This window comes from Williamsia sp. Y844 (assembly GCF_056786475.1).
Genome location: NZ_JBXCJB010000001.1, coordinates 1955018 through 2068493 on the forward strand (window position 1 = coordinate 1955018; position 113476 = coordinate 2068493).

Below are 113476 nucleotides of genomic sequence, written 5' to 3' on the forward strand. Positions count from 1 at the left end.
CCGAAGATCGGTGAGACCTTCGACCGTGACCACACAACCGTCATGTACGCCGACAAGAAGATCCGTAAGGAAATGGCCGAACGCAGACGCGTCTACGACCAGGTGCAGGAACTGACCGCACGGATCAAACAGCGCTCACGCCGTTAGACGACAGCACGACAGCACGACAGAGAAGACCCCACAGCGGGCGGCCATCAGGCCGCCCGCTGTTCTGTTTGTGCGCCGGAGAACCCGCTCTCCGGGGCACCGTGAACGCCCGCATCAAAGCGTCCGTGCGAGCGGTCGTCAACGGTCGCACGAACCCGTCCGAACGACCACACCCTCAACCTCTGGTCGAGACTTGTCATCCGTGGGATCTCACAAATCGGCGCTCTACTCGTTGTCGCCAGCCTGTGTACAACTCCGTGGATAACTCCGAATTTCTGTGGATAAGCGGTGCACGTTTCCCCAAACTCCAAGGTCTGTGCACATGCCGGTCATGTTGGTCCCCCAACCACCAAGAATTCGCTACCAACCCCTCAGCCGCCCTCACCTGGCAAATTTGGTACCTATCCACAAATTCACAGTGCCTACTATGAATACGAATTTATCCATCAACAAATCTCTTTAAAAGCAGTGCTGTGCACAAACTGCTCCACACCCGCTGCCGACAAACCATCCATCGATGTCCCTGAGCACCCCCATCGGCACCGAATACTTGGGATCCGCCTTAGAGTGGAGACCCTGACGCCTGCGCTCGTCGGATGTTCTGCGTCCGCAGGCAACCTGATGCGCATCGGAAAGTTCAATCAAGAAGGGCAAGCTGGAGACTATGAAGTTTCGGGTGACTCGTGACGAGTTTGCAGATTCGGTCGCGTGGGTTGCGCGCAGTCTGCCCAGCCGACCACCGGTACCGGTGCTCGGTGGAGTCCTGCTGACCGTGACCGATGCGGGTTTGTCCGTATCGGGATTTGATTTTGAGGTATCTGCGCAGGTCAACGTGTCCGCAGAAGTCGCTGATGAGGGCCAGGTCCTGGTCTCGGGCAAGTTGTTGGCCGACATCACCCGTGCCCTCCCGGCCAAGCCTGTCGATGTGCAGCTCGACGGGACCCGCGTTGCGATCGTCTGCGGTAGTGCCAAGTTCTCGCTGCCCACGATGCCTGTCGAGGACTACCCCCAGCTCCCGGACGTGCCCGACAAGACCGGATCGATCCCGGCGGATGTCTTTTCCGAGGCCATCACCCAGGTTGCCATCGCAGCCGGCCGCGACGACACGTTGCCGATGCTCACCGGAATCCGACTCGAGATCGACGGCACCAAGGTTGTCCTGGCGGCGACCGACCGGTTCCGGCTCGCTGTCCGTGAGCTCACCTGGACCCCTGAGGTCGCCGACACGACCTCCGCGGTCCTCGTCCCGGCCAAGACCTTGTCCGAAGCCGCAAAAACCGCAGGTGCCGACGGCAGCTCTGCTGTCGGGTTGGCCTTCGGTTCCGGTGGCAGCATCGGTGCCGACGGCCTTCTGGGCATCGTCGGTTCCGGACGACGGACCACAACTCGTCTCCTCGATGCCGAGTTCCCGAAGTTCCGTCAGCTACTGCCCGCGACCCACACCTCCGTCGCATCCATCGAGATCGCGCCGTTGACCGAGGCCATCAAGCGTGTGGCCCTTGTCGCCGAGCGTGGCGCCCAGGTGCGTTTGGAGTTCGGTGAGGATTCGGTGCTGCTCACCGCCGGTGGCGATGACGCCGGCCGCGCCGAGGAGCAGGTCGACGTGAAGTTTTACGGCGAGCCGCTCACCATCGCCTTCAATCCGGGATATCTGCTGGACGGACTGAGTTCGCTGCACTCGTCGACGGTCGACTTCGGGTTCACCACCCCGTCGCGGCCGGCCGTGCTGCGTCCGGGCTCCGACAGCGAGCCGTCCCCTGACGGCAACGGTGCCTACGCTGCACCGAGCAGCGAATACACCTACCTGTTGATGCCGGTTCGTCTGCCCGGTTGAGTCGCCCGCTGACACGGTGCTCGGGCGAAAAACCTGCGCAGCTGACCGGACCGGATCCTAAATGAGGGAGGCGCCGCCAGAGTCGAGTCAGACGATGAGCGTCGGCCCGACCGAGATTGTCCGCGAGCACCGTGATCGGTACGAAGATGGGGACGACCATGCAGATGGGTTTGGTGGGACTGGGAAAGATGGGTGGCTTCATGCGCACCCGGGTCCGGGACGCGGGCATCGAAGTGGTGGGTTACGACCCGAGACCTGAGGTCTCGGACGTTGCCTCGCTCACCGAACTCGCCGGTGCGCTCCCCGCTCCCCGGATCGTGTGGGTGATGGTGCCCGCGGGTGAAGCAACCCGCTCGACCGTGCGTGACCTCGCCGATGTCTTGTCTCCCGGAGATCTGGTCATCGACGGCGGAAACTCCAAATACACCGATGATGCAGTCAATGCAGAACTGTTGGCCGCGAACGGAATCAAGTACATCGACTGTGGTGTATCCGGTGGTGTCTGGGGTTTGGAGAACGGCTACGGATTGATGTGTGGTGGCGCGAACGAAGATGTGGAGCGGGCCATGCCCATCTTCGATGCGCTTCGCCCACCGGGAGAACGTGCCGATGGATTTGTCCACGCAGGCAAGGTCGGTGCCGGGCATTACGCCAAGATGGTGCACAACGGCATCGAATACGGACTGATGCACGCCTACGGCGAGGGCTACGAAATCCTCGAAGCCGAGCCACTCATCGAAGATGTCGCCGGAACCCTCCGTGCCTGGACCAACGGCACCGTTGTCCGCTCGTGGCTTCTCGAACTTCTGGTGAAGGCTCTCCAAGAAGATCCTGGACTGGCCGAAATACATGACTACACAACAGATTCCGGTGAAGGACGATGGACGGTCGAGGAAGCGATCAAGCATTCGGTCCCGGCCAACGTGATCTCTGCGGCCTTGTTCGCCCGCTTCGGCTCTCGTCAAGAAGGTGGTTCGCCTGCACTCAAGGCGGTGTCGGCGCTGCGTCAACAATTCGGTGGGCACTCGGTGGTCCAGAAGTCGACAACATGACCGGGAGTTGATGGGGCGAGGTGTATGTCCGTAATCTGACGCTGCATGATTTCCGTTCCTGGGAGCATGTGTCAGTCGAATTAACACCCGGCACAACGCTTTTCGTCGGAAGAAACGGCTTCGGCAAGACCAATCTACTCGAGGCCCTGTACTACTTGTCGGGCTTGCGCTCGCATCGCGTCAGCACCGATCAGCCGTTGATCAGGTCTGGTGCGGAGCAGGCCAGGTTGTCCGCGACCGTGGAAAACGACGGCCGGGAACTGACAGTCGATCTGCTGATCGTCGCGTCCAAGGCCAACAAGGCCGCGATCAACGGTGCACCGCGCCGCCGTCCGCGGGACATCCTGGGGATCCTGCGCACCGTGATGTTCGCTCCGGAAGACCTGTCGCTGGTGCGCGGCGACCCGGGGGAGCGTCGACGATTCGCCGACGAACTCACCGCTGCTCGTGGCCCACGATGGGCGGCGGCCAAAGCCGATTACGATCGGGTGCTGCGGCAACGGGCCGCCCTTCTCAAGACCGCTTCGGCGGCGCTGCGTCGGGGTGGCGGTGACGCCGACTCGGTGATCAGCACGCTCGATGTCTGGGATGCTCAGCTCGCCGAGTACGGGGCGCAAGTCACCGCGGCCAGAATCGATCTCGTTGCTGAACTGGGACCGCATGTGCGGCAGGCATATTCGACGATCGCGCCGCAGTCTCGGCCGGCATCGCTGCATTACCGTTCATCGGTGTCGGAGAATGTGATCCCGGCGGAGGGGGAGAAGGCCGACCTCGAGTACATCGAGGCTGTGATGCTGAGCGATCTGTCGATGCTGCGTAAAAAAGAGATCGAACGAGGTGTCTGTCTGGTCGGACCCCATCGGGACGACATCGATCTGATGTTGGGCAACGAACCGGCGAAGGGCTTCGCCAGCCATGGAGAATCGTGGTCGATGGCGTTGTCGCTGCGACTGGGTTCGGTGGAACTGGCCCGTGCCGACGGCGTCGAACCGGTCCTCATGCTCGACGATGTGTTCGCCGAACTCGATGCCAAACGCCGTGAGAAGCTGGTCGAGGTGGCCGAAGGTGCCGAGCAGGTGTTGGTCACCGCTGCGGTTGCCGACGACATCCCGGCGCAGATCGGTGGCCGCACCGTTGCGGTCAACATCGTCGAATCCGAAGGTGTCCGAACGTCAGAGTTGGTGGTACAGGGATGAGCGAGAGCGATTCGGATCGACCTTCCGGTGGTGCCGACACGCCGCAGGGCGGTGAATCCGGCAATAAAAACCCGGCGCCGACTGGCTACGACATGGCCCGTAAGGCGCTGGAGGACGCTCGCGCAGCAGCCAAGGCCGCCGGAAAATCGGTCGGACAGGGCCGGGCGTCACCGGCCGCACGCAAGCCCGGATCACGTCGACCCACCCGACGCGGCTGGACCGGTGCCGGTCCGGATCAGTACGACCCACAGCCGTTCGGCCGACTCGTGGGCGGTCTGGCCGGGCGTCGCGGCTGGAGCGACAAGATCAGCGAAGGTACCGTTTTCGGGTCCTGGGACCGCATCGTCGGCGAAGAGATCGCGTCGCATGCGCAGCCAAAAGCATTGCAGGAACGAGTTTTACACGTCACCGCTGAATCGACGGCCTGGGCCACCCAATTGCGGTTGGTCCAGTCACAGATCATCGCGAAGATCGCGGCGGTGGTGGGCGACAATGTGGTGACCAGTCTGCGGATCACCGGTCCACAGGCTCCGTCCTGGCGCAAAGGTGAGCGCCATGTTCGCGGCCGCGGACCGCGGGACACCTACGGATAGAACCATCACCGGGGTCGATGTCGGCAAATGGGCGAGAAAACCGTCGCAACGAACGTCGGACCCCAGAGTTGTCGGTCAGACTTGGACTCTGTCGAGAAAATCCGCCAGGAGAGACGTGAGGGGTGCGGCAGGGCTATCTCTTGTCGCCTCACCCAGTAGTATGTAGTGAGTTGCCCCGAACCGGGGCAGACCGCCGCGTGGAGAACCCCCGGAACAAGCAGAGATCTGTGACTGCCGGGTGCGTGCTGCGTGGTGAATCATTGGCGATGTAAGGAGCGGACGCACTCGTGGCCGACAGCACCGAACCCCAGCAACCGGCAGCCTCGGAACCGGCGAAGACCCCGGAACCGGCAAAGAAAGCCCCGGCAAAGAAGAAGGGGAACAGCGAATACGGTGCGGACTCGATCAGCATCCTCGAGGGTCTCGAGGCGGTCCGGAAACGGCCCGGTATGTATATCGGATCCACTGGAGAGCGCGGACTCCACCATCTGATCTGGGAAGTTGTCGACAACTCTGTCGATGAGGCGATGGCCGGATACGCCACGCGTGTCGATGTCACCCTGCGGGCCGATGGCGCCGTTCAGGTTGTTGACGACGGCCGTGGAATTCCGGTCGAGATGCACAAGACCGGCGTCCCGACCGTCGAGGTCGTCATGACCCAGCTCCATGCCGGTGGCAAGTTCGACTCCGACTCCTACGCTGTCTCCGGCGGTCTACACGGTGTCGGTATCTCGGTGGTCAACGCGCTGTCGACCAAGGTCGAACTCGAGATCGCGCGTGACGGCTTCAACTGGTCCCAGACCTACAAGAAGGCAGTTCCCGAGCCACTGGTCAAGGGTTCGCCGTCCAAGAAAACCGGAACCCTGGTGCGGTATTGGGCCGATGACTCGATTTTCGAGACCACCGACTACAACTTCGACACCATCGCACGGCGACTGCAGGAGATGGCCTTCCTCAACAAGGGCCTGACCATCACTCTGACAGATGAGCGTGCGGCCACGGTTGCGGTCGGTGATGCCGACGACGTCGAGATCGCCGAGGCACCCAAGTCCGAAGACGAACTCGCCGAAGAGGCGGAGAACACCGAGCTCGCCGAAGATGTTCCGGTCGATGCCGAGGGTAAGCCCGAAGTTCACAGCAAGAAGCGCCGCACTCGCACCTATCACTACCCGGGTGGCCTGGAAGATTTTGTGGCCCATCTGAACCGGACCAAGCAGGCGATCCACCAATCGATCGTCGGCTTCACCGCCAAGGGCACCGGCCATGAGCTCGAGGTGGCCATGCAGTGGAACAACGGTTACGCCGAATCGGTGCACACCTTCGCGAACACCATCAACACCCATGAGGGTGGTACGCACGAAGAGGGTTTCCGCGCGGCGCTGACCACCACCGTCAACCGCTACGCGCTCGACAAGAAGCTGGTGAAAGAGAAAGACGGCAAGCTCACCGGTGATGACATCCGTGAGGGTTTGGCTGCGGTCATCTCGGTGAAGGTCGCCGAACCCCAGTTCGAGGGTCAGACCAAGACCAAGCTCGGTAACACCGAGGTCAAGAGCTTTGTGCAGAAGGTGAGCAACGAACACCTCTCGCATTGGTTCGAGGCGAATCCCGCCGAGGCCAAGATCATCATCAAGAAGGCGCTCGATTCTGCGCAGGCCCGTTTGGCCGCCCGAAAAGCGCGAGAGTTGGTGCGCCGCAAGAGCGCCACCGATATCGGCGGTCTGCCGGGCAAGCTCGCCGATTGCCGCAGCAAGGATCCCAGCAAGTGTGAGGTCTACATCGTGGAGGGCGACTCGGCCGGTGGTAGCGCCAAATCCGGTCGCGACTCGATGTACCAGGCGATTCTGCCGCTGCGCGGAAAGATCATCAACGTCGAGAAGGCGCGGATCGACCGGGTTCTCAAGAACACCGAGGTCCAGTCGATCATCACCGCGTTCGGCACCGGTATCCACGACGAGTTCGACATTGCCAAACTGCGGTACCACAAAATCGTGCTGATGGCCGACGCCGACGTTGACGGACAACACATCTCGACGCTGCTGATGACCCTGCTGTTCCGTTTCATGCGCCCGCTGGTCGAGCACGGCCACGTCTATCTGGCCCAACCGCCGCTGTACAAGCTCAAGTGGCAGAAGGGCGCCGCACCGGAGTTCGCCTATTCCGACCGGGAACGTGACGGTCTGTTGAAGGCGGGCGCCGAGGCCGGCAAGAAGATCAACAAGGAAGACGGCATCCAGCGCTACAAAGGTCTGGGCGAGATGAATGCCAAGGAACTGTGGGAAACGACCATGGATCCCGCGGTCCGAGTTCTCCGTCAAGTGACGCTTGATGATGCCGCTGCCGCCGATGAGCTGTTCAGTGTGTTGATGGGTGAGGACGTGGTCGCGCGCCGCAGCTTCATCGCGCGCAACGCGAAAGACGTTCGCTTCCTGGACGTCTGACCGGCGTCGTCACTCACCCATCAGCCTGATACAACGAAAGCGAAACGATGACCGACACCACCTTGCCGCCCGACAGGGGCGAAGGCGACCGCATCGAACCGGTAGACATCCAGCAGGAGATGCAGCGCAGCTACATCGATTACGCGATGAGCGTGATCGTGGGCCGCGCCCTGCCCGAGGTCCGCGACGGTCTCAAGCCCGTGCATCGCCGGTTGCTCTACGCGATGAACGACGCCGGTTTCCGCCCGGACCGCAGCTACGTCAAGTCGGCCAAGCCGGTCGCCGAGACGATGGGTAACTACCACCCCCACGGTGATACCGCGATCTACGACGCCCTGGTCCGCCTGGCCCAGCCGTGGTCGATGCGGTACCCGCTGGTCGACGGCCAGGGCAACTTCGGTTCGCGTGGCAACGATGGCGCGGCCGCCATGCGTTACACCGAAGCCCGGCTGACCCCGCTTGCCATGGAGATGTTGCGTGACATCACCGAGGAGACAGTCGATTTCATCCCGAACTACGACGGCAAGACACAGGAACCGACGGTATTGCCGTCGCGTATCCCGAACCTGCTGATCAACGGCTCGAGTGGTATCGCGGTCGGTATGGCGACCAACATCCCGCCGCACAACCTCGGTGAAGTCGCCAATGCCATCTTCTGGGCCCTGGACAACTACGAAGCCGACGAGGAAACCACCCTCGCCGCGTGCATGGAAGCCATCAAGGGACCGGACTTTCCCACCTACGGACTCATCGTTGGTGGTCAGGGCATCCGGGATGCGTACACCACCGGTCGCGGCAGTGTGAAGATGCGCGGTGTCGTGGAGATCGAAGAGAACAAGGGCGCGACCACCCTTGTCATCACCGAGCTGCCGTACCAGGTCAACCCGGACAACATGATCCTGTCGATCGCCGAGCAGGTGAACGAAGGAAAACTCAAGGGCATCAGCAAGATTGATGACGAGTCTTCTGATCGTGTGGGTATGCGCATCGTGGTCACGCTGCGTCGCGACGCGGTGGCCAAGGTTGTTCTGAACAACCTCTACAAGCACAGTCAGCTGCAGACCAGCTTCGGCGTGAACATGCTGTCGATCGTCGACGGTGTACCGCGAACCCTGCGGTTGGACAGGATGATCCGGCTGTACGTGGCCCACCAGATCGAGGTCATCGTACGGCGGACCAGGTATCGGCTGCGCAAGGCCGAAGAGCGCGCCCATATCCTGCGTGGTCTGGTCAAAGCCCTTGACGCACTTGATGAAGTGATCGCACTCATCCGTCGTTCGCAGACGGTTGATCTGGCCCGTACCGGATTGATCGACCTGCTCGATGTCGACGAGATCCAGGCCGACGCGATCCTGGCGATGCAGTTGCGGCGCCTCGCCGCCCTGGAGCGACAGAAGATCGTCGATGAGTTGGCGGAGATCGAAGTCGAAATCGCCGACTACCAGGACATCCTGGCCAGGCCAGAGCGTCAGCGCGCCATCGTGCGTGACGAATTGGCCGAGATCGTCGAAAAGTTCGCCGACGAACGCCGGACGAAAATCATTGCCGCAGACGGTGATGTCTCGGACGAGGATCTGATCGCCCGTGAAGACGTCGTGGTCACGATCACCGAGACCGGCTACGCCAAGCGCACCAAAACCGACCTGTACCGCAGCCAGAAGCGCGGCGGCAAGGGCGTGCAGGGCGCAGGGCTGAAGCAGGACGACATCGTCCGGCACTTCTTCGTGTGCTCCACGCACGACTGGATCCTGTTCTTCACCACCAAGGGTCGGGTCTACCGCGCCAAGGCATACGAACTGCCCGAGGCCAACCGCACCGCCCGCGGACAGCATGTCGCCAACCTTCTGGCCTTCCAGCCCGAAGAGCGCATCGCCCAGGTCATCCAGATCAAGAGTTATGAGGATGCCCCGTACCTGGTACTGGCCACTCTCGGTGGACTGGTCAAGAAGTCACGTCTGGTCGATTTCGATTCGAACCGCTCCGGCGGCATCTTCGCGATCAACCTGCGTGGCGAAGACGAACTCGTCGGTGCGCAGTTGTGCAGTGCCGAGGACGACCTACTGCTGGTGTCGACCAAGGGCCAATCCATCCGGTTCTCCGCAACCGATGACGCGTTGCGGCCGATGGGCAGGCAGACCTCGGGTGTCCAGGGGATGCGTTTCAACGACGATGACCAGTTGTTGTCGTTGAACGTGGTCCGAGAGGGCACCTATCTGCTGGTGGCTACGTCCGGTGGCTACGCGAAGCGCACCGCGATGGACGACTATCCGGTGCAGGGTCGTGGCGGCAAGGGTGTGTTGACGATCCAGTACGACAAGCGGCGTGGTGCCTTGGTCGGCGCACTGATCGTCGATGACGACAGCGAGCTCTACGCCATCACGTCGGGTGGCGGTGTGATCCGCACCGCGGCCCGCCAGGTTCGCAAGGCGGGACGCCAAACCAAGGGCGTCCGCCTGATGAACCTCGACGAAGGAACTACGCTCTTGGCTATTGCCCGTAACGCTGACGAGCCGGATGAACTGGTGGAGGAGCAGAGCGGGCCTGCTGGCAAGAAGTAGCCAGGAGACCAGCAGCACTGAACGGTCGGAGCAGGCGAGGTGCTCCGCGAGACGACGCCGAAGGCAAAGGAACGCATGAGCACACCCAATGAGCCCACGGAACCCAACACCGAAGGCGACTCGGCCGGGACCCCTGGGCCAGTGCAAAAGCCGGCTTCGTCGAACGGAGCGAGCGCGCAAGCGCCTGTTCCCGGGACCAACGGGGTGAGGCCTGCCGTCTCGGTGCAGGATCAGCCGCCGCGGGACCCCGAGACGGGCCCTGCCAAGGCGCAGACCGGCGGCGATGAGACGAAGGCACATCCGGTGACACCGCCACCATCGGGACCGGTACAGGGTCGTCCGACAGCTACCGGTCCGGGTGGGGTTCCGCCGTGGCAGCGGGGCGGGGTCGGTGCTCCCGGTCCGGGTCAGCAACCTCCGCAGGGTCCGGCGGGTGGTCCCGGCAAGCCGCTGCCTCCGGCAGGCAACCAGCCGCCTCCGGGCGCTGCCGGGCAGCAGCCTCCCGGTGTCCCGACGCAGGGTCGGGGTCCGGCCGGACCGCCTCCGGGGCGTCCGTCCTCGGGTTCAGGCGCACCCGGGCAACCCGGTGGTCCGCAGACCGTCAAACGTCCGGTGATCACCGGTACCGCGGCGCCGAAACTGCTCGATGGCCCGACTCGGAACATCGATCGCCGGGATCTCGCTCAGGAGGATCTCCCGGACCTCGATGCCATTCACCATCCCGAGGCCGCTCCTGCGCCGATACAGCCGATCTCAGCGGTCCCGGCGCACAGTCCTGTGGGCGCTGCCCTGCGTGCGTCGGTACAGCTGCGTCGGATCGACCCGTGGTCTGCCTTCAAGGTGTCGGCAGTGCTGTCGGTGGCGTCGTTCTTCGTCTGGATGATCGCGATCGGTGTGTTGTATCTCATCCTCGACGGTATGGGCGTCTGGGATCAGATCAACAACTCCTTCGGAACCCTGGTGTCGAGCGACACCGAGACGGAGTCGTCGTTCGAGATCAGTGCCGGCGGTGTGTTCGGAATCGCAGCGTTGGTCGGAGCCGTGAACGTGGTGTTGTTCACAGCGTTGGCGACGGTTGGTTCGTTCATCTACAACCTGTCATCCGATCTTGTCGGCGGGCTTGAGGTCACTCTCGCGGATCGCGACTAAACAGGGTCTTTGACCAGCCGTTTTGTTGTGTGGGGCCGACGTCGGGTAATCTCTGATTTCGGTTCAAGGGCCTATAGCTCAGGCGGTTAGAGCGCTTCGCTGATAACGAAGAGGTCGGAGGTTCAAGTCCTCCTAGGCCCACTGTGACCATGAGTCCACACCGCGGACGAAAACCCGAAAGGGACGTGATGAAGTTCGTTTTGATCACCGCCGCGGCACTGGCACTCGTAGTCGCGAGCCTGCTCGCCGAGTCTCGTCGCAAGATGGAGATTTGGCACGGGTTGCCCGAAAGTCAGTGAGAACTGGCGCCGGGGCCTTAGCTCAGTTGGTAGAGCGCTGCCTTTGCAAGGCAGATGTCAGGAGTTCGAATCTCCTAGGCTCCACAGAAAAATGACCACCTTCCCGAATCCGGGGAGGTGGTCATTTTTGTGTCGGTAGGTATTTCGCAAATCCAACCGGAATGCGAATTACATAGATGCAATTGTTTCACGGGAAACATGACCGATTCGGTGCCGCACACGTCCTGAGCGCCGTTCTGAGGCCGCGAGAAGTCGCGCACGGCCTCAGGTCCGAGTTGGTGTCCGCGGGCCGCTCCGACAAGAGTGAGGGGCATGGAATTACGTGTCTTCGTCGAACCACAGCAGGGTGCCACCTACAGCGATCAACTGGCGGTGGCCCAGACCGCAGAGGCAGCGGGGTACGGGGCGTTCTTCCGCTCCGACCACTACCTCGCGATGAACGCCGAGGGGCTGCCCGGACCGACGGATGCCTGGACCACACTCGCCGGCATCGCGCGGGAGACCTCCACGATTCGCCTCGGCACGTTGGTCACCTCGGCGACCTTCCGGTATCCGGGCCCGCTGGCGATCACGGTCGCGCAGGTCGACGAGATGTCGGGTGGCCGTGTGGACTTCGGTTACGGCGCCGGCTGGTTCGAGGCCGAGCACAATGCGTACGCCATCCCTTTCCCGTCGCTCGGTAAGCGGTTCGACCGCCTGGAGGAGTCGCTGGCGATCATCACCGGCCTATGGACGACACCGGTGGGGCAGACGTTCTCGTATACCGGTGAGCAGTACTCAGTGACCGATTCACCGGGACTGCCGAAGCCCGTTCAGAGTCCGACACCGCCGATCCTGCTCGGTGGCCAGGGCAAGAAGCGGACGCCGGCGTTGGCCGCGCAGTACGCCAGTGAGTTCAACGTCCCGTTTGTCTCGGCGCAGACGGCACAGGAGACGTTCGGTCGCGTCCGGCAGGCCTGCACCGACCGGGGCCGCTCACCCGACGACCTGGTGTATTCCGCCGCACTGGTCGTGTGTGCGGGCGCCGACGACGCGGAGGTGACTCGACGGGCGGCAAAGATCGGCCGGGACGTCGACGAACTCAAGGCCAACGGCCTCGCCGGATCCCCGGCGGAGATCGTCGACAAGATCGGGACCTACGCGCAGGTCGGCGCATCGAGGATCTATCTGCAGGTGCTCGACATGGCAGATCTGGCTCACATCGACTACATCGCCGACAAGGTCATGCCTCAGCTCTGACCCGAAGATGCGCTCCACATACAACGATCCGCTCCACTTGCAGCGCACTGCAGGTGGAGCGGATCGCGGAAAGTGGAACCGATTGTGAAGAGGTGCGTCAGCTGCCGGTGCCGACGATGTAGAGGTAGCCGCCCAGCACCAGCACGGAGGCCGCCAGGTAGAGATAGCCGACCCAGAGCGCGGCGATGGCGAACGAGCTGCCCTGTTCTCCGCTGCGGCGGATCTGTGCACGCGCGATGTGGCCGCAGATGATCCCGGCGATGAACGTCACGCCGATCACCGACAAGACCAACGCCGCGATCGAGGTGCGGTTGGTCCTGTTTGCCCGCGATGTGGGTGCGGGTGTCATCTGTGCTCCGGTTTCGTGATCCTCGACGGGGTCGGCGAGATAGGCGGCGGAGTAGTCGTCGTAGTTCTCACTGCGACGATCCGCCGGGTCGTGGGTCTGTGAATATGCGTTGCCGGGCCCGGCCGCGGGCGAACCGATGCCTGCGGCGGGACCGCTCAGCGGGGCCGGGGATGACGTTGATTGCCACGGTGGGGGCTGCTGGGGGCCGGATTGCCCCGGTCCCGGCCTGCCGGGGGCCGGCCGGTAGGGCGCACCCGGTGGCGGGCCGGATCCCGGCATGGGCGGTGGGACGCGGTTCGGCGGCGGCTGATTGACCGGCGGCGGACCCGGGCGTCCACCCTGCGGGGCAGGACCCGCGCCTTGACGCGGGGGCTGCCGATAGCCGGGAGGTGGCGCACCCGTAGGTCCTCGCTGCTCCCATGCGGGCACCGGCGCATTGCGCCGCCGGGTTGGGTCCCCGTTCTCAACACTCACGAATCACACGGTACCCGTCTGCCCGGTGTCAGCTTTCCGTCTGGCCGTTCGATGACGGCGACGAAGATGACGGCGATGACGGTGCGGAGACCGGTTCGACGTCGTCGACCACCGGGACATCGGTCAGGCGCGGGGGAGCGGCGGCCACCGAGGGCGGTGCCGGACGGCGGCGACGGGAAATCGCGAACACGGCCGCACCCGCTGCCAGGGCACCGGCGGTGATGAGCGCAATCTTCAGCCGTCGTCGCGAAGGCTTGATCGTTGCCACCTGCTCCGGCAGTGCGTCGGCCAGGCCGGTGCGTTGCAGGCCGGACACCACGGTCGGATTGGTGATCTGCACGGGGAAGGTGTCAGCGGCGCGGTGACGGTATTCGTCGGTCAGTCGGCGGGCGTCCGCAGCGAGTTCGGCTTCCTTCGAATATGCCTGGGCTCCAAGTTTTTTGGCACCGGACCAGGCAGCTGCGCCGGTGGTGCGGGTGGCGAGGGCAGCAGAGTTGAACGTCTTGCGGATACCGATGCCACCCAATCCGAGCGATCCCCGGGTCACATTCGTCAGACCTGCCAGGCTCTGGTTGGTACCGAGACGCAGGCGCTGACTCGAGGACAACGCGACCGCCTTGTCTCGCACTGCTTTCAGATCAGATTCGAGTGTGCTCATGAAAAAACTCCTCGGGTAGAACCAGCTGGATCGACTCCACACTAGTGCCACCGGTGATGCGATCTGGGCGGTTGTGTCCGGGGCATCACAGCCGAAGTGGCACCATGGTGGGCGTGACCACAGCATTGAAAACCGCAACCGCGACCCTGCACACCAATAAAGGTGACATCAAGATCGCCCTGTTCGGTAACCACGCACCCAAGACCGTTGCGAACTTCACCGGCCTGGCAGACGGCTCCAAGGACTACTCGACGGCAAACGCCTCGGGTGGCGACAGTGGACCGTTCTACGACGGCGCCGTCTTCCATCGGATCATCTCCGGCTTCATGCTCCAGGGTGGTGACCCCACCGGAACCGGCACGGGTGGCCCCGGCTACCAGTTCGAAGACGAGTTCCACCCGGAGCTCACCTTCAGCCAGCCGTACCTGCTGGCGATGGCGAACGCCGGACCGGGCACGAACGGTTCGCAGTTCTTCATCACCCTCGGACCCACCCCGCACCTGAACCGCAAGCACACCATCTTCGGTGTCGTCGAGGACGACGAGTCGAAGAAGGTCGTCGACGCGATCGGCAGTGTCGCCACCGACCGTCGGGACCGTCCGCTTGAGGACGTTGTCATCGAGCGGGTCACGATTTCCTGACCTGTTGTGACATACCAGCCGCCGGCTTCTCAATCGCCGTCTCCACCTACCCAGGTGTGTGTTCGGCATCCCGATCGGCCGACGGGACTGGCGTGTAGCCGGTGCGGGCGTCCGGCCTGCTCCGATTGTCTGACCCCGGCCGCAGTCGGCCAACACTGTGTCGACTGCGTCCGGGCTTCCGGTCGTCAGGTTCCCCGGGCCCGCACCATCGGTGCCAAGGTCGCCTGGGCCACCTACACCTTGATGGCGATCAACATCGCCCTGTTCTTGATCGTCGCCGCCCAGGCGAAGAGCATCACCGACGTCGCGGCGTCGTCGCAGCTGTTCGCCGATGGCGCGCTCTGGGGGCCGTTCATGGCTTCGGGCGAATACTGGCGGTTGCTCACCGCCGGCTTCTTGCATTTCTCGCTGATCCACGTCGGGATCAACATGTTTTCTCTGTACATCCTGGGTCGCGACGTCGAGTTGACCCTTGGTACCGCACGTTTCGTCGGGATCTACCTGACCTCGTTGCTCGGTGGCAGCGCCGCGGTGATGCTGTTCGGTGACTCGCTGGCCATCAATGCCGGTGCCTCGGGAGCGATCTTCGGTTTGATGGGTGCCACGCTGGTCGTGGTGCTGAAGGCCAAGATCCCGGCCACCGGTCTGTTGGGCATCATCGCCCTGAACGTGGTGCTCTCGTTCACGATCCCGAACATCTCGATCTGGGCCCACTTCGGCGGCCTGGCATTCGGCGCCGCGGCGGCCGCAGGAATCGTCTACGGACCGGAGCTGCTGCCCACCCGATCACGCAATCCCCGCAATGCAACGGCGGTGGGATTCCTGGCGATGGGCCTACTGATCGTGGTGGCGCTGGTCGTCGGAATCGTGAAGGCCCAGACGCTGACGTTCTGACGGGTTCACCGAACCCGCTATTTGCGCTCTTCCACCGGTAGTCCGGCCGCGCGCAGCGCATCGGCCACATCGAGTGGGTTGGTGCCCAGATCCCAGCGCCCGTAGATGACCAGACGTTCCCCCTCGTGGGCCTGCTCATCGTCCAGATCAAGTTCCAGATGCGGTACCCGGCGGCCGAACCGCGGGTACGTGAGCACCTGTGCCCGGCGCACGTCGTCGAACGAATAACTACACGTCCCCCGGAAAAGCGTGCGGACGTGTAGTTCGCGGCCTTCTACGGCCAGCTTCGGACGGATCCACAAACTCTGCCCGCCGAGCAGCAGGAGCAGCAGCGCGGCGATGAGCATCAGTGCCATGCCCGCAGGGTCGGTGCCGGAGAAAAGTCCGGCGCCACCCAGGGCGAGCCCACCGACCACCATCAGTGCACCCATCGGTGCTGGTGTCGCCCATTCCAAACGTGCGTTTACAGAGTTATCCACAGGCCTTATCCACATTGAGGATGAATTACACACATGTTGTTCCACAGCTGTGGATGAATGAAAGTGCTGTTCACCGCCACTTCACTCCACAGGGGTTATCCACACTGGGGATGAATTACACACATGGTGTTCCACAGCCTGTGAATCATTGAAGGTGCAGTTCAACGCCACTTCATCGTCATCACGAGACCGGCAACCATGAACCCGAATCCGATGAGGAAGTTCCAGGAGCCGAGCTCGTACATCCAGTTGAGGATCTTGCCGGGAGCGCCGAGGGACTCGGGCGTGGCGACCAGGTAGAACACCATGAGCCAGGCCAGGCCCAGCAGCATCAGGCCGAGCATCACCGAAACGAAGACGGCGCCGGAGGGGCCGGCCTTCACTTTCACCGGTGTGCGGCTGGCAGGGTTGATCGTGTAATCGGTCTTCTTGCGGACCTTTGACTTGGGCATGACTTCCTCGGTTCGCGGGTACAAACGTTTCCCTATAACCTAACGCACCCGTCGCCGGGTGCCGGAGTTCTGCGGCTCCCCGGAAAGTGGGGTGAGCTCGCGGCATCGACCCAGGTAGCCTGTCGACGTGAACCCTGGTCCCCCTGTGCAGATCCTGGTCGTCGACAACTACGACAGCTTCGTCTACAACCTTGTCCAATATCTCGGACAACTCGGAGTCCATGCCCAGGTCTGGCGCAACGACGACGAGCGGCTGGCCGATCAGGCGGCCGCGGTGGCGCAATTCGATGGTGTGCTGCTCTCGCCTGGACCGGGAACACCGCAGCGAGCCGGAGCGACCATGTCACTGGTGGGTGCCGCCGCCGCTGCCGGTACCCCGTTGCTCGGGGTCTGTCTTGGCCACCAGGCCATCGGCGCCGCGTTCGGTGCAACCGTCGATCGGGCACCGGAGCTCCTGCACGGCAAGACCTCGTTGGTGACCCACAACAACGAGGGTGTCCTGGCCGGTCTGCCCAACCCGTTCACCGCCACCAGATATCACTCACTGACGGTGTTGCCGAAGACAATCCCCGACGAGTTGGTCGTCACCGCCCAGACCGATACCGGGATCGTGATGGCGATGCGCCACCGCGAACTACCGATCCATGGCGTGCAGTTCCACCCGGAGAGCGTGCTCACCGAAGGTGGCCATCGGATGCTTGCCAACTGGCTGACGGTCTGTGGCATGGCCGTGCCCGATGGTCAGGTCAACACCCTCGAGGCACAGGTCGCCGCAGCGCTGGGCTGAGGACCGCCCGCGTCAGTCGGTTGGCGTGACGTCACATCCGCGAGCGTCGGCTGGAGTGGATTGCCTGGCGCGACATCGCTGCCGACGCGTTGACGATCTGATCGCCGAAGCGTTCGAGTACAAATGCCTGGGTCGCTGCCAGGTGGGCTCGGGCCAGTCGTTCGGCCTCGTCGGCCCGTCCGGCCGCGATCTCCTCGACGAGGCGGCGGTGGGCGTGAACAGCGCCTTCCGCTGCGTGTTCAGAGGGGTACTCGCCGTGCCGGGTGCGGGCTTCTGCCCACGCTTCTCGAGATGGTAGGCGGCAGAAATATCGTCGGGGCGGTGGACCTCGGCTCCACCGATGCTGCCGCGCCGAACCGTCACCAGCACAGCGCAGCAAGCTGCAGATGATCTTTCAGGATCCGATCTCCTCGCTCAATCCGTTGCGACGTGTCGAGGACATCGTCGCCGAGGGTCTGCGCATCCAGGGCAATCTCGGTAAGTCGGAGATTCTCGCGCGGACCAGGGCGATGATCGAACGGGTCGGCCTGGATCCGGACACCGCTTCTGACCGTCGCCCGCATGAGTCTCCGGTGGTCAGTGCCAGCGCATCTCGATCGCACGTGCCATGGTCTTGGATCCTGAGATTGTCATCTGCGATGAACCGGTGTCGGCTCTCGATGTCCTGGTGCAGGCTCAGATCATCAATCTCTTGAAGGAGATGAGAGAGCGATACCAGCTCACGCTGGTGTTCATCGCGCACGATCTGGCGGTGATCAAGAATCTCAGCGACCGCGTGGTCGTGATGTACCTCGGGAAGGTGTGCGAGGTCGCGGCCACCGACGAGCTGTTCTCTGTTCCGGTACACCCGTACACCCGTGCGCTGATCGACTCGGTGCCCGAACCCGACCCGACCGTGCCGGTGTCCGCGGCGCAGCTGCAAGGTGACCTGCCCTCGCCGATGAACCCACCCAGCGGCTGTCGCTTCCGAACGCGGTGCCCGTCGGCGCAAGAGCGTTGTGCCGTCGAAGAACCGGAGATCCGGGAGATCCGCCCCGGGCACTTTGCTGCCTGTCATTACCCGCACTTCGACGGCCCCTCGGCCAAGGGGCTCGGTTAGAACAGGGCGCGTCACGCGCGGGACCGCGAGCCTTTACTGTCCTTGCCTCTGTCATCACCCACACCACGCGCCGAGCACCTTCGGTAGCGGGGAGCAGCTTTCAGCCGCGTACGTGCAACCCGAACCCGGTGCGTCCAGCCGGCTCGAGTCCCTCCTTCAGTTGCAATGAGGGGATCTCGTAGTCACCGAAGTTCTGCCGCCGGAACCCGATTGGCTCCGTCGAATGCAAGGTGAGCAAGCGCTGCTCGAATGCTTTCGCGACGTCCGGGTAGTCCTCGTCGCTCATCCTGTCCGTGCCGTACAGCACGAACGGTGGCAGCACCTCGATCCCCGGGTAATAGAGGATGCCGTGCTGGAACGGGAACAGCAGGTCCTCGATCGGACCGTTGATTCCGCGCGGGGTGTAATGCGACTCCGGTCCGCCGGTGGTCACCGACAGTAATGCTCTCTTGCCTGCGAGAGTGCCTTCACCGAATCGTTCGCCGTATTTGGTGTCACTGTGTTCGCCGACGCCGTATGCGAAGTGGAAGCTGAATACCCGATCTACCCAGCCTTTGAGAATCGCGGGCATCGTGTACCACCACAGCGGGAACTGGAAGATGATCGTATCGGCCCACAGCAACTTCTCTTGCTCCGCAAGAACATCCGGTGTGAGCGTCCCGGCGTCGAAAGCCCCACCCGAGTTCCGGGCGACCTGCAGCGGGCTCGAGGCGTGGGGGCCGAAGTCCTCGGCGTCGACGACAGCTTTCCAGTTCATCGCGTACAGGTCGCTGACCCGCACCTCGTGTCCAGCGCTCTCCAACGTCGAGACCGCAAGGTCCTTGAGTGAGCTGTTGAGCGACGTGGGCTCCGGGTGGGCGTAAATGATCAGTGTCTTCATGGAAACTCCTTCGTGTCGGGTGCTTTCGATTCTGGGTGCCGCGGCGCCGGACATTCAGGGGCGCTGTTACCAACGGATGGGACTTCCTGGTATCGGCAGGACCACCTTCACCCGCACTACCTCGGCCAAACCGAGTCCATACTGAGGGCATGGACGATCTTGCGGGCTTCCTGCGGACCCGGCGTTCCCGGGTCGACCCGGCTGCCGTCGGCATTCCCTCCGACAGTCGCCGTCGGGTCGAAGGTCTGCGCCGCGAAGAGGTCGCACACCTATCCGGAGTCAGCGTCGACTACTACGTACGCTTGGAGCAGGGTCGCGCGACCCAGCCCTCCGAGCAGGTCCTTGACGCACTCGCCCGCGTCCTCGAACTCGACGACACCGAACGTGGACACCTGCACCGCCTCGCCCGGCAACGTCGACGGCCCGCCAAGACACCGAACGGACAGCTCCGACCGGAACTGCTCAGCGTTCTCGATCTGGCCGCCAGTGCACCCGCGCTGATCATGAATCACCGCCTCGACGTGCTCGCCGCAAACAAGCTCGCCCGCCTCCTCTACGGGACACCGATACCGGGTCTGAACACCGCCCGCCACATCTTCCTCGCCGAAGCCGAACGTGGCCTCTATGCTGACTGGGACACGTGCACCCTCGACGTCGTCGGGCATCTGCGCCTGGCCGCCGGAACATACCCAGATGACCCACGATTGGCTTCGCTCATCGGTGAACTCGCGATCGGTAGTGAACGATTCCGCAGTCTCTGGTCCCGCGCAGACGTACGCGCCCGCACACACGGACGCAAGGCATACCAGCACCCGCTCGTGGGACTACTGGAACTTCATCAAGAGAACTTCGCGCTACCCGACCAGCCCGGTATGGAACTGATCGTGCTCACTGCCACCCCCGAGAGCCCCACCGCAGACGGACTGCGTCTACTCGAAAGCCTGGGAACATCCGCGACCGTGAGGGACCGCGGTGTCCAGTCATTGTGCGCGACAACACCCGCCGACGATTAGGAGTCTGGGGGCAGGGTTGCCCGCTCAAGGTCGAATAGCCACCAAACGTCTGCCGACGGTGCATGAATTTCCGGGCATCGCCCGCGTCCAATGCCACGATCCCACCATTGAGGGCCGTGGCACGCTCTTTGATCCGTTCGCGCGGCCCACACCTGTGGCCGTTCCCAGAACCTCGAGTACGTAGACCGCAAGCTCTCAGACCCACGCCCTGGCGGATGCTGATTCTGTGACCGGTCGACCGCAGGTTTCGTATACTGCGCACCTGCGCGAGACGTATAAGATTCATTGCAGTAGAACGATTCTGGCGAAGGAACCACGATATCTCAACCGAGACGGTGTAGCCGTTTGGGCATCGATAGGGGCGCGAAAAGGTACTCCTTTCGGTGACGCCGGTGTGAGACGGTGGTTCCATGACGGCATCTGATCGCGATTCGGCAAACGGCCGGCAAAGATCGAACGCGCCGCCAACGTCGCGCTGGCGAGATCGATGAAGAAAACCGATCCAGTCACGAGTGCCGCCGCGGTCTCTGTGGCTGCGCTATGCGCGGCAATCGCTCTATCTGGGTGCGGAGAAACAACCGTCAACGAGGGCATCGCAGCTACCGAGCCCGCGACAACAACCCTGACTTCACCCTTCGACGCCACTACAGATGTCAGCGACGTACGCAACCTCATGGCCGCCTCGACCCACGTCTTTAGCGGACAGGTCGCATCCATCGCAGGTTCTAAGACTCGGGACAGCTTCCCCGAAACCCAGTACACCGTCACCACCGGCATCCAACTGAAGGGCGACATACCTGCCACCGTGACCGTCAACCAACAAGGCGGAACGAGGGACGGCGTCTATATGTCTTTGGGCGGCGACCAACCGCTCAAAATAGGCCAGTGGTACCTATTTGCCACACGGACGTCGCAGTCTGAAGGCTGGTATACCGTCATCCCCGTCTACGGCGACGTCGCCATCACCGAACAACAAGCACTCGACCCCGCCTCACCGCCATTGGCAGCCGCGGTCACAGCCATCCAGGACAACCTCGATGGCACACCCCCACCATCACACCCGCAGCCGACTCGATAGCCACCGCCACATTCGATTTGAGGGCTACCGCAGCTTTCGGATACTGCACCTGCGCAAGACAAATGGGATCACCGCAGTCAATGCGCACCACTTGCTTGCCGCGCCCGTGTTCATTGATGGAACGATCTTTGCGGGATCCTCGATCCAGCTAGATCAGTACGTATTCGTGGCGGCCGTCTACAAGAGCAGTTGGGTAGGTGCCCTACATCCGAAAACGATGTACCCGACTCGACTGCGCAGCGATCTCTGCACGTGGGGATTCGAGGCCGGTTTCGAAACCTTGACCTTCCGCTGATGGTGAGCGGCTGACCAGGTCAAGGAATACCGCAAGGTTCGGATATTACGCGTGTTCCAGCGTGTGAGATCTGATGAACCCGCCCAGCGGCTGTCGCTTCCGAACGCGGTGCCCATCGGCGCAAGAGCGTTGTGCCGTCGAAGAACCGGAGATCCGGGAGATTCGGCCCGGGCACTTCGCGAGGGGAGTCCGGATGACCCAGCGACGGAAGCGGCCATCGGTATGGCCGGGTGGGAGCTCTCGCTACTGCGGTCAGTCGAGGACGACGACTGGCTTGCCTGGCATTCTTCCTGTCTCCAAGCCGGCCTGCGCTTCGCCGACCTGTTCGAGACCGTGGTAAACGTGCGCGATCGCGACCTTGATTCGGCCCTCGGTGATGGCCTCTAGTTGCTGGTGGAGTACGTCGGCGGGAAGGTCCGAGGCCTCGCCGGCATAGGCGGTGAGACGCACGCCGGTCGGGATCTGAGCGAGCGGGTTGAAGGCCTGGATCGTCCAGTGGTCCGACAGTGCTCCGGTGAAGCAGACAGTGCCTCGGTTGTGGACGGTGTGGAGGGGAGGAGCTTGTCGATGTTGCCGGGTTCTCTGAGCACAACTGCTCGCATGACTTCTTCCTTCAAATGCCGCATCCCGCGGCGTGGATTCCGATAGAGATCCAATGTGATTCGTTGAGGTAGCGACCGGGAACGATCGACTCGTACCCACGTTGCAGAGCTCGCACCTGCTCTGACTTGACGGCGACGATCCGTTCGTCCGGATCGTCGGTGACGATCAGGATGACCTGTCCCGCAACCTGGTAGACGTCCAGCTTGCCGACGAAGGGACGCCCGCAGTCAGTCACCGACCGTCTTCGGGTCGATGGGCCGGCGAGATTTGGGCAGCGTGTCAACCACGAGTCTGTAGGATTCGGTCACCAGTTCCTCGACCAGATTCGTGTCGATGGAGTCGCCGGGAGCCAGCGTGATCCAGTGCTGCTTGTTCATGTGGTAACCGGCAGTGATGTCCGCATATGCCCCACGAAGGGCTGCGGCGTCGCTCGGGTCGGACTTGACGATCACGACCGGCTGGCCGGCCAGGTCCCGCATGTGGGAATCCTGCGGAACCTCGGTCATCAGCATGAACCATTTTTCGTGAACCTTGGCGGCCTTCCAGCCGGGTTCGAAGGGGTCCAGCGTAGTTGCCGGGAGGCTCTCAGCACACCTTTGGGCTGTGTTCTGCAGGGTTTTCCCGTCCATGGTCGCAAACCCCCTCAGCAACACGGGCACAGCCGGAGCAATGACGGGGCCAGGCTCCCGCTCGCCGCTCTCTCGATGTACTCCCACGTTACGGCCCGTGCCCACGGTCCACGACGTATTGGGTGTATCGCGTGCCCGAGCGAGTTCGTTCGCATCATGTCCGAGGGGCCCGGGCGGGCGCAGCGCCGGCGGATGTTCGTTGCTGACAGGCTCACTGTTTCGGCAGCGGCCCCGGCAAGGGCTCAGAGCTTTCGGGCGGCCTGCTCGCCTTCCCAGATGGCGTTGAAGATTCGCCGCGGCGCCAGTGCATCTCCGACCACCTGGACATCGACACCACTGCCGTTGAGCTCACGGGCCAGTGCATCGTCGGCGGTGTTGCCGAGAACCAGCACGATGGCGTCGATCTCGGTGAGGACCGAAGTCTCGTGTGTGTACACATCTTTCAGCATGACAGTGTCACCGTCGATCGCGGTCACCTCGGTTCCGGAAGTGAATGTCATTCCCGCCCTGCGTAGTTGACCGAATGCGAACGGAAGGTCGTGAGCATCCGCGAAGGCGTGTCCGAGCTGGGGGTATTGCGAGACGATGTGTACCGGATGGCGTCGACTGAGAAGATACTCGGCGGTGACAAATGCCTGCCGGTCACCGGTGTCGTCGACGATCAGGACCCGGTGAGGTATTTCGGTGCGGCCGGTGAGGATCTCCGCAGGGGTATAGACGTTCCACTGGTCGGAGCCGGGTAGCGCCGAGGCGGTCACCCAGCGGTCGGGATGCCGCGATGTCCAGCCGTGCCGGATCGGTGTGGATCCGGTCGCGATCACCGCCGCGTCGTAGTGCCCGATGAGATCGTCTACGCTCGCCCGGTGTCCGAGCGCGATCTTGACGTTGCTGCCCGCGAGCTGTGTTGTCAGCCAGTCGGTAACGCCCGACCACTCGCCGTACGAGTCGGCCATTGCGATCAGTCCGACCTGCCCGCCGAGTGTGGATTCCTTCTCGAAGAGCGTCACCTCGTGGCCGAGTTCGGATGCCGTCAGAGCCGCACGCAGTCCCGCTGGTCCACCGCCGACGACCGCGACGGTGCGTGGCCGACGAGATCTGACGTCGTCGAGGGCGAATATGCGTTCGCGGCCGACCTTCGGATTGTGTATGCAGGCGAGTGGGCCTCGTGCGAACGAGGCGACGCACCAGTTCGATCCGATGCAGGGCCGAATGGTGTCGGATCGCCCCCGCTGGGCCTTCTCCGGCCAGCTCGGATCGGCGATGAGCTGACGCGCCATGCCGACGAATTGGGCTCTGCCCGTTACGAGTACGTCTTCGGCCATCTCCGGGGTGGTGATGCGGCCGACCGCGACCACGGGCACCGAGACCGCCCGGGTGATCGCGGCGGTGTCGGCGACCTCGTATCCGGCGGGCCGGGCAGCCGACGTTCCATAGATCTGCATCCGGTCCAGATAGGTGCCCTGACTGGTGGAGATGTAGTCGACGGCGCCCCAGCGTTCGATTTCGACGGCGATCTGGACCCAGTCGGCGTTGGTCAGAGCGGCGGCGGAATCTCCGTCACTACTGTTGAGCCGGATTCCCAGGATGCGGCCGGTGGGGACGGCCTGCCGGACCTCGTCGACGATCCGACGCACGATGCGCATCCGATTCTCGAACGAACCACCGTAGTCGTCGGTGCGATGATTGGTTGCCGGAGAGAGGAATTGACCGAGCAGGTAACCGTGGGCCAAACCGTGGACCTCGATACCGTCGACCCCGCCCTCGATCGCGTACTCGGCGGCCCGCACGTAGTGCGCCACCAGTTCGTCGATCTCGGGCAGCGTCATCTCGTGGGGGATCTCGCGGTAGATGGTGTCGGGCACAGCGCTCGGTGCCCAGGTCGGCAGACGGCTGATGATCCCGTCGGTCTGCCTTCCCCGATGCCACAGTTGTGCCAGCAGCAAAGTCCCGTGTGGATGGACGGCCTGCGCCACGGTGCGGTAACTGTCGACCACCGCCGCTTTGTACGCGAGTATTACACCGCGGCGCGGCTGGCTGGTCGGATGAACTGCCATGGCCTCCATGGTGATCACGGCGACGCCCCCGCGAGCACGTTCGGCGTAGTAGTCCGCGCTGGCGTCGGCGAACGTGCCGTCGGTGGAGAACTCCGTGGCATGTGCCGTCATCCAGACCCGGTTGCGGGCGGTGCGCGGCCCGAGGGCGATCGGTGAGAACAATGTGGGGTATTCGTGGGGCATGTGTGGCTCCAATACCTGGCCATCGGTGATGAACGTGCGGTCAGTGTTGCGCCAGCAGCTGTCCGAAGCCCTCGATCTGGTCGGGGATTCCGTTGGTGCGCAGGGCATGCCAGTAGGTGGCGGTATTGACCGCGATCACCGGGAGGCCGAGACGCTGTTCGGCGTCGGCCGCGATTGCTCCGGCACACATGTTGGCCCCGAACTGGACGATGGCACGAGGCCGGGTCTGCGCGAGGCGGTCGAATCCCTCCTGCACGGTTTCCCTTGTGGTGTGCGCGATCTGCACTGCGCTGGGGGCGCGCAGGTGGATGGCGTCGTGCAGCTGGTAGCCGCAGTTCTCGACGAAGGTCCGCAGATGTCCCTCGGAGACAGGTTGGTACGGGGTGAGCAGTGCGATCGGCCCTTCACTCACGCCGAGCGCACGCAGCGCGGCCGGTATCGCGTCGCCGGCATGGACGAGCCGCAGTTCTTCGCCGAACTTTGCTCGAAGTCGTTGCTGGATACCGTCGCCCGCTTTGGGGTCGCCGTACACCGCCTCGATCGAGACGCCGAGGACGATGCAGTCCGGCTCGCAGGTCAGGACCCGCTCGACGGCGTCGTCGAGACCGCGATCGATGTCGCGTACCAAGAGTTCGAAATCGTTGTCGTTGCTGGTGATCCGGTCAGGGATGTGAATGCGCCCGATGTGGTTGGTGACACCTGGAGGCCGCATGTCGTCGTATTCGGGCTGAACGACGGTATTCACCGAGGGCGTGACGACTCCCAATTTCAGTCGCCAACCCAACGCATCGGCCATGAGCGATCTCCCTCGAGTGGTAGGGCCCTGAGTTGCCGAAAGGCAATCGGTGCCCTTATTGCATACACGCTCAGTCGCAATCCTAGCAAGGATTGAAATAGTTAAGAGGAAGACCTACATTGCATACACATCCAATCATGACCGGCGGATTTGCTGCCGCAATGATGAAAAGGAGAGCGAGATGGCCACACTCACCACCCGCAAACTGACCGATGTCGTAGGGGCCGAGCTGGTCGACGTCGATGTCGACCGCTTGCGCAACGACGCCGAATTGCCCGCGGCGTGCATGTCCGCGCTGGAAGAACATGGCGTTCTGCTGCTACGAGGTCTGCCCATCGACGACGAGGTGCAGGTTGAGTTCTGCCGAAAACTCGGTGATGTGGTGCAATTTCCGGCTTATCCGAATCCGGACGTGATGGAGATCAGTTTCGAGCCGTCGAATCCGAATGTGCGTTACTTCTCGAGCAACGACCATTGGCATTTCGACGGTTCAATGGACGAGACGCCAGCGAAAGCTGTGGCCCTGACGGCGCACGTGCTCGCGAGCGACGGCGGCGAGACGGAGTTCAGCAGCACATATGCGGCCTACGACGTCCTGACCGAAGACGAGAAGGAACGATATGCGGGCCTGCGGGTATTGCATACGTTCGAGGCGATACAGCGGCGCAGCTACCCGGACCCGACACCGGAACAGCTCGAGGACTGGGCGACGTGGCCTGAACGTGAACATCCACTGGTGTGGGAACACCGGTCCGGGCGACGGTCTCTGGTCTTCGGGCACAGCGCCTCTCACGTCGTGGGGATGGATTTCGATGAGGGCCGCGCGCTGTTGGCCGATCTGGAGAAACGCGCCACCTCGCCGGATCGGGTGTTGCGGCACGAGTGGCAGGTGGGCGACATGGTCCTGTGGGACAACCTCGGTCTGCTGCACCGAGCCTGTCCCTTCGACCGGACGGAGGCGCGTCGGATGCATCGCACCACCCTCGCGGGAACCGAGCCGATCACCTGAGCAGCCACGGCATCCCCAGAGGTCACGACATACCAGAGGAACTGAACATGCAACTGAAAGACAAGGTCGCCGTCGTCACCGGGGCCGGCTCCGGTATCGGGAAGTCGATCGCGCACAGGTTCGCCGCAGAGGGGGCGAATGTGTTGTGCGCGAGCATAACCGGGCGCGCTCTGGACGTTGCCGAGGAGATCGGCGAGGATGCGGTAGGCGTCAAAGCGGATATCAGCAAGGAGGAGGATGTCCAGCGCATGATCGCGACCGCGGAAGAATCGTTCGGGCGGGTCGACATCCTGGTCAACAATGCCGGCTTCGGCGGCACCATGATGCCCCTGCATCTGCAGAGTACCGAGGATTGGGACCGCGTTCACGATGTGAATCTGCGCGGGGTCTTTCTGTGCATGAAATACGGGGTTCTGTCGATGCTCCAATCCGGCGGCGGATCCATTGTGAACATCTCCTCGATGACGGCCATGGTCGGCTTCAAACATCACGGTGTCTACGGTGCGGCCAAGGCCGGGGTCAATCAGCTGACCAAAACCGGGGCCCTCGACTACGTGGACAACAACATTCGGGTCAATGCGGTGTGCCCGGGGACGGTGTGGACGGGTTTGGTCGCCATGTCCAAGGAGTATCCGGAGCCGCCTCCGGGAGCGACCCGGGTGCCGGGCATCCCGATGGATCGTTGGGGTATGCCCGACGAAATAGCCTCGGCAGCATTATTTTTCGCCAGCGATGCATCCTCGTATATCACCGGTGTGCTGATGCCGGCCGACGGTGGCTACTCGGTGGGGTTCTCGGGGATGGGTGCCGAGAAATCGGGGCGGACTCCTGCCTGACGCCCAGGTCCTCGTTCGAAGGCCGAGCAGCCTTCAACGAGTCGAGGAGAGCGGTTCGCTGTTCTCGCCCGCCGTGTTCACCTCGAGCTGGGCAGCGGAAATGCTGAACTTGGGGATGAACCAGGCGATCCCGAAGGACAGCAGCGAGGCCACGGCGCCGCAGGCCATGACGATGCGGAACGCGCTTTCGGTGGGAACGGTCGTCGAGCCCACCGACATCGTCATCTGAGCCAGGATCACTCCGGCGATGGCACTGGCGAAAGATGTTCCGACAGAGCGCATCAATGTGTTGAAACTGTTCGCGGCACCGGTTTCGGTCTCCGGTACCGCACCCATGATCAGGGCGGGCATGGCGCCGTAGGCCAACCCGATGCCGAAGCCGATGATGATCGAGATGAGCACCATCTGCCAGATCGAGTGCATGAACATCACGCCGGTTCCGTATGCGATGGCCACGGCGATCGCGCCGAACATCAACGTGGTCTTGGGTCCTCGGGTTGTCGTGATGTGCGCGGACAGCGGCGAGACCAGCATCATCATCAGTCCGGAGGGCGCCATCACGAGTCCGGCGACCAGCATCGACTGCCCGAGGCCGTACCCGGTGGCGGTTGGCAACTGCAAGACCTGGGGGAACACCAGACTCATCGAGAACATGGCGAACCCGAGAACGATGGAGGCCATGTTGGTGAAGAGCACCTGGGGCCGGACACTGATCCGCAGGTCGATCAGCGGTTGCGGCACCCGTAGTTCCCACCAGCCCCAGATGACGAAGAATGCTGCGGCCAGGATCGCCAGACCGGTTGTCGTCGAAGAGGTCCAGCCCCAGTCGGCACCCTTGGAGATCGCGAGCAGCATCGAGACCAACGCGATCGACAGTGACAGTGCCCCACCGAAGTCGAAGCTACCTCCGCTCCGGATATTCGATTCGGGCACAACAACAATCACCAGCACGGTGGCGATGATGCCCATGGCGGCCGACGCCCAGAACAGAACGTGCCAGTTGGAGAACTCGGCGATCAGGGCGGAAACGGGTAGACCCAGCGCGCCGCCGACCCCGAGTGAGGAACTCATGGTCGCGACGGCGCCGGGCAGCTTCTTGGCAGGCAGCATGTCGCGCATGACGCTGATGCCCAGGGGGATGACACCGGCCGCCATGCCCTGCAGCGACCGGCCGACGATGAGGGTGACGATATCGGAGGCCAGTGCGCAGACCGCCGAACCGGCGATGAGTAGCGAGAAGCAGACCAGCAATATGCGGCGTTTGCCGAACATGTCGCCGAGGCGGCCCATCATCGGGACGGAGACACTGGCCGCGAGCAGGGTGGCGGTGATCGCCCAGGCGGTGTTGGACGCCGACGCGTCCAGTAGTCCGGGCAACTGAGGGATGATCGGAATGATCATGGTGTGGGTCAGGGCGGCGACCACACCGGAGAACGCCAGGACCGCGACGATGGCGGCCGGTTTGGCATCGATGGGCTGGTCAGGGCCTGAGTTTTCGGCGGTCGACATCGGCAGACTCCATCAGGCGCGCTTTCGAGAGCATCAATCAGTCAATTGACTTACCTAAAACTAGATCTCAGTTGTGGTTCAGTCAACTGGGCGGGGTCGGGGGTGATCCACGTCATCGATTCGAATCTCGGGAACCTGACGGCCCGCTGCTAAATCAACTGATTGACCAGGTGGGCGAATGAAGGTTGAATGGCGTCAGGAACGGGCCATATTCCTCTCGTGGCCCGGCCTGAAGTACAAGGTGGAAGTGGACCGATGACTGCGACGGCTGGATCAAAATCGACGCGTGCGGTGGCGACACGCGAGCTCATCCTCACCGCTGCCGAACGACTCTTTGCCGAAGAGGGCGTCTTCGCGATTTCGAATCGCCAGGTGAGCGAGGCCGCGGGACAAGGCAACAACGCGGCAGTCGGATACCACTTCGGCACCAAGACGGATCTGGTCCTGGCGATTGTCAACAAACACTCTTTGCAGATCGAGGAGTGCCGCGCGAAGCTGCTCGAGGAAACCGAGGGTTCCACTGACATCCGCGCGTGGATCTCGTGTCTCGTACGGCCGTCGACGCAGCATATGGCCGAACTCGGCACCCCGAGCTGGTATGCGCGTTTCAATGCGCAGGTGCAGACCGATCCGTCCCTGCGGCTGCTGGCTTATCAGCAGACCGAACGGGTGTCCCCGTCGTTGACCCCGATGGTGCAGGGCCTCGGGGCAACGCTTGCGCACCTGCCATCGGACGTCCGCGTCGCACGCGCCACGATGGGACGACTGCTGATGACGCACATGTGTGCCGAACGCGAACTCCAGCTGGCGACCGATGACACGGCTGACGCTGCGAGCTGGGACGACTTCGGAACCGATCTGATCGATGCCATGGCGGGTATGTGGACCGCGCCCGTGACCCGCTGAGCGCACCTCACACAACACAGGCCGACGACCCGATGAGGGGCGCCGGCCTGTATTTTTTGGTGCTTGGCTACTTGGAGACCGGCCGGTGGAAGGCAGCGAGCTGGACGCCGGCTGCCGCCAGTCCGACACCCGCTGCCAGGGCGGCACCCTGGTTGGTGCTGAGCTTGCTGTCAAGACCCAGGGCGCGGTCGACGCTGAAGCGGCCGGGTCCGATGGCGGCCAGGGCCACCGCGGCGGCTGCGAGGTTGGCGACGTACTCCCAGCCCTCCGAGGTGATGAAGAAGCCGTTGGGCTGATGCACCGAGCGGGCGGCGACTGCCATCGTGCCGACGACCGCGGCCGCGGCGAGGGGGGTCCCGGCTCCGGCGACGATCGCGGCCCCGGCCCCGACCTCCACCACGGCAGAGGCCTGCGCCTGCAGCTTCGGCTGACGGAAACCGATCGATCCGAACCATCCGGCGGTGCCTTCGAGGCTGCGGCCGTGCTTGATGCCGTGGGCGATCATGGTCCCGCCGATGGCGGCGCGAAGCAGCAACTGCACGGCGGTATGGTCGGATTTCGGTGCGCGGAACAGGCTAGTCATCGGTGCGGGGACCCTTCGTTCGGTACGTGTGCGTCAAATCTCACTCATGAAGGGTGTACCACCTCGTCACACCTTCCGGCGCGGCGAGGGGCCGAACTGCCAGGAACTACGGCAGCAGTGCAGCCCGGCCGACGGTGATCGTGATCGCTCCGTCCTTGCGTGCCAAGGTCCCCGGTGACGGTGTCTGATCGAGAATCTTGCCGTCGTCGGAACTACCGAGCGGGACGTTGCGCGGGACCGTCGTGATGGTGCCGCGTTCCCATCCGGCCGTCGTCAGTTGTGTTTCTGCCTGGGCGGCAGTGCGCCCACGCAGATCGGGCACCACGTACATGTTGCCGCGACTGACCGTCACCTGGATGACGCTGCCTTCGTCCACCTCTTCGCCTGCGTTCGGTGAGGTGCTGATGACCGTGCCCTGCGGCAGTTCGGAATCCGCCTCGATCGGTGAGATCTCCAGCTGTAGCTGCGTCAGATTGGTCCGTGCCTGTTGCAGTCGCTGGCCGGTCAGGTCGGGCACGGTGACCAGGCGGGGCCCGGTTCCGACCTGCATCGTGATCAGAGTCGTGACGGTCTCGGTGCTGCGTGCCGGCGGGTCGGTGCCAACCACCTTGCCCTTGAGCTCGGCGGTGGAACTGACCTCGACCGATCTGACGTTGCCGAATCCGAGATTGTTCAGTTCGGCGGTCGCCAGATCCAGCGTGCGTCCCCTCACGTCGGGCACCTGCTGGCGCTGCGGACCGGCCGAGACGTACAGCGTCACCGTCGAGCCCTTGTCGGCTGATACCCCCTCACCGGGTGTGGTGCGTGTCGGATTGCCCTCGGGGACGGTGGCGCTCGGTTCATCGCGCTGGTTGACGCGGAAACCCATCGTCTCCAGTTCGGCTCGCGCGTCGGCCGCGGACATGTCCGTGACTCGTGGGATGGAGATCTGTGGCGTCTCGTCCGAGGCCCACGGCCGGATCAACAGCAACGTGACGGCCACGACCGCCAGGACCGCAAGTGCGCTCAGGGCCGCATATTTCAAGGCCTTGCGACGCTTCGGCGGCGGATCGTCATCGCCGCGGCCAGGTGAGCCCGTGCCACCGACCCGGGCAACCCGGGCACGGGGCCCGGTGTCGATCAGGGCGGTACGGTCCTCGTCGCTCATCACCATCGGTGCACTCGGCTTGCCGCCGGCGAGCACCTTGATCAGATCCGAACGCATCTCGGCGGCCGACTGGTAGCGGTTCGCCGGGTTCTTGCTCATCGCCTTGAGCACGATCGAGTCGAGCTCGGGTGGGATACCCGGACGCACCGACGACGGGATGGGCGGATCCTCCCGGACGTGTTGATAGGCCACGGCCACGGGGGAGTCACCGGTGAACGGGGGCTCTCCGGTGAGCAGTTCGAAGAGCACACAACCCAGCGAGTACACGTCGCTGCGGGCGTCGACGCTCTCTCCACGGGCTTGTTCGGGCGACAGATACTGGGCGGTGCCGATGACCGCTGCAGTCTGGGTCATCGAGTTGCCGGTGTCCGCCATGGCACGGGCGATGCCGAAGTCCATCACCTTGACCGCACCGGACTTGTCGATCATGATGTTCGCCGGCTTCACGTCCCGATGGACGATGCCGTTCTGGTGCGAAAAGTGCAGGGCCGCAGCAACATCGGCGATCCAGGTCATCGCCTGACGGGGGCTGACATGACCTTCGGCCCGCAGCACGTCGCGCAGGGTTTCGCCGTCGACGAACTCCATCACGATGAAAGGCAATGGCCCCTCGGGTGTTTCGGCCTCGCCGGTGTCGAACACCGACACGATGGTCGGGTGATTCAGTGCCGCCGCATTCTGGGCCTCGCGCCGGAAGCGGAGGTAGAACGTGGGGTCGCGGGCGAGGTCGGCGCGCAGGACCTTGATCGCGACGTCGCGATGCAGCAGCAGGTCGCGGGCCAGATGGACCTCGGACATGCCACCGAAACCGAGCGTCTCACCCAGTTCGTAGCGTTCTGAAACCTGCCTGGGGACAGCCATCAACCACCATTCCCGGAATCAGGACCCGTGGTCGTGGTCGTGGCATCAGCTGCGTCGGAAGCGCTCTCCTCGCGGGCAGGCAACCCGGGGATCGAGATGCTCGGCAGCGTGAAGATCGGGCTGCGCTCCGTTGTGGTGGTCGTGGTGGTCGGCTCCGGCGTTGTGGTGGTCGTGGTGTCCTCGGTTGTGGTCGTCGTCGTGGTGGAGCGGGTGGTGGTTGTGGTTGTTTTCTCGGTGGTCGGCGGCACCGTCGTGGTGGTCGTCGTTGTCCGGGGCCTCGACGAACTCGGCGACGGGGTGTCGGGGTCGTTGTTGGAGGACATCAACAGGAAGCCGACGGCGATGAGCGCTCCGAGGAGCAGCAGCACCGCGACAGCGGCCAGCGCCTTTTGTCCGCCCGACCATCCGTCCTGCGACCCCGGCGGAGGCGTTGCCGGTCCATTCGGAGGTGGGGTGGCCCGAACGGCGCTGGTGCTGGCAGGCGGAACCATCGCCGCGGTGGCGGGACGGGACGCGGCCGCGGCCGAACCGGGTTGCGGCGGACGACGACCGGCGCGCACGGCTGCGACGGCGTTGGCGAACTCGCCACCGTCGGCGTAGCGCTGAAGGGGGTCCTTGGCCATCGTGATCTCGATGAGTTCACGAACATTGGTCGGCAGATCCGCAGGCAGCGGCGGCGCTTCTTCGCGGATGTGTTTCATCGCCACGGTGATGGCGCCGTCCCCGAGGAACGGGCGGCGACCGGAGATCGCCTCGTAGCCGACGACTCCGAGCGAGTACACGTCTGATGCCGCAGTCGCGTCTTCGCCCAGCGCCTGCTCGGGCGAGATGTACTGCGCGGTACCCATGACCATGCCGGTCTGGGTGACCGGGGCGGCGTCGACGGCCTTGGCGATGCCGAAGTCGGTGATCTTCACCTGACCGGTCGGGGTGATCAGGATGTTGCCGGGTTTGACGTCGCGGTGGACCAGACCGGCATCGTGCGCGGCCTTGAGAGCCCGGCCGGTCTGTTCGAGCATGTCCAACGCATTGTGCAACGACAGCCGTCCGACCCGGGACAACACCGCGTTGAGCGGCTCACCGTTGACGAGTTCCATCACCAGGTAGGCGACAGACCCGGCACCCGGGTCCTGCGCTTCGCCGTAGTCGAAGACGTTGGCGATGCCCGGATGATTCAGCTGGGCGGTGGTGCGGGCCTCCGTGCGGAAGCGTTCGAGGAACTCGGGATCGTCGGAGAACTCGGCCTTGAGCACCTTCACGGCGACACGTCGGCCCAGCCGGGTGTCCATGGTTTCCCACACCTGGCCCATGCCGCCGGTCGCGATCAACCGCATCAGCCGATAACGGCCGGCGATGGTCGTCCCACCTTGCAAACTCACGCGGTCACCTCTCACCTACGAGCGCGTTGATGACCGCGCGCCCGATTGGAGCGGCCGAGGAGCCGCCCGTTGCCTGTAGTCCTCCATCGCCGTTCTCGACGATCACCGCAACCGCGACCTGGGCATTGCTCGACGGCCCGAACGCGATGTACCAGGCGAACGGGGTCTCGTCGGCGCCCTGGGTATCGGAGTGTTCAGCTGTGCCGGTCTTCGATGCGATCGGCACCGGTCCGCCGGCACCCGTGGTGTTGCGCTCGGAATCGACCATCATCGCGGTCAGCGTGGCCGCTGTCTGCGCGGAGATCGGTTCGTTGAGTGCGTTCGGTCGGGTGGTGTGCAGTGTCTTGAGGTCGGGAGCCTGGAGTTTATCCACGAGATAGGGCTGCATGCGAACTCCACCGTTGGCGATCGTTGCCGCGATCATCGCGTTCTGGATCGGGGTGAAGCGGACGTCGCGCTGGCCGATGGAGCTCTGGCCGAGCGCGGCGAGGTCTGGGATCGGGCCGACGGTGGACTCGGCGACCGGGAGCGGCGTGTTGGGCAGCTTGGCGTCGACGCCGAAGGCATTGGCCTGATTCTTGATCGTCTCGATGGGGTTCTGCAGCTTCGAGGTGGACAGGTCGACGAATGCCGTGTTGCACGAATACTCGAGCGCCTGATGCATCGTGACGCTGCCTCCATTGGAGGCGGGGCAGGTCTGGTTGCCGTAGTTGGTGAGCGAGGTCTGCGTCTGCGGCAACACGATGCTGTTGTCGGCGGTCAGCCGGGTGTTCTCGTCGAGTCCCTCTTCCAGTGCCGCCGCGGCCGTGATCACCTTGAACGTCGAACCGGGTGGGTAGGTCTCGTTGAGCGCGCGGTTCAGCATCGGCTGATAGCCGGTGGCATCGGCCGGATTCCAAGCGGCCCATGCGTCTTCGCGAACGGTCGCGTCGTGGCTGGCCAGCAGGTTCGGGTTGTAGCTGGGGGTGGAGACCATCGCCAGGATCGCGCCGGTGCTGGGATCGAGCGCAACCACCGCCCCGCGGCAACCCCCGTTGCAGCCGGCTGTCATCTGTTCGTAGGCGACCTGTTGCGCCCGCGGGTTGATGGTGGTGATCACGTTGCCGCCGCGCGGGTCGCGGCCGGAGAACATGTCGGCAAACCGTTGCCCGAACAGGCGGTCGTCGTTGCCGTTGAGGAACGAGTCCTCGGCTTGTTCGAGGCCGGAACTCCCGTACTGGAACGAGTAGTAACCGGTGACGGGGGCGTACGCGTCTGCCCACGGGTTCGGGTAGGTGCGCAGGTACTGCAGTCGATCGTCGGTGGGGACGGACTGGGCGATGACGTCGTTGCCTGCGGTGATCTGGCCCCGCTGGCGTGAGTACTCGTCGAGCAGGACCCGCTGGTTGCGGGGGTCGGCCCGGAGGTCGTCGGCCTTGAAGACCTGGACATAGGTGGCGTTGATCAGCAGCGCGAGGATGATCACCATGACTGCCGTCACCACGCGACGGATGGGAATGTTCATGGGCGTTTCACCATTTGCGTGGGTGCATCTGCGATCGGAGTCGGTTTCTTCTTGGTCGGGTCGGGTTCACGCGCGGCATTGGACACGCGGAGCAGCAGCGCCACCAGGATGTAGTTGGCCAGCAGCGAGGAACCACCGTACGACATGAACGGCGTGGTCAGACCGGTCAGCGGGATGAGCTTGGTGACACCACCGACGACAACGAAGACCTGCATGACGATGGTGAACGACAATCCGGTGGCGAGCAGTTTGCCGAAGCTGTCGCGCACCATGATCCCGGTTCGCAGTCCGCGGGTGACCAGGACCAGATAGAGCATCAGGATCGCGGCCAGCCCGACCAGCCCGAGCTCTTCACCGATCGTCGCGATGATGAAGTCGGTGTTGGCGAACGGCACGATGTTCGGGCGGCCCGATCCCAGACCGGTCCCGAACACACCACCGGTTGCCAGTCCGAACAGCCCCTGCCCGACCTGATAGCCCTGCCCGTAGAAGTCGCTGAACGGGTCCTGCCAGATGCTGACCCGGACCTGGAGATGTGAGAACAGCTGGTAGGCGAGGATCGCCCCGAGTGCGAACAGACTGAGGCCGATGATGAGCCAGCTGACCCGTTCGGTCGCCACATAGAGCATCACCAGCATCGTGGAGAAGATCAGCAGCGACGTTCCCAGATCCGACTCGAACGCCAGGACGCCGATGGAGATGACCCAGGCTGCCAGCAGGGGACCGAGGTCGCGGGCCCGGGGCAGGTCCATGCCGAGGAAGTGTTTGCCCGCGGTGGTGAACAGGTCGCGTTTCGAGACCAGCAGGGACGCGGTGAAGATGATGATCAGGATCTTCGAGAACTCACCGGGCTGAATGTTGAACAGCGGCGTGCGGATCCAGATCTTCGAGCCGTTGATCTCCGACATCGACGACGGCAGGATCGCCGGGATGGCCAGGAAGATCAGGCCGCCGAGACCGAGGATGTAGCTGTACCGCGACAACGTGCGGTGGTCGCGGATCAGGATCAGGACCGCAACGAACGCGACGATGCCCAGGACCGCCCACAGCACCTGTTGATCGGCGTCATGGGTGCGGTCGATGGGGCTGGCGGTCTCGCCGTTCTGTCCGGTGCCGAGGTCGAGACGGTGGATGAGCACCAGGCCCAGTCCGTTCAGGGTCGCGACCAACGGCAGGATCACCGGATCGGCATAGGGCGCAAACCGGCGGACCACTAAGTGGGCAAACCCGAAGAGCAACATGTAGGCGCCGATGTACTTCGCGATATCCCAAGTGACGCTTTGGGATTGAGCGAACTGAACCAGGATCAACGCGGCGAAGACGATGACGGTGGACAGGCCGAGCAGGGCAAGCTCGAGGTTGCGTCCGGTGTATGGCCGGGCGGGGCCCGGTGCTGGGGTCTGGGTGACTGCGGCCTGTGACATCAGCGGCCCCGACAGTTCCCCGGCGGTGTGACCGGTGTCGTCGGCAGCGGCGGCATCGTGCTGGCCGTGCCGGATTGCGGAGCAACGGTTGACGTCGTCGTCGAATCACCAGGCGCCGGTGCCGGTGTCTGTGGTTGCGGCGTGACCGCTTCGGTTGGCGCCGACGTCTCTTCCGGGCACAGCGACAGCAGGTTGTCCATCAGGTCGCGGACCTGGGATTCGGCGTCTCCGAGCGATACCGGGTCGCGGCCGTCGAGGGAGGCAGGCGCGGTCCCGGTCAGGTCGGAGACCTCCAGCGGCACGCAGTCGGCAGGCCGGTTGCCGTAGTCGACCAGCGTGACGGTGGGGTTGTCGGTGTCCATGCCCTTGGTGCAGGTGATCTTGCTCAGCTCGTGCAGGCTCATCCCGAGGACCGAACCCGGTAGCCCGCGATAGACCACGACCTGGCCATCGGATTGGCCCACATAGTAGTTCGACCGGACGATCGCGCGTCCGACGAACAGTCCACCGATCAGCAGGGCGATGATCCCCACGGCAACGCCTGCGAGGATCCATTTGCGGCGCGGGTGTGCCTGCCGGGGTTCGGGTTCGGGTGTGCCGATCGTCGGGCGACGCGGGGTCTGCGCGGGCGGCCGCAGCGCCGCCGCCCGGCCGGCCGAGGTGCTCGGATCGGGGACGTACTCCTGGTCGTCGCCACCGGCAGCACCACCGACGATCGGCCGGCTCTCGCCGTAATCGACATCGACGACGTCGGCGATGACCACGGTGACGTTGTCCGGACCACCGCCACGCAATGCGAGTTCGATGAGCCGGTCGGCGCAGTCGCGGTGGTTCTCGACCGACAGCATGGTGTCGCGGATCGTCTCTTCACTGACCACGTCCGACAGGCCGTCGCTGCAGAGCAGATAGCGATCGCCTGCCCGTGCTTCACGCACGGTCAGCGTCGGTTCGACCTCGGTACCGGTGAGCGCCCGCATGATCAGTGAGCGCTGCGGATGCGTGTGGGCTTCCTCGGCCGTGATCCGGCCTTCTTCGACGAGGGTCTGCACGAACGTGTCGTCGCGAGTGATCTGGGTGAGTTGACCGTCGCGCAGCAGATATCCGCGGGAATCGCCGATATGGCAGAGCCCCAGCCTGGAACCGGCGAACAGGATCGCGGTCAGTGTGGTCCCCATGCCGTCGAGCTCGGGAGCCTCGGCGACCTGATCGGCGATCGCCTGATTGCCCCGCCGGGTGGCCGCGTCGAGTTTGGCGAGGAGGTCTCCACCGGGTTCGTCGTCATCGAGGGGCCGCAGCGCCTGGATGACCAGTTGGCTGGCGACTTCACCGGCCGCGTGGCCGCCCATGCCGTCCGCAAGGGCGAGTAGACGGGCACCGGCGTAGACCGAGTCTTCGTTGTTGGCGCGGACCAGGCCACGGTCGCTCCGCGCGATATAGCGCAACACCAGTGTCACGGGCGCAACTCAATCACGGTTTTGCCCACGCGTACCGGAGTTGCGATGGGCACCCGCACAGCGGTGGTGACTTTCGACCGATCGAGGTAGGTGCCGTTGGTGGATCCGAGGTCCTCGACGTACCAGTCGTCACCCCGGCGGATCAGGCGTGCGTGACGCTCGGAGGCGTATTCGTCGGTGAGGACGAGGGTGGAGTCGTCGGCCCGCCCGAGAAGGACGGGCTGGGTGCCAAGAGTGATGCGGGTATTGGCCAGCGCACCATGGGTGACCACGAGATATCGGGCAGCGCCTTTGACCCGGGCCGGTGAGCCCTGGGTCCGGCGTTCGAACCGGGTGGGCGGTCGTTGGCCCGTCGCGGCATAGACATCGCTGCGGATAACTCGGAGCACTGCCCAGATCATCAGCCACAAGAGCAGCAGGAAACCGACACGCGTCAACTGCAGCACTATGCCTTGCACGTTTTCTCACCTCCTGGGCCAGCCATCAAAGTCCAGTGCATCTTATGGCCCAGTGGCCTCTATGTAGCTACTCGGATGTGTCACCAGCTCGAAGAAAGTGAGTCGGGTCATGCCGGGGTCGGTGGCCGGAGCCCCCGCGCCCGTCGGGTGAGCGGTCTACTGGAAGCGAACGGTGATGTCCGAATGTCCCACGCGGATACGGTCGCCGTCAGCCAATTCCCAGCTGCTGACCTGGACATCGTTGACCGTGGTGCCGTTCGTGGAGTTCAGGTCGTTGAGCAATGCGCTCGATCCGTCCCAGCGAATTTCCACGTGGCGACGCGAGACTCCGGTGTCCGGTAGCCGGAACTGCGCATCCTGTCCGCGACCGATCACGTTGGAACCGTTACGCAATTGAAAGGTGCGGTTGCTGCCGTCTTCGAGAAGCAAAGTGATGGAGCTGGGCGCGTAGCCAGCCGGCGGCGCGTAGCCCTGCCCGGCATAGCCACCCTGCGGATCCGGGGCGGCGTAACCCTGCTGGTCGCCGGTGTAACCCTGCTGGTCGCCGTAACCCTGGTCGTATCCGCCCTGCTGGTAGCCCTGGTCGTATCCGGGCTGTGCGTAGCCGCCCTGCTGGCCGTAGGCGGGCTGCTGCTCGTAGCCACCCTGCTGGTAGCCCTGGTCGTATCCGGGCTGCTGGGCGTAACCCTGGTCGTAGCCGCGCTGGTCGTATCCCTGCTGGTCCGGTGCGCCTGCGCCCGGCTGCTCGGCGGGATAGCCCTGGTTGTAGCCGCCCTGCTGGTAGCCCTGGTCGTATCCGGGCTGTTGGGCGTAGCCACCCTGCTGGCCGTAAGCGGGCTGCTGTTCATAGCCGCCCTGCTGGTAGCCCTGGTCGTAGCCGCGCCGGTCATAGCCCTGCTGGTCGTACCCGTCCTGCTGGCTGTATGCCGCAGGAGCGGCATCGGCGTTCTGGTCTTCGGGCTGGTACGGCTGCTGACCGGGAGGCGGATAGGAGCCCTGTTCGTAACCTCCGCGCTGGTCATATCCGGAGTTCTTGGTCATGGGAACGGCTCCTACTGGTGGGATTCGGTTTGGTCCTGCGGGTTGCGGCCCTGCCTGTGGACGGGGCGGGGGCGGCCCGGGCGGGCCTACCTGTTGGTCACCCGGTGAGGGTACGGGCATCGGGCGAGCATCGGGGTTAACTGCACCTCGAGCCCGGAACTGACCCGTGTGCAGGGTGGGTGACTGGGCAAACTCGACAACCACTTCGCCGTACGTCTGCCACCCGTTGTCTCGGATGAAGTTCTCGAGGTGCTTGGAGAACGTTTTGCGATTCAGTTCGTATTCCGCCGCCATCTCCTGATGGTCGGTCGAACTGACCACCAGGGTGTACGCGTTGGGCGCGAGTTTGCTGCCGTCGCCGAGGTCTTCGAGAAGGTCTTCGGCCTCGCGCTGAAGCGCGTTCTCGACCTCTTGAGGTGCTACTTTGCCGCCGAAGACTCGGGCGAAGCCGTCATCCACCGCACCTTCGAGCTTGCGTTCGATTCTTTGCAGAATCCCCATCACCGACGACCTCCCTCCGCATTGTCAGCGTGTCGGCGTGCCAATCGTGCTTTTTGATGATAGCGACTCATCTGTTTCATGGGCACTCCAGGGAGAACATCTGCACCGTCTGCCACAGATGCCCCATATCCGTCCCACTATCCGTCCCTCCAATATTGCAGTCATCGACAGGGGATGTCGCGCGGCGCGAGATTCATACAGTCACCGAGCCATCGACGGTGACGTGGTCACCGCAGACTTGGGCGAGAAAGTAAACGTAGCCTGGTGGAGGCGATCGAGGTCGCCACCGAGCAGTTGATCCCGGGCGACGAGGTCATCGTGGTCGTCGATCACAACCGTGCGCTGCATGCAGAGCTGGTCAAGCGATACGACTCGGTGATCCGAGTGGTGGGGAACGCCGGCACCCAGGGGTTGTCCGGTGCCCGGAATACCGGCAGTGCACTCGCCGACGGTGCCCCGTGATCGTCTTCCTCGACGACGACGCCTACCTGCGCGCGGGTTCACTGGCCGCCACCCGTCGCGCTTTCGCCGAACCGGACGTCGTGTGCATCGGTGGCCGGGTGGTCGCGGACTGGCAGTCGGGCCGGCCCGGCTGGTTCCCCGACGAATTCGGATGGGTTGTCGGCTGCGACTACCGGGGCCTGCCAGCCGATGGCGGATCGATACGCAACCCGATCGGCGCGGCGATGGCGGTGCGCAGAGCAGAACTGGCTGCGGCAGGTGGATTCAGCAACCGGCTCGGGCGTGTCGGTTCGGTTCCGGCCGGATGCGAAGAGACGCTGATGGGTATCGAACTCCAACGGCAGAATCCGGACGCCCGGATCATCCGACACGAGGGCCTGGCCGTCGACCACCTGGTCACCGCCCAGTGAAGCACGTTGCGCTACTTCGTTTCCGCTGCATGCACGAGGGGCGTTCGAAGGCGGTGCTCTCCACGATGGTGGGATCCGAACGCGGACTGGCCTCCGAACGGTCCTATGTGCTGCGGACGTTGTCGTCGGGGCTCTGGAATCAGGTCCGGGCCGTGCTCGGTGGAGATCTACACGGTGTGACGCGGGCTCTGATGATGGTCGTCGGTCTGGTTGTCACCGCAGCCGCGACGCTGACGTCCTCACTGGTGGCAAAGATCGGTGGGACCGGGTCGGAACCCGAAGGGCACCAGAGTAATCCGGGCACTGCGCTGACGCCCGATGAACTTGTGACGGTGGTGATCCCCACGGTTGGACGGGAGTCGCTGCAGCGCACCGTTCAGGCACTTCTCGATCAGGATCATGAACAGACCGAGATCTTGGTCGTCAACAACCGGCCGGGTCGATCCGATGTCGCCGCATTGCTCAGTGACTTCACCGATCCCCGAATTCGAATCGTCGATGAGGCGAAACCCCGGTGTTGTTCGTACGCAGTCATTTCCGCTACCGCACTGCCGGCCGTCAACGATGACCGCTCAGCTCGACCGGCCCGCATCCGGAAAACCGGGGCAGGGCCTTATGAACACGCCCTCGACGGCGCAGATCCGGTACCCGGGTTCGCAGCAGTGCCGGCACATCGGGCAATCGGATCGATGTCCGCTCCCGGGCGATTGCGGTGGTGTACAGGGCCGGTCGCGACGTGGAGGACTGGTCGGCTCGCATTGCGACATGTGCGACCGAGGTGAGGATCTCGCGGTACCGGAAGCCCCGGAGGTCGGCTTGCCAGGAGGTGTCGAGATCGTGGGCCGCCACTTCGGCCAGTACGTCGTCTCCGATTTTGAACAGGTCAAATGTGTGACTGCTGAAGTGGGTTGAGATCGAACCCGGTCGGTACAGGTACCAATAGAGGGGCTCATCGATGAGGGCCACACGATCGGCGCGCAGCCCGAGGCGCACCAGCGGCGCGAAGTCCTCGTAGCTCTGGCCTTCTTCCCATGGCCGGCTGCCGAGTATCTCCCGCCGAAAAATCTTGTTGCAGGCGTACGCCTTTGCGCCACCCCTGATCAGGAGGTGGGCGAAGTCCTGCCCGGACATCTGCGGGGGTGCCGTAGAGCGGTTCGTCCACCCCGAGGTCGTTGTTGTTCTCGTCGACTCGGCGCGTACGGGTGCAAGCGAAGTCGGCGCCGTATTTCACAATGGCCGTTGCGAGCAACTCGATGAAGTCGGGGTCGGCACGGTCATCACTGTCGAGAAACCAGATCAGGTCACCGGTAGCGAGGTAATCGCGACTGTTGTAGATCGGGATGACCACACTGACCGTGGCGGGGGTGGTGCGCACCGAGAGGAACTCCTGTGACCAGCGCAACGGATTGACCATCCGGGTAGGTGCGTTCTGCTTGGAGAACGCGAACAACCAAAACGTCGACAACAATCCGGTTCGCCTGGCGGCCTGTTCCGGAACCCAGGCACAGCAATGGAATCTGGTGGAGGCGACGCCTTCCACGCCGCCGACCACAACCAACCCGCCGACCACAACCAACCCGCCGACCACGACCACGCCGCCGCCCACAACTCCGGGCCCGTCTCCATCGGGCCAGTCGGTTCCGAAGGCAAACCTGCAGGGGTGGCGCAACATCTTCTGGGACGACTTCACGAAGAATGCTGCGGTGGGCAGCTGGGGCAGCGAATGCGACGCGAACAAGTTCGCCTACACCGGTGCGCAGGGACAGCGGTGGCGGGCCTATCCAAAGTGTTATCGCGACTCCTACAACGCCCGGCCTTACCGGTCAGACGCAGTGCTCAGCGTGAAGAGTGGCGCACTGAATTTCGGGACGGAGAGTTCGATTTTCCGGAAGGGGAATTGGGCGGGACTCCGAATGGCTATCACCACTATGCCGGGGCGGCGGCCTGCCCGGCCTGCCAGGAGACCGCGACCAATCTGACGGCACGGTTCACCGACTGGCACACCTACACGATCGAGTGGAGCCCCGGACGTATCCGATTCCTGCTCGATGGCGCGGTGGTACTCGACAGTCCGCGGAACGTATCGGACAAGCCGATGCGCTGGCAGTTGCAGACCGAGACGAAGGGGACCGGCCCGGCATCGGGAAACCTGCTCGTGGACTGGGTTTCGGTGTGGGCGTACTCGCCCTAGCCGACACGCGCCATCGGAAAGCCTAGAAGGGCTGTCCGAGTAACACTGCGATCAACTGAAATGGCATTGTCACGAACATCGCGGCAACGAAGAGTGGATATCGCACGGGGTCGCCAGCCAGATAACCCTCGGCGAGCCATGCCATCGTGTCTGCTGCAGATCCCATGTGTCTCTTCCCTTCACCGCTTCGATCCGTCGGATTGCCGGTATCAAAAGGATTGTCGACGCCGAAGGCCGCTTTGTTACACAGATCACTTATGGGTTCTGCAGTGGAAACGTCGCTTACGGATGATTTCGGAGCAGTGCAACGGTGTCGCCGACGGCAAGGTTCAGTGCGGCTGCTACCGATTGCTGTTCGTGGACAGTGTCATAGAACGTTGCCGTGAAGGTCATGTCGCCGTCGGCCATCGCCGACGTCACGGTGATCGATGCGTTGCCTGCGGGATCGCTGGCGACCAGGAACTGAGCCGGGGCAGTGTCGTCCCAGGGGATCGTCGCGGTGCGTGGAACGGTGTTCAGGCTCGAATAGAGCAGGGACACACGATATTCGGAGGTATTCGCTGAATCGGATACGGGACGGCTGCGCCCGGCCCGGCAACGACTTACCCTGACCTTGAGACTCGACACCACGAGGTTGGCGACCGGGCGGCCGATGGTGAACGCTTCTGTGATCGCAGTCTGCAGCGATTGCGGCGTGACACCGGGGCCGTAGTCGAAGTCGAGTCCGGCCGCGAAGTTGGCGAGGGTGTGCTTGTTCTTCGGTAGATACAGGCGTGCGTCGAAGGGAAGCGTCACCCGATCGGTTGGTTCGATACCGGCTTTCTCGAAGGCCGCACGCAGGGCCAGCACGATCAACGTCACCACGGAAACCCCGGGCTGGTGCTCATCACGCCACGCTCGTAGCCCGTCCAGACTCGCGGCCGGTATGCGCGCGATCGCGGTTGCCGGGATGGCCGTCACCGCCGCCGGTCGGACGGCGGCATCGGCGGGCTCACGTGTCGCCGAGATGGGCGTCAGGTCGCGGTTGCGGCGGTACCAAACCGCCATCCGGAGTAGACGGCGGGGATCGGCATAGGTGCGCACGGCCGCGGTGATGAGCGGTGGCAGGGCAGTGCGTCGCCACAGGTCAGGATTCAGGGGGTCGACGCCGGCGAGTATGACCTCGATGAACCGGGACAACAGTGCGATGTCGCCGACACCGTGGTTGTAGTCGATCAGCAGGTACTGGCCGGCGACCCCGACTCGGGTTCGCTTGATGCCGGGCTCGCGGAAGGACGTTAGCAGGGCCTGGGGGTCATCGGTGGGTGGGAGGACGACAACCCGGTCCGCGACATCGGCCGAGCACTTCCACCGGTTGTCCGAGGTCGCCCAGAGGCCGATCCGGGCAGCTGGGCCGACCTGGGCGAGCCGGGTGTACCGGTCGAGCACCACCTGTGGATCCAAACCCGAGATGGGGCCGATACCTGTTTCATGGTTCGCTAAGGGTACCCATACAACTGCGTGGAGTGTGGCCCCGGACCGGCAAACCGACGGACTGAACAGCGGATTTCTGTCCGGGTGGCCGATCGTGTTAACGTCTCATAGTTCTTTTCGGAGAGATTCGGAAGGGGCAGCCACGGGCGAGTGGCGGAATGGCAGACGCGCTGGCTTCAGGTGCCAGTGTCCTTCGGGACGTGGGGGTTCAAGTCCCCCTTCGCCCACAGAGAGCAGTTCAGCTCACATGCAGTACAGAGGTCAGGTTGCAGAAATGTAGCCTGACCTTTTGCTTTCTCAGCAAACTCTGCTGGGACTGCCCCGCTTTGGTTGAGTGCAGTGACCTGCCGGGTGCTCGGCTTCTCGGCCCAAGCGTTCTAAATGGCGCAAATGCCCAGTCTCACAGCGTAACCGGGACAATGCCCGTCTGATCAATGCCGCCATGGAGTCGTTCTTCGTCTCCGGCGGCGTAGTGGCGGACAGAACGTCAACGATGAACCAAGGCTCCTAAGTGGTCACACCACGTGCTTCAACAATGTCGGATCCGCTGCTGAGGTAGCCGTTTGCGGTTGAGCGGTGTTGCGAGCCAGGGCCAGTTGTCTGCTTTGAAGTCGCCGCGCTCAAGGCGTGATGGCCGGGCGAACATCGAGACAATCACTGTCGTCGACGGCGAAGATAGGGAGACTGTTCCTTCCAGAGGAACGATCAGGATAGGCCGATTGTCCTGGCAGTATCCGAATCGGCGGAACGTTGAGCGGCCAGTTAGTCGTTGACGGTGCTTCCGGTCACAAAACGCTGTGGTACGGTTTTCGCATCCGTAATGCCAGAGCGTTTCTCTCAAAGGAACGGAGTTGATGTGGCTTCTTCTGCACCGCTAGACGGTGTGCGAGTTCTCGACGTTTCGACAATCCTGGCCGGCCCGCTCGCCTGCCAGATCCTCGGCGACTTCGGTGCCGACGTCATAAAGATCGAGCACCCGCGCGACGGCGACAACATGCGCGGCCACGGCCGCAGCAAAGACGGCGTGCCGATCTGGTGGAAGGAGATCAGCCGCAACAAGCGCACCGTGGCCCTCGACCTCAAGGACCCGCGTGGCGGCGAGGTCTTCCGCAAGCTCGCCCGCACCGCTGACGTCATCGTCGAGAACTTCCGTCCCGGCACCTTCGAGCGGTGGGGGCTCGGTCCCGACGTGCTGCTCGAGGAGAACCCCGGCCTGGTGATGGTCCGCCTCACCGGCTTCGGCCAGACCGGCCCGTACGCCTCGCGCGCCGGATTCGGCACCCTCGTCGAGGCGATGAGCGGTTTTGCGGCGGCCACCGGCCAGGCCGACGGCCCGCCGACGCTCCCGGCGTTCGGGCTGGCCGACAGTATCTGCGGCATCGCCGCGTCGAGCGCGGTCACCATGGCGCTGCGCCACCGCGACAAGACCGGAGAGGGCCAGGTCGTCGATATGAGTCTGCTCGAGCCGATCATGGCCGCCGTCGGCCCCGGCCCGACCGTCTACCAGCAACTCGGCGAGATCGGGCAGCGTCACGGCAACCGCTCCACCAACAACGCGCCGCGCAACATCTACGCCACCAGCGACGACGGCTGGGTTGCCGTCTCAACCAGCGCCCAGCGGATCGCCGAGCGCGTCATGGAGATCGTCGGCCACCCCGAGGTGATCGACGAGCCGTGGTTCGCCACCGGCGGTGGCCGCGCCGAGCACGTCGACATGCTCGACGACTACGTCGGCGGCTGGATCGCGCAGCGCACCCGCGACGAGGTCATAGCCGCGTTCACCCAGGCCGGCGCCGCGATCGGGCCGGTGTACGACGCGAAGGACATCGTCGAGGACCCGCACATCCGCGAGACCCAGATGCTCGTCGAGGTCGACGACGCCGACCTCGGCCCGATGCTGCAGCACAACGTCATGTGGCGGATGAGCAAGTCTCCCGGCGAGATCCGGTTCACCGGCCGTGACCTGGGCGAAGACACCGATGAAGTACTGACGGAGGTCGGTGTGAGCGCCGACCAGATCACCGAACTGAAGGAGAGTGGGGTCATCCGATGACCGATGCATTGCTCAACGCCGTCCAGCAGGGCACGGACGTCATAGACCTGGGACGCGAGCTGCGCGTCGGCATGCCGCAGTCGCCGAACCACCCGCAGTTCTGGCACACCCTGCCGCGCCGCCACGGTGACATGACGCGCGCCGACGGCGGCAGCGCCGCCAACGACATGATCACCATGGGCACCCACGTCGGCACCCACATCGACGCGCTCGCTCACGTCTCGCACGACGGCAAAATGTACGGCGACGTCGACGCCAAGCAAGCCGGTGTCGGCGGCAAGTACGTCGAGCTCGGCGTGCACACCATCGAGCCGATGATCCGCCGTGGCGTCCTGCTCGACGTCGCCGGACTCAAGGGCGTCGAGTGCCTCGACGGCGGCACAGAGATCACCGTCGCCGACCTGGATGCCGCAGAGGCCGCCGCGAAGGTCACCGTCGGCGAGGGCGATGTCGTCCTGATCCGCAGCGGATGGGGCAGCAAGTTCCCAGACGGCGCACCGTATGTCGGCGGCCCGACCGGCGTCCCCGGCGTGAGTGAGGCCGGGGCCCGCTGGCTCGCCGATCGCAAGGTCCACGCGGCCGGCGCCGACACCATCGCTTTCGAGCGCCTCGCGCCGGGCGAGGGCCACGCCCTGCTGCCCGCACACCGCGTTCTGCTGGTCGAGAGCGGGATCTACATCATCGAGGCCATCGACCTGGAGAAGCTCGCCGACGCGGGCTGGGGCGAGTTCACCTTCGTGCTCGTCCCGATGCCGATCTTCGGCGCCACCGGCTCGCCGGTCCGTCCGCTGGCGGTGCGCAGCCGATGACAGAACCGACTCTCGCGCAGCAGCTCGCGAAGTTCGCGGTCGGCACGTCGTACGAGACACTGCCCGCCGACGTGGTGGAGAGCGTCAAGATGCGCGTGCTCGACACGCTCGGCATCGCGACCGCCGCCACCACGCTGGAGACCAGCCGCGCCGCCCGTGAGTGGGCGCGCCGCCAGGGTGTGGCCCGGGACGGCTACGGTACGTCGGGCATCGGTGTCACCGAGCCGCTGCCGGCCGCGCAGGCCGCGTTCGTCAACGGCGTGCTCGCGCACTCCCTCGACTACGACGACACCCACCTCCCGTCGGTTCTGCACCCGAGCGCCTCGGTGGTCCCCGCGGCCCTGGCCGCCGCCGAGCAGGCCGGCGCCGACGGCCGCGCGGTGATCCGCGCGATCGCCGTCGGACTCGAGGTGTGCGTGCGCATCGGCATGGCCGGCTACGACCGTGAGGCGGGCAACTCGACGTTCTTCGAGCACGGCCAGCACGCCACGTCGATCTGCGGTGCGATGGGCGCCTCGGTCGCCGCCGCCCTGCTCGACGGCGCCGACGAGAAGCGCATCGTCGACACGCTCGGCGTCGCCGCGTCGATGGCCTCGGGAATCATCGAGGCCAACCGCACCGGCGGCACCGTCAAGCGCATCCACTGCGGGTGGGCCGCGCACGCCGCGATCAGCGCCGCCGAACTCGTCGGCCTCGGACTGACCGGCCCGCCGACCGTCCTGGAGGGCCGCTTCGGCTTCTTCCAGGCGTGGCTGCACGGCACGTTCGACGCCTCGGAGATCACCGACGGACTCGGCACCGAGTGGGCCGTCCCGGGCATCTTCTTCAAGCCGTACCCGGCCAACCACTTCACGCACGCCGCCGTCGACGCCGCCGCCGCACTGCGTGGGCAGGGCATCGGCGTCGACGACGTCGCCGAACTGATCCTGGGCGTCCCCGAGCAGAACAAGCGCACCATCGGCGAGCCGATCGAGGTCAAGCGCACGCCGGAGACCGGCTACATGGCGCAGTTCAGCGGACCGTACGCGGTGGCCATCGGCCTCCTCGGCGGCGGCGGACTGGGGGCGGGCCTGGATGACTACACCGACGAGCTGGCCGTCGATCCGCGTCGCCGCGAGATCATGGCCAAGGTGGACGTCGTCGCCGACGCCCGCTGCACAGAGATCTTCCCGGAGCAGTTCCCCGCGGTCCTGACCGCGCGGCTGACCGACGGCCGGGAGGTCGTGGCCGAAGTGCTCACGACACGGGGCGGGCCGGCACGGCCGCTGTCCTTCGAAGAATTGACCGCGAAGTTCCGGGACAACGCCCTGCGGGTGCTGTCGACCGACGAGGCGGACCAGTTGGCCGACACCTGTCGCCGACTGGACGAGTGCGCCGACCTGCGAGGCCTGCTGGCTCCGCTCACCGGTATCGACGCACCGACCCCCGGCTCGCACTGACGAGTCCCACCAAGACTGATAGCCGAAGTTGAAGGAGCGAGAACAATGGCTGAATTCGATCTGGTCATCAAGGGCGCCCAGGTGGTGCGTCCCAGCAGTGAGGCACCAGAGCTGCTCGACGTCGCCGTCTCCGGCGGCACCTTCGCTGCGATCGAGGCGGACATCGACGCCGACCGCGCCGCCGAGGTCGTCGACGGCACCGGCAAGCACCTGTTTCCGGGCGTCGTCGACGTTCACCAGCACTGGGGCATCTACAACACGCTGTCCGAGGACGCTGCCACCGAGTCGAAGGCGTCTGCACAGGGCGGTGTCACCAGCGGCATCACCTACATGCGCACCGGTGCGTACTACTTGAACAAGACCGGCCCGTACAACGAGATCTTCCCGGAGGTCCTGGAGGCCACCAAGGGTCGCGCGTACACCGACTACGCGTTCCACATCGCTCCGATCATGAAGGAGCACATCGACGAGATCCCCGACCTGATCGGCAAGTTCGGCGTCCCGTCGTTCAAGATCTTCATGTTCTACGGCGCGCACGGCCTGCACGGCCGCTCGACCAACCAGGCGTCGTTCTTGATGCTGCCGGAGGACCAAACCTACGACGTTGCGCACTTCGAGTTCGTCATGCGTGGCATCGAGAAGGCCCGCCGCGACCCGCGTTTCGCGAAGGATAAGGACAACATCTCGCTGTCGCTGCACTGCGAGACGGCCGAGATCATGCGCGCCTACACCAAGCTGGTGGAGGACGAGGGCAAGCTCACCGGTCTGGAGGCCTACAGCGCTTCGCGTCCGCCGCACTCGGAGGGTCTGGCCATCACCATCGCGTCCTACCTGGCGCACGAGACCGAGCTGCCGAACATCAACCTGCTCCACCTCACCTCGCGTAAGGCGATCGAGGCGGCCATGACGATGCAGCAGGCGTTCCCGCACATCAATTTCCGTCGCGAGGTGACCGTCGGCCACCTGCTCGCGGACTTCAACACCGCTGCCCCGGGAGGCAAGGTGAACCCGCCGCTGCGTTCGCGAGACGACGTCGAGTCTCTGTGGGAGCACGTCATGGCGGGTAACTTCTCGTGGGTCACCTCCGACCACGCGTGCTGCAAGGACGAGGCCAAGTTCGGTGAGCCCCGCGAGGACGTATTCCTGCAGAAGTCGGGGTTCGGCGGCGCCGAGTACCTGCTCCCGGGCATGGTCAGCGAGGGCCGCAAGCGTGGCCTGAGCTACCCGCGCATCGCCGAGCTCGTCTGCAAGAACCCGGCCGACCGCTACGGCATGGCGAACAAGGGCGACATCGTCGTCGGCTACGACGCGGATTTCTGCCTGCTCGACGACACCGTCGACTACACGGTGCGCGCCGCGGACTCGCTGTCGGTCCAGGAATACACCCCGTTCGAGGGCTTCAACCTGACCGCCAAGGTCACCGACACCTTCCTCCGCGGCAACGGCGTGTTCCGCGACGAGAAGATCATCGGCGAGCCCGTCGGCCAGTTCGTCCGTCGTTCGGGCGTCGAGGCCTGATCCACGGCTGAACACCACGAGAAGGGGCGCGACCGGAATCCGGTCGCGCCCCTCTGCGTGGTCTGCGGCGATCCGGGACCGAAGTGGGGGCGCCGACGAGGTGGGGGTGTCGAGCGCGTCACGCGCGCTGCAGGGTCTCCTGCGCGGCGCGGATCACAGCACCGTCGATGAGTCGACCGTGGGCGTCTACGGTCACTCCGCCATCGGCGGCGGCAAAGCGGTCGAGGATGTCGCGTGCGGCGGCGACCGCGGCATCGCTCGGTGCCAGCACCTCGTGGATCACCGGGATCTGGCCCGGGTGGATCGCAGTGCGCGACCGGAAACCGAGTTCGACGAGCTCACGGGTGCTCCGGGCGAATGCGTCGAGGTCCCTGAAGTCGGTGGAGGTCGGTGCCACCGGCGCCGGCAGCCCGGCAGCGGCCGCGTTCAGCACGACCTGCGCCCGTAGGCCTGTCACGGCGGAGACGGTCGCGTCGCTGCGCGCCATGCGTAGATCGCCGAGCAGATCCACCTCGCCGACCGCGAACGTGGTGAGCCGCGGATGCCGCGCCAGCACCGGAAGATCGAGGATCGCGGCGGCGTCTTCGACGAGACCGACCACCGGGAGCCTGCCGACGCCGCGTTCGGCCTCCAGCCGCTCCAGGAGTTCGCCGACGGCGTCGAGGATGGCCACCGAGCACTTGGCCAGCAGGATGCCCGACAGTGCCGGCCAGACGACGGCGTCGCAGTCGGCGTCGGCGAACGTCGGGTCGACGCGCACCCACGTCTGCGCGCCCTCACTGCTCGATCCACGCCTGATGAGGAAGTCGCGTACCGCGGCGCGGGCGGCGCCCTTGTCGGCGAGGGGAACGGCGTCTTCCAGGTCGAGGACGACGGCGTCGGCGAGGCCTGCGACGGCCTTACCGAACAACGGCGGCTTGTTGGCGGGGACGTAGAGGAACGACCGGGGGAACACAGCGGGTCCTTTCACGGAGGGCAGGAAGAAGCGTCAGGAGCGGATGCGCTCGGTGATCGCCCGGGCTGCGTCGACGACGAGGGCGCCGTGCGCCTGGTGCGAGTCGAAGTCGTACCGGAAGGCCGGGCCCGACGAACTGATCGAGCCCATCACGTTGCCCGCGGCGTCGAAGATCGGTGCGGCGATCGAGGCCGCGCCGGTGCCGCGTTCGTCGAGCGAGATCGCGTATCCGCGCTCGCGGATCTGGTCGAGTTCCCGCCGGTAGCCGTCCTCATCGAAGTCCGGATTGATCGACCGGAGGTCGTGCACGGCGTCGTCGATGAACGACCCCGGCAAGAACGCCAGGATCGCACGGCTGGACGCGCCGAAGTGTAGTGGCAGCCGGACGCCGATCTCCACGACCATCTTGACCTCCTGCGGCGACTCAACTTGATCGAGGTAGACGCGCTCCTTGCCGGTGAGCACCGACAGGGTGATCGTTTCCTGTGTCTGGTCGCGGAGTCGGCGCAGGATCGGTGCAGCCAGCGAGCGCACGTCGATTTGGCTGAACGCACGCGCCGACAGTGCCGCGGCCGCCGGACCGAGCATGTACTCGGAGGTGTCGGGCACCGTCTGTAGCAGCGAGCGGGCGACGAGGGAACGCAAGATGCGATGCACCACCGCCTTGCTCAACGACAGGCTTCGCGCGATCGCCGAGACACCGAGCGGGGCGTCAGACCGGGCGAACAGCAGCAGGACATCGGCCACGCGGTCGGCCGCCTCGGTGCCGCCAGACGTGGCGGTGCCCATCGGGGTTGTGTCTGCCATCAAAGGCCTCCCTTTTGCCGTCGGCGAGCGCCGACACGGCGGTGATCGCCTCGTTGGCCCAGTCGGCGCCGCCGACTGACAGTAGCTTGGCAGGCTTGGCCGCAACGTCGGAGTAGGCGAGGCCAGGCACAGCCGCGGCCGGCACGTCGAGTGTGATCGCGACCGCACGGTTGGCGACCAGCGGTTCGATGTGCCCGGGCCTCACACGTGCTGCGATTGCGAAGCTCAGCGCCGCGTAGTGGCAATCCGATTCCACCGGACTGTTTCTTCTATCGGAACGCTCGATTGCGAGCTCCGCCGATCTCATGCGTCGCACCCGATCTGCCGAGTTCCGTGAAAATATGGCCTTACCGCACCCTTTTCCACGGTTTAAGAGTAACGCACGGCACATTTGAGGTGAGTGGCGTCACATGCTAGGTTGAGATTCATCGCGTGTTACGTTCCGTCTAGCGGAACACTTGTCGAGGTGTGTTGGATTCGGAGTCCGAGTAGGAATGGACGCCACGTCAGGAGCGGACGAAATGAGAAGAAGAAGGCTGGTGGCGGCACTCGCCGCCGCACTCGGTGCGGTACTGATAGCAGGCTGCGCCAGCGGGGTGGCCGGCGACGACGAGATCGCGATCGGGACCCTGCACCCGCTCACCGGGGTCAACGCCGGCGACGGAGCTCAGCTGGAGAACGGCGCGAAGCTCGCGGTCGAGACCGTCAATGCCGCGGGCGGCATCAAGTCGCTGGGTGGCAAGAGGCTCGTGATCGCCCCCGGCGACACCAAGGGTTCGGCCAAGACGGGGCAGAGCGAAGCGCAGCGCCTCGTCAGCAATGGCGTCGTCGCGATGATCGGCAGCTACCAAAGCGGGGTATGCGCCAACGTCGCTGTCGTCGCCGAGCGCAACGAGGTGCCTTATCTGATGGACATCTGCGGCGACAACTCGATCCTCGAGAACGGGTACGAGTACACCTTCCGCATGCAGCCGCCGAACTCGCGGTTCGGCGCGAGCACCGCCGACTACGTCAAGGAGGTGACCGATCAGGCCGGCACCGAGGTCACAAAGGTCGCCTACCTGCATGAGAACACTGCCTTCGGCAACGGCGTGTCGGCGGCGTTCAAGAAGCGTGCTGCTGAGATCGGTCTGCCGATGGGCCCGGAGATCTCCTACGCCGCGGCGAGCGTCTCCGATCTCACCACCCAGATCGCACGGGTCAAGGCCAGCGGCGCCAACATCCTCGTCGTCTCCGGTTACTACCGCGACGGCGTGCTGGCAGCCAAGGCGGTCGCCACCGTGAAGCCGCAGCTCGACGCGGTGATCGGCGCGGCAAACGGCGCGTTCGACCAGCCGCAGTTCCCGAAGGACGCCGGAGCCGCAGGCGATGGCTACTTCGATGTGAACTACCACATCAACGACAAGAGCAAGGAAGGTCAGGACTTCGTGCAAGCGTATGAAGAGCAGTTCCACGACACGCCTCGTACCGGAGCGGCTCTGGCCTACGACTCGGTGATGGTGATCGCCGCAGCGCTGGAGAAGGCCGGCTCCGACGACCCGAAGGCGGTGCGCGATGCTCTCGGCCAGACCGACGTGACCCCGGTGGTCTTGTCGGACGGCCCGGTGCGATTCGACGAGACCGGTGAGAACCTGTCGACCCTCCCCGTTCTCACGCAGGTCCTCGACGGAGCTCCATTCGTCACGTACCCGCCGCAGTATGCGGTCAAGCCGATCGTGTTCCCGGCAGGACCGGGTCGATGAGCGCGCCGCATACGAGTGCGGAGGTGAGCTCGGACGAGGGCACCTCGAGCATCGGGGCCCGGGCGATCGCCGGCGTCAGGTCGTCGATTCCGTCGGCCGTGATGCTGGTGGTCCTCGTCGTCCTCTTCTGCGGGGCGCTCATCCGCTCCGGCAGTATGGCCGTCACCTGGCAGGCGGTAATCACAGGCATCATCACCGGCGGCGTCTACAGCCTGCTGGCCATGGGTCTGACGATGATCTTCGGTGTCCTCGACATCGTCAATTTCGCCCACGGCGCGTTCTTGACGGTCGGACTGTTTGTCACCTACCAGTTCGTCGAGTCGACCGGGATGAATCCGTACATCGCGCTGCCGATCGCCATCGCGGCACTGTTCATCTTGGGCATGGGAGTGCAGAGCCTCCTATTGCACCGCACCATGGGGTCGCTGGAGAGCCAGCTGCTGATCACCATCGGTCTGTCGTTGCTCATTGCCAACGTGCTGCTGATGATCTTCCGCGGCGATCCGCTGTCGGTGAGCCTGTCGTCCGATCCGGGCGTGAACATCTTCGGTGCGGTGGTCACCCGCTCACACATCATCGCGTTCGTCGGTGCGTTGGTTCTCGCCGGTCTGGTGTACCTGCTGCTCAACCGCACCTCGTACGGTCGCGCGATCCGCGCAGTCGCCGCCAGCCCGCAGGGCGCCGGCCTCGTCGGGATCAACGTCCGTTCGGTCTACGCGGTCACTTTCGGTCTGGGCGCGGCGTGCGCCGGTGCGGCGGGCATGCTCATCGCACCGTTCACGACGATCTCCCCGACCGCGGGCGAGCAGTTCAACATCCTGGCCTTCGTCGTGGTCGTCATGGGCGGCCTCGGCAACGTGATGGGCGCCCTCATCGGCGGTCTGATCGTGGGCCTCGTCGAGCAGCTCGGCGGTGTCGCGATCGTCGGTCAGAGCCCCCTGCTCGGCGTCTTCATCTTGTTCCTGCTGATCCTGTTGATCCGTCCGCAGGGCCTGTTCGGAGGTTCGAGCAAATGACAACCGCGCTCACCCGCATGCTGCCGAAGTCGCCGGTCGGCGCGAACGGCTCGCGTAACTGGACCCGCCCGCTGGTGTTCCTGGCGATCGTCGTGGTCGTCTCGGCGTTCACCCCGCTGGTCCTACCTGATGCCCGTCAGGCCGTGGCCATCAACATCCTCATCATCGCGATGATGGCGACCGGCTGGAACCTGATGAGCGGCTACGGCGGCATGTTCAGCTTCGGCCACGCAGCGTTCTTCGGAATCGGCGCGTACACCGACGCCTATCTGATCGTCCACTTCGGCATCTCGCCGTGGATCTCGCTGTTCATCGGTGCCGCATTCGCGGCGCTGGTCGCGATGATCATCGGCTATGTTGCGTTCCGCTACAAGCTGCGCGCTGCGTACTTCGCCTTGGCGACGTTCGCGTTCGCCGAGATGCTCCGCCTGCTGGCCACCAACACCGACTTTCTCAACGGCACCGCGGGACTGCACGTCCCGCTACTCACGGAAGACTCGTGGTGGATGCTGCAGTTCGACGCGAATGCGCCGCAGTACTTCTACATCGGCCTGGCCTTGCTGGTCATCTGCGTGCTGATCACGATGTGGTACCTGCGCTCGCGGCCGGGTATCTACACCGTCGCCATCCGCGACAACGAGGAGGCCGCCGACTCGCTGGGCGTCGACGTGATGCGCGTCAAGCTGACGACGATGGCGCTCTCGGCCGCGATCACCGCGGTCGCCGGAGTGTTCTACACCCAGTACTACATCTTCGTCGACCCGGACATCGCGTTCGGCAGCGAGCAATCGGTGCAGGCCATCACCCCGGCCGTCATCGGCGGCATCGCGACCATCGCCGGCCCGATCGTCGGGGCCCTGATCATCGGTCCGCTCAACGAGCTGACCGCCGAGTTGGGCCGCACCCCGCCGGGGTTCCTGGACTTCCTCGCCGGCCGCAGCGGCCTGGATGTGGTCGTCTACTCGATCCTGCTCATCCTCATCGTGCTGGTGCTGCCCAAGGGAATAGTCGGGACGATCAAGAACTGGTGGAGACAACGATGACCAACGTTCTCGAAGTACGGGGCATGAGCAAGTCGTTCAAGGGCGTGCACGCGCTGGCCGATGTCGAGCTCGATGTCCCCGAGGGCTCGATCGTCGGCGTGATCGGCCCGAACGGTGCAGGCAAGACAACTTTCTTCAACTGCATCACCGGCACCATCACCCCCGACACCGGCTCGGTCCGGATCTTCGGCAAGGACGCGACGGGGCTCTCGCCGCACCGCATCGCCCACGCCGGCGTCGGCCGCACCTTCCAGCTGATGCGCCCGTTCGGGACGATGACGGCACGGGAGAACGTGATCACCGCGGCGCTGACCAAAGGCGGCTCGCACAGTGTCGCGCAGAAGCGCGCCGACAAGGTCATCGAGGCGACCGGCATGGCCGAATGGGCCGACATGGTGTCCGACTCACTGCACACCGCCGCGCTCAAGCGACTGGAGCTGGCGCGCGTGCTGGCCCGCTCGCCCAAACTGCTGCTGCTCGACGAGGTTCTCGCCGGCCTGGTCCCGTCCGAGCGGACGCCGGTCGTCGAACTCCTCGCCGAACTTCGGGAACGAGAGGGCCTGAGCATGGTCTTCATCGAGCACATCATGGCCGCCGTCATGCGGCTGTCCGACTCGGTCGTCGTCTTCGATCGCGGCCGGGTGATCGCCTCCGGCAATCCGGAGGCGGTCGTTGCCGATCCGACTGTCCAAGAGGCCTACTTGGGAACGGAGATCGCTGATGCTTGAGATCGACAACATCACTGCCGGATACGGCAAGCTGCAGATCCTGCACGATCTGAGCATCCACGTCGACGCGGGCGAGCTCGTCTCGGTGGTCGGCGCCAACGGCGCAGGCAAGACCACAATGCTCCGCGCCATCAGCGGACTCATCGAGACCCGCACCGGCGAGATCCGGTACGACGGTGCGAAGATCTCCGGGCTCAAGCCGCACCAGGTCGTGCGGCACCGGGTGATCCAGGTGTCCGAAGACCGCGACCTGTTCGGTCCGATGACGGTGGAGCAGAACCTGGTGCTTGGCGCGTGGACTCGCGACAAGAGCGCGGTCGACGAGGAGATGGGAAAGGTCTTCGAGCTGTTCCCGATCCTCAAGGAACGGCGCAAGCAGACCGCGCAGACCATGTCCGGCGGTCAGCAGCAGATGGTGGCGATCGGCCGCGCCCTGATGTCGCAGCCGAAGCTGCTGATGCTCGACGAGCCGTCGACCGGTCTGTCGCCCAAGCTCACCTGGGACGTTCTCAACGCCGCCGCGGCGATCCGGGAGACCGGCATCGGCGTGCTGCTCGTCGAGCAGAACGCGGCGCAGGCGCTCGCCATCTCCGACCGGGCGTATGTCCTGGAGAGCGGCAGCGTCGTCCTCGAGGGGCCCGGTAAGGAATTGGCGGGCGACGAGCGAGTGCGGAAGGCCTACCTGGGACTATGACCGAGCAGACGACGACACTCGACGCCGACCAGCAGGCGGCGCTCGCCGCGGCGACGAGCCTGGGGACGTGGGCCGCAGACCTGACCTGGGGGTCGGTGCCCGCACCGGTGCGCGACCGGCTGCGGCTGGTGCTGTTGGATACCCTCGGCGTCACCATGCTCGGGGCGCGGCTGCCGGAGCGCGCCGGGCTGGTCGACGCGTGGACGCCGGGCGCCGGCGACGCCCCGCTGATCGGCGTGGGTGTGTCGACGTCGCCGGAGATCGCCGCGTGGCTCAATGCGACCGCGTTGGTGAGCCTGGAAATGGACGAGGGCAACAAGTTCGCCGGCGGACACCCTGCCGCGCATGGCTTCCCCGCGGTCCTCGCGCTCGCCGCGCAGCTCGACGCCGACGGTCCGTCGACCGCGGCCGCGCTCCTGGTGGCGTACGAGGTGGGCGCGCGGTACGGCCGCGCGTCAACCGCGGTTCCGGGACTGCACCCGCACGGCAACTGGGGCTTGACCGGGCCGGCCGCCGGCTGCGCCAAGCTCCTCGGGCTCGACGCCGCGGGCATCACAGCGGCCGTCGACGCGGCCAGCGGCATGCCGATCGCCGGACCGTTCTCAGCGGCACTCGACGGCAACCCGGTCCGCAACGAGTGGATGGGCGCTTGCAACATGTCCGGCCTCGCCGCGGCCCGTCTGGCCAAGGCCGGGATGGCGAACCCGACCGGAATCGCCGCCCACGGTCTCGGCCGCCTGCTCGGCACGTTCGACCCGGCCGTTCTGCTCGAGAAGCTGGGGGAACGCTGGGACATCGGCCTGGGCTACTTCAAACGGCACGCGTCCTGTGCGTTCACCCATCCGGCCGCCGACGCGACCCTGGTGCTGCGTGAGCGGCTCGGCGACGCGGGGGTCGACGAGATCACCGGCGTCCGGGTCTCGACCTACTCCGCGGCGGCGAAGCTGCACCGCACCCGCTGGAACAACCGGCTCGCCGCGATGTTCTCCATCCCGTACGTGGTGGCGACCGCGCTCCTGCACGGCCGCGTGGCACCCGACGGTTTCGACTCATCGTCGACCCCGGAGTTCCTGGCCATGGCCGACCTCGTCGAGGTGGTCGCCGATCAGACGTTCGACGACCGGCTGCCGGATGCTCGCGGCGCCGCCGTCGAGATCACCCTCGCCGACGGCCGCGTGCTGCGGGAGGAGGCGGCCAATCCGATCGGTGACGCGGCCCGGGAACCGTTCGACCACGAGCGCACCGTCGCCCTGCTGCGCGATCTGCTCGGCGACGGCGACACCCTGGCCCGTGTCCTGGAAGCGGCGTCGTCGCTGCCCGACGCGCGTGGCGTCCGCGCGGTGCTGCACACCCTGATCAACCCCTGACCGGAGGAGTCCTACATGAAGATCTTCGCGACCACTCCGCTCCACGTCGGCGCCGACGAACTCGCGCGCCGTCAGCAGCGGTACGACACCATCGCGCCGGAGGGCCTCACCGTGACGCTGCACGACCTGCCAGAGGGTGCGCCGACCAGCCTCGACTCGGCCGACGACATCGCGCGTTCGGACGAGTACGTGCACGCGGCGCTCGCCGGTGCGCCCGCCAGGTTCGACGCCGTGATGCCCGATTGCGTCCTCGACCCGGCCGTCGCGCGCCTGCAGGACGAGCTCGACCGTCCGGTGATCGGCATCTTGCGCATGAACCTCGCCTACGCGGCAGCACTCGGCACCCCGACCGGCGGCGTCGTCCGCAACGACGCGATAGCCGCCGAGATGCGGCGCGTCGCCGGCGTCTACGGCTGGACGAAGTGGCTGACCGACGTGGAGATCCTCGATCTGCCGTTCGACGCGGTCAGCGAGGGCCCCGAGTGGCAGGCACAACTCGACGCGGCGGCCGCCTCGCTCGCTCCGCGTGGCGTGCGGTCGCTGCTCAACGGCTGCTCGGCTGTCGACGTCGACCCCGACCACCCGTCCGCCGTCCCGGTGGTCGACCCGGTGATCCGGGCCCTGGAACTCGTCGCGGCAGGAGGCAGAGCGTGACCGCCGAAGGACCCGACCTCGTCGTCGCCGGCGCCGGCGGCGGACTGATCGCCGCGCTGCGCGCCGCTCAGCTCGGGCTGGACGTCCTGGTGGTCGAGGCCAGCGAGCACTTCACCCGCGGCAACAACACCTCGATGTGCACCGCGATGATCCCGGGCGTGGACAGCCGGTTCCAGAGGGAGTTGGACATCGAGGACTCAGCGGACCTCTTCGCCGCGGACGTCGACCGCAAGACGAAGGGCTCCGGCGACCAGCGTCTGGCGCGCACCCTGGCCGGGGTGAGCGGCGAGATGGTCGAATGGCTGGCCGACGAGGTCGGTCTGGAGATCTCGTTGATGACCGACATGCACTACCCGGGCCACTCGGTCGACCGCTGCCACACCATCCCCGAACGGCACGGCAACGCGCTGATCGACCACCTGGCGCGGTCCGCCCGCAACCACGCGAACATCGACATCCTGGTGCCCGCGCGACTGACCGACGTCGAGCTCGACGACGACGGAAAGGTGTGCGCGGTCGTCGTGGCCAACCCATCCGGCACCACCGAGCGCATCGAGACGCCCGCCGTGCTGCTGGCCACCAACGGCTTCGGCGCCGACCACACGATGGTCGAAGAGCACATGCCGGAGATCGCCTCGGCCATCTACCACGGCAGCGAGACCTCGCTCGGCGACGCGCTGCGCATCGGCACCGAACTCGGTGCGGCGTCGGCGTACCTCGACGCGTACCAGGGCCACGGTGCGCTCGCCGCCAAGTCTGCGACGCTGCTGGGCTGGGCGACGATCATGCACGGCGCGATCATGCTTGACACCACCGGTCGTCGCTTCGCAAAGGAGACGAGTGGTTACTCCGAGTTCGGTCCGTACCTGGCGCAGCGCCCGGGCGCGACGGGCTGGGTCGTCTTCGACCGCCGAGTCCACGACCTGTGCGAGCCGTTCACCGACTTCCGGCAGACCGTCGAGTCGGGCGCGGAAGTCTGGGCCGACGACGCCGCGGGTCTGGCCGAGGTCACCGGTCTGCCGGTGGAGGCCGTCGTCGCCGAGCTCGAAGAATCGGCGCGCGCCGCGCGCGGCGAGATCGAAGACCGCTTCGGCCGTGAGTACGAGGCGCCCCTTGAGGCGCCGTACGCCGCTGTCCGCGTGGTGCCGTCGCTGTTTCACACGCAGGGCGGCCTCGTCGTCGACGAGAAGGCGCGTGTGGTCGACTCCGACGACAATCCGATCCCGGGTCTGTTCGCCTCCGGCGGCGCGGCGGCCGGGGTGTCCGGGCACGGTGCCGGCGGTTATCTGGCCGGCAACGGTCTGATGCCCGCGTTCGGCCTGGCGTACCTCGCGGCGACCGTGGTCGCCAATGGCTGATCTCACCGACGTCGAACGCGACGCGCGGGAGTTCGTGCAGCGTGCGGCGGGTTTCGCGCAGGTGGTGACATTTGGCCGGGCCGAAGAACCCGTCGGACGCACCACCAGCGCGTTCCTCGCCGACGATTGGACCGTCGAGATGGTCCAGCGCCGCGTGCACCGGCGCAACGAGCAGATCGAACGCGACCCGCGGGTGCTCGTCAGCTGGGTCGGCTCGCCGTCGCCCGATTCGGAGAACGACTCACCATGGACGTTCGACCTCGGCTTGACCATTCCGCGCGTCGTGTTCGTCCGGGGCACCGCCCAACTGCTCGATGCCGACGAGACGTGGGACATCTACCACCACCACACCGAGCGGTTGCGCGCCGCGGGCCACGTGAAGGCGCCCCGGCGCGAGCGCGCCGAGATCGACGAGACCATGCGTGGGGTTCGGGTGACCCCGAGTGGGATTCGCGTCGAGGGGTTCGGCGAGGGCGCAGAGGCCTTCGCTCTCCCCATTCCATGACCGCAGATGCAGTGAAGGGACCACACCGATGATCAAGGCACTTCTCGGTTACGACATCGTCGAGGGCGTCAGTGAAGAGGACTACGAGCGCTGGCTGTTCGACGTCCACGCACCCGATTTGCTGGCCAACCCGCACGTGGACCGCATCGTCTTCAACAAGATCCTGTATCCGGTGACGTCGGCGTCGGGCGGCACCGCGCAGATCCCGCCGAGCCAGAGTTTCTACCGGATCGCCGAAATGCACTTCGCCGACCACGACGCCTACCAGGCGTACCGGGCGTGGTTCGACGAGAACCCTCTGGCTGCCGAGCGTGGTCCGGCCGGGCGCACCGACTTCAGGTTCTATCTGATCGGCGAGAGCACCGTGGTGGAGCGCGACCAGTGACAACCTTCGATGCGTCGAAGGTCGTGCTCGACGTCCCGGCGCCCGAAGTGACTGATCGCCTCGCGAATCTCGCGATGACCGTCTACTCGGCGGCCACCGTCTCCGGCGACACGGCCGAGGCGTTGGCCCGGTCGCTGCGGGCCGATGCGTTGGGCGAGCCGACCGCGGCAGAGTCGTCCTGGGCCGACCTCATCGCCGCCTCGACCGGGTTCCCGCTGCTCGGGACCGGGCGCGTGGCACCGACGTATCCGGCGCTGATGTGGGACGGCGCCCGTCTGGCGGCTGTGGCGCCCGACCGACGGTGGGCCCCGCTGCTCGCCGCGCTGGCCGCGGCACCGGCCGGCACCGGACTCGAGTGTGTCGGGCGGGCGGTGGCCGCCGGTCTCTGCGTGCTCGACGAGACCGACGACCTGCTGGGAACCGCACCGCTCGCATATCTGACGTCCGCGACGCTCGCCGCGGCGGCGGCCGCGTCCCTCGTGGGGCCTGCAGAGGGAACCGACCTGGCGTCGGTACTCGATCTCGCGGCGAGTCTTCAGGTGTTCACCCCGGGCGCCCGTCATGTCGGCTGGGCTGCGGGGCACGCGGCTGCCTCGGGGTGGCTGGCCGCGACGCTGCCCGCCGACGCGATCACTCCCATGCCGGGCAGCGTGGTGCACACGCTGTCGGCGGCGGCCGGGCGACCGGCGGCGGCAGGCAATGACGTACCCCGCACCGTCGACGACCTGCTGGGACAACTGTCATGAGCGGGCCACAGGTCCTGCTCAATCTCGCGCGTCCGCGCGGCGTGCAGGACCCGCTGGTGGCGGCGCAGCGCGCGGTGCGCGCCGGCGCGGACGGCGTCGGGTTCGCCGACAGCCCGCGACTGTTCCCGGACCCGTTCCTGAGCGCGGCGAGCCTGCTGGGCTCCACCGATGCGGCCCTGTCGGGGCCGTGTGTCATGGGCTTGGGGCTGCACCATCCGAGCGTCGTCGCGCAGTCGTGCGCAACGCTCGCCGACCAGTTTCCGGGCCGAGTGCTGACCGTCGTGGGCCGCGGCGAGAGTTCTCTGGTCAACGAAGGGCTCCCGGTGCCGTCCCTGCGGGCGTACCGGGGTCTGGCCAAGGAGTTCGTAGCCCGTCTCGACTACCTCGCGCCGCAGACCGGGCCGATACTGGGTGCTGGGTCGGGACCGCGCACCATCGAGGTGAACGCTCAGGTCGTGGGCGGTGTGCTGCTCGACGTGGGTGCTTCGGCGCCCGTCGTGGCACGTGCGATTGCGACTGCACGTGCCGCCCGCCCGGACACCTCGTGCTGGCTGTTCCTGCGCGGCGTCGTGACCGCGGACGACGCGCAGGCGCGCGAGGCCGCTGCGCCGATACTTGGGTCGTGCGCGACCCGTCTGGTCAGTTCGCCGCAGTGGTACGGCGTCGCCGACGACATGGTCGACCGGGTAACGGCGGTCGCCGCGGCGCACGACTACCGCCGGCACGGGACTGTCGAGGCGTCCGCGGCGCAGGGCTCGGACAGGGAGGCGCAGGAGCTGATCCGCGACCTTTTCCTGCTCACCGGCTCGGCCGACGAGATCGCAGCCCGCCTGCGTCCACTTGCCGATCTCGGCGTCGACGGTGTCGTGCTCGCCGGCGGCACCGCCGGCGTCGAAGACCGTCTGGCGGCCACCGTCTCGGCGGTGCGCGCCGGCCTGGCCCCCAGTGGGAGGAGATGAAGAGATGACCGACTTGGTGCTCGATCTGGCTGCACTGGGCCGTTTTGTCGCCGACACCGATCGCTGCGATATCCCCGAGGAGACCTGGACGTTCGGGCGTCTGCTCCTGCTCGACTCGCTCGGCGCGTTGATCGGCGGCCTTCGATACCCAGCGGTTCAGCGGCTGGGCCAGACCCTGCAGATCGCCGACGAGGAGGCCGGCGGCGTGCCGTTCGCCTGGATGACGACGCTCGGCTCGGCGGCCACCTGGCTCGACGCCGACTCCGGCGGCTCGTTTCACCCGGCGGGCGCCAGGCTCCCACCTGTGCCGACTGCCCATCCCGCGCCTCACGTGCTGCCTGCGTTGTTGCACGCGCTCGCTGACAGGGACGTTGACGACAGGGACGTCGACGACGATCCGGCAATCGCAGCCTTCGTCCTCGGGTGTGAGGTGGGACTGCGGTTCGGCGTCGGAACGTCGTTGCGTCCGGGTCTGCACCCTCACGGCATCCACGGTCCGATTGCCGCCGCCGTCGCCATGAGTGCGCTCGCGGGCGCTGACGCAGAGCAGTCGACGCGAGCGATCGAACTGGGCGGTTCGCTGCCGCTGGCCGCCACGCTCGCCGTCCCTGTGCACGGCGGGACCGTGCGCAACCTGTGGACCGGCCTCGGCTCGTATTACGGTGCGCTCGCTGCCGCGTCCGCTGCGTCGGGGACTGTCGACGAGGGTCTGCTCCGGGCGCTCTACGACGGGGTCGTCACCACAGACGCCGACGTCGACGAGATCACCGGGCAGCTGGGGGAGCGGTGGCGGATGCGCGACAGCTACCTGAAGCCGTACGCGTGCGCCCGTTGGGTCCACCCGACTCTCGACGCCCTGCAGATAGCGCTGGCCGCCGCGGGCGGTCCGGCGCCCTCGGACATCGTCGCGATCGACATCGACACGTTCGCGTTCGCGGCGTCCCTCGACAGCGACGGTGCCGAGTCGGATCTTCACGCCCGCTTCTCAATTCCGCGCTGCGTCGCCTCGGTGGTGCTCGACGGACGCTTGGATGCCGACGGATTCCTACCCGAGCAGTTCGACCGGCCCGACATCGGCATGTTGGTCAATCGTGTGCACCTACGCGAGGTTCCCGCATTCAGCGCCGAGCTGCCGACCAACCGTCCGTCGCAGGTCACCGTCCGGACCGTGTCGGGGAACTTCACCGCCAAGGTCCGCAACGCACGTGGCAATCCCGGGTCGGCGCTGACCGTCGACGAGGTGGTCGAGAAGTTCCGCGGCAACGTCGGACAGTTCCTGCCCGTTGACGTCCTCGATCCGGTGATCGGCACACTGACCGGCCCCGACGCGCGCGGCTCCGCCACGACGACGCTGCGCGACCTCGCCGTCGCGGTCCGCTCGGCCGTCGTCTGACGGCGGACACTTACGAGGATGGCCTTGATCAACTCGCGGTTCGGTGCAGCGATTCGCCAGTATTCGACGCTCGCCCCCGACTACGTTCATCGAGGTTCCGCACGCCGGTGGCACTCTCGGATCAGGTACCGGTGAGCACCGCGGATATCTCTTGTCCGGCTTCCCGGATCAACGTGATGATCCTCGTCCGGCGTTGGGCATCGGTACGGAAGATGGGTGCCGCCGTCCCGATCGACGCGACGACTTTGCCGTGTGAGGTGATGGCTGCCGCGGTACCCCAGATCCCGTCGTCGACCTCTTCGTAGCTTTCGGTCCAACCCTCCGCGCGGACCGCGTCGAGTGACTCGTGGCCCAAGAGGCTGGCCGACGCCGGATCGAGGGTCGGCAAAACCTTGGCGAGGTGTTCGTCGCGTTCTCGAGGGGTCATGGAGGCCAACAAGACTCGGGCCATCGATCCACGATGCAGCGACATCGCCTGTCCCCGGTCGAACTGAAGTCGAACGGGGCGACGGGATTCGACGCGATCCACGCAGTAGACGGCGTCTCCGCTGCGGCGCGCGATCAGCACGGTCTCGTCGATCTCGTCGCGGATACGGGTGATGTATGGGAAAGCGATGTCCATCAACGGTGGACGGGCGGCTTCGCAGGCCGCAGCGAGGCCGATGACCATGTCTGTGACGCGATATGCGCTGTCGGGTGCGCCTTCGAGTAGTCCGACTTCACGCAACAATGCGACGTATCGATAAGTAGATGTCGCCGATAGTTCGAGTTCGCTGGATAGTTCGGCGACTGTCCAGGTCGGGCGTTGCGCGGTGAAACACAATAACGTGTTGAGCAGTTTTCGACTGCTCCCGGCACCTGAGACGCGGTGCTCTGTCGAACCGTTGACCATCTGGCGTCATTCTCCTCAAGGATCGGGGGCTCGTACGAACCCCCCACATCGGTTCTCAGTTCCCACATTATGCAGATGCCGAAGGCGTCAAGTGAGGTGAAGCCAGCAATTTAACATTTCTACAATATGGTGGGGCTACAGTCGTATTCTGGCAATCAGTCCGCCGAGGTTTGGCGCAGAAGAAAGTGGGACCGGCATGTTCGTGCACCAGGGCACCCTGACACTACGTAGTGATGTCACCGCCGCGCAGATCGATGACATCATCAGCGGACTGCTCGACCTCCCGAACTCGATTCCCGAAGTTGCCGTCGCCCAGGTCGCGCGGGATGCGGGGCTTGCGCAGGGTAACGCGCACTTGACCTTTCGGATGAGTTTCGTCGACGCCGCGGCGTGGCAGGCCTACCGGGTCCATCCCGCGCATGTTTCGGTGATCAAGGACTTCATTGCCCCGGTGCTGGAGTCCAAGGCCTTTGTCCAGTACGACGAAGCGGCCATGGCCACCTCCTGATGGAAACTTCCTCAAAGCATCGCGACGGGCGCAACACCGGCGCGGACGGTGAAACGAACAGTTCCAGTGCGGGTTTCGGGGGAAGCCTGCCGCTGGGGCACCGGCCGGCGCTGATCATCATCGACCCGGCTCGGGCGTACACCGAACCGACGTCACCCCTGTTCGCTGGTGTCGACACCGCAGTGGATGCAATGATCGCGTTGCGTGAGCGGGCGGCAAGCGCCGGCATTCCGATCGTGTTCACCCGCGTCCACTACGCCGACGAGGCGGGGGTCCTGGGCGGTCGCTTCTACCAGAAGGTCCCGTCGCTGCGGTGCTTTGTGGAGGGTAATCCGCTCGGCGACTACATCTCCGGCCTCGAGCCGCGCGACGGCGAGGTCGTGGTCACCAAGCACTATCCCAGCGCGTTCTTCGGGACGGACCTCGCCGCGGCCTTGCATACCCGTGGAATCGACACCCTGCTGATCACGGGACTGTCGACGAGCGGTTGCGTTCGGGCAAGCACCATCGACGCCATGCAGCATGGATTCATCCCCGTGGTCGTCCGGGAGGCGGTCGGCGACCCGAACCCCGATGCCCACCGATCCAATCTGCGGGACATCGCCACCAAGTGCGGTGAGGTTCGATCGCTCGACGAGATCTACCGGTATTTGGACGATTTGGCCTGACGCCGCCCGTCGGAAGTTTCCATTCCGTGGGAATAGGCGACGAATTCCAGCGCCGCAGACTTGATTTACGTAAAGGTTACAGAAGGCATGGTGCGGATCGTTCGCGCTCGATTATGGGCGTTTCGCACGCCGGAACGTTACTGAAAGACCAGGTCAGGGTCGTCGTCGGCACCATTTGGGCTGGATCCGAGTCCGCTCCGCCACGGCTTGTTCACACGTACGAAACATACGGTTAGTCATTTCCGCATGGTGGGTGCTGATCGACTTTCTGGGTATTGACGTTGTTAATCCAGCCACATAATCTCCTCAGTATCCACTATGTGGCGGACGCGTTTCCGCATTGCGATAGGAACTTATGAACGTCGAGTTGGGCCAACAGGCACGAGCCAGCCTCCAGTTCCTCGGCGCTGTCCAGGAGTTCGCCGGCGGGACCCTGCAGAAGCGGGCAGCGGAGGAGTACGAGCGGGCTGTTCCGAATCCACCGTCGGATCTCGACGATCAGCGTGAATCTGTGTATGCGGCGCTTGAGGATTCGTCTGCATGGGCCTTCGACAGGTTGATCACCCGGTGGGTCGCCGAGGAGATCTACGTCCGCGCACTTCCGGCCATCGAAACGATCCGGCCAGAAGCCGAGCAGTTCCTCGAGGTGACGAACCCGAGTGGATCCCTGACCCTCGATTCAGATCTGGTGCCGCCCACGTACTGGGAACATGGCTTCCACCTCACGCCTGGAGGCTGGGACGGACACGATCTGATGGGCCCGGCCATCTCGGAGCTCGCCTTTGTCTACGTACTCAGTCCCGGCGGGGTCGGGGCAGTGCGAACCGGTGAGAATCTGAACGATCAGCGCACCATGGTCGCGGCCGAGGCCCCGCGCGAGAGCTATCGTCACATCGTCGAATTCGGCGCCAGCGGTGGGCGATACACATTCAAGTTGCGGAGTGCTTACCCATCCGCCGCGATCACTGCGGTTGAGTTGTCCGAGACCGCGTTGCGGTTCGCCTACGCTCAGGCAGCGGTTGTCGACGCCTGCATCGACTGGGTGCAGGCCGCCGCCGAGAACAGTGGATTGCCGGATGGCTGCGCTGATCTCGTCACCAGCTACACGCTCATGCACGAGGTCCCCGAATCGGTGAACCGCCAGATCGTCGCCGAGGCCTTCCGCGTCCTCGAACCCGGTGGTGACCTCGTCATCAGCGAAATCGCGCCGTACGAACACCATTCGGCGTTCCGGGCGGTGGTGCTCGACTGGGAGACCGAAAACCGGGGTGAACCGTACTGGCGTGAGGTGATGGCGATGGATCTCCCGGCCGCCCTCGCAGCCGCCGGATTCGTCGACATCGAAGCCTATGGGGTCGGTGGCGGGATCTACCCCTGGATCACCCGAGCGCGAAAGCCCCTGACGACGAACGGAACCGACCAATGAGCACCGTTGACATCCCGGCAGGCGAGCAGGCGGGCCGTCCCGACTACCTCGGTGACACCAAGACCGACGATCTTGCCCGGATGCTGTTGGAGCTGACTTCTGAGGTCTGGGCCCTGCGCGACCGCAACGTGATCCTCGAGCGCCTACTGTCCGAACACGGCGTACTGTCTGCCGGCGAGGTCGATGCGTATCAGCCCGACGAGCAGTTGGCCTCGGATCTGTTGGCACAGCGCCGATCTCTGGTCCGACGGGTACTCGGCGCGGTGCTGCCATCCGATGAGCGCACCGCTGCCGCCCTGCGCAATCACTGACTGCATTCCCGTGTCCGCCCGAAGTAGGTGCGGACTGCCATTTTCTTCATCACTCACCACACTCACCAGGAGTAGCCACATGTCCCTGCAATCTTCGTTTTCCGGGATCTCGCGGGGCGCGAGCACCCGCCATCGCCTGCGCCGGCTCGGCACCGTCGGAATCGGCATGATCGTCGCGACCGGACTGGTCAGCGCCTGCGCCCCCGACGAGTCGTCCGCTACGAGTAGCGACAGCATCGTGATCGGTACCTCGACTTCGATCAACCCACTGACCGGTCTGAACTCGTCGTACCAGACGTACCAGTACAACGCCTTCGATTCGTTGGTGCGCTGGCTCGCCGATGACGAAGAGGCGCAGCCTCGTATCGCGACCGAGTGGACCAACGTCGACGCCCTCACCACCGACTTCACAATCCGCGATGGCGTGAAGTTCCACGACGGCACGACCTTGACGGCGCGCGATGTGGCGTTCTCCTTCAACGAGATCATCGCCGAGAAGTTCGTGACGGCGTCCAACCTCGCAAACATCGAAAGCGTCACCGCACTGGATGATTCCACCGTGCGGATCGTCACCAAGACACCGGAGCCTTTGCTGCTCAACATCGTCGCGCAGGTGTTCATCGTGCCGGAGGCAGCCTGGGAGGCCGCCGGTGGTGCGGACGGGTTTGCCGCCCACCCAATCGGCAGCGGACCTTACGAGATCACTGACTTCGACATCGAGAACTCGGTCACCTTCGAGGCTTTCGACGATTTCTGGGGTGAGGCACCGGCAACCGATACGGTCGAACTGCGGTACTTCTCCGACTCCAGCGCGCTGGCCTCGGCCTTTGAGTCCGGACAGCTGACGGTGGCGCACGAACTGCCGGGCGCATCGCTGCAGACACTGAAGGGCGATGACCGGTACGAGGTCACCGCATCGTTCAGCGGCAGCCAGAACATGTTCCAGTTCAACACCAACAAGGCGCCCTTCGACAACGAAAACGTCCGTCGCGCAGCCAACCTCGCCATCGACGCACCCGCTCTCGTCGACGCGCTGACCTATGGGGCAGGCACACTCGAAGACGGCCAGTTGCCGATCGAGGGCGTCTTCGGCCATACCGACACCATCTCCCGTCCGGATTACAACCCCGACGAGGCCCGCAAACTGCTGACCCAGGCCGGCGCCGAGGGAACCCCGATCACCATCTCCGGGATGTCTCTCTACCGGCCCCTGCTCGAGGCGATCGGTGGCCAGTTGGCCGAGGTCGGGTTCAAGCCGACGATCGAGGCGAACGAGACCGCGGTGTGGTTGCAGCAGTTCCGTTCGGGCACCGACGCCAACATCTTCTTCCGTGGCACCTCGTACACCGGCGTCTTCGATGCAGATCGCCCGTTCTCGTTCATCTCACAGGGCGAGCGTCCGTTGGTGAACGACCCGAAGTGGACCGAGCTGTACCAGGCCACCAAGACCGAGATGGATCGCGATGTGCGCGAACAGAAACTGATCGCTGCGAGCCAGTACCTGTTCGACAAGAACTACGTGCTGTACACCTACGGACGTCCGTCGGTCGGAGCCGTTGTCGCCGGAACCACCGGGGTCGATTTCGGTACCGGCATCATGTTGCAGTTCGACACCGTGTCGACCTCGTCGAACAGCTGACCCGACAGGCCGCAGCTGACCAGACAAGCTGCAGCTGACCCGAGAACGAAGGCTAATTCATGAACACCACCACCCTTCCCGCCGGTGAGTTGATCGATCAGCGCGGTCGCGCCGAGCTGGAGTTCCTGCAGGCATTGCGGGTCGGACTTGCGCCGTTGCGCAACAGGATCCGGACGACCGTGCAGGACTCAGGAGCACTCGAGGTCCCATTCGTGGGTATCGAGGATCTGCGGGAACGGGTGGACGGTGTTTTGGCGGACAACGCCGATCATCGGATAGTCGGGGCCGTCCTCCGGTGGAGTCGCCAGGTGGCGACTCCCCGGGCGGTCGCGGCATTCGAACGTCGCCGCGAGGTCCTCGCGCCTCTCGCGGCTCCGGCCGGCGTCGTGATCGACACCGGTGAGAACCCGCCGAGGTATTGGGACTATGAGTTCCACGCCACGGCGGGTGGCTGGGATGGTCACCCGGACATGGGCTTTGTGCATCACGAGATGATTTATCATTTCCTGCTCAAGAAGATCTATCCGGGTGATCTCTTCGCCCAACGTCGGCAGGTGGCGGCCGCGGCACCCCGTGATGACTACAAGAGCATCGTCGATATGGGTTGTGGCACCGGGCAATACACGCTGCAGTTGGCACAGGAGTATCCGCAGGCCGCGATCACGGCAGTTGATCTGTCGCGAACCCAGGCCCGCTATGCACTTCGGCGGGCAGAGGACGCAGGCGCGGCGATCACGGCCGTGCACGCCAACGCCGAGGCGACGGGACTTCCGGATGGTTGTGCAGATCTGGTGACGGCCTTCATCCTTCACCACGAATTGCCGCCTCACGCAACACGGAATACGTTCACCGAGGCGTTCCGACTACTCGAACCGGGTGGGCACGTTCACTTCTCGGATGTGGCACCCTACGATCGTCGATCTCCGTACCAGGCGTGGCTCGACGACTGGGATGCCGAACAAGGAAATGAGCCGTGGTGGCGCACCGCCGCCACCCTCGACCTCGAAGCGGCTGCCCGTGCCGCCGGATTCGTCGATGTCCAGCAACAAGCACTGGGCGCCGACGCCTATCCCTGGGTCATCACCGCCACCAAGCCCCCACAGGAGCAACTGTCGTGAATCCCGCGCCCACCGTGGATATTTCGAAGCACGAGACAGTCGCCGACATCGCGCTGTCGATGCGCGAGCTCACCGTGCACCTGCCCCGCAGCGGCAGTGCAGACCTGCAAATCCTGCACGGAGTCGATCTGGAAGTTCCTGCCGGAGCGGTGGTCGCGCTGGCAGGGGAGTCCGGGTCGGGAAAGTCGACGGCAATGCTGTCGGCGTTGCGGCTGCTGCCCTGGGGTGCCAGGATCGGCGGTCACATCGAGGCGACGGGCGTTGACGTGGTCGCGATGTCGAAGCGAGAGTTGCGGGAGTTCCGGGCCCGCCACGCGCGGGTCGTGCTCCAGGATCCTTGGAGCTCTTTGCATCCCATGCACACGATCGGTTCTCAGCTCATCGAATCTGCGCGTTCGGGTGAACCCGGACTGTCGAAGTCGGCGGCCAAGGAACTCGCGGTGGAGACCCTGACGCGGGTCGGAATCGCCGATCCCCAGGCGCGGATGAAGACGTACCCGCACCAGATGTCGGGCGGTCAACTGCAGCGCGTGGTGATCGCGATGGCCTTGGTCGCCAAACCGACTCTGCTCTTCTGCGACGAGCCGACCACCGCGCTCGATGTCACCACCCAGGCCCAGATCCTCGAGCTGCTCCGGACCCTCAATCGTGAGACCGGGCTGACGATCGTGATCGCCAGCCATGACCTCGACGTCATCGCCGGCATCGCGGACCGGCTGGTCGTGATGTACGCCGGGGCGGTCGTCGAGCAGGGACCGGTCGAGGAATTGATGACCAAACCGCAGCATCCGTACACGTGGGCGCTGCTGCAGACGGCACCCGAACACAACCGGGGCCGACGGTTGCGCACCATTGAGGGCCGGCCGCCTGCTCTGGACAACCTGCCGTCCGGGTGCGCGTTCGCGCAGCGTTGCGACTTCGCGACCGTCGAGTGCGAAAGTACTCGTCCCCGTCTGCTGCCGCTGCCGTCATCTCCTGAGCACTCCACCGCCTGCCTGCGGGTGCAGCACGAATTCCCGTCCGGGGATCAGAACGCAACCGCGGCGGCCATCTCCGAAAAGAGCCTGACATCGTGAGCGAATCGAACACAGACTCCGGTGACGGCACGGTGCTGGACATCCAGGATCTGGTGCAGCACTTCCCGGGTCCGGGCGGTACCACGGTCCGTGCGGTCGACGGGGTGTCGCTCCAGGTGCGGCGCGGTGAGACCGTCGGGCTGGTCGGCGAATCCGGCAGTGGCAAAACCACTGTCGGGCGGGCGGCCTTGCGGCTCTACACGCCGACAGCTGGAAAGGTCGTGTTCGAGGGCACCGACGTCACCCGACTCAAGGGACGGGCACTGACCCGGGCGTTGCGGCAACGTAGCGCGATGGTCTTCCAGAATCCGTCGACCTCGCTGAACCCGTTTCTGCGGATCGAGGACGCGCTGGCCGAACCACTGATCATCCATCGGGTCGGAGACCGTGACGAGCGTCGACGCCGCGTGGTCGAGACGCTGGATCTGGTGGGACTCGGTGGCGAGATGGGTTCGCGCTACCCACACGAACTGTCCGGAGGACAACGGCAGCGGGTAGGAATCGCTCGCGCCCTGATGCTGAATCCGGCACTGATCGTCGCCGACGAGCCCACCGCGTCGCTGGACGTCTCGGTGCAGGCACAGGTGGTGAATCTGTTGCAGGACATCCAGGCAGAACGTGACCTCGGTTACCTGTTCATCAGCCACGACCTGGCCCTTGTGCGGCATCTCAGCCACCGGATCGCTGTCATGTATCTCGGACGTATCGTCGAAGTCGGCACCGCAGCAGAGGTTTTCGACAATCCACTGCATCCGTACGCGGCATCGCTGGCCTCGATGCAACTCGCCCCCGACAAGCGAATCGTGCCCCAGGGCGACCTGCCATCACCCAGCAATCCGCCGTCGGGATGCCCCTTCCATCCGCGGTGCCCGATCGCACGTGACGTCTGCGCCGTCGAACGGCCCGCTCTGGCGCCTGCCGATGACGTGCGTACCGATCGGCAGGTCGCATGCCACTTCCCCGGGGAACTCACCCTTTCCGAGAAGGGCGCCCACGCTGCCGTTCCCGCGGCACCACTCCCCACGTCGATGCGCAAAACACCGGCGGCCGGCAGTCCGGCTTCGTCCGCGCTCACCGCGACCAGTAGTTAGGACCCACACCATGCCCGGATTTGCCCGCGACGATGCTCCGTACCTCACCGCGAACGGTGACACCGACGCCCTGATGCGCATGATGCTCGAACTCGCGTCCGAGACATGGGTGCTGCGCGACCGGTTGACGGTCATCGAGCACACCTTGGCCGGAGCAGGCATCGACCTGTCTGCGATCGACCAACCGGTGAGCGACCCGGAACTCGCCGGCCTTCTCGCCGAACAGCGCAACCTGCTCACCGAGCGGCTGATGGCTGCGGCGAGTGGGGCTTCCCTGGGACCGGTCCAGCCATGAAGGTCTTGAACTACCTGATCCGCAAGCTGCTGCTCTTGGCGACGGTGATCGCGGGAGTGACCACCTTCATCTTCATCCTCGTCCGGTTGTCGGGCGATGCTGCCGAACTGATGTCACCGCCCGAGGCCAGCGAGGCCACGGTCGAGGCGACGCGAGTCCGGCTCGGTCTCGACGCCCCGGTCCTGGTGCAGTATCTCGACTCGCTGCGTGGTGCCTTCACCATGGACTTCGGAACATCGTTCGTCTCCAAGCTCGATTCCGGCTCGCAAGCCTGGGCTCGGTTGGGACCCAGTCTGTCGCTCGTCATTCCGGCGCTGCTGTTGTCGGTGTTGCTGGCCGCAGTGGTAGGTGGATATGCGGCCCTGCACCAGGCTCAAACGCGGGGCCGGCTGCTGATGGCGGTCGCTTTTGTCCTGGACGGCATCCCCTATTTCATCACCGCGTTGCTACTCGTTCTGGTCTTTGCGATCAACCTCGGTTGGCTGCCTGCCACCGGGGCCGGGGGCACGATCGGTTTGGTCCTGCCGATCATCGTCCTGACCATTCAGGGCTTCTCGACGCTCTCGCGGCTCGTGCGTGGACAACTCATCGACGCGCTGGCCCAGGGGCCGGTGATCATGGCAAAGTCCAAAGGTCTCGCACCGCGGACGGTTCTGGTCAAACATGCTTTCCCCCTCGCGATTCCGCCGATCGTCGCCTTCCTCGGAATCCTCTTCTCGCTGTTGATCGGATCTCTGTTGATCCTGGAACCGATGCTCAACTATGCCGGGCTCGGACAACTACTCGTCCGTAGTGTCTCGGCGCGAGACTTTCCGACGGTGCAGGCGTGCGTCTTTGTCATCGCGGTGCTGATCACTCTGATGAACATTGCAATGGATGCCGTTGTGCATCTTCTCGATCCCCGACTCCGAGCGAAGGCGTCCTCATGAGCGCTACGACCACCACACCGCGCCGGTCGCAGGGCCGGGTCCGCGAAATCCTCGGCAAGGCCTGGTCGAATCCTGCCGGAAAGATCGGCTTCTGCCTACTGGGTCTGCTGGTGATTCTCTCGGTGTTCGCACCGTTGATCGCCCCGCACGATCCGACCACGCAGATTCTTGCCGATTCCAACACTCCCCCGATGTGGATGGGGGGAGAGGGCGGTTACTTTCTCGGCACCGACTCGCTCGGGCGAGATGTGTTCAGCCGCGTACTCTATGGGTTGCGATTGAGTCTGACCATCGGCGTGGTCACGGCGACCATCAGCGCGTTGCTCGGTTTGTTCCTCGGCGTACTCGCGGGATACTTCGAACGATTCATCGGACCGGCGCTCCTGCGACTGGCCGACATCCAGTTCGCGATTCCGTTCATCGCGGTCGGCATCGCGCTGACCGCGGTCCTCGGTCCCGGCATCGTCACCCTCGTGGTCGTGCTGTCGGTCTGGTCCTGGACGATCTACGCGCGCACGATCGTGCGCTCGGTGTCGCAGGTGCGCCGCCTCGACTTCGTGGTCGCAGCGCGCACGCTTGGCGCGTCGACATCCCGAATCATGCTGCGGCACATCGTTCCGAGCGTGATAGGACCGGTCATCGTGTTGTGGTCGGTCAGCGTTGGGGTGACGGTTCTGGCCGAGAGCGGATTGAGTCTGCTCGGTCTGGGCGTGCAGGCGCCAGGGTTCTCTCTGGGATCTATGTTGGGTGACGGCCAGACCGCGCTGCGCCTGGCCTGGTGGTCGATTGCCTTCCCCGGTGTGGCATTGCTCTTGATCGTCCTGTCTTTCAACATGGTTGGCGACGCGATCCGCGATGCGCTGAACCCTGGCGCCCATGCCAAACCACAGAATCCGGAACTGACATGAACCAGAAGGTACCCAGCGCTCCCGACCTCGACGCGCTGTACGGGCAGGTGCCCGACGACGTCGCGGCGTGGATCGAAGGACTCGATCTCGCTCAGACCGTCGCGGGAATCAGCGTGCCCGCGACTTCGCAACGGCCGGTACCCTTTCCGGCCACCGAAGAGGTCATCGCGCTGGCCCCGTTCGGCGACGCCGGTATCGTAGATGCCGCGGTTGCCGCGGCGACGGCGGCAGCTCCGGGCTGGCAGGCGATCTCGTGGGCACAGCGGCGAGCTGCGCTGTACTTGTTCGCCGGAGCACTCGATGAGGACGTCTTCACGCTGTCGATGCTGCTGGTTGCCGAGACGGGCCGCCCGCTGCGGCGGTGTGTCAGCGAGGTGCTCAGTGCCGCGCGCTTTGTCCGAACGATCGCCGATACCGGTCAGATGGACACGGACATAGTCCATCCCGACAAATCGATCCGGATGACCGGACGCCCCCTGGGTGTCGTCGGGGCCATTGCACCGTGGAATTCGCCGGTATTGCTCGCGGTGGTGAAAGTCGCGAATGCTTTGATGGCCGGAAATACGATGGTGCTCAAGAGTTCACCGTTCACGCCGCTATCGGGTCTGCGGTTCGGGATTCTGGCGAGGGAGATCTTTCCGGCGGGCGTCCTCAACGTGCTCAACGGTGGACCCGAGGTCGGGGCGGCCATGGTCGCCCATCCCGGCGTGGCAAAGATCTCGTTCACCGGATCGACTGCGACAGGCAAGGTGATTGCAAGGGCTGCAGCAGATCAGCTCAAACGGATCACCCTCGAGCTCGGCGGCAACGATGCCGCGATCGTGATGGCGGATGCCGATCTCGGCCGATTTGTCGAAACCGCGTCACAGGTGGGTCTGCTCAACTGCGGTGCGTTCTGCGCGGGTGTGAAGCGGATCTACGTCCACAGCAGTCGGGTCGACGACATGGTCGATCTCTTCGACAATCGTTTACGGCCAGTGCAACTCGGTGATCCGTTTGATATCACGACCGAGATGGGGCCGATGCAGAATCGTCCCCAGTATGAACGTGTGCTCGGCTTGAACTCCGCAGCCCGCGCGGCAGGCGGTCGGGTCCACGGACATCGTGGCCCGATTCCTGAGCGGGGTCTGTTCATCGCCCCGACGGTGGTCACGGGTCTGCCGTCCGATCACCGGCTCGTGGTCGAAGAACAATTCGGTCCGGTGCTCCCGATCATCGCGTTCGATTCGATCGATGATGCTGTCGCCCAGGCGAATGCGAGCGAGTACGGATTGGGTGGTTCGGTGTGGGGCAGCGATGTCGAGGCGGCCGAGGCTGTGGCCACGCGGCTCGATGTCGGCTCGGCCTGGGTGAACCAGCATGGCGCTTTCGACGCCGCGATCCCGATGCCATTTGCCGGCCAATCCGGAATCGGTATCGACTACGGCGGATTCGGCGTACACGAGCACAGTCAGCGCACGGTCGTGAACGTCGCGCGGTGAAGCATCCCGCATGGTGATGGTGCCGCAAGCAGCGGTACTGTTACCCATATGATGGAAAGGCGATAGCCATATTATGGAAATCACAACTTTGGACTCGTTTGAGTCTCTCGGCGCGGACACGGTCCGGGTAGCTGCCGCACAATTCTTCTCCGGAACCGATGTCGCTGCGAACACCGAACTGTGCGCCGCCTACATTCGCGCCGCGGCGGCGGTCGGTGCGCAGCTGATCGTGTTGCCAGAGAACAGTAATCGACTGCGGAACTACGGCAGCCGCGAAGAGTGCCACGAACTCTCCGAGACACTCGAAGGTGAGTTCGTCGCCGGTCTCAAACAGGCCTGTCGTGATGCCGGCATCCATGCGGTCGTCGGCGTGGACGTGCGTGGCGCCACGGCGCCGGACGTCTACATCGCGTCGTTGCTGATCGGTCCTTCCGGGGACCTGCTGTACGTCCACCACAAAACCGTGTTCTGGGACTACGAGTACACGCTCTTCACACCGGGAAGCAAAGAACTCGAGGTCTTTGACACCGAGGTCGGCCGTCTCGGACTGCTGATGTGTGCCGACGGCATCGTTCCGGATGTTCCCCGAGTACTGGGAACCATAGGCGCGCAGGTCTTCTGCAACTCTCTCAACTCTCGCGGGCCCGACGAACTGCGGGTCCATGTGCCCCTGCGTGCCATGGAGAATCACGTCTGGCATATCGCGGCGAACACTGTCGGAGGCCCGGCCGACGCCTGGCCATGGATGGGTGGGTCGCAGATCGTCAGTCCGACAGGCGAAACTCTTGCCTGCGCCGGTGAGGAAGATGAAGGCCTGATCTGGGCCGACATCACTCCTGCCCTGGCCGACAACAAGGACGTACCGGGTTTCGCCGACGTATTCGGCTGGCGCCGCCCGGACCTGTACGGCGACCTGATCAGCGAGCACGACTCGCTGCCCGTGGCATCGATGCTCGGTCCGGTGGATCCGCAGCGACCATCACAGTTTCTTGACGTTGCAACGCTGCAGGTTTCGTACTTTCACAACCAGGAATGGACGATAACCCGCGCGGTCGGGCAGATCGCCCACGCCGCAGCGCAGGGTGCAACCCTCGGGGTGCTGCCGGAGCTCTTCTGCTTCAGACCCGGCGAGGTGGCCGCAGATCCGGCCGCGGCCGCAGTGATATCCGCGCGGGTGCTCGAAACCATTTCCGCTGCGGCCAAGGAGCATTCGCTGTGGGTGGCGGTCAACCTCGTCGAAGAGTCTGTTGACGGTGGTCACCACAGCACCGCGTATCTGATCGACGACAGCGGCACCGTGGTCTTCCGATACCGCAAGACCCACCTCGACCACGCAGATCTGCAGTGGGCGCGCCCCGGTGACGCCATCGAGGTCGCCCACACCGAGATCGGGGCGATCGGGATGATGATCGGCTCGGAGGTATGGGTTCCCGAGGTGATGCGACTGCTCACCTTGCGTGGCGCCGAAGTTGTTGTGCATCCGGCGAACTGGGACCGAAAGGAGGCGCCCGAGATGGCCGCCACCGAGCGGACGGAAGAGAACCGCGTGCACCTCGTATCGGTGAACCGGCTCGACAGCCCGGCAATCGTCGGCAGCCAGATCGTGCGCGCCGATCCGTTCATACCCGGCCAGCCGATCGCGCTCATGCGTTATCCGTCCGCGCAGTGGACCAGGCACGGCTTCGAAGAACAGCTGATCGTGCGGCTCGATCTGCGGGAATCACACAACAAGATGATGGGGTACCACCTGGACCCCGTCGGTAGCCGTCAACCGCATTTGTACGGACCACTGCTTGCCGAGAAGAGCTGAGACAGAACATGTCTGTGAACACAGAACGCACCATGGAGACGGTTGTGGTGGCCGGCATGGGGCCGGTGGGTATGGTCGCGGCCCTGAAGCTGGCCCAGTTGGGTCACGAGGTCCTGGTCCTCGAGGCAGGCGACAGCTTGTCCGGCGAATCACGGGCGTCGACCTTCCATCCGTCGACTCTCGAACTGCTCGAAGAGCTCGGTGTTGTCGACGACCTGCTTGCGGTGGGACTCGAGGCGCCGGTCTTCCAGTACCGGGAACGCGACGGCACGGTCCTCTCGGAGATGGACATGGGTCTGCTCAAGGGAGAGACCAAGTACCCGTACCGGATTCAGAGCGAGCAGGACAACCTGACCCGCATCATCCACGAGGTCCTGGCCACGATGCCCAATGTGACGTTGCGGTTCTCCAGTCCGGTGGTGCGGGTTGAGCAGGGACACGACCACACCCGGATCTTCCTGCCCGACACCGACCGCGATCGTCCGATCCTGACCCGATGGTTGATCGCCGCCGACGGCGCGCAATCGGCGATCCGCAAGTCGCTGGGGGTCTCGTTCGAAGGACGGACATACGACGAGCGTTTCCTGGTCATCTCGACGACCCACGAGTTCCGCGACGACTTCGCGGATCTCGCGTACGTCTCGTACATCTCCGATCCGGAGGACTGGGGTGTGCTGCTGCGTACCCCCAACCACTGGCGCGCACTGTTCCCGATCCGGGACTCCGAGTCCGATGAGCAGGCCCTGGAGCCCGCAGCGCTGGAAGCGCGGCTGCAGGGTATCGCGGCTCAGCCGACGGCGTACGACATCCCGCACGCATCCATCTACAAGGTGAACATGCGTGCGGCCGCGACGTTCTCGGTTGGCCGCACGCTGCTGGTCGGAGACGCCGCCCACGTCAACAACCCGCTTGGCGGCATGGGTATGAACAGCGGCATCCACGATGCGTGGGCAGCTGCGCTCTGTGTGGACGCGGCACTGGACGACACCGACGACACCCATGCGGCAACGTTGTACAGCGAGCTGCGTCGTGATGCCGCACTCAACCATGTGCAGGCCCAGGCGCAGAAGAACTACGACTCGATGCGCTCCGACGACGACGAGGTCCGGGCTGCCCGTGCCGACGAGCTCTCGGAGATGGACATCGAGCTGCTCGACAAGCGGGCGCACCTGCGTGCCTCGGCGATGTTCACCTCGCTGCGGATCACGCTGGGCCGCTTGGCACGTGAGTTGCATGCGGTTCCGAAGACCGCCCGGCCCGCTGGGCGCGTCCTGTCGGAGAGGCTCTGCTACGGCCCCGTGATTGCTCCTGGGGTCTATGACGGGGTGACGGCGCGCGCCGCCGTCGACGCAGGTTTCGGTGTCGCTTATGTATCCGGGGCTGCCGTGTCGGCGACCGCGCTTGGCCGTCCTGACCTGGGTTACCTCGGGCTGGCCGAGATGACCGAACAGATCCGGCGCATGACCGCGGTCACGGACCTGGCGTTGATCGTCGACGGAGATACCGGTTACGGCGGTGTCCTGCAGGTCGGCGAGGCCGTCGAGCGATTCGAGCGGGCCGGTGCTGCAGCCATCCAGTTCGAAGATCAGTTGGCGCCCAAACGATGTGGACATTCCGACGGCAAGGAACTGATTCCGGTCGAAGAGATGACGGCGAAGGTCGCAATGGCGGTGCGGAGCAGGCGCAGCGCGCTTGTGATCGCACGCACCGACGCGCTCGCGGTCGACGGTGAGGAGACCGCGCTTGCGAGGATTCAAGCGTATGCGGCGGCCGGCGCAGACCTGATCTTTGTCGAGGGCGCATATACGGAGACGCAACTGCGTCGCATCCGCGACGCAGTGCCCGGCGTGCCGCTGATGGTGAACCTGTCCGAGGCCGGTGATCATTCCGCGCTCCCGCCGGAGCGTGTCCTGGCCGAATGCGGTGTCGCCCTGATGATCTACCCGGTTGGCCCGTTGTTGGCCGCGGCCGGGGCGGTCGCCCAGACGTACCGATCAATTCGTCGTACAGGTGCCTCGGGCCAGTCACATCAGGACTGGCAGGCCCTCACCGAATCGCTGGGCGTGGGTGCTGAGTTGGCAGTTGACGCCGAGGTCGGCCGGTGGGCGAAGGCAAAGCTGGCGCAGAGCACCACTTCAATCGAGAGGGACCCACAATGGCAGGAACCGGTACGTCAGTGATCACCAAGGGCAAGAAGTTCGGGCTGATCGTTCCCTCGACGAATACGTCGGTGGAGCGCGAGTTCCACCGGATCCGGTTGCAGGACTCGTCCTGGCACACCGGGCGGATCATGATCAAGGCCGTGGCCTTGGACTCCGCCGACGCGTTCGGGTTGTTTCGGGAGAACCTGAACGAGGCGCTCCCCGCAGCGTTGGAGACGGTGATGACCGCCGACCCCGACTACATCGTGATGGGGATGTCGGCGGAAACCTTCTGGGGTGGAGTGGCCGGCAACGCTGAGTTCGAGGCCAACGTTCGCCGCCTGACCGGCCTGGGGGTGTCAACCGGAGCAACCGCAGCCGGTGAGGCACTGAAGGCGTTCGGGGCGCGTCGAATCGGCGTGATGACGCCTTACCAGCCTGTCGGTGATGAGCAGGTTCGTAAGTACTTCACCGAACTGGGCTTCGACGTGGCAGGCGTGCACGGCCTGAAGTCGGCATCGGCCACATCGATCGCAGACGAGACCCCGGAAGCCATCCGGGCGGGCTTCCTGGCCGTCGACGGCCCGGACGTCGACGCATTGATCCAGTGTGGAACGAACCTGGAGGCGATGCAGGTGGCGGCCGACCTCGAGCGTGAACTCGACAAGCCGGTGATCGCGATCAACCTCGCCACACTCTGGCATGCGTTGCGAGTGAACGGGATCAAGGATCAGGTCGACGGCTTCGGTTCGTTGCTTGCCAAGTTCTGACCCCTACACGGTTTCGACGACTGCAGACCCAGAAGCACACGCTCCAGTCATAGGCACACGTTTGAACGTGTGCTTATGACTGGTACGTGTGCTTTTGTGGTCATGTAGCAGGCGTCTAGAGGCCCAGTGCCTTCTCGAGCGTCGGCCATGCCTTCGGCAGTTGGTCCTTCCAATACGGCCAATCATGCACCCCGACCGGCTCGTACGTCACCGTCGCCGGAATATCCAGCTCGTTCAGGCGATTTTCCATCGTTCGGGTGCATTGGTTCGAGCCGACCTCAAGTGCACCGCCGACAATCACGGTTCTCGCGTAGTTGTCTGAATTCGGATCTTCGTGCGGACCTGGCAAGCCGTTCCCGACTGACATGTAGATGTGTTTACCGCGCAATGCTCCTGCATTGATGACGGAATCGTGCGCCTTCCATTGTTCGTTGCCGAACTCGCCCCAGATGTTGCCCGGGTCGCCGCCCAGAAGTGAAGCACTGAGCTGGATGGAGAGACGGCCCACAGCATCACTGGTCGAATAGCATCCGCTGAACGACGCCACTCCGTCGTAGATATCCGGATTCCTATGGGCGAGCATCATCGCAGCTTGCGCGCCCATGGAATTTCCGGCGATTGCATTGACGCCGTTGGTGTTCAAAGCGTTGTCGATCAGTGGCGGCAACTCTTTCGTTGCGAAGGTTTCCCACCTGTTCAGGCCGAGGACTGGGTCGATCTTCTCCCAGTCGGTGTACACACTCGAGCGCCCGCCATTGAGCATCACGACATTGACGTTTTTGTCTGCGAAGAAGCTCTTGGCACCTGCCTGGTACATCCAGCCACTGGCGTTGTCCCCGGCGCTAACTCCGTCGAGCATGTACAGCGTCGGACGCTTCACCGAATTGTCTGCGGGCAGCAGGACATCGAGTGTCACCGCACGGCGCAGTGCTGGTGATTCGACTTTGTACCGAACGTGCTTTCCGGATTCTCCGGTCTTCTCGATTGCCGGGACGAGGATGTCGTCGCGTAGGACCGGCGGCGGGCCGGGATCCTCCTGGAACGGTCCCGGTACGGTCGATCCGGAACCGACGCTGCCACTGCCTGAACTGCCCAAGCTCGGTGCTGCGCCGGAGACTCCGCTGAACATGAGTGTCGCGGCAGCGGCGACCGCTCCCACCGTGCCCAAGCACGCGGTGCGCCGCAATATTGAATGAGCGGTACGGGTCGTGTGGCCCATCGGTTCCCCCAGGTAATGACTCAGTAAAGGTTGAATCGAAACATACCGCATCTTTAATTGAAGGCTGTTCGGTGATGGTCGCCCCAAAATAATGAGACCAAATTGTTTCTCAAAAGCGGAGTTCACCCATGGTCGTAGGTTTCTTCGGATTAATCCCTTTCGGGGACGACGATGTGAACGCTTGTACTTCGATTCTGTTCACTAAACGGAAACCAACCTGTTCGGCACCAGGTGGTATTTGGCGAATTCGACAGTTGATCGGCTTAGGTCTGGCCTTGCAGTGTGTGGGATCTGACCGCCGTTCTCGGCGTCCGGTGGTCGGGTCTCCACGTGATCAGCAGGGCCAGTGCGAGGAGGATCTCTGCGATGTCACCCCAGTAGTACATGAGCGTTCCGCCGTCTCGGAGTTCTTCCGGTGGTGCAGCAATTTTCACGAGTATCCCGGCGTACAGGAGTTGGGCAATGATGGCGTGCCCGGCAATGGCCGCGCCGAGAACCACCAGCCGCGTGCGTACCGATGGGCGGTCGGGTCCGGGGTCTGGGCCGGCGATCATCCAGGCGAACAGGTATCCGGCGATGAAGAAGTGCACGTGAATTGCTCCGTGCACCAACGGATTGGCCTCGGCGAGTCCGAACAGCGGCGTGAAGTACAGCAACGCCAACCCGCCGAGATTCGCAGTGAGCAGGACAATCGGATTGGTGGTCAGGCTTGCGGGTTTCGACCGCAACAGATGCACCAGTGAGCGACCCCACCGCGGCGGGACCGACCTCAAGACCAGAGTCATCGGCGCGGCCAGGACGAGTGCGAGTGGCGCGAACATGCCGATCAACAGATGTCCGAGCATGTGGTCACCGAAGCTGTCAGACACCGATGGGCGCAATGCGATGATCAGGATCGCGATGCCGATCATGAAGCTCGTTGTGCGCCAGTGATTCCAGCCGCGAGGTTCCCGCGCACGCAGGAACGCGGCCATCAGATACATGCCGGCGACAACGGCCATGGCGGTATAGGGGAGGACCACGTCCCAGTCGATACCGGGCTGTGCCGACGATGCGTGAGCCAGGGCGCTCATGTCGGGAGTTCCGCTGTAGGGGCCTCCGCATCGGTGGGACGTGCCGAACGCTGCAGAAACCAGCCGACCGCGATGAGTGCCGCACCCAGGATCAGGAACCCTATGTCCCAGAGGGTTTGGTGTTCACCTCCGCGGACGTGGTGAATCGCGAGGATGTGATGGTCGATGATCCCCTCGACGAGGTTGAAGGAACCCCAGCCCACCAGCACCCATCCCCACAGGGCGCGTGAGGTCCACAACCGGCGCCTGGAGCTCGTCACCCGGGAGAAGAGCAGTGCCAGGCCGATCAGGACGGCGAGCCAGGTGAACGTGTGGAAGAACCCATCCCACAGTGTGTTGATCTTCAGTCCGTGAACGGTGTCGGAGGGGTAATAACGCACACCGATGTGGTCACTGTTGGTGCTGGTGAGCATGTGGTGCCATTGCAAGATCTGATGTAGCAGGATTCCGTCGACGAACCCGCCGAGTCCGATGCCAAGCACCACACCGGGAAGCGTCAGCGATCTGGCCGTCGTTTCCGCCGTGGAGTCTGCGGATGTACTCATTCGATCCCCTTCGGAGGTGGTGTTCACCTGCACCGATGCGCGAACTTCGTTCAGTTCATGACGCTCGGGTAGGTGACACGGGTAGCCGATGGGGCGTGGTCGCAAACATCGAACGAGGCCCCCCCGGGGAAGTCTCCTTCGAGCCGGTCATTCCTTCAGGGTGTTGGCCATCCAGTCCACAGTTTGCATGCCGAACAGGTCGGTGCCCCATCCGTACAGGTTGGTCAGCGCGTTGAGCATGCTGCAGTCCGATGGTTGATAGCTGACCTCGGTACCTCCGGCCCGATACTTCGCGGTCAGATCCCGGGCATCCTGGGCCGGGACCAACGACATCGGTGAATCGTCGGCTACGCAGGACGTGATCAACACCTTCGACTTCGGTGTCTTGGTTCCCAGCAGGTTGTCGTTGTAGACGTGTTGGAACTCTGGGATATCCGCCGGGTTCTGGCCGCTGGTGAACAGCGTGCGCAGCGGCAGGAACGGTGTCGCGAAGTAGGCGGGTGTCTGACACTGGGTCCGGAATACATCTGCCATCGCCTTACCGGCGGGAGTGAGTTTCTCGTCGATCTTCATCTCCGGATAGCGCGGTTCGAGGCCTAGCAGCGTCGCGAACGCGAAACCTGAACCCACAGACCCGTCGGCGGTGCGAATGAAGTTGCGCTGGTTGACGACCATGCCTTCTAACACGGTCGACTTCACGTTGAGTTCGGGAGCGTAGGTGGCGTGATTCTCGGCCGCAAATGCTGCGCCGACGCCGCCGCCCGCAATCCCGAAGATCGAGATCGGGGCATCAGCGCTCAGGCCTGCCTCGGGCAGGGCCAACGCGGCCCGCACACCGTCGAGGTTCGCATTACCGCCGAACTTTCCGGCAAAGACGCCGTGAGGCAACGGATCACCGTCGTTGCCGACATCCGAGATCATCACCGCCAGACCTTTGCCGAAGATCTGGCCCAGCGGTCCCAGCGCAGACCACGAGGAACCGTCCATCGGCGCGCCGCCCGTCCACTGGGTGCTGGGATGGCAGTAGGCGCCGACGCTGTCGTTGGCTTCCTGATACGCGACAACGCCACGTTCTGAGTTTTTCTTGCCGTCGCGGGGAATCATCAGGATGCCGGTACTGATCTCGGCGATGCCGTCGAGGTCGGTGGTGACGTACATCAACTTATAGGCGTCGATGTTGCCGGGACGAAACCCGGTGAACTGCACCGCAACCGGTTTGGCCTTGAGGATGGTTCCCGGTTTTTCGTCGCCTCGAAGTCGCGGCTCGTCGTAGAACGGATCGCCTGGGGCCAGGCCCTGGAAGATCTCGTCGGGGCTCGCAACACGGCCATCGGCGAACGTTCCGATGACATAGCCGTTGAAGACCTCACCCAGGTCTGGAGTACGCACCGGTTCTGCTTGGACCGCTGGGATATTCACAGACACTGCCACCAGTGCAGCCAGGAGGATCGACAGGGTTGCTGAAAGGCTTTTCACGACACGCTCACCTTCGTACCGGCTGCGGCTGACTCCAGCAGCGCCGGGATGCTCATGATCGGACGGTGTGTTTCGAGCTGGGTTTCATAGGGCGTGCGCAAGATCCGTTCCAGAGCCGGCCAATCGTCGTTCACCAGAATCTTGTACTTCGGCAGCAGCTCGGTGGTGATGTAGTCCCACCGCTCTTCGTATTCCGCCCAATTCCAGGTGGGCAGTGGGCTGGTCAGGATTGCGGTGCGACCGTCGGCGAGACGGGTGCTGATCTCGATGGGCCGAAATGACCTCGGGGCGATGACACCTGCCACAGATGGGGAGCCGCCTACGGTGCTCACGTAGGTGATCGCTTCTCCGACATCGTCTTTGTAGGCACGGGTCTGATCCCACTGCCCTTTGATGACCTGTCCTTGCTCACGTTGCAGCAGAACAGCATTGCCTTGGGCGATTCGGTTGGGGTCGTGTGACGCGATATCGCGCCAGGCGTCGAGGATGTCATCGCCGAACAGGCCTGCCGCCCGCATCTCTTCGAGTGGGGCAAGGCCGCCGACCACGTACGCGCGGTGCATGGGCATGAGGTCGCTGAAGATGTTCTTCTGCATCACCAGAATGTTCCCGAGGACGAAATGCAGATCGTCGGGGCTCACCGTGGATCCGACGCGTGCGAGTGCCCGCAGTCCGGGCGGCAGTTGCTCGACGAGACCGGTGGCGATCTGGTTTGCCTGCCCGACAATGGTATTGGCGAGACCTTGCAGCCGGGTCCAGTCGAAGATGTTGGTTGCGAGTTCGAAATCGATGAGCCCGCCACCGAAGTCTGCGCCTACCTGGCCGGCCATCCCGGCCCACTGGAGCTCGCGGTGATTCAACTGGAGTTGTTCATAGAAGGTGTACGACTTGATCAGATTCTGTCGATTGGCCTCGACCCCGAGTCGGGGATTCCACGTGGGCAGATCGATACCGGCGGCAGTTGTGGTCTCGACCAGCCAGTACTGGTAGAGCAATGCCGCGTAGCGGTTTGGTGCCACAGCTCCGGCGCGGGCTTGGTCGAGGAGGGTCCGCAGTTGTGCGGGATCGGTGGGCAACGCGGAGTTCACACCGCCCGGGCCGCGGGATGCGTCCCGATTTGTCAGCGGTAGATCGAGGTAGCGGTCCAGGCTCGGGGCTGGGTCGGCCTGGGCAACGCCTCCGACGCCACAGAGGGTCAGGAGGGCGGCAATGGTCACCACTCCCAGGCGCAGGAACGGGCGGCGCAAATGAACGTCACGATCATATCTCATTTATGTCTCATTTCGGCTCGCAATTTCAATGAGACGATATTGCAGAAGCGTCCCGATGGATACCCGGGTGCAGTGGCAGTCGACGGATTGCCGCAGCTCAGGGCCGCCTGCCGGAGGTATATGTGACTCGATTCATAGTTAGTCGGGCTTCTGGCGTATGCCGGGTAGGGCGGGTATGCGCTCAGAGCGAGGGTCCGGTGGTGTGGATACCGACCCTTTGGACGCGACCGTGAGAGTTGAAGTCCCCGCGGGTGGAACTTCCGGCATGCTTGAGGGGTGGATGCGTTCTTTGAGTTCGTGGGCAGTTACTGGTGGCTGGTGTTTGTGTTCGGCGGAGCGATCGGTGGTGGCCTGAAGACGATCGGTGCGGCCAACGAGCGTCGCGCAGAACGCCGGCAGGAGCGGTATCGCCTCAAACAGCAGGCGAAAATTGCGGAGATCGAGGCATCCGGTGAACGGCGGTTGGATGCCGAAGCCGTGCGGCGAGACATCGCGAAGACCCTCGATGAGCACAATCAGACCGATGCGCGCTGGTTTGCCTACGAACTTGATGCCGCGACCCTGCTCGACTTCCCGATGATGATCGACCTGCGTGACCCGCTCACCATCGACTTCCATCGGGCGAAACGTAAGGCCGATCTGTTGCGGCCCGACAGCGGCGACGACCTCCTCAAGGACAGCGAGCGCAGGCGTGAATACCGCGATGCGGTGCACGAGTACGCCACCGCCTTCGACGTCGCCGAAACCGAGGCGAAGCGCCGCCGCCGGTCGGGTTTCACCGAGCCCGAGCAAGAGCGACTGCGCCGCGGACAGAATCTGCTACATCTCGCGCAGGACACTGAGGCACCGCAGCATGAACGGCGCAGTGCATATGACAGGGCGCGCAAGGAACTCGACGGGTTGATCGTGTTGCCTGCCGCCACCACGCAACAGCTCGAGCAGCGGGTCGCCGGTCAACTCGAGCGGTGACGACCCGCCACCGAGCCGGATGTCAGTCCCTGGGAGGCGGTGCCACCTCGACGCCACCGGACTCGTGTTCGGGGCCGGCGTCGGGGTGTCCCTCGGGTACTCGATTCCGAAATTGTGCAGCCTCGCTGGGCCTCTCGGTGTCGACGGCACTGTGTGGTGCCCGATGGTAGGGGCCGGGCTTGGGTCGCGCCTGTCCTCCGGGAAAAGCGAGGCGGAAGATCGTCCGATGCACCTGTCCCCACTGGCTACCGAACGGACCTGAGTTGTAAGGCAATTCGTAGCGCTCGCAGATGTCCTTGACCTTCGGCGCCACTTCCGAGTATCGGGTGCTCGGCATGTCCGGGTAGAGGTGGTGCTCGACCTGGAAACCGAGGTTGCCGCTGATGACGTGGAACAGCGGACTGCCCTCGATGTTCGCCGAACCGAGCAACTGCCGGGCGTACCAACCCCCGCGGGTCTCGTTTACCGTTTCTTCCTTGCTGAATGTGTAGGTCTGGTCGGGAAAGTGGCCGCAGAAGATGATCGCGTGCGCCCATACGTTGCGGATGATGTTGGCGGTGAAGTTCGCCGCGAGGGTCGCCAAGAACGTTTGCTCGACCCCGGGAAGCGTGCGATCCATCAGCTCGGCGGCGACTTTGGCGCGTTTACCGGACCCGGGCGCGCGACGCAGCCGGTTCGCCAACCGCGACTTCCTGGGTTGATCGATGCGCCCGCCCGACCCGAGTTGTGTCAGGGCGAAGGCGCCTGCACTGATCGTCGGCCAGCCGATGTAGTCCTTGATCACCTGTCGCCGCATCTTGACGCCGATGCCCTTGAGGTCGTGCCAGAGTTCCGACATCGACTTCTCGCCCTTGCGAATGGCGTCGAGGTCGAGGTCGTGCAGCGCGACACCCCACTCGAAGAATGCGGTCAGCAGCACGTTGTAGAACGGTTGCGCGAGGTACACCGGGTTCCAGGGCTGGCGGGGATCGATCCGCATGATCTCGTAGCCCAGATCCTTGTCCTTCCCCCGGATGTTGGTGAAGGTGTGATGGATGTAGTTGTGTGAGTGTTTCCATGCTTCGGCCGTGGACGCGGTGTCCCAATCCCAGACCGAGGAGTGGATGTCAGGGTCGTTCATCCAGTCCCACTGTCCGTGCATGACGTTGTGGCCGATCTCCATGTTCTCGAGAATCTTCGCCATTCCCAGGCATGCGGTGCCGGCGACCCACGACACCTTCGACCTCGATCCCAGCAAGAGCACCCGGCCGGCGACGGCCAGATTCCGCTGGGTGGCGATCACGTTCTTGATGTACTGCCGGTCGCGTTCCCCGAGGTCTCCGTAGACCTCGTCGTGGATTGCGTCGAACTCTTTGCCCAGCATCTCTATGGTTTCGTCGGACAGATGCGCGAGCGGGCTCTGCTCGTTGTCGGTCCGGGCTCCGGTTGCTCCGGGGCGAGTTCTACCCTTGGCTTCGTCGATCGTCATGACTCTCCTTCGATCTACAGGTCGATTTCGATGTCGCCTTCGGCGCTGTTCACGCAGATCCGCACCGAGGCACCGGCCGGCTCGCTGACTTCACCGGTACGCAGGTCTCGTAGACTTCCCGACTTCACCGTGCCCACACACGTATGGCAGATGCCGATTCTGCAGCCGTACTTGAGTTCGAGGCCGGCATCTTCCCCCGCAGCCAGAATTGTCTGTCCCGGTTCGCATTTGGCATCGGTCTTGCTGCGGACGAACCGCACCGCGCCACCCTCTCCGGCACCGGCGGCACCGCCGATGATGGGCTGGAACCGCTCGAAATGGATGCGCTCTGCGGCGTCGTTGCTTTCCCAGTGTTCGACGAGGGTATCGAGCATTTCGCCCGGTCCCGAGCACATGGCCTCACGTTCCCGCCAATCCGGGCACAACTCGTCGAGATCTTCGGGTTTGATGCGGCCATCCTCGCCGGTGAATCGGATGGTCAAGTGCAACCCGTCCTGGCGCTGATCCATCTCACGCAGGTCGCGGTGGAACATCACCTGCGATTCGGTACGGGCCGAGTGGATCACCACCACGTCCCTCATGGCGTCGTTGTGGTCCAGGCTGCGCAACATGCTCATGATCGGCGTGATGCCGCTACCGGCACTGATGAAGAGCAGCTTGTCGGGACACGGGTCGGGGAGTGTGAACACACCTTCGATCTCGCCGAGCCGGACGATTTCACCCGGGCGGATCTTTCGCACGAGATACGGCGAGACCACACCGTTCTCGACGAGCTTGGGAGTAACTGCGATCAGGCCGTCCCTCGGCTCGGGATCGGAGGTCAATGAGTAGGCCCGCCAATGGAACACGCCATCGATCACCACGCCGAGGCGCACGTACTGACCCGGGAGATGACCCGGCCACTCGTATCCAGGCCTGATCCACACCGTGGCGGCGTCAGAGCCCTCCTGCCGGACCTCTTCGATGCGACCGCGCAACTCCCGAGTGGTCCACAATGGGTTGATCATCTCGAGGTAATCGTCGGGCTGCAACGGACTGAACAGGTGGCTGATCGCCCGGAGCGCCTTTCGGCGCAAGGCCGGGACCTGAGGCTTGGCTCCGCGTTCAGCCACGGCTGCCCCGCTTTGCCGTGGACAACTCTTTGCTCGATGGCATGCTCACGTGGACAACCCCCGGGGTCCGGTTCGAGCATCCTGCGATGCACGAAACTTGTCGGTCACCTGTTCGGCGACTCGGCAGGTACAGCTGCAAACTCAACCGAACAGACCGGTGGTTACCCAGTTCGCGATGTCCAAAACATTGTCAGGAAACGATTTCGTCAAGAATTGTCGGCCGGCCCCGATGCGGCGTCGGCCGAGGCCGGTGGCACGACGCCCGTTGCCAGGTTGCGTGCACTGGTCGATCGGCCGAGTATGGCGGTCTGGTCATCCACCTGGGTGAGCAGATTCGGCGCGTCGGCCAGCGACCGACGTTCCCCCAATGCTGAATTGAGCAGTGGTTTCAGCCAGCCAGCGACGCCGACCCATCTGGGTACGTAGACGTGGCGCTTGCGCCGCACCATGCCTCGAACGAATGCGGTTGCACACTCGTCCACCGACGCGGTCCTGCTCAGCGGACCGGGAAGCGAGTCGATGTATTCGGCAACCACCGATAGGTCGCTTCGAACGTCTCGCACCATTGGAGTGTCGATCCACGACATGTGCGCACTGCCGACCGCAACACCCTGATGGGCGACCTCGAGCCGTAGTGAGTTGGCGAAATGCTCGACGCCCGCTTTGCTGGCGTTGTACGACGCCATCCCGGGCGCTGCGAGATATGCAGCCATCGACGACACCACCAGCACGTAGCCCCCTCGTTCGATGAGAGAGGGCAGGGTCGCCCGCACGGTATGGAACACCCCGGTGATGTTGATGTCGATCACGCGGCGAAACGTCACCGGATCGACGTGCAGGACCGATCCGTAGCTTGCGATACCGGCGCAGGCCACGACCGCATCGATCCCGCCGAAAGCACTTACACCGACCTCTACCGCCGCTTGCACTGACGCCAGATCGGTTACGTCCGCGACCGCGGAGACGGCTGTCTTGGGGCCGAGTTCGTCGGCGAGTTGGCGCAGGGAACTCTCGTCGACGTCGACGAGGATCACCTCTGCGCCGCGAGCGGCCAGCGCGCGGGCTGTTGCTGCTCCGATCCCGCTCGCCGCCCCGGTGATGAGAACTACCTTGTTGCGCAGTGTCGCCATGATCGCCGTCCTTTGCCGAGGGTGGGGGAGTCGATCCCTTTGCAGGCGCAGACAGCCTAAGTAGCGCTCACTGCGGGCAGCGCGAGTAGTGGACTACCCCATTCTCGAAAAGGCCTATCCCGGCTGCGGGACGCGCTTGCTCAGGAGCCAGGCGCCGATGCCCACCGCAGCAAAAACCACGGAGACAGTGATGAGGGTCAGTGCAAATCCTCGATCGCCACCGCCGTAGACGGCCATCAGGGCGACACTCACCGCGCTGCCGACGGAGAAACCCAGGTACCGCAGCACCATGTTGAAAGCTATTGCGCTGCCGGTCTCTTCGCTCGGGATATGCGGAATGATCAGCACCGCAAGCGACGAGAAACTGAATCCGCTGGCCAACCCGCCGATCGCCATCCAGAGCACTGCCCAGGCGACATGGTCGTGGAACAGCGCCACACCCATCGTCGAGCACATGAAGATCGCGCAGCCCAACGGCAGCACCAGGTCTGGGCCGAATCTTTTCACGGCCGCCAACGACATACGGCTGCCGACGACACTCATCAGCGAATACGGTGTCAGCATCAAACCGGCAACGGCGAGCGACTGATCCAGCCCCCAGTCGGGGTTCTGCACGAGCACGATGACAAGCGTGATCAGCGTGTACATCGCGATACCACCGCCTGCGGCAACAAGATTCGGTGCTGCGACTCCGGGTCGGACCGCGAGTCGGAGATCAACGAGAGGCTGGTCGCAGCGCAGCGTCCACACAATCCACAGCGTGAACGCGGCGATACCGCCGAGGGCCAAACCGAGCGTGCCAGGCGAGAGCCATCCCCAGCTCTCGCCGTGGCTGACCGCCAGCAGGAACGTGGCGGTGCCGGTCGACAACAGCACCGCGCCAGTCCAATCCACCGGCATCCGCGTGGATGTACGCGACCCGGGAATGTACCGGAGGGCCAGCAGCAGCGTGATGAGGCTGAGGGTTGCGCCCAGCCAGTACGCCGCATGTAATCCCCAGAGATGAGCCACGGTTGCGGTGATCGGATAGCCCAGGCCGGCCCCGGCAATGCCCGTCACCGAAAGTAACGCGATCGCGGACGCCAGCTGCCGCGGGGCAAATGACTCGCGGGCGACCGCCATCGCGAGGGGCACCAGCGCCAGACCGACTCCCTGCATCGTCCGGCCGATCACCAGGGCCTCGAAACCCAGTGGCAGAGCAGACAGTACGGATCCGGCGGTCACGACGGCGAGGCCGACCAGAATCGTTGGACGCCGCCAGGAACCACCGCCGAGCCGGCCCAGGACCGGCGTTGCGATGGCTGCCATCAGCATTGTCGCGGTGAGCGTCCATTGGGCCTGGGTGATCTCCACGTGGTAATCCGTCGAGATCTTCGGCACCAGCGGTGCGCCGAGACTGCTGACGATGGACGTGATGGTGGTGACCAGTGCCAGGGTGAACAGCAGGATGCCGTACCGCGGCGGAGGTGCGTCTTTCGCGGTCATCGAGGGGCGAGGCCGGCGAGCAGTCTCACCGTTCGGATTCCCACTGCGCCAAGATGGTTCGTAGAATGCTGACCAGTGGCAGGGGTTGATCCATCATCGGGTGATGGCCCGCGTCCGGGAGGTCGACCACGGTGGCCGGATTGGCGAACAGCCCGGCGATCTCTTGGGCCATCTCGGGACTGACCATCCCCAGCTCGCACCGGATGTACAGGGAGGGGGTCACGATCTTGCTGAGCAGTTCCCGAAGATTCACCATGCGTCCGGCTTCGTGCCGTTTGCGGAACATCTCCGGATCGAACTTCCACATCCACCCGGCGTCGGTCTCCTTCACCGATTCCTCGGCAACGTGCCTGGCCACATAGGGCAACAGGACGTCCTGCCGCGGTTCGGTCCGGAACCGGACGCAGATCTCGTCCTTGTTCGGATGGGCCTTCGGGACGCGGGCGAGCTGCCGGATGATGATCTCCTCCGGAGGCTCGTCGAACAGGGGCGAGTCGATGATGACCAGGCCGGCAGTCGCGTCGGTGCGCGTGGCACCGAGCACCGCGGCAACCCAGCCACCCATGCTGTGCCCGACCACATACGGCTTGCCGGAGATGCCGCCTGCCTTGGCCGCTTCGAGGACCTCGTTCGTCCAGCCGTCCATCGGGTACTGCGCGCGGATCTCGCTGTCGCCGTGCCCCGACAGGTCGAGCGCGACCACGCGATGTGCCGGCGCGAGGAGTGGGGCAATGTGGTCCCACCAGCCCGAATGCGCGGAGCCGCCATGGACCAGCACCACCCCGGGTCTGCCTTCGTCGCCCCAGCAGCGAAGGTGCACACGGGCGCCGTCGATCTCCACATCACGGTGCTCAGGCTTGTCGGCCAGTGCAGCGGCGAACCAACGCGGTTCCGTGATCGGGCTCGGTGTATCGGCCGTCATCGCTCACTCCTTTGCCACGCAAATATTCGCCAAGCCTATCGACCAGCGAGAACCGGTTGTTTGTCGGGACGCAACTTCCGGCCCGAGGGTTGCCCTGCTGGGCGGGTGCGCCCACGATGAGCCGATGACTGGGAATCTCGACGACGACGACGAGTGGGATCGCAAAGTACGCCACGAAACGCCCATGCAACGTCTCGACCGCAACTGGTCAAGCTTGCTGCAGGAGCTCCGCGTCGTTCAGACCGGTGTGCAGATACTCACCGGGTTTCTTCTGACTGTGCCGTTTCAGGACCTTTTCTATACACAAGACGCTGTCTTCCAGGGCGTCTTCCTGGTCACGGTCTCGGCTTCCGTCAGCGCAACTGTTCTGCTGCTTGCGCCTGCGGCGATGCACCGCATCCTCTTTCGTCGACATCGACTGCGGGAGTTGGTGTTCGCCGCACAACGCTTTGCTCTCAGTGGGCTGATCTTCCTCGGCTTGGCGCTGACCGGGGTCATGATGATGGTGTTCGAGCTGGTGATCGGACGACAGGCAGGCTGGATCGCCGGTGGGGTGGTGGTGCTGGTTTTCGTCAATTTCTGGTTTGTCTTGCCGTGGCGGTATCGCCGGCGCGAGCTGTGATGCGGACCGGCGACTCAGTCGTCTTTGTTTTTGTCGTCGTCCTTGTGAACGAGCTCAGGTGCGACCTCCCGCGTGGCCATCCCGCCGGTGCCGCCCTCATCGACAGGGCCGGGTCGGCCACCTTTGGGTTCGTCGTCCTTGGTGCGCTTCGAGTCCTTCTTTTTGTCGGTCATCGTTAAAGGGTAGGCGCTCCGCAACTGCGGTGGCATGCTCGATTCATGGCCGTTGACCTGCCCACCGCTCGGCGATTGTGGCGATTGCTCGAACCTCTGCACGCTGTCACCTATTTCTCCGACGAAACCCGTGAGGCGCTCTCGGCCGCCGGTTACCGGGGGTTCTGGATGGGCTACTTCGCCGCGCGGGCCGCGCCGCTGGGGCCGGTGGGACCCGAGATCGTCACGGCGCTGTTCTATAACTTCGCGCCGTCGCACGTGGCCAGGGCCATCCCGGACGCCTGGGATTTCGCACCACCGGAAACCGCGCTGCGGGTCCGGGAGGACGCCGCGGTGGAGACCCTGTCCCGCTTGCTCGGCGACGACGCCGCCGACGCCATCGACCGAGTGGTCGCGTTGCTGTATCCGGTCGCGGACAACGCAGATCTCGGTGGGAGGGCACTGTTTGCCGCGAACGCGGCGCTCCCCTGGCCGACGGACCGGGTCGGTGCCCTGTGGCATGCGGCGACCCTGTTGCGCGAACACCGGGGCGACGGCCATGTCGCCGCCCTGACCACGGCCGGGATCAGTGGACGGGAAGCCGGTGTCCTGCATGCCATCGCGACGGCGATCCCACGCTCGGTTCTCGACGCGGGCCGCCAGTACACCGACGAGGAATGGGAGACGCTGACGGCACGGCTGGCAGATCGTGGGCTCCTCGAACTCTCCGGCGCCATCACACCGGCGGGCCGCGCACTCAAGGCCGAAATCGAGAACACGACCGATCGGCTCGCTGCGCCCGCGTACGCGCAGCTGACCGACAGTGCCGTCGATGATCTGACGACGTCGCTGATGGAACTGACCAAGGTGGTGGTGGCCAGCGGGGAATTCCCGTCGGCGAACCCCATCGGCCTTGATCTCGACGATGTGGGCTGATCAGCCATACACTCGGCGCATGGGTTTCAACGACGACATCATCGCCGAGTTCCGCGCCAACGACGGCAAGGTCGGTGGCAACTTCGAGGGTGCGCCGATGTTGCTGCTGCACCACAAGGGTGCCAAGAGCGGCAAAGATTTTGTCACGCCGTTGGTGTTCCAGGCGGGTGAGGGCGTCAAGTACGTCTTTGCCAGCGCCGCGGGGGCTCCGGAAGATCCGCAGTGGTTCCGCAACGTCAAGGCCAATCCCCACACCACCATCGAGGTCGGTGGCGACACCATCGCAGTGACGGCTTCGGAGGTCACCGGTGCTGAGCGGGATCGGATCTACGCGCAGCAGGCATCGGTCATGCCCGGTTTCGCCGACTACGAGAAGAAGACCACCCGGGTCATCCCGGTGGTCGCATTGACGCCGGCCTGAGGCGCTCGGCGCCGCTCAGCGGGCCGTCTGCGGCGGGACGAGTGCGCCGCGGTCGGTGTCGACGATCTCTGCGCCGAGCGGGAGCAGTGACACCGGGATCATCTTGAAGCTGGCAATACCCAGCGGGATGCCAATGATGGTCAGGCACATGGCGATACCGGTGACGATGTGTCCCAGGGCCAGCCAGATTCCGGCGAAGATCAGCCAGATGACATTGCCGATCGCCGATCCCACTCCGGCCGTGGGTTTACGGATCACAGTTCGCCCGAATGGCCAGAGCGCGTATGCCGCGATCCGGAACGAGGCGATACCGAAGGGGATGGTGATGATCAGAATGCAGCAGATGATGCCGGCGGCGATGTACCCCAGCGCCATCCAGAATCCACAGAGCACAAGCCAAATGACGTTCAGGATGGTCTTCACCACACCCATTGTGCCAAAGTTGTCCAATTCAGTTCGGGCGAATGAATTTTCGGGAGCGTGGCAATGAGGTTCGGCCTGCGAGAGGTCCTGTGGTCGGTGGCGGTCACGGGAATTGTGATGGTCCGCCTGGTCACGACGCTGAGCACCGCACTGCTGATCATGGGATGGATCGTCGTGGCCGTCCGATCCAGTCTGAACAACGACTGGTTGTGGCCCGCAATCATCTCCGGAGTGCTCCTGGCAGGCAGCACGCTGCTGTACAACGTCGCGAGAGGCTGAGCGGGACTCACACGCCGAGGTAGGCCAGAACCGCGAGCACCCGGCGGTTGTCGTCGGCCGACACCGGCAGATCGAGCTTGGTGAAGATGCTGTTGGAGTGTTTGCTCACGGCTTTCTCCGTCACGAACATCGCCTCGGCGATCGCCGCGTTCGACCGGCCTTCGGCCATCAATGACAAGACTTCTCGTTCGCGCGCCGAGAGGCGGTCTATCGGACCGTTGGATCGCTGTCCGGTCAACAGTTGCGACACCACCTCGGGGTCGAGAACCGTGCCACCACCGGAGACCTGGCGGACGGCGTCGATGAATCCGGCCACGTTGGCCACGCGGTCTTTCAGCAGATAACCGACTGCGCCTTCACCACTCTCGAGCAACTCGCGGGCATAGAGCTGCTCCACATACTGCGAGAGAACCAGAACGGGGAAGCCGGGGCGCTGATGGCGAATCTTGATGGCCGCCTGCAAACCCTCGTCGGTGAAGGTCGGTGGCATCCGGACATCGAGTACGGCCAGATCGACGGAGTCGTCGGATAGTGCCGCATCGAGTTCGGTGGCGTTGTCGACCGCAGCGACCACATCCATCTGATGGGCGGCCAGTATGCGCGAGAGGCCGTCGCGCAACAGGGCGTGATCTTCGGCGATCACGACGCGCATGGCACCTCCATGGAGATGATCGTCGGACCGCCGACGGGACTGTGGACGTACAGCGATCCGTCCATGGCCTTCAGCCGCTGGGTGACACCGTGCAAACCCGATCCGGTGGCCACCGCACCGCCGATCCCATCGTCACCAACCTCGACCCTGAGCACGCCCTCGAAGATACCCATGGAGATCCAGGCGTTCCTGGCGCGGGCGTGTTTACCGACGTTGGCCAGGGCCTCGGCCACCGCAAAGTACACGGCATTCTCCATCGCGGCCGGAAGACGTTCTTTGACACCGAGATTCAAGGTCATCGGAATCGGCAGGTCGAGTGCCAACGCCTCGACGGCCGGCCCCACTCCACGGTCGGCGAGTATCGGTGGATGTATGCCGCGCACCACCGAACGTAGATCGCCGAGCGCCGCGGTCGCCGATGCCCTGGCCTCGGCCATCAGTTGTTTGGCGGCCACCGGGTCTTTGTCGATCTGACTTTCGGCCAAACCGATGGTCATGCCAAGGGCCGCCAGGCGGGCCTGCGCCCCGTCGTGCAGATCCCGTTCGACGCGTCGCAGTTCAGCTGCGGCCGAATCGACTGTCGCAGCGCGAGATTCGGTCACCTCATGTACCCGGGCCTCCAACACCTCGGCGCGGCTGCGGTTCAGGACACCCAGGTCCATGGCGGCACGCGCTTTCATCAGCGGCTCGACAAACGGGATCAAAACCAGCGTGGCGGTGAAGATCACGCCGACAAGCGAGATCACAAAACCGATGGTGGACGCCAGCGCGAGCCATCCGAGGTCCCGCCAGCGCAACGAATCCGAACTCCACACCGCGAGCAGATGAAAGATCCCGCGGCGGTTGCCCGCGGGCTTGTAGTCGCCGGCGCGCCACGGACGGTTGAGCACCGCGGCCCCCATCCGTCGGTGCAGGTCGCAGAGGGCGCCGATGATCGGGACCAATCCCCACAGCGCCAGTGCTCCCACGGAGATCAGAATCAGAGGTATCGCAACGACCGCCACGATGAACAGCACCAACGCGATCGGCGCCAACAGAGTGGTGCACAGGGCGTACATCGCTGCCCGCAACCACCGGACGACCAGCGTCGGTTCTTCCTCGGAGTTCACTGCTTCCTCTCTGACCACGCCGGACCGCGTCACGACTTCTCGCCGGACTGCATCTCCAACTGAAGTGCAAGAACTTCATGGTGCCGCGATCCCTCTGACAAAACAGTAGTGCTGGGCCCACCCCGGTGGTGGACTATTTCGCCGCGATCGGGGGGTTTACCGCTCCTGACCTGGTCGGCTCGGACGAACAGAGTTGTAGGTGGCCCGGTGACCACCGGGCAATCCATCTGAGGTGCCAGGGCATCTCAAGCATCAGGAGCTCACATGAGACAGATGACCCGAGGACCACAGGCGGTGGCTCGATGGAGTGCGCACAATCCTTGGCGCGCAATCGGACTCTGGTTGGCATTGGTGGTGCTTGCAGTGTTGTTCAGTGCACTGATCCCCACCCAGACCACTGACGACGCCGACTACCGGGTCGGCCAGTCCGGGACCGCAGACCAGATGATCCACGACGCCGGCCTCGCCGCACCCGACACCGAGTTCGTCCTGATCACCGGTAATCAGGATGATGCGGTGGTCGCCGCTGCCGAGCTGCGCGACCAACTCGCCGGCTCCACCGAGGTGCAGGAGGTGGCAGTCCCGGTGGAATCACCGGATGGGTCGACACTTTTGACCTCGATCTCGCTGCGGGCGCCCCCGGGCGATGAGGACCCGACGATCGCCGACATCGATGCCGCGGTTACTTCGGTCCGGGCGGATCACCCGAACCTGCAGTTCGGGCAGACCGGTGACGTCACGCTCGACGAGGCGATCAATGAGCAGGTCGGCGAAGACCTGGTCTCGGCCGAGATGATCAGCATCCCGATCACGTTGGGCATCATGCTCTTTGCCTTCGGCGCTCTGATCGCGGCCGGCATCCCGGTGTTGCTGGCCATCACTTCGGTGGTCGCGACCATCGGCATCTACGCGCCGATTTCCTACCTCGTGCCCTCTGAATCCACCGCGTCGTCGATGGTGCTGCTGATCGGTATGGCTGTGGGCGTGGATTATTCGTTGTTCTACCTCAAACGAGAACGCGAGGAACGGCGTAAAGGGCACGGCACGCTCGACGCTGTGGGAATCGCTGCGGCCACCTCGGGGCACTCGATTGTCGTCTCCGGTGTTGCGGTGATCGCTTCACTGGCGGGTTTGTACGTTCTCGGCAACGCAACGTTCAATTCGCTTGCCACTGCGGCCATCATCGTGGTTGCGGTCGCCGTGATCGGTTCCCTGACGGTCTTGCCCGCTCTGCTTGTCAAGTTCGGACGGTGGGTCGATCGTCCGCGGGTGCCATTGCTGTGGCGCCTCAACAACCGCATCGGTGAGGGCGGGATCAGCTCGCGCATCATCGGGCCGGTTGTGACGCGGCCGGTGATCGCATTGGTCGCCGGGCTGGCGGTGATGCTGGCACTGGCGATCCCCGCATTGACCATGACCCTGCGCAGCGGCGGTCTGGACACACTGCCGCAGGACATCCCCGCGGTTGCGGTCGCGCAGCAACTGGATGCCGAGTTCCCGTCTGAAGGTTCGTCGGCCAACGTTGTTGTCTCCGGCGGTGATCGGGCCGCTGTGACTGCAGCATTGACCGATGTGGGTCAGGCTGCGACCGAGAGTGGGGCCTGGACTGTCTCGCAGGAGCCGCTGAGTTCGGCGTCGGGGACCACCACCGAACTGCGGCTTGCCAGCACCTTCGAACAGGGTGACACCAAGTCCGATGACGCCATGCTCGACTTGCGCAACACCGTTGTGCCCGAACAACTGGACGGCATCGACGGAGCCGAGTTCGCGGTGGGTGGTCAGATCGCCGAACAATACGACTCGACGAAGGCACTGTCGGACGGGCTGCCGATCGTGGTCGCGGTGATCCTGACCCTGACGATGCTGATGCTGGTGGTGACGTTCCGGAGCCCGGTGATCGCATTGGTCTCCACCGCCTTGAACCTGATGTCCGTTGGCGCGGCGTTCGGTGTGCTCGCGCTGGTGTTCCAGCACACTTGGGCCGAGGGGCTACTCGACTTCACCTCGAATGGGACCGTTGTCGAGTGGATCCCGATGTTCCTGCTGGCGGTACTCGTCGGATTGTCGATGGATTACCACGTGTTCGTACTCAGCCGGATCCGCGAGGGCATCAACAACGGGCTGCCCCCGACTGTCGCGGTGCGCGCAGGCGTCACCCAGACGGCCGGAGTGGTGACCAGTGCAGCACTGGTCATGGTGTCGGTGTTCGCCTTGTTCGCCGCGCAGAGCATGGTCGAGATGAAGCAGATGGGCGTGGGCCTGGCGGTGGCCATCCTCATCGACGCGACCATCGTGCGGCTGGTGCTGTTGCCGTCGGTACTGGTGCTGCTCGGGAACCGGGCCTGGTGGCCTCGGCGCATCCGGACCAACGATCCGGTGGTACCAAAACGGGAGGTCGCACCTGTTACGACGTGACGTGGTGCACACTTGAAGATGTCGGGGCTCGAGGAGAAGCGGAGGCGACGCGGTGAGTGAGTTGCAGACACCTCCCCGCGACTTCTGGTCGGCGCTGGAACCAGGTGAGGATCCCGCTGCGCGGCTGGAGCAAGTACGCCGAGCCCATGAACTCTTTGTGCAGACCGGCACGATGTCCCCGGCAACCGGCCGCACCTCGGTGCGGTCGGTTGTTCGGGATTCGTGGATGCGATCGGCCAAAGGTGGCGTCAACCCCTCCGGGATGACGGATGACGACAGCATGTCGTGGAACGACTTCCTCGAGTACCGCAACGGCCATCCGATGGCCGCCGCGTACCCGCTGGTTCGTTCGCTCATGCTCGATGAGGTTTCCGATTCCGGCGTGGTGGTGGCACTCACCGATGACGTGGGTCGGTTGTTGTGGGTAGAGGGCGACCACAAAGCGAGAGACCAGGCCGGCGACATCAACTTTGTCGAAGGGGCGTTGTGGGCGGAGCAGGTCGCCGGCACCAACGCCCCAGGTCTGGCTCTTGAGGTCGACCACGGGGTGCAGATTTTCGGGGCCGAACATTTTGCGGTGCGGGTGCAGGACTGGAACTGCGTGGCAGCGCCCGTGCACGATCCGGTGACGGGCGCGGTGATCGGTGTCATCGACGTGACCGGTGGCGAGCGGGTGGCCACCCCGTTCGCGTTGTCGATGGTGAAGTCGGTGGTCGCCGCGGTCGAGGGGGAGTTGCGGATCCGGTCGCTCACCGGCGAAGAGCCCCGATCGGAGCGGTCCGGCGGTCCGAGCTTGACGGTGCTCGACGGCGATCGGTATTTCTGGAGGCCTCCTGGCCGGCCGGCGATGCGACTGTCCCGTCGGCATGCCGAAATCCTGGTACTGCTCGGTGAATATCCCGGCGGACTGGGCACCGAACAGATCGCGACCATGCTCTCCGACGACGGCGTCGACCCGGTGACGGTCCGCGCGGAGATCTCCCGGTTACGACGCGACCTTGGTCCCGATGTTGTCGAGTCCCGGCCATATCGGCTCACCGCACCCATCGATTCCGATCTCGGACAGGTGCGTCGGATGCTGCGGACCGGTGAAATCACCCGGGCCATCGCGACTTTCGGCCGTGGTGGACTTCTGGCGGTATCAAAGGCGCCCGGGATCGCCGATGTCTTCGAAGAACTCAAAGAGGATGTTCGCTCGGTCGTATTGACATCAGGGGACCCGGAGCTGTTGCGGGCCTGGACCGCTTCGGCGCATGGTCGCGAAGATCTGACGGCCTGGCGCAGCTGGGGTCAGATGTTGGCCCCCGGTCACCGGGACGAGGCGTTGGTCCGAGGCCGGCTTCGCCTGCTCGACCGTCGTTTCGGCATCTGATCCGACACCTGCTCACCGGCGCTGCCGCAGGTGTGCCGATCCCGAATGTCCGGCATTTGGTGCACTGAAAATGATTGCCGAACAACATATTTGAATTCGCCTGTACCTTTCGTCGGGTTTCGAGACGATGTTCACCCAACGTCCGGCGATTGTTCCCGCGGAGTTGGGCAGCGGTCGGGGGAATCGGCGTTTACTTCAACTCGCATCCAGTTCTGCCGCCAGAGATGTTGGCGCGCAGTCCAACACGTCCGTTTCAAGCCCTGGCGTGCGCCGGAGCTGACCGAGGGGAATCGCAGATGAAGTTCAGGAACAGACTGGTGGCCGTGTCGGTGCTGGTGGTCGCCTCGATGAGTGTTGCGTTCGGCGGCGCATACGCCGACCCGGCTCCGGCCCCGACCGAGGGCGCGAACTGGAAGGCGACCCGTGAAGGATCGTCGGTCATCGTCACCACCGACAACGGCTCGCTGGCCAAAGAAGGCAATCTGCTCGTGCTGCATGACAATCAGGGCAACGTGGTGGAATCGGTTCCGCTGACGCTGGCCATCGATGATTTCCAGCACCCGGTCAATGCGCAGGTGACACCCGCGTCCGCGAGGTTGTCGGTGGACACCAATCCGTTCGCCGCGACGTTCGCTCCGGTCCGTCACAATGTGGATCTGCCTGCAGCTGTTGCGAGTGTGAAGGACAACATCACCCTCACCGCTGCCATCGGCGGATTCCTCGGTGCCGCAACCGGACTGGTGGGCGGTTGCCTACTGGGTGCGGTTGCTGCAGGTGTCGTTTCGGCGCCTGTTGTGCTGCTGTTCGGTGCCGGACCATTGGCCGGCTGCATCGGCGGCGCGATCCTGCTCGGCTCGGCCGCCTCACTGGCCGGTACCGCCGTCGGCGGGCTCGGGGCCGTCGCTGCAAATGTCGGGCCGTTCATCCAGCTGCTCAACGCACCACCAAAGGCGAAGTAGTCGGGCCGACTCGCCCGCACTTTGCCTCTCATATGCCAGGTCCGTCCGGACGATTCGGACGGGCCTGGCGCTCTTTGTGCAGATCAACGCACAATTAGAATGAAACTCCCAATATCCAGAATGCTATTCTCGACAGATCTGAGGACCGATCGTTGGGAGAGCATGTGACAAACGCGGCGGAAAGTCTGGCCGGGCGCCGGATCATCGTGACGGGCGGCGCCAGCGGAATGGGTGCGGGACTCGTTCGCGCCCTGCCGTCGCTCGGTGCGTCGGTGGTGTCGCTAGACAGTGCGGCGGACGACGGCAGCGCCGTTGCGTCCGAAGCCGGGGTCCGGTTCATCGCCTGCGACGTCAGTGATCCGTCCGACGTGACCACTGCGGTATCGGCGGCCGTTGAACATCTCGGTGGGCTCGACGTGCTGGTTCATGCTGCCGGTATCGCCCCGGGCGCCCCGGCGGGTGAGTTGCCCATCGAGCAGTGGAACCTGGCGATGGCGGTCAACGCGACCGGCACGTTCTTGATGAATCAGGCAGTGTTACCGGCGTTGATCGAGGCCGGTGGTGGTCGGATCATCAACTTCGCATCGGCAGCCGGGATCACCGGGTATCCGGGCAAGGCGGCCTATGCGGCATCCAAAGGGGCCGTGGTCGCCTGGACGCGAACGGTGGCGCTGGAATGGGCGACCCACGGGATCACGGTCAACGCCATCGCGCCCGCCATCTGGACGCCCATGTATGACCGGACCCGCGCATCGATGACGCCGGAACAGTTGACGGCGCACGACGCGAGTATGGCGAAAACCGTTCCGCTGGGCGGCAGGCTCGGCGATATCGATCGTGACCTGGTGCCGGTGGTTGCCTTCCTGGCCGGTCCGGGTTCGGGTTTCATGACGGGACAGATCTACTCCGTCGACGGCGGCAAGTTGATGCTCCGCTGAGAACCTGCGGCGGTTAAGCGCCGGTATCGCGTCATCTGGTGATGTCGGTGGACTGACCGACGTAGAGTCCGCGTCCGGTGACGAGCGGCAGATCCAGTGTGGTGCGGATGCCGGGATCTGCGGCGATTACGGCGGGGATGGCGTTCACGATGCGGCCGGCAGCAGCAACAATCGCGGCGTGGTTGTGGTCGCCTTTGATGCTGGTCGGGCAGATGTCCACGGTGTAGTTGGGCTCGCCGGTGATCTCCACCCGGTAGGAACCGCCCTCCTGCGCGGGTCGTGCCCAGTCGGGACGAAGGTCGTCACGCAGTCTGGTGACGTGTTCGACGACGATGGCGGAGTGCCCGTCGACCTTGCCGTGGATCTCGAAACGCATGGCGGCGACCGTCCCCTTCTCGATCCGTCCGACGGCAACGTCGAACGCCTCGGGCGCGGGTTCCAGCTCGAAGTTCTCGGTGATCTCGTCGACCTCGATGCCCAGACCGGCCGCGAGCTGGCGAATCGTTGTGCCCCAGGTGAAACCGAGGATGCCGGGCTGAAAGAGGATCGGGAGCTCGTCGAGAGGTTTTCCGAATCCCATCACATCGAACATCACGATCGCGCCGTCGTAGGTGGCGTAGTCGGCGATCTCCATGACGCGGACCTGCTCGATCCTTTGGCAGGTGCCGGCCAGCGCGAGTGGGATCAAGTCGTTGGCGAAGCCGGGATCGACGCCCGTGATGAAAATGCTGGAGTTGCCTCGTTGCGCCGATGCCTGGACCCGGTCGATGTTCTTGTCGGGCAGCAGCTGCCACGGGTACTGCAAGATCACCGGCGCCGAACCGACAACATCGACGCCGGCTTCGAGGATCTTCTGGCAGTCCCTGAGTGCATCGCCGGTACGGGTGTCGCCCATCGCGCAGTACACAACGCAGTCGGGCTTCGTTGCCAGCACCGCGTCGATGTCGCCCACCGCGGTGATGCCGGTGGTGATCTCGAGACCGGCCAATTCGCCGGCGTCTTTACCCACCTTGGACTCCGTGGAGACACCCACCGCGGTGAGTTCGTAGTCCGGGCTCTCGATGAGCTGGGTCAAAGCCAGGCGACCAACATTGCCGGTGCCGATGTGGGCGACGCGAACGGACATCGAAGTTTCCTCGTAACCTGGTGCGAACGATGGTCGACACAGACGTGCCGCTGATCCCTTACAGGGTTTTGTGTGGGACGTCCGTCACCAGTCCGCCGTCCACGACGAATTCGGTGCCGGTCGCATAAGACGATTCGTCGCTCGCAAGGAACAAGACGAACGTCGAGATCTCGTTTGACGTGCCCGGTCGGCCGAGCGGGATGGTCACCAGGTCATCTGGGAACTTCTCCGTCATGGGCGTCCGAATCAACCCGGGATGCAACGAATTGACCCGGATGTTGTGTGGAGCCAGTTCCAGCGCAACCGATTTCGCGAGCCCACGGACGGCCCATTTCGTGGCGACGTAACCGTGGGCCCATGGTGCTCCGCGGAGGCCCTCGATCGACGAGACATTGATCATCGACCCGCCACCGGCGGCGATCATCGGATCCGTCGACGCCTGGATCCCGAAGAACGTGCCCGTCAGATTGACGTCGATGATCTTCTGCCACTTGTCGTGCCTGAAGCCCTGGATGGAACTGCCGTTGGCGATACCGGCGTTGTTGACCAGTACGTTCAGCTTGCCGAACTCGCCGACAGCAGTGCCGACCGCGGCTTCCCACTGATCAAACTGCGACACATCGAGGTGGACATAGCGCGCTGCGTCGCCGAGCTCGTCGGCCAACGCCTTGCCCTCGTCGTCCAGGATGTCGCCGATCACGACCTTTGCGCCTTCGGCGACGAGGAGGCGTGCATGCGAGGCACCCATCCCGCGAGCGCCGCCACTGATGATTGCAACTTTTCCGTCCACGCGTCCCATGGGGCGACACGCTACCTGCATCGTCGGACACGTGTCCAGACTTTCGTCTGAACTGCTGTTCGCATCAAGCGGCCAGGTGTGGTTCCGAGGCGGGGCGGAGATGTGGACAGGGCGAACAACTCGCTCGACCTCTAATGCTCGGCGGTACTCACATCACCGGGCGATGCGAGCAGCGATCTCGGCGGCCAGCGCCAGCGACCCGGGGTCGTCGGTTGCGACGTAGCGATCGGCAGCGGCGTCGTAGGCGGCACCGGCGATGGATCCGTGATCGGCGTCGAGTTCGACCAATTCGACCGGCCACCGCCACCTTTCGAGTGTCGCCGCGAACTTTCGGCTTGCTGCCGGCGGTACGGCGTCGTCGCGCACGCCCTGTAGCAGGGTGAACGGCACCCGCTGTGCGGACTGCGGGGGTTCTTTCGGCAGGTGCTCGCCGGTGATCGGGTCCGTGGCCATGAAGGCACCGGCCAGGCAGATCGTTCGAAGGATCCGGAGATCGAAATCGCCGGCGTGGATGGTCAGACTCGCGGCCGCCAGACCACCGAGAGACCAACCGACGAGGACGATGCCGTCGGAGTCACCGGGGCCGTTGTTCCGGTTCGCCGCGAAGTGCGCCGAGGCGAGCAGAGCCGCCCGGCCGTTGTCCGCGGCGTGTGAGTTCCAGTCGGGTGCGATGACATGAAAACCGCGATCCGCCACGAGTTCGGCGAGCGGCCGCACCGCGGCCCGTGCGTCGGTTTGCATTCCGTGCCAGAGCAACACCGTTTGCGAATCCGGTGCGCCGAACACATCTGCCAAGCGGCTTGGCGCGTATTCGATGGTCTCCATCCCCCGAGTCTGCCCGACTGCCAAGCGGTTCGAGGCGAAACCTCAGGCCAGCACCAGCATGATGACATCGACCGCGGCAATGGCGATGGCACCGTAGAGCGGAGCGCGGCCGGGCCCCCGCATCGTCGCGAGCGCGATGATGACCACCACCCCGAGTCCCGCCCACATCCACGCCAGCTGCGAGTTCGCGACCACTGCGATGGCAGTAGCTCCGACGAGCAGGACCGCCGCGACGTACGGGATGCGTCGGGCACCCAGGACGTGGGGCAGTCCCCGAACGCCGGTGGCGTCGTCGTCGCCGAGGTCGGGTGCGACGTTGAGCAGGTGGCCGCCGACCCCGAGCAGTCCACTGACCGCGACCATCCACAGCGGGGGCAGGTCATTCGGGTCCGCGGTCAACGTGACGATCACCGGCAATGAACCGAAGGCGACGAAATAGGGGAGCCATGACATGACCGTCGACTTGAGCCCGAAGTTGTAGGCCAGGGCAGAGCCGACGCCGAACACCAGGTGCACCGTGCCTGCCGCCAACCCGCATGCCATCGAGGCCACCACGCAAACGACAGCTGCCACCGCGACGGCCGATCTCGCGGTCGCCAGGCTCAGATCTCCGGACACCAGTGGTTTCTCTGTCCGTCCGACCTGCCGGTCCCGGTCGAGGTCGATGAGATCGTTGCTCCAGCCGATGAGGAGCTGGCCGCTGAACAGGGCGACCGTCAACACGACAAGCGAGCCCACATCCAGGCCGACGGCAACACCGAGCGCCGCGGTCAGCAGCGTCACCGCTGCCGATGGGACCACGTGCCCGGCCGCCAGCAGTGCGGCCACCGGTTTCGTCGCCATGGGCTGCACCTTTCCGTCTATCGGCCGAGGCCGCGGATCACGATCGCGGGGACCAGTTGCTCGGCACTGTCCCACGAACCGTGGTTGCCGACAAGCATCGACTCGAACGGTTCGACGACCGAGCGGATCATGGCGGTATCGCCGCGGGCCGCGGCGACCACGTCTCCGATCCTGACGCGAACATTGCCGCGGACCGAGGGACCGAACCAGCCGGCATCGATCGCGTCGTCGCGGCTCAGCACGGTCGCCCTGTCGGCGAGCATGCTCTGCCAGGCGATCTGGACGTCACCTGCGGCCCCGTCCTCGGTGTACACGTGGCGTACCCGGGCTTCTCCGGCGATGGCGGTGGTGCCCGCGGTGAGTTCGGGATGCAGATCGATGTCGAAACGCCCCTGCGCTGTGTTGACCATGCCGTGATCGCCGGTGATGACGAGAGTGCGACCCGCAGGCAACTGCTCCGCGAGTTGACCGACCATGGTGTCGATCTGGCGCAGCTGCTCACGCCACGATGGTGAGCCCGGGCCGTCGAGGTGTCCGGCCAGATCGAGTCCGCCGTAGTAGGCGTAGCCGAGTGTCGTTGCGGACGTCGACATCTCGGCGAGGATCGCAGCGCGCAGGTCGTCCAGATGCTCGGCCACGATCATCTTGTCGGCTCCGCGCAGCGCCGCCCGCGACAATCCGGAATCGACATGCAGTGCGGGCACGATCTGCCGCGTGGTGAAACCCTGTGCCCGGCACTTCTCGAAAATCGTTGTGGTGGGTTGAAATTCCTCGGGGACAACCGTTTTGGTTAGTCCGTGGTCGTAGTGGCCGTGGACGCACCAGCGCAGCGAGTTGAGGATCGGCGCTTCGGGTTTGAGTCCGCCGCCGCCCGCGCGGAAGGTGTACCCGAAGATGCCGTGCGTGCCCGCCGCGCGTCCGGTGGACAGGCTCGTGAGGCTGACCGCGGTGGTGGCGGGAAATCCGGCCGCCACGGTGGTGGAGTTGTCCATCGCCGCGGCATTGAGATGGGGCGCATCGCGTGGGTGCGCGGCAACCAGTTCCGCACCGAGCCCGTCGATCAGCAGCAGTGTCGCGGATTGCGCGGGCACCATCTTCAGGTGGTTGTCGAGGTCGGCGGCACCGAGGGAAGCCGCCATCGATTCGAGGACGGCGGACAGGGGCGGCAGGCTGTGGCGCGGATCGAGATCACTCATCGTCGATCACGCTAACGTGTGCGCGATGATGCGGTGGGCACGGCGGTGCGTCACCGCGACGTCGAGGATGTGCCTCGCGGCAGTGAGATGAGGGATGCGGCGAGGAAGCACAGCGCGCCGATGAAGGTGCCGCCCTGGTCGAGCAGTGGCGCGATCGGCTCGCCCGAGGCGTCCACGTATGCGCCGACCGCGGAGAAGCCGAACGCGATCGAGCCGACGGTGTTCAGGATCGTCGCCGACCAGCCGGGTGCGTCGGGTTCGTCGCGTCGCCGATAGAGGCGTATGGCGTAGACGGCCAGTCCCGAGCTGATGAGGAAGGCGATCGAGCCGTAGACGTCCGGCCGCCAGACGAACTGGTCCTGGTCGACGATCGTGTGCACAACCAAGGCCGCGCCGGTACTGATGTTGAAGGCAACGGTGCCGACCAGCTGCACCGCGGCGGACAACCATTCGGAGATGTGGACGTCTCGTCCGGCCCGCTGCGACCCGGCAATGGGTCGCGCAGCACCTCGCAAGCGTCCGCAGAGTTGAAGCTGGACGAACGCGGCGAACGTGAAGAACCACGAGCCGACAAAAAAGGAGCTGTTGGACACCGTCGATCCGGCCCAGTCGGCAAATCCGGGCGCCGAGCCCAATGCGAAGAGCGTCGACCCGATCGCAAACCCCCAGCATTCGGTGCGTGCTGAGTGGCGGATCACGTGAATCAGACTAGCCGGTGTGGCGGAAAAAGAGGCTCTGAGCACCGAAGATCGTGGTTGCAACCCGGATGCAACGGAAGCACTCGTAGTGTGTGTTGTAGGTCACACGGGTGGCCGAACGCTGCGCGTCGCTCACCCGTAGGCAACCAGGCGAAGAGGAGCTCAGCATGACCGTTTATGCCAACCCCGGAACACCCGGCGCCGTGATGAACTACGAATCACGGTACGAGAATTGGATCGGTGGCCAGTGGACGCCGCCGGTCAAGGGGCAGTACTTCGAGAACCCGTCACCGGTCAACGGCAAGACATTCTGTGAGGTTGCCCGGTCGACGTCCGAGGACATCGACCTTGCTCTCGATGCGGCCCACAAGGCTGCTCCCGCGTGGGGCAAGACCTCGGTCGCCGAGCGGTCGCTGGCCCTGCTCCGCATCGCGGACCGGATGGAAGAGAACCTCGAGAAGATCGCTGTCGCGGAGTCGTGGGACAACGGCAAGGCCGTTCGCGAAACACTTGCCGCCGACATTCCGCTGGCCATCGATCACTTCCGCTACTTCGCAGGCGCGTTGCGCGCGCAGCAGGGTTCGCTCTCCCAGATCGACGAAGACACCGTTGCCTATCACTTCCACGAGCCGCTGGGCGTTGTCGGCCAGATCATCCCGTGGAACTTCCCGATCCTCATGGCCGTCTGGAAGCTGGCTCCCGCGCTGGCCGCAGGCAACGCGGTGGTCCTCAAGCCTGCCGAGCAGACGCCTGCCTCGATCCTGTTCCTCGTCGAACTGATCAAGGACCTGCTGCCCGCCGGTGTGCTGAACATCGTCAACGGATTCGGTGTGGAGGCGGGCAAGCCGCTGGCCTCGAGCAACCGCATCCGCAAGATCGCGTTCACCGGCGAGACCACCACCGGACGCCTGATCATGCAGTACGCCTCGGAGAACATCATCCCGGTGACCCTGGAGCTCGGTGGCAAGAGCCCCAACATCTTCTTCGCCGATGTGATGGCGGAGGACGACGGTTTCCGGAACCGCGCACTGGAGGGTTTCACCATGTTCGCCCTCAACCAGGGCGAGGTGTGCACGTGCCCGAGTCGGGCGCTGATCCAGGAATCGATCTACGACGACTTCATCGACCTCGCGGTGGAACGGACGAAGAAGATCAAGCAGGGCAATCCGCTCGACACCGACACCATGATGGGTGCGCAGGCGTCGAACGATCAGTTCGAGAAGATCGCCTCATACCTCGCGATCGGCAAGGAGGAGGGCGCCAAAGTCTTGACCGGCGGCGAAACCGTCACCCTCGAAGGCGATCTCGCGGATGGCTACTATATCCAGCCGACCATCTTCGCCGGAACCAACCGGATGCGGATCTTCCAGGAGGAGATCTTCGGTCCGGTGTTGTCGGTGACCAAGTTCTCCGACTACGCCGACGCGATGTCGATCGCCAACGACACGCTGTACGGACTCGGCGCCGGCGTGTGGACGCGTGATGGTGCCACCGCCTACCGCGCAGGACGCGAGATCCAGGCCGGTCGGGTGTGGACCAACACCTACCACGACTACCCGGCACACGCGGCCTTCGGCGGCTACAAGCAGTCCGGCATCGGCCGCGAGAATCATCTGATGATGCTCGAGCACTATCAGCAGACCAAGAACCTGCTGGTGGGTTACGCTCAGGATGCCAAGGGATTCTTCTGATCCACCAGGTATCACCAAGCGCAACAAGCTATTTCGTCAGAAAGTGATCTGTGATGACTCCTACTGATCGAGTCGTCGCGACTGAATCCGCCGTGGAGCTGTTGACCAAGCTGTCGGAGCTCCACGGCGGCCTCATGATCCACCAGTCCGGTGGATGTTGTGACGGCAGCGCGCCCATGTGTTACCCGGTAGGGGAGTTTCGTGTCGGCAGCAGAGACGTGCTGCTCGGCGAGATCGAACTCCCGGAACCGCTGCCTGCGGTGCGGGTCTGGATCCAGGGTGACCAGTACGAACTGTGGAAACACACCCAGCTCATCCTCGACGTCGTGCCCGGACGTGGTGCCGGATTCAGCCTCGAGGCACCCGAAGGCGTTCGTTTCCTGGCCCGCTCCAGGGTCTTCGACGAAGCCGAGAACACCTGGCTCGACGCCTGCCCACCGCGCACGGGCGCCGACGTCACCTGAGCGACGAGGTTACGCCATCTATTCGGCTTCTTTGATCCATCTCGTTGCGTACATCGTGTTCGGGCCAAAGAACTCGTGGACGACGTCATCGACTGCGTTCAAGCCGTTTTCACTGTTGGTCATGATCATCACGCTGCGTCCGGTCGCGGGGTACGCGATGAAAAAGGCCTTGTATGCGCCGTTGTCACCCCAGTGCCAGATCGCGTCCCCGAGTTCGTTGGTTTGCAGCCCGATACCGAGCCCCCACTTGACGTGGTCGATCGCTTCCTTGTCGCTGCCGCCGTGGTCGGCGCTACCCGCCGCGGTGAACATCATGTCGCGGGTGCCGGGTGTGAGCCCTTCGCCCCCGAGGAGCGCGCCGCGGATGAACTTGTTGTAGTCGGTCGCCGTGGTCCGCAGGGTGTACGCGACGTTCGCCCGGGGGAAGTTTCGGACGGGTTTCGGGGTGCCGTCCGCGGTGTGGCCGACGGACGTGACCGTGTCGAAGGCTGGGTTGGTGACGAGGTCGCTGCCTTTCATCCCGAACCGGTCGAAGACCCGCTTCCGGACCAGTTGTTCGAAGGGTGTCCCGGTCAGCGACTCTACGGTCTTCTGTAGGTAGTAGAAGCCCTCTCCGGAGTACGACCACTGGG

At 64.5% G+C, this 113476-nt stretch carries 113 protein-coding genes, 3 tRNA genes and 1 pseudogene (2 of these 117 cut by a window edge); 69 read left to right on the plus strand and 48 right to left on the minus strand.

Annotated elements, in window-relative coordinates; translation table 11 throughout:
* The 11 genes from dnaA to AC1TQG_RS08820 all read left to right on the plus strand — a co-directional run.
* On the plus strand, window positions 1–147 hold the final stretch of the coding sequence (dnaA, locus tag AC1TQG_RS08770; RefSeq protein WP_482136537.1) for a chromosomal replication initiator protein DnaA. The gene continues 1485 nt to the left of window position 1, outside the view; 147 of the gene's 1632 nt are visible here — the last part of the coding sequence; its start codon lies off the left edge, out of view; its stop codon occupies window positions 145–147.
* A 664-nt stretch (window positions 148–811) separates the two neighbouring features.
* Window positions 812–1981 (plus strand): DNA polymerase III subunit beta, encoded by a 1170-nt coding sequence (gene dnaN, locus AC1TQG_RS08775; protein ID WP_482136538.1) that lies wholly within the window; start codon window positions 812–814, stop codon window positions 1979–1981.
* A 158-nt stretch (window positions 1982–2139) separates the two neighbouring features.
* Window positions 2140–3033: a phosphogluconate dehydrogenase (NAD(+)-dependent, decarboxylating) gene (gene gnd, locus AC1TQG_RS08780; RefSeq protein WP_482136539.1), complete on the plus strand. Its 894-nt coding sequence runs from the start codon at window positions 2140–2142 to the stop codon at window positions 3031–3033.
* A 20-nt stretch (window positions 3034–3053) separates the two neighbouring features.
* Window positions 3054–4229, plus strand: a complete 1176-nt coding sequence (gene recF / locus AC1TQG_RS08785) for a DNA replication/repair protein RecF (RefSeq protein WP_482136540.1) — start codon at window positions 3054–3056, stop codon at window positions 4227–4229.
* Window positions 4226–4822, plus strand: coding sequence for a DUF721 family protein (locus AC1TQG_RS08790; protein ID WP_482136541.1), 597 nt, complete (start codon window positions 4226–4228; stop codon window positions 4820–4822). Before recF ends, AC1TQG_RS08790 begins: the two co-directional genes overlap by 4 nt.
* Before the next feature lie 404 nt (window positions 4823–5226).
* Window positions 5227–7263 carry a DNA topoisomerase (ATP-hydrolyzing) subunit B gene (gene gyrB, locus AC1TQG_RS08795; protein ID WP_482137298.1) on the plus strand — a complete coding sequence of 679 codons (2037 nt, stop codon included), beginning with the start codon at window positions 5227–5229 and terminating at the stop codon, window positions 7261–7263.
* 47 nt (window positions 7264–7310) lie between these two features.
* Window positions 7311–9821 carry a DNA gyrase subunit A gene (gyrA, locus tag AC1TQG_RS08800; RefSeq protein WP_482136542.1) on the plus strand — a complete coding sequence of 837 codons (2511 nt, stop codon included), beginning with the start codon at window positions 7311–7313 and terminating at the stop codon, window positions 9819–9821.
* Window positions 9822–9896: 75 nt separating this feature from the next.
* Entirely contained in the window at window positions 9897–10970 is a 1074-nt protein-coding gene (locus AC1TQG_RS08805) for a DUF3566 domain-containing protein (protein WP_482136543.1), read from the plus strand.
* 67 nt (window positions 10971–11037) lie between these two features.
* Window positions 11038–11111, plus strand: a tRNA-Ile gene (locus AC1TQG_RS08810).
* A gap of 169 nt (window positions 11112–11280) precedes the next feature.
* A tRNA-Ala gene (locus tag AC1TQG_RS08815) sits at window positions 11281–11353 on the plus strand.
* Window positions 11354–11581: 228 nt separating this feature from the next.
* Window positions 11582–12508: an LLM class F420-dependent oxidoreductase gene (locus tag AC1TQG_RS08820; RefSeq protein ID WP_482136544.1), complete on the plus strand. Its 927-nt coding sequence runs from the start codon at window positions 11582–11584 to the stop codon at window positions 12506–12508.
* 97 nt (window positions 12509–12605) lie between these two features.
* Here AC1TQG_RS08820 and AC1TQG_RS08825 read toward each other — a convergent pair whose 3' ends face one another.
* Both AC1TQG_RS08825 and AC1TQG_RS08830 read right to left on the minus strand, forming a co-directional pair.
* On the minus strand, window positions 12606–13331 hold the full coding sequence (locus AC1TQG_RS08825; protein ID WP_482136545.1) for a DUF4190 domain-containing protein: 726 nt from the start codon (window positions 13329–13331) through the stop codon (window positions 12606–12608).
* Window positions 13332–13359: 28 nt separating this feature from the next.
* Complete coding sequence (locus AC1TQG_RS08830; protein WP_482136546.1) at window positions 13360–13989, minus strand: hypothetical protein; 630 nt, start codon at window positions 13987–13989, stop codon at window positions 13360–13362.
* Window positions 13990–14093: 104 nt separating this feature from the next.
* Between AC1TQG_RS08830 and AC1TQG_RS08835 the strand changes: the two genes are divergently transcribed.
* Together AC1TQG_RS08835 and AC1TQG_RS08840 are read left to right on the plus strand one after the other, a co-directional pair.
* Window positions 14094–14630 carry a peptidylprolyl isomerase gene (locus AC1TQG_RS08835; RefSeq protein ID WP_482136547.1) on the plus strand — a complete coding sequence of 179 codons (537 nt, stop codon included), beginning with the start codon at window positions 14094–14096 and terminating at the stop codon, window positions 14628–14630.
* A 54-nt stretch (window positions 14631–14684) separates the two neighbouring features.
* On the plus strand, window positions 14685–15524 hold the full coding sequence (locus tag AC1TQG_RS08840) for a rhomboid family intramembrane serine protease (protein WP_482136548.1): 840 nt from the start codon (window positions 14685–14687) through the stop codon (window positions 15522–15524).
* A 17-nt stretch (window positions 15525–15541) separates the two neighbouring features.
* Here the strand turns inward: AC1TQG_RS08840 and AC1TQG_RS08845 are convergent, their stop codons facing one another.
* The gene (locus tag AC1TQG_RS08845; protein ID WP_482136549.1) at window positions 15542–16003 is read right to left on the minus strand and encodes a PH domain-containing protein; all 462 of its coding nucleotides are present in this window, start codon (window positions 16001–16003) and stop codon (window positions 15542–15544) included.
* 161 nt (window positions 16004–16164) lie between these two features.
* Window positions 16165–16455, minus strand: a complete 291-nt coding sequence (gene crgA, locus AC1TQG_RS08850; RefSeq protein ID WP_482136550.1) for a cell division protein CrgA — start codon at window positions 16453–16455, stop codon at window positions 16165–16167.
* A gap of 145 nt (window positions 16456–16600) precedes the next feature.
* On the opposite strand from crgA, the gene AC1TQG_RS08855 reads away from it, so the two are divergent.
* Window positions 16601–17242 carry an aminodeoxychorismate/anthranilate synthase component II gene (locus AC1TQG_RS08855; protein ID WP_482137299.1) on the plus strand — a complete coding sequence of 214 codons (642 nt, stop codon included), beginning with the start codon at window positions 16601–16603 and terminating at the stop codon, window positions 17240–17242.
* Window positions 17243–17273: 31 nt separating this feature from the next.
* Here the strand turns inward: AC1TQG_RS08855 and AC1TQG_RS08860 are convergent, their stop codons facing one another.
* A complete protein-coding gene (locus AC1TQG_RS08860; protein ID WP_482136551.1) occupies window positions 17274–17621 on the minus strand; it encodes a hypothetical protein in 348 nt (115 codons plus the stop codon).
* Between the two features lie 216 nt (window positions 17622–17837).
* On the opposite strand from AC1TQG_RS08860, the gene AC1TQG_RS08865 reads away from it, so the two are divergent.
* Window positions 17838–18341, plus strand: coding sequence for an oligopeptide/dipeptide ABC transporter ATP-binding protein (locus AC1TQG_RS08865; protein WP_482137300.1), 504 nt, complete (start codon window positions 17838–17840; stop codon window positions 18339–18341).
* Between the two features lie 100 nt (window positions 18342–18441).
* Here the strand turns inward: AC1TQG_RS08865 and AC1TQG_RS08870 are convergent, their stop codons facing one another.
* The gene (locus tag AC1TQG_RS08870) at window positions 18442–19221 is read right to left on the minus strand and encodes an NAD(P)H-dependent oxidoreductase (RefSeq protein WP_482136552.1); all 780 of its coding nucleotides are present in this window, start codon (window positions 19219–19221) and stop codon (window positions 18442–18444) included.
* Window positions 19222–19370: 149 nt separating this feature from the next.
* On the opposite strand from AC1TQG_RS08870, the gene AC1TQG_RS08875 reads away from it, so the two are divergent.
* From AC1TQG_RS08875 to AC1TQG_RS08885, 3 genes and pseudogenes are all read left to right on the plus strand, one after another.
* Window positions 19371–20234: a helix-turn-helix transcriptional regulator gene (locus AC1TQG_RS08875; RefSeq protein ID WP_482136553.1), complete on the plus strand. Its 864-nt coding sequence runs from the start codon at window positions 19371–19373 to the stop codon at window positions 20232–20234.
* Window positions 20235–20721: 487 nt separating this feature from the next.
* Window positions 20722–21312, plus strand: a complete 591-nt coding sequence (locus AC1TQG_RS08880; protein WP_482136554.1) for a hypothetical protein — start codon at window positions 20722–20724, stop codon at window positions 21310–21312.
* Between the two features lie 368 nt (window positions 21313–21680).
* A pseudogene (locus AC1TQG_RS08885) lies at window positions 21681–21785 on the plus strand (ABC transporter ATP-binding protein); the annotation flags it as partial.
* Window positions 21786–21859: 74 nt separating this feature from the next.
* On the opposite strand, the gene AC1TQG_RS08890 reads toward AC1TQG_RS08885, so the two are convergent.
* The 5 genes from AC1TQG_RS08890 to AC1TQG_RS08910 all read right to left on the minus strand — a co-directional run bounded on the left by AC1TQG_RS08890 (window position 21860) and on the right by AC1TQG_RS08910 (window position 25872).
* Window positions 21860–22309: a zinc-binding dehydrogenase gene (locus tag AC1TQG_RS08890; RefSeq protein ID WP_482136555.1), complete on the minus strand. Its 450-nt coding sequence runs from the start codon at window positions 22307–22309 to the stop codon at window positions 21860–21862.
* Window positions 22221–22445, minus strand: a complete 225-nt coding sequence (locus tag AC1TQG_RS08895; RefSeq protein ID WP_482136556.1) for an MmcQ/YjbR family DNA-binding protein — start codon at window positions 22443–22445, stop codon at window positions 22221–22223. The genes AC1TQG_RS08890 and AC1TQG_RS08895 overlap by 89 nt, the downstream gene beginning before the upstream one ends.
* Window positions 22438–22839 (minus strand): MmcQ/YjbR family DNA-binding protein, encoded by a 402-nt coding sequence (locus AC1TQG_RS08900; RefSeq protein ID WP_482136557.1) that lies wholly within the window; start codon window positions 22837–22839, stop codon window positions 22438–22440. Before AC1TQG_RS08900 ends, AC1TQG_RS08895 begins: the two co-directional genes overlap by 8 nt.
* 242 nt (window positions 22840–23081) lie before the next feature.
* Window positions 23082–25076 (minus strand): FAD-dependent oxidoreductase, encoded by a 1995-nt coding sequence (locus AC1TQG_RS08905; protein WP_482136558.1) that lies wholly within the window; start codon window positions 25074–25076, stop codon window positions 23082–23084.
* Between the two features lie 40 nt (window positions 25077–25116).
* On the minus strand, window positions 25117–25872 hold the full coding sequence (locus AC1TQG_RS08910; RefSeq protein WP_482136559.1) for a maleate cis-trans isomerase family protein: 756 nt from the start codon (window positions 25870–25872) through the stop codon (window positions 25117–25119).
* Between the two features lie 181 nt (window positions 25873–26053).
* On the opposite strand from AC1TQG_RS08910, the gene AC1TQG_RS08915 reads away from it, so the two are divergent.
* Window positions 26054–26881: a TauD/TfdA dioxygenase family protein gene (locus tag AC1TQG_RS08915; protein ID WP_482136560.1), complete on the plus strand. Its 828-nt coding sequence runs from the start codon at window positions 26054–26056 to the stop codon at window positions 26879–26881.
* A gap of 47 nt (window positions 26882–26928) precedes the next feature.
* Window positions 26929–27717: an SDR family NAD(P)-dependent oxidoreductase gene (locus AC1TQG_RS08920; RefSeq protein WP_482136561.1), complete on the plus strand. Its 789-nt coding sequence runs from the start codon at window positions 26929–26931 to the stop codon at window positions 27715–27717.
* 33 nt (window positions 27718–27750) lie between these two features.
* On the opposite strand, the gene AC1TQG_RS08925 is transcribed toward AC1TQG_RS08920, so the two are convergent.
* The gene (locus AC1TQG_RS08925) at window positions 27751–29226 is read right to left on the minus strand and encodes an MFS transporter (RefSeq protein WP_482136562.1); all 1476 of its coding nucleotides are present in this window, start codon (window positions 29224–29226) and stop codon (window positions 27751–27753) included.
* Between the two features lie 255 nt (window positions 29227–29481).
* Here AC1TQG_RS08925 and AC1TQG_RS08930 point away from each other — a divergent pair, with 255 nt between their 5' ends.
* On the plus strand, window positions 29482–30132 hold the full coding sequence (locus AC1TQG_RS08930) for a TetR/AcrR family transcriptional regulator (RefSeq protein ID WP_482136563.1): 651 nt from the start codon (window positions 29482–29484) through the stop codon (window positions 30130–30132).
* Window positions 30133–30199: 67 nt separating this feature from the next.
* Here AC1TQG_RS08930 and AC1TQG_RS08935 read toward each other — a convergent pair whose 3' ends face one another.
* From AC1TQG_RS08935 to AC1TQG_RS08970, 8 genes are all read right to left on the minus strand, one after another.
* Window positions 30200–30715, minus strand: a complete 516-nt coding sequence (locus AC1TQG_RS08935) for a DoxX family protein (RefSeq protein WP_482136564.1) — start codon at window positions 30713–30715, stop codon at window positions 30200–30202.
* A gap of 106 nt (window positions 30716–30821) precedes the next feature.
* Window positions 30822–32723: a Stk1 family PASTA domain-containing Ser/Thr kinase gene (pknB, locus tag AC1TQG_RS08940; RefSeq protein WP_482136565.1), complete on the minus strand. Its 1902-nt coding sequence runs from the start codon at window positions 32721–32723 to the stop codon at window positions 30822–30824.
* Entirely contained in the window at window positions 32723–34102 is a 1380-nt protein-coding gene (locus tag AC1TQG_RS08945; protein ID WP_482136566.1) for a protein kinase domain-containing protein, read from the minus strand. The genes pknB and AC1TQG_RS08945 overlap by 1 nt, the downstream gene beginning before the upstream one ends.
* Window positions 34103–34106: 4 nt before the next feature.
* Window positions 34107–35606, minus strand: coding sequence for a peptidoglycan D,D-transpeptidase FtsI family protein (locus AC1TQG_RS08950; RefSeq protein WP_482136567.1), 1500 nt, complete (start codon window positions 35604–35606; stop codon window positions 34107–34109).
* Window positions 35603–37030 carry an FtsW/RodA/SpoVE family cell cycle protein gene (locus AC1TQG_RS08955; protein ID WP_482136568.1) on the minus strand — a complete coding sequence of 476 codons (1428 nt, stop codon included), beginning with the start codon at window positions 37028–37030 and terminating at the stop codon, window positions 35603–35605. Before AC1TQG_RS08955 ends, AC1TQG_RS08950 begins: the two co-directional genes overlap by 4 nt.
* Window positions 37030–38484 carry a PP2C family protein-serine/threonine phosphatase gene (locus AC1TQG_RS08960; RefSeq protein WP_482136569.1) on the minus strand — a complete coding sequence of 485 codons (1455 nt, stop codon included), beginning with the start codon at window positions 38482–38484 and terminating at the stop codon, window positions 37030–37032. The genes AC1TQG_RS08955 and AC1TQG_RS08960 overlap by 1 nt, the downstream gene beginning before the upstream one ends.
* Window positions 38481–38942 (minus strand): FHA domain-containing protein FhaB/FipA, encoded by a 462-nt coding sequence (locus AC1TQG_RS08965; RefSeq protein ID WP_482136570.1) that lies wholly within the window; start codon window positions 38940–38942, stop codon window positions 38481–38483. Before AC1TQG_RS08965 ends, AC1TQG_RS08960 begins: the two co-directional genes overlap by 4 nt.
* 156 nt (window positions 38943–39098) lie before the next feature.
* On the minus strand, window positions 39099–40484 hold the full coding sequence (locus tag AC1TQG_RS08970; protein WP_482136571.1) for a DUF3662 and FHA domain-containing protein: 1386 nt from the start codon (window positions 40482–40484) through the stop codon (window positions 39099–39101).
* Window positions 40485–40748: 264 nt separating this feature from the next.
* Here AC1TQG_RS08970 and AC1TQG_RS08975 point away from each other — a divergent pair, with 264 nt between their 5' ends.
* Genes AC1TQG_RS08975 through AC1TQG_RS08985 form a run of 3 tightly spaced genes read left to right on the plus strand, consistent with a single transcriptional unit; the run spans window position 40749 to window position 42138 of the window.
* Entirely contained in the window at window positions 40749–40946 is a 198-nt protein-coding gene (locus AC1TQG_RS08975; protein WP_482136572.1) for a glycosyltransferase family A protein, read from the plus strand.
* A complete protein-coding gene (locus AC1TQG_RS08980) occupies window positions 40943–41356 on the plus strand; it encodes a glycosyltransferase family protein (protein WP_482136573.1) in 414 nt (137 codons plus the stop codon). Before AC1TQG_RS08975 ends, AC1TQG_RS08980 begins: the two co-directional genes overlap by 4 nt.
* 29 nt (window positions 41357–41385) lie before the next feature.
* The gene (locus AC1TQG_RS08985; RefSeq protein WP_482136574.1) at window positions 41386–42138 is read left to right on the plus strand and encodes a glycosyltransferase family 2 protein; all 753 of its coding nucleotides are present in this window, start codon (window positions 41386–41388) and stop codon (window positions 42136–42138) included.
* 167 nt (window positions 42139–42305) lie between these two features.
* Here AC1TQG_RS08985 and AC1TQG_RS08990 read toward each other — a convergent pair whose 3' ends face one another.
* The gene (locus AC1TQG_RS08990; protein ID WP_482136575.1) at window positions 42306–43094 is read right to left on the minus strand and encodes a glycosyltransferase; all 789 of its coding nucleotides are present in this window, start codon (window positions 43092–43094) and stop codon (window positions 42306–42308) included.
* Window positions 43095–43253: 159 nt separating this feature from the next.
* Here AC1TQG_RS08990 and AC1TQG_RS08995 point away from each other — a divergent pair, with 159 nt between their 5' ends.
* The gene (locus tag AC1TQG_RS08995) at window positions 43254–43547 is read left to right on the plus strand and encodes a glycoside hydrolase family 16 protein (RefSeq protein WP_482136576.1); all 294 of its coding nucleotides are present in this window, start codon (window positions 43254–43256) and stop codon (window positions 43545–43547) included.
* A gap of 22 nt (window positions 43548–43569) precedes the next feature.
* On the opposite strand, the gene AC1TQG_RS09000 is transcribed toward AC1TQG_RS08995, so the two are convergent.
* Window positions 43570–43713, minus strand: coding sequence for a hypothetical protein (locus AC1TQG_RS09000; protein ID WP_482136577.1), 144 nt, complete (start codon window positions 43711–43713; stop codon window positions 43570–43572).
* Window positions 43714–43829: 116 nt separating this feature from the next.
* A complete protein-coding gene (locus AC1TQG_RS09005; protein WP_482136578.1) occupies window positions 43830–44978 on the minus strand; it encodes a hypothetical protein in 1149 nt (382 codons plus the stop codon).
* A 186-nt stretch (window positions 44979–45164) separates the two neighbouring features.
* Between AC1TQG_RS09005 and AC1TQG_RS09010 the strand changes: the two genes are divergently transcribed.
* The 5 genes from AC1TQG_RS09010 to AC1TQG_RS09030 all read left to right on the plus strand — a co-directional run bounded on the left by AC1TQG_RS09010 (window position 45165) and on the right by AC1TQG_RS09030 (window position 50839).
* Window positions 45165–45247: transfer RNA gene (locus AC1TQG_RS09010), tRNA-Leu, on the plus strand.
* Window positions 45248–45876: 629 nt separating this feature from the next.
* Window positions 45877–47073: a CaiB/BaiF CoA transferase family protein gene (locus tag AC1TQG_RS09015; RefSeq protein ID WP_482136579.1), complete on the plus strand. Its 1197-nt coding sequence runs from the start codon at window positions 45877–45879 to the stop codon at window positions 47071–47073.
* Window positions 47070–47882: a cyclase family protein gene (locus AC1TQG_RS09020; protein ID WP_482136580.1), complete on the plus strand. Its 813-nt coding sequence runs from the start codon at window positions 47070–47072 to the stop codon at window positions 47880–47882. Before AC1TQG_RS09015 ends, AC1TQG_RS09020 begins: the two co-directional genes overlap by 4 nt.
* The gene (locus AC1TQG_RS09025) at window positions 47879–49321 is read left to right on the plus strand and encodes an MmgE/PrpD family protein (RefSeq protein WP_482136581.1); all 1443 of its coding nucleotides are present in this window, start codon (window positions 47879–47881) and stop codon (window positions 49319–49321) included. Before AC1TQG_RS09020 ends, AC1TQG_RS09025 begins: the two co-directional genes overlap by 4 nt.
* Before the next feature lie 45 nt (window positions 49322–49366).
* Window positions 49367–50839: a dihydroorotase gene (locus AC1TQG_RS09030; RefSeq protein ID WP_482136582.1), complete on the plus strand. Its 1473-nt coding sequence runs from the start codon at window positions 49367–49369 to the stop codon at window positions 50837–50839.
* A 118-nt stretch (window positions 50840–50957) separates the two neighbouring features.
* Here the strand turns inward: AC1TQG_RS09030 and AC1TQG_RS09035 are convergent, their stop codons facing one another.
* From AC1TQG_RS09035 to AC1TQG_RS09045, 3 genes are read right to left on the minus strand one after another with little or no spacing between them, the layout of a single operon-like run.
* Complete coding sequence (locus AC1TQG_RS09035; RefSeq protein WP_482136583.1) at window positions 50958–51809, minus strand: HpcH/HpaI aldolase/citrate lyase family protein; 852 nt, start codon at window positions 51807–51809, stop codon at window positions 50958–50960.
* An 18-nt stretch (window positions 51810–51827) separates the two neighbouring features.
* The gene (locus AC1TQG_RS09040; RefSeq protein WP_482136584.1) at window positions 51828–52601 is read right to left on the minus strand and encodes an IclR family transcriptional regulator; all 774 of its coding nucleotides are present in this window, start codon (window positions 52599–52601) and stop codon (window positions 51828–51830) included.
* Window positions 52507–52908, minus strand: coding sequence for a hypothetical protein (locus AC1TQG_RS09045; RefSeq protein ID WP_482136585.1), 402 nt, complete (start codon window positions 52906–52908; stop codon window positions 52507–52509). Before AC1TQG_RS09045 ends, AC1TQG_RS09040 begins: the two co-directional genes overlap by 95 nt.
* Before the next feature lie 214 nt (window positions 52909–53122).
* On the opposite strand from AC1TQG_RS09045, the gene AC1TQG_RS09050 reads away from it, so the two are divergent.
* The 13 genes from AC1TQG_RS09050 to AC1TQG_RS09110 are packed head-to-tail and all read left to right on the plus strand — an operon-like array spanning window position 53123 to window position 65191.
* Entirely contained in the window at window positions 53123–54343 is a 1221-nt protein-coding gene (locus tag AC1TQG_RS09050) for an ABC transporter substrate-binding protein (protein WP_482136586.1), read from the plus strand.
* Window positions 54340–55359, plus strand: coding sequence for a branched-chain amino acid ABC transporter permease (locus tag AC1TQG_RS09055; RefSeq protein WP_482136587.1), 1020 nt, complete (start codon window positions 54340–54342; stop codon window positions 55357–55359). The genes AC1TQG_RS09050 and AC1TQG_RS09055 overlap by 4 nt, the downstream gene beginning before the upstream one ends.
* Window positions 55356–56402, plus strand: a complete 1047-nt coding sequence (locus tag AC1TQG_RS09060) for a branched-chain amino acid ABC transporter permease (RefSeq protein WP_482136588.1) — start codon at window positions 55356–55358, stop codon at window positions 56400–56402. Before AC1TQG_RS09055 ends, AC1TQG_RS09060 begins: the two co-directional genes overlap by 4 nt.
* The gene (locus AC1TQG_RS09065; protein ID WP_482136589.1) at window positions 56399–57130 is read left to right on the plus strand and encodes an ABC transporter ATP-binding protein; all 732 of its coding nucleotides are present in this window, start codon (window positions 56399–56401) and stop codon (window positions 57128–57130) included. Before AC1TQG_RS09060 ends, AC1TQG_RS09065 begins: the two co-directional genes overlap by 4 nt.
* Entirely contained in the window at window positions 57123–57824 is a 702-nt protein-coding gene (locus AC1TQG_RS09070) for an ABC transporter ATP-binding protein (protein WP_482136590.1), read from the plus strand. The genes AC1TQG_RS09065 and AC1TQG_RS09070 overlap by 8 nt, the downstream gene beginning before the upstream one ends.
* A complete protein-coding gene (locus AC1TQG_RS09075) occupies window positions 57821–59191 on the plus strand; it encodes an MmgE/PrpD family protein (RefSeq protein WP_482136591.1) in 1371 nt (456 codons plus the stop codon). The genes AC1TQG_RS09070 and AC1TQG_RS09075 overlap by 4 nt, the downstream gene beginning before the upstream one ends.
* 15 nt (window positions 59192–59206) lie before the next feature.
* Complete coding sequence (locus AC1TQG_RS09080; RefSeq protein ID WP_482136592.1) at window positions 59207–59845, plus strand: aspartate/glutamate racemase family protein; 639 nt, start codon at window positions 59207–59209, stop codon at window positions 59843–59845.
* Window positions 59842–61203 (plus strand): FAD-dependent oxidoreductase, encoded by a 1362-nt coding sequence (locus AC1TQG_RS09085; RefSeq protein ID WP_482136593.1) that lies wholly within the window; start codon window positions 59842–59844, stop codon window positions 61201–61203. The genes AC1TQG_RS09080 and AC1TQG_RS09085 overlap by 4 nt, the downstream gene beginning before the upstream one ends.
* Complete coding sequence (locus tag AC1TQG_RS09090) at window positions 61196–61708, plus strand: hypothetical protein (RefSeq protein WP_482136594.1); 513 nt, start codon at window positions 61196–61198, stop codon at window positions 61706–61708. The genes AC1TQG_RS09085 and AC1TQG_RS09090 overlap by 8 nt, the downstream gene beginning before the upstream one ends.
* A gap of 28 nt (window positions 61709–61736) precedes the next feature.
* Window positions 61737–62093, plus strand: a complete 357-nt coding sequence (locus AC1TQG_RS09095; RefSeq protein ID WP_482136595.1) for an EthD domain-containing protein — start codon at window positions 61737–61739, stop codon at window positions 62091–62093.
* A complete protein-coding gene (locus AC1TQG_RS09100; protein ID WP_482136596.1) occupies window positions 62090–62839 on the plus strand; it encodes a hypothetical protein in 750 nt (249 codons plus the stop codon). The genes AC1TQG_RS09095 and AC1TQG_RS09100 overlap by 4 nt, the downstream gene beginning before the upstream one ends.
* Window positions 62836–63798, plus strand: a complete 963-nt coding sequence (locus tag AC1TQG_RS09105; RefSeq protein ID WP_482136597.1) for an LLM class flavin-dependent oxidoreductase — start codon at window positions 62836–62838, stop codon at window positions 63796–63798. The genes AC1TQG_RS09100 and AC1TQG_RS09105 overlap by 4 nt, the downstream gene beginning before the upstream one ends.
* Before the next feature lie 4 nt (window positions 63799–63802).
* Window positions 63803–65191: an MmgE/PrpD family protein gene (locus tag AC1TQG_RS09110; RefSeq protein WP_482136598.1), complete on the plus strand. Its 1389-nt coding sequence runs from the start codon at window positions 63803–63805 to the stop codon at window positions 65189–65191.
* A 121-nt stretch (window positions 65192–65312) separates the two neighbouring features.
* Here AC1TQG_RS09110 and AC1TQG_RS09115 read toward each other — a convergent pair whose 3' ends face one another.
* On the minus strand, window positions 65313–66083 hold the full coding sequence (locus AC1TQG_RS09115) for an IclR family transcriptional regulator (protein WP_482136599.1): 771 nt from the start codon (window positions 66081–66083) through the stop codon (window positions 65313–65315).
* Between the two features lie 196 nt (window positions 66084–66279).
* Here AC1TQG_RS09115 and AC1TQG_RS09120 point away from each other — a divergent pair, with 196 nt between their 5' ends.
* The 15 genes from AC1TQG_RS09120 to AC1TQG_RS09190 all read left to right on the plus strand — a co-directional run bounded on the left by AC1TQG_RS09120 (window position 66280) and on the right by AC1TQG_RS09190 (window position 82254).
* Window positions 66280–66591 carry a Dabb family protein gene (locus AC1TQG_RS09120; RefSeq protein ID WP_482136600.1) on the plus strand — a complete coding sequence of 104 codons (312 nt, stop codon included), beginning with the start codon at window positions 66280–66282 and terminating at the stop codon, window positions 66589–66591.
* Complete coding sequence (locus AC1TQG_RS09125) at window positions 66591–67259, plus strand: isochorismatase family protein (protein ID WP_482136601.1); 669 nt, start codon at window positions 66591–66593, stop codon at window positions 67257–67259. Before AC1TQG_RS09120 ends, AC1TQG_RS09125 begins: the two co-directional genes overlap by 1 nt.
* A 355-nt stretch (window positions 67260–67614) precedes the next feature.
* Window positions 67615–68685, plus strand: coding sequence for a class I SAM-dependent methyltransferase (locus AC1TQG_RS09130; RefSeq protein ID WP_482136602.1), 1071 nt, complete (start codon window positions 67615–67617; stop codon window positions 68683–68685).
* Window positions 68682–68996 carry a hypothetical protein gene (locus AC1TQG_RS09135; protein ID WP_482136603.1) on the plus strand — a complete coding sequence of 105 codons (315 nt, stop codon included), beginning with the start codon at window positions 68682–68684 and terminating at the stop codon, window positions 68994–68996. Before AC1TQG_RS09130 ends, AC1TQG_RS09135 begins: the two co-directional genes overlap by 4 nt.
* A 79-nt stretch (window positions 68997–69075) precedes the next feature.
* Window positions 69076–70635 (plus strand): ABC transporter substrate-binding protein, encoded by a 1560-nt coding sequence (locus AC1TQG_RS09140; protein ID WP_482136604.1) that lies wholly within the window; start codon window positions 69076–69078, stop codon window positions 70633–70635.
* A 59-nt stretch (window positions 70636–70694) separates the two neighbouring features.
* Window positions 70695–71753: a class I SAM-dependent methyltransferase gene (locus tag AC1TQG_RS09145; RefSeq protein ID WP_482136605.1), complete on the plus strand. Its 1059-nt coding sequence runs from the start codon at window positions 70695–70697 to the stop codon at window positions 71751–71753.
* Entirely contained in the window at window positions 71750–72829 is a 1080-nt protein-coding gene (locus AC1TQG_RS09150) for an ABC transporter ATP-binding protein (protein ID WP_482136606.1), read from the plus strand. Before AC1TQG_RS09145 ends, AC1TQG_RS09150 begins: the two co-directional genes overlap by 4 nt.
* Entirely contained in the window at window positions 72826–73920 is a 1095-nt protein-coding gene (locus tag AC1TQG_RS09155) for an ABC transporter ATP-binding protein (RefSeq protein WP_482136607.1), read from the plus strand. The genes AC1TQG_RS09150 and AC1TQG_RS09155 overlap by 4 nt, the downstream gene beginning before the upstream one ends.
* A 10-nt stretch (window positions 73921–73930) precedes the next feature.
* Window positions 73931–74215, plus strand: coding sequence for a hypothetical protein (locus tag AC1TQG_RS09160; protein WP_482136608.1), 285 nt, complete (start codon window positions 73931–73933; stop codon window positions 74213–74215).
* Window positions 74212–75144 (plus strand): ABC transporter permease, encoded by a 933-nt coding sequence (locus AC1TQG_RS09165; protein WP_482136609.1) that lies wholly within the window; start codon window positions 74212–74214, stop codon window positions 75142–75144. The genes AC1TQG_RS09160 and AC1TQG_RS09165 overlap by 4 nt, the downstream gene beginning before the upstream one ends.
* Window positions 75141–76052 (plus strand): ABC transporter permease, encoded by a 912-nt coding sequence (locus AC1TQG_RS09170; protein ID WP_482136610.1) that lies wholly within the window; start codon window positions 75141–75143, stop codon window positions 76050–76052. Before AC1TQG_RS09165 ends, AC1TQG_RS09170 begins: the two co-directional genes overlap by 4 nt.
* On the plus strand, window positions 76049–77533 hold the full coding sequence (locus AC1TQG_RS09175; RefSeq protein WP_482136611.1) for an aldehyde dehydrogenase family protein: 1485 nt from the start codon (window positions 76049–76051) through the stop codon (window positions 77531–77533). The genes AC1TQG_RS09170 and AC1TQG_RS09175 overlap by 4 nt, the downstream gene beginning before the upstream one ends.
* A 73-nt stretch (window positions 77534–77606) precedes the next feature.
* On the plus strand, window positions 77607–79343 hold the full coding sequence (locus tag AC1TQG_RS09180; protein ID WP_482136612.1) for a nitrilase-related carbon-nitrogen hydrolase: 1737 nt from the start codon (window positions 77607–77609) through the stop codon (window positions 79341–79343).
* Between the two features lie 8 nt (window positions 79344–79351).
* Window positions 79352–81523 carry an FAD-dependent monooxygenase gene (locus AC1TQG_RS09185; RefSeq protein WP_482136613.1) on the plus strand — a complete coding sequence of 724 codons (2172 nt, stop codon included), beginning with the start codon at window positions 79352–79354 and terminating at the stop codon, window positions 81521–81523.
* Window positions 81499–82254, plus strand: a complete 756-nt coding sequence (locus AC1TQG_RS09190) for a maleate cis-trans isomerase family protein (protein ID WP_482136614.1) — start codon at window positions 81499–81501, stop codon at window positions 82252–82254. The genes AC1TQG_RS09185 and AC1TQG_RS09190 overlap by 25 nt, the downstream gene beginning before the upstream one ends.
* A 115-nt stretch (window positions 82255–82369) precedes the next feature.
* Here the strand turns inward: AC1TQG_RS09190 and AC1TQG_RS09195 are convergent, their stop codons facing one another.
* The 5 genes from AC1TQG_RS09195 to AC1TQG_RS09215 form a co-directional block, all read right to left on the minus strand.
* On the minus strand, window positions 82370–83473 hold the full coding sequence (locus AC1TQG_RS09195; RefSeq protein ID WP_482137301.1) for an alpha/beta hydrolase: 1104 nt from the start codon (window positions 83471–83473) through the stop codon (window positions 82370–82372).
* Between the two features lie 263 nt (window positions 83474–83736).
* Entirely contained in the window at window positions 83737–84546 is an 810-nt protein-coding gene (locus tag AC1TQG_RS09200; RefSeq protein WP_482136615.1) for a cytochrome c oxidase assembly protein, read from the minus strand.
* Window positions 84543–85091, minus strand: a complete 549-nt coding sequence (locus AC1TQG_RS09205; protein WP_482136616.1) for a DUF2243 domain-containing protein — start codon at window positions 85089–85091, stop codon at window positions 84543–84545. Before AC1TQG_RS09205 ends, AC1TQG_RS09200 begins: the two co-directional genes overlap by 4 nt.
* A gap of 147 nt (window positions 85092–85238) precedes the next feature.
* Window positions 85239–86546: a lipase family protein gene (locus tag AC1TQG_RS09210; protein WP_482137302.1), complete on the minus strand. Its 1308-nt coding sequence runs from the start codon at window positions 86544–86546 to the stop codon at window positions 85239–85241.
* A gap of 17 nt (window positions 86547–86563) precedes the next feature.
* Window positions 86564–87838: a hypothetical protein gene (locus AC1TQG_RS09215; protein ID WP_482136617.1), complete on the minus strand. Its 1275-nt coding sequence runs from the start codon at window positions 87836–87838 to the stop codon at window positions 86564–86566.
* 276 nt (window positions 87839–88114) lie between these two features.
* Between AC1TQG_RS09215 and AC1TQG_RS09220 the strand changes: the two genes are divergently transcribed.
* Window positions 88115–88807: a hypothetical protein gene (locus tag AC1TQG_RS09220; protein WP_482136618.1), complete on the plus strand. Its 693-nt coding sequence runs from the start codon at window positions 88115–88117 to the stop codon at window positions 88805–88807.
* Between the two features lie 22 nt (window positions 88808–88829).
* Here AC1TQG_RS09220 and AC1TQG_RS09225 read toward each other — a convergent pair whose 3' ends face one another.
* The 5 genes from AC1TQG_RS09225 to AC1TQG_RS09245 all read right to left on the minus strand — a co-directional run bounded on the left by AC1TQG_RS09225 (window position 88830) and on the right by AC1TQG_RS09245 (window position 94924).
* The gene (locus AC1TQG_RS09225) at window positions 88830–90170 is read right to left on the minus strand and encodes a fatty acid desaturase family protein (RefSeq protein ID WP_482137303.1); all 1341 of its coding nucleotides are present in this window, start codon (window positions 90168–90170) and stop codon (window positions 88830–88832) included.
* 119 nt (window positions 90171–90289) lie between these two features.
* Window positions 90290–91387: a ferredoxin reductase gene (locus AC1TQG_RS09230; protein ID WP_482136619.1), complete on the minus strand. Its 1098-nt coding sequence runs from the start codon at window positions 91385–91387 to the stop codon at window positions 90290–90292.
* Window positions 91388–91593: 206 nt separating this feature from the next.
* Window positions 91594–92517, minus strand: coding sequence for an SDR family oxidoreductase (locus tag AC1TQG_RS09235; protein ID WP_482136620.1), 924 nt, complete (start codon window positions 92515–92517; stop codon window positions 91594–91596).
* A gap of 114 nt (window positions 92518–92631) precedes the next feature.
* Window positions 92632–94002, minus strand: coding sequence for an MFS transporter (locus AC1TQG_RS09240; protein WP_482136621.1), 1371 nt, complete (start codon window positions 94000–94002; stop codon window positions 92632–92634).
* Window positions 94003–94027: 25 nt separating this feature from the next.
* Complete coding sequence (locus AC1TQG_RS09245; RefSeq protein ID WP_482136622.1) at window positions 94028–94924, minus strand: alpha/beta fold hydrolase; 897 nt, start codon at window positions 94922–94924, stop codon at window positions 94028–94030.
* A gap of 124 nt (window positions 94925–95048) precedes the next feature.
* On the opposite strand from AC1TQG_RS09245, the gene AC1TQG_RS09250 reads away from it, so the two are divergent.
* Window positions 95049–95546 (plus strand): DUF6328 family protein, encoded by a 498-nt coding sequence (locus tag AC1TQG_RS09250; protein WP_482137304.1) that lies wholly within the window; start codon window positions 95049–95051, stop codon window positions 95544–95546.
* Window positions 95547–95560: 14 nt separating this feature from the next.
* Here the strand turns inward: AC1TQG_RS09250 and AC1TQG_RS09255 are convergent, their stop codons facing one another.
* A complete protein-coding gene (locus AC1TQG_RS09255) occupies window positions 95561–95719 on the minus strand; it encodes a hypothetical protein (RefSeq protein ID WP_482136623.1) in 159 nt (52 codons plus the stop codon).
* 45 nt (window positions 95720–95764) lie between these two features.
* On the opposite strand from AC1TQG_RS09255, the gene AC1TQG_RS09260 reads away from it, so the two are divergent.
* Together AC1TQG_RS09260 and AC1TQG_RS09265 are read left to right on the plus strand one after the other, a co-directional pair.
* Complete coding sequence (locus tag AC1TQG_RS09260; protein ID WP_482136624.1) at window positions 95765–96634, plus strand: SCO6745 family protein; 870 nt, start codon at window positions 95765–95767, stop codon at window positions 96632–96634.
* 19 nt (window positions 96635–96653) lie between these two features.
* The gene (locus tag AC1TQG_RS09265) at window positions 96654–97055 is read left to right on the plus strand and encodes a nitroreductase family deazaflavin-dependent oxidoreductase (RefSeq protein WP_482136625.1); all 402 of its coding nucleotides are present in this window, start codon (window positions 96654–96656) and stop codon (window positions 97053–97055) included.
* 15 nt (window positions 97056–97070) lie between these two features.
* Here AC1TQG_RS09265 and AC1TQG_RS09270 read toward each other — a convergent pair whose 3' ends face one another.
* Window positions 97071–97478, minus strand: a complete 408-nt coding sequence (locus AC1TQG_RS09270) for a YccF domain-containing protein (protein ID WP_482136626.1) — start codon at window positions 97476–97478, stop codon at window positions 97071–97073.
* 63 nt (window positions 97479–97541) lie between these two features.
* Here AC1TQG_RS09270 and AC1TQG_RS09275 point away from each other — a divergent pair, with 63 nt between their 5' ends.
* Complete coding sequence (locus tag AC1TQG_RS09275) at window positions 97542–97757, plus strand: hypothetical protein (protein WP_482136627.1); 216 nt, start codon at window positions 97542–97544, stop codon at window positions 97755–97757.
* Between the two features lie 7 nt (window positions 97758–97764).
* On the opposite strand, the gene AC1TQG_RS09280 is transcribed toward AC1TQG_RS09275, so the two are convergent.
* Entirely contained in the window at window positions 97765–98409 is a 645-nt protein-coding gene (locus tag AC1TQG_RS09280) for a response regulator (RefSeq protein ID WP_482136628.1), read from the minus strand.
* Window positions 98397–99518 (minus strand): sensor histidine kinase, encoded by a 1122-nt coding sequence (locus AC1TQG_RS09285; RefSeq protein ID WP_482136629.1) that lies wholly within the window; start codon window positions 99516–99518, stop codon window positions 98397–98399. Before AC1TQG_RS09285 ends, AC1TQG_RS09280 begins: the two co-directional genes overlap by 13 nt.
* 264 nt (window positions 99519–99782) lie before the next feature.
* On the opposite strand from AC1TQG_RS09285, the gene AC1TQG_RS09290 reads away from it, so the two are divergent.
* From AC1TQG_RS09290 to AC1TQG_RS09305, 4 genes are all read left to right on the plus strand, one after another.
* Complete coding sequence (locus AC1TQG_RS09290) at window positions 99783–101933, plus strand: MMPL family transporter (protein ID WP_482136630.1); 2151 nt, start codon at window positions 99783–99785, stop codon at window positions 101931–101933.
* Between the two features lie 52 nt (window positions 101934–101985).
* The gene (locus AC1TQG_RS09295) at window positions 101986–103305 is read left to right on the plus strand and encodes a transcriptional regulator (RefSeq protein ID WP_482136631.1); all 1320 of its coding nucleotides are present in this window, start codon (window positions 101986–101988) and stop codon (window positions 103303–103305) included.
* Window positions 103306–103601: 296 nt separating this feature from the next.
* Window positions 103602–104264: a DUF8020 domain-containing protein gene (locus AC1TQG_RS09300; protein WP_482136632.1), complete on the plus strand. Its 663-nt coding sequence runs from the start codon at window positions 103602–103604 to the stop codon at window positions 104262–104264.
* Between the two features lie 164 nt (window positions 104265–104428).
* The gene (locus tag AC1TQG_RS09305; RefSeq protein ID WP_482136633.1) at window positions 104429–105202 is read left to right on the plus strand and encodes an SDR family NAD(P)-dependent oxidoreductase; all 774 of its coding nucleotides are present in this window, start codon (window positions 104429–104431) and stop codon (window positions 105200–105202) included.
* A gap of 31 nt (window positions 105203–105233) precedes the next feature.
* Here AC1TQG_RS09305 and AC1TQG_RS09310 read toward each other — a convergent pair whose 3' ends face one another.
* From AC1TQG_RS09310 to AC1TQG_RS09335, 6 genes are all read right to left on the minus strand, one after another.
* A complete protein-coding gene (locus AC1TQG_RS09310; RefSeq protein ID WP_482136634.1) occupies window positions 105234–106328 on the minus strand; it encodes an NAD(P)H-dependent amine dehydrogenase family protein in 1095 nt (364 codons plus the stop codon).
* A 58-nt stretch (window positions 106329–106386) separates the two neighbouring features.
* Complete coding sequence (locus tag AC1TQG_RS09315) at window positions 106387–107127, minus strand: glucose 1-dehydrogenase (protein ID WP_482136635.1); 741 nt, start codon at window positions 107125–107127, stop codon at window positions 106387–106389.
* 153 nt (window positions 107128–107280) lie between these two features.
* Window positions 107281–107952, minus strand: coding sequence for an alpha/beta hydrolase family protein (locus tag AC1TQG_RS09320; protein ID WP_482136636.1), 672 nt, complete (start codon window positions 107950–107952; stop codon window positions 107281–107283).
* A 42-nt stretch (window positions 107953–107994) separates the two neighbouring features.
* Window positions 107995–108795, minus strand: a complete 801-nt coding sequence (locus AC1TQG_RS09325; protein ID WP_482136637.1) for a UbiA family prenyltransferase — start codon at window positions 108793–108795, stop codon at window positions 107995–107997.
* A 17-nt stretch (window positions 108796–108812) separates the two neighbouring features.
* A complete protein-coding gene (locus AC1TQG_RS09330) occupies window positions 108813–109991 on the minus strand; it encodes an alkaline phosphatase family protein (protein WP_482136638.1) in 1179 nt (392 codons plus the stop codon).
* Window positions 109992–110041: 50 nt separating this feature from the next.
* The gene (locus AC1TQG_RS09335) at window positions 110042–110689 is read right to left on the minus strand and encodes a hypothetical protein (protein WP_482136639.1); all 648 of its coding nucleotides are present in this window, start codon (window positions 110687–110689) and stop codon (window positions 110042–110044) included.
* 167 nt (window positions 110690–110856) lie between these two features.
* Here AC1TQG_RS09335 and exaC point away from each other — a divergent pair, with 167 nt between their 5' ends.
* Window positions 110857–112380 carry an acetaldehyde dehydrogenase ExaC gene (gene exaC, locus AC1TQG_RS09340; RefSeq protein ID WP_482136640.1) on the plus strand — a complete coding sequence of 508 codons (1524 nt, stop codon included), beginning with the start codon at window positions 110857–110859 and terminating at the stop codon, window positions 112378–112380.
* Between the two features lie 53 nt (window positions 112381–112433).
* Window positions 112434–112844 carry a DUF779 domain-containing protein gene (locus AC1TQG_RS09345; RefSeq protein WP_482136641.1) on the plus strand — a complete coding sequence of 137 codons (411 nt, stop codon included), beginning with the start codon at window positions 112434–112436 and terminating at the stop codon, window positions 112842–112844.
* A gap of 18 nt (window positions 112845–112862) precedes the next feature.
* On the opposite strand, the gene AC1TQG_RS09350 is transcribed toward AC1TQG_RS09345, so the two are convergent.
* Window positions 112863–113476: the 3' portion of a serine hydrolase domain-containing protein gene (locus AC1TQG_RS09350; RefSeq protein ID WP_482136642.1), read on the minus strand. The gene runs 403 nt beyond the window's last position; 614 of the gene's 1017 nt are visible here — the last part of the coding sequence; its start codon lies beyond the right edge, outside the window — the gene reads right to left on this strand; it ends in the stop codon at window positions 112863–112865.

Excerpts from the sequence above, each read along its gene's own strand:
- dnaN (WP_482136538.1), top strand. The coding sequence starts at position 812 with ATGAAGTTTCGGGTGACTCGTGACGAGTTTGCAGATTCGGTCGCGTGG.
- gnd (WP_482136539.1), top strand. The coding sequence starts at position 2,140 with ATGCAGATGGGTTTGGTGGGACTGGGAAAGATGGGTGGCTTCATGCGC.
- AC1TQG_RS08790 (WP_482136541.1), top strand. The coding sequence starts at position 4,226 with ATGAGCGAGAGCGATTCGGATCGACCTTCCGGTGGTGCCGACACGCCG.
- gyrA (WP_482136542.1), top strand. The coding sequence starts at position 7,311 with ATGACCGACACCACCTTGCCGCCCGACAGGGGCGAAGGCGACCGCATC.
- AC1TQG_RS08805 (WP_482136543.1), top strand. The coding sequence starts at position 9,897 with ATGAGCACACCCAATGAGCCCACGGAACCCAACACCGAAGGCGACTCG.
- AC1TQG_RS08820 (WP_482136544.1), top strand. The coding sequence starts at position 11,582 with ATGGAATTACGTGTCTTCGTCGAACCACAGCAGGGTGCCACCTACAGC.
- AC1TQG_RS08830 (WP_482136546.1), bottom strand. The coding sequence starts at position 13,989 with ATGAGCACACTCGAATCTGATCTGAAAGCAGTGCGAGACAAGGCGGTC.
- AC1TQG_RS08835 (WP_482136547.1), top strand. The coding sequence starts at position 14,094 with ATGGTGGGCGTGACCACAGCATTGAAAACCGCAACCGCGACCCTGCAC.
- crgA (WP_482136550.1), bottom strand. The coding sequence starts at position 16,455 with ATGCCCAAGTCAAAGGTCCGCAAGAAGACCGATTACACGATCAACCCT.
- AC1TQG_RS08870 (WP_482136552.1), bottom strand. The coding sequence starts at position 19,221 with ATGAAGACACTGATCATTTACGCCCACCCGGAGCCCACGTCGCTCAAC.
- AC1TQG_RS08875 (WP_482136553.1), top strand. The coding sequence starts at position 19,371 with ATGGACGATCTTGCGGGCTTCCTGCGGACCCGGCGTTCCCGGGTCGAC.
- AC1TQG_RS08880 (WP_482136554.1), top strand. The coding sequence starts at position 20,722 with ATGAAGAAAACCGATCCAGTCACGAGTGCCGCCGCGGTCTCTGTGGCT.
- AC1TQG_RS08900 (WP_482136557.1), bottom strand. The coding sequence starts at position 22,839 with ATGGACGGGAAAACCCTGCAGAACACAGCCCAAAGGTGTGCTGAGAGC.
- AC1TQG_RS08905 (WP_482136558.1), bottom strand. The coding sequence starts at position 25,076 with ATGCCCCACGAATACCCCACATTGTTCTCACCGATCGCCCTCGGGCCG.
- AC1TQG_RS08910 (WP_482136559.1), bottom strand. The coding sequence starts at position 25,872 with ATGGCCGATGCGTTGGGTTGGCGACTGAAATTGGGAGTCGTCACGCCC.
- AC1TQG_RS08915 (WP_482136560.1), top strand. The coding sequence starts at position 26,054 with ATGGCCACACTCACCACCCGCAAACTGACCGATGTCGTAGGGGCCGAG.
- AC1TQG_RS08920 (WP_482136561.1), top strand. The coding sequence starts at position 26,929 with ATGCAACTGAAAGACAAGGTCGCCGTCGTCACCGGGGCCGGCTCCGGT.
- AC1TQG_RS08925 (WP_482136562.1), bottom strand. The coding sequence starts at position 29,226 with ATGTCGACCGCCGAAAACTCAGGCCCTGACCAGCCCATCGATGCCAAA.
- AC1TQG_RS08930 (WP_482136563.1), top strand. The coding sequence starts at position 29,482 with ATGACTGCGACGGCTGGATCAAAATCGACGCGTGCGGTGGCGACACGC.
- AC1TQG_RS08935 (WP_482136564.1), bottom strand. The coding sequence starts at position 30,715 with ATGACTAGCCTGTTCCGCGCACCGAAATCCGACCATACCGCCGTGCAG.
- pknB (WP_482136565.1), bottom strand. The coding sequence starts at position 32,723 with ATGGCTGTCCCCAGGCAGGTTTCAGAACGCTACGAACTGGGTGAGACG.
- AC1TQG_RS08950 (WP_482136567.1), bottom strand. The coding sequence starts at position 35,606 with ATGAACATTCCCATCCGTCGCGTGGTGACGGCAGTCATGGTGATCATC.
- AC1TQG_RS08955 (WP_482136568.1), bottom strand. The coding sequence starts at position 37,030 with ATGTCACAGGCCGCAGTCACCCAGACCCCAGCACCGGGCCCCGCCCGG.
- AC1TQG_RS08970 (WP_482136571.1), bottom strand. The coding sequence starts at position 40,484 with ATGGGGATTCTGCAAAGAATCGAACGCAAGCTCGAAGGTGCGGTGGAT.
- AC1TQG_RS08985 (WP_482136574.1), top strand. The coding sequence starts at position 41,386 with ATGCACGAGGGGCGTTCGAAGGCGGTGCTCTCCACGATGGTGGGATCC.
- AC1TQG_RS09000 (WP_482136577.1), bottom strand. The coding sequence starts at position 43,713 with ATGGGATCTGCAGCAGACACGATGGCATGGCTCGCCGAGGGTTATCTG.
- AC1TQG_RS09020 (WP_482136580.1), top strand. The coding sequence starts at position 47,070 with ATGACCGATGCATTGCTCAACGCCGTCCAGCAGGGCACGGACGTCATA.
- AC1TQG_RS09025 (WP_482136581.1), top strand. The coding sequence starts at position 47,879 with ATGACAGAACCGACTCTCGCGCAGCAGCTCGCGAAGTTCGCGGTCGGC.
- AC1TQG_RS09030 (WP_482136582.1), top strand. The coding sequence starts at position 49,367 with ATGGCTGAATTCGATCTGGTCATCAAGGGCGCCCAGGTGGTGCGTCCC.
- AC1TQG_RS09040 (WP_482136584.1), bottom strand. The coding sequence starts at position 52,601 with ATGGCAGACACAACCCCGATGGGCACCGCCACGTCTGGCGGCACCGAG.
- AC1TQG_RS09045 (WP_482136585.1), bottom strand. The coding sequence starts at position 52,908 with ATGAGATCGGCGGAGCTCGCAATCGAGCGTTCCGATAGAAGAAACAGT.
- AC1TQG_RS09050 (WP_482136586.1), top strand. The coding sequence starts at position 53,123 with ATGAGAAGAAGAAGGCTGGTGGCGGCACTCGCCGCCGCACTCGGTGCG.
- AC1TQG_RS09055 (WP_482136587.1), top strand. The coding sequence starts at position 54,340 with ATGAGCGCGCCGCATACGAGTGCGGAGGTGAGCTCGGACGAGGGCACC.
- AC1TQG_RS09060 (WP_482136588.1), top strand. The coding sequence starts at position 55,356 with ATGACAACCGCGCTCACCCGCATGCTGCCGAAGTCGCCGGTCGGCGCG.
- AC1TQG_RS09065 (WP_482136589.1), top strand. The coding sequence starts at position 56,399 with ATGACCAACGTTCTCGAAGTACGGGGCATGAGCAAGTCGTTCAAGGGC.
- AC1TQG_RS09070 (WP_482136590.1), top strand. The coding sequence starts at position 57,123 with ATGCTTGAGATCGACAACATCACTGCCGGATACGGCAAGCTGCAGATC.
- AC1TQG_RS09075 (WP_482136591.1), top strand. The coding sequence starts at position 57,821 with ATGACCGAGCAGACGACGACACTCGACGCCGACCAGCAGGCGGCGCTC.
- AC1TQG_RS09080 (WP_482136592.1), top strand. The coding sequence starts at position 59,207 with ATGAAGATCTTCGCGACCACTCCGCTCCACGTCGGCGCCGACGAACTC.
- AC1TQG_RS09090 (WP_482136594.1), top strand. The coding sequence starts at position 61,196 with ATGGCTGATCTCACCGACGTCGAACGCGACGCGCGGGAGTTCGTGCAG.
- AC1TQG_RS09095 (WP_482136595.1), top strand. The coding sequence starts at position 61,737 with ATGATCAAGGCACTTCTCGGTTACGACATCGTCGAGGGCGTCAGTGAA.
- AC1TQG_RS09105 (WP_482136597.1), top strand. The coding sequence starts at position 62,836 with ATGAGCGGGCCACAGGTCCTGCTCAATCTCGCGCGTCCGCGCGGCGTG.
- AC1TQG_RS09110 (WP_482136598.1), top strand. The coding sequence starts at position 63,803 with ATGACCGACTTGGTGCTCGATCTGGCTGCACTGGGCCGTTTTGTCGCC.
- AC1TQG_RS09115 (WP_482136599.1), bottom strand. The coding sequence starts at position 66,083 with ATGGTCAACGGTTCGACAGAGCACCGCGTCTCAGGTGCCGGGAGCAGT.
- AC1TQG_RS09120 (WP_482136600.1), top strand. The coding sequence starts at position 66,280 with ATGTTCGTGCACCAGGGCACCCTGACACTACGTAGTGATGTCACCGCC.
- AC1TQG_RS09125 (WP_482136601.1), top strand. The coding sequence starts at position 66,591 with ATGGAAACTTCCTCAAAGCATCGCGACGGGCGCAACACCGGCGCGGAC.
- AC1TQG_RS09130 (WP_482136602.1), top strand. The coding sequence starts at position 67,615 with ATGAACGTCGAGTTGGGCCAACAGGCACGAGCCAGCCTCCAGTTCCTC.
- AC1TQG_RS09135 (WP_482136603.1), top strand. The coding sequence starts at position 68,682 with ATGAGCACCGTTGACATCCCGGCAGGCGAGCAGGCGGGCCGTCCCGAC.
- AC1TQG_RS09140 (WP_482136604.1), top strand. The coding sequence starts at position 69,076 with ATGTCCCTGCAATCTTCGTTTTCCGGGATCTCGCGGGGCGCGAGCACC.
- AC1TQG_RS09145 (WP_482136605.1), top strand. The coding sequence starts at position 70,695 with ATGAACACCACCACCCTTCCCGCCGGTGAGTTGATCGATCAGCGCGGT.
- AC1TQG_RS09160 (WP_482136608.1), top strand. The coding sequence starts at position 73,931 with ATGCCCGGATTTGCCCGCGACGATGCTCCGTACCTCACCGCGAACGGT.
- AC1TQG_RS09165 (WP_482136609.1), top strand. The coding sequence starts at position 74,212 with ATGAAGGTCTTGAACTACCTGATCCGCAAGCTGCTGCTCTTGGCGACG.
- AC1TQG_RS09170 (WP_482136610.1), top strand. The coding sequence starts at position 75,141 with ATGAGCGCTACGACCACCACACCGCGCCGGTCGCAGGGCCGGGTCCGC.
- AC1TQG_RS09175 (WP_482136611.1), top strand. The coding sequence starts at position 76,049 with ATGAACCAGAAGGTACCCAGCGCTCCCGACCTCGACGCGCTGTACGGG.
- AC1TQG_RS09180 (WP_482136612.1), top strand. The coding sequence starts at position 77,607 with ATGGAAATCACAACTTTGGACTCGTTTGAGTCTCTCGGCGCGGACACG.
- AC1TQG_RS09185 (WP_482136613.1), top strand. The coding sequence starts at position 79,352 with ATGTCTGTGAACACAGAACGCACCATGGAGACGGTTGTGGTGGCCGGC.
- AC1TQG_RS09190 (WP_482136614.1), top strand. The coding sequence starts at position 81,499 with ATGGCAGGAACCGGTACGTCAGTGATCACCAAGGGCAAGAAGTTCGGG.
- AC1TQG_RS09195 (WP_482137301.1), bottom strand. The coding sequence starts at position 83,473 with ATGGGCCACACGACCCGTACCGCTCATTCAATATTGCGGCGCACCGCG.
- AC1TQG_RS09200 (WP_482136615.1), bottom strand. The coding sequence starts at position 84,546 with ATGAGCGCCCTGGCTCACGCATCGTCGGCACAGCCCGGTATCGACTGG.
- AC1TQG_RS09205 (WP_482136616.1), bottom strand. The coding sequence starts at position 85,091 with ATGAGTACATCCGCAGACTCCACGGCGGAAACGACGGCCAGATCGCTG.
- AC1TQG_RS09215 (WP_482136617.1), bottom strand. The coding sequence starts at position 87,838 with ATGAGATATGATCGTGACGTTCATTTGCGCCGCCCGTTCCTGCGCCTG.
- AC1TQG_RS09225 (WP_482137303.1), bottom strand. The coding sequence starts at position 90,170 with ATGCTGGGCAAAGAGTTCGACGCAATCCACGACGAGGTCTACGGAGAC.
- AC1TQG_RS09235 (WP_482136620.1), bottom strand. The coding sequence starts at position 92,517 with ATGGCGACACTGCGCAACAAGGTAGTTCTCATCACCGGGGCGGCGAGC.
- AC1TQG_RS09240 (WP_482136621.1), bottom strand. The coding sequence starts at position 94,002 with ATGACCGCGAAAGACGCACCTCCGCCGCGGTACGGCATCCTGCTGTTC.
- AC1TQG_RS09245 (WP_482136622.1), bottom strand. The coding sequence starts at position 94,924 with ATGACGGCCGATACACCGAGCCCGATCACGGAACCGCGTTGGTTCGCC.
- AC1TQG_RS09250 (WP_482137304.1), top strand. The coding sequence starts at position 95,049 with ATGACTGGGAATCTCGACGACGACGACGAGTGGGATCGCAAAGTACGC.
- AC1TQG_RS09255 (WP_482136623.1), bottom strand. The coding sequence starts at position 95,719 with ATGACCGACAAAAAGAAGGACTCGAAGCGCACCAAGGACGACGAACCC.
- AC1TQG_RS09260 (WP_482136624.1), top strand. The coding sequence starts at position 95,765 with ATGGCCGTTGACCTGCCCACCGCTCGGCGATTGTGGCGATTGCTCGAA.
- AC1TQG_RS09265 (WP_482136625.1), top strand. The coding sequence starts at position 96,654 with ATGGGTTTCAACGACGACATCATCGCCGAGTTCCGCGCCAACGACGGC.
- AC1TQG_RS09275 (WP_482136627.1), top strand. The coding sequence starts at position 97,542 with ATGAGGTTCGGCCTGCGAGAGGTCCTGTGGTCGGTGGCGGTCACGGGA.
- AC1TQG_RS09280 (WP_482136628.1), bottom strand. The coding sequence starts at position 98,409 with ATGCGCGTCGTGATCGCCGAAGATCACGCCCTGTTGCGCGACGGCCTC.
- AC1TQG_RS09290 (WP_482136630.1), top strand. The coding sequence starts at position 99,783 with ATGAGACAGATGACCCGAGGACCACAGGCGGTGGCTCGATGGAGTGCG.
- AC1TQG_RS09300 (WP_482136632.1), top strand. The coding sequence starts at position 103,602 with ATGAAGTTCAGGAACAGACTGGTGGCCGTGTCGGTGCTGGTGGTCGCC.
- AC1TQG_RS09310 (WP_482136634.1), bottom strand. The coding sequence starts at position 106,328 with ATGTCCGTTCGCGTCGCCCACATCGGCACCGGCAATGTTGGTCGCCTG.
- AC1TQG_RS09315 (WP_482136635.1), bottom strand. The coding sequence starts at position 107,127 with ATGGGACGCGTGGACGGAAAAGTTGCAATCATCAGTGGCGGCGCTCGC.
- AC1TQG_RS09320 (WP_482136636.1), bottom strand. The coding sequence starts at position 107,952 with ATGGAGACCATCGAATACGCGCCAAGCCGCTTGGCAGATGTGTTCGGC.
- AC1TQG_RS09325 (WP_482136637.1), bottom strand. The coding sequence starts at position 108,795 with ATGGCGACGAAACCGGTGGCCGCACTGCTGGCGGCCGGGCACGTGGTC.
- AC1TQG_RS09330 (WP_482136638.1), bottom strand. The coding sequence starts at position 109,991 with ATGAGTGATCTCGATCCGCGCCACAGCCTGCCGCCCCTGTCCGCCGTC.
- exaC (WP_482136640.1), top strand. The coding sequence starts at position 110,857 with ATGACCGTTTATGCCAACCCCGGAACACCCGGCGCCGTGATGAACTAC.
- AC1TQG_RS09345 (WP_482136641.1), top strand. The coding sequence starts at position 112,434 with ATGACTCCTACTGATCGAGTCGTCGCGACTGAATCCGCCGTGGAGCTG.